Origin of the sequence: Lentzea sp. NPDC006480 (assembly GCF_040611995.1) — a bacterium.
Taxonomy (GTDB): domain Bacteria; phylum Actinomycetota; class Actinomycetes; order Mycobacteriales; family Pseudonocardiaceae; genus Lentzea.
On record NZ_JBEXPJ010000016.1, the window covers coordinates 1 to 94,239 of the forward strand.

Consider the following 94,239-nt stretch of genomic DNA (forward strand, 5'->3'; position numbering starts at 1 on the left):
GGAGTTGGTAGTACTTGCAGACGCCATCAGCCAACGGTGACCGCGCGGGCTCTGGCCAGCCGGGCACGGATTCCGTCGGCCTCCTGAGCACCGAGTTCGGTGAACAACGCGAGGGCTCGCTGCCAGTGTGCCGCGGCACCTGCCGCGCCGAGCTTGTCGAACACCGCCGCGAGCCGGTCGTGCGCCAGCGCCTGGTGGTACGGCGAGACGGCGTCACAGGCCACGGCCAGAGCAACGCGGGCTGAGGACAGCGCGCCCTCGGTGTCGCCGGTTTCGAGCAGCGCGGTGGAGATGTCCACGTGGCACGCCGCCTCACCGCACTGCTCGCCGACCTCGTGGTACATCCGCAGCGCCACCCGCAGCCACGGCATCGCGTCGTCGAACCGTTGCGTGGTGAGGTACAGCAGCCCGAGGTGGTGGTGGGCGTTGGCCTCGGCCCACTTCGAGCCCGCGATCCGCGAGATCTCCATGGCCTCGCGGTAGTGAGCCTCGGCTTCGGAGGCGCGGCCGAGGTCCTGCAACGTGCCGGCGATGGTCGTCAGGGCACGGGCCTGCTGGTGCACGTCTCCCTTGCGGCGAGCCACTTCCAGCGCACCGCGTTGGGCGCTCAAGGCCTCGTCGTAGCGCTCCAGCTGCAGCAGAGCGACGCCCAGGTTGAACTGCATGACGAAGCGGGCGTCGTCGTCGTTCAGGGCGATGGCGGCTTGCAGGGCCGCTTCGGTGATGCGCAACGACGTCTCGCGCTCGGTCCGCAGCCACAGGTACCGCGACAAGGTGTAGGGCAGCTGCCAGGCGTGCACGTGCCAGCCGAACAAGGAGGCGTGTTCGGTGGCGGCGATCAGGTTGGCGCGCTCGGTGTCGAACCAGGCCATCGCGTCGGCCGCGCCGGTCAGGGTGGGCACGTGCGCGGGACGGTGTTCGGGAGTGATCAGGACGCTGCCGCGGTTGATCGGGAGCAGGCCGTCGGCCAGGTCGGCGCAGTGCAGGTAGTAGTCCAGCATGCGACCGGTGGCGGCACGGCGTTCCGGTTCGGACAGTTCGCCCGCCAGCGTCTTCGTGTAGACGCGGACCATGTCGTGCGCCACGTGCCGGCCCGGCTCGCCGACGGAGAGCAGGTTGGCGGCGGTGAACGCGTCCAGCGCACGTTGCGCTTCCACCAGCGGCACATCGCCCATCGCCGCGACGACGTGGGCCGAGAGATCGGCGCCTGGGTGCAGGCCGATGATCGCCAACAACCGCGACGGCACCGGCGGCAGCGCACGGCGTGAGGCGTCCAAAGCGGCCCGTACGGTGCCCTCGCCGTCCTCCAGGCCCAGTGCGGCCAGGCGGCCGTGCTCGTCCTGCAGTTCCTCGACCAGCTCGGCCACGCGCAGACGTGGCGACACGGCGAGACGGGCGGCGGCGATGCGCAACGCGAGCGGCAGGCCGTCGCACAGCTCGGCCAGCTCACGCAGAGCATCGGCCTCGATGTCCGACCGGCCGGCGATGCGGCCCAGCACGTCGACGGCGGCCTCGGGGTCGAGCATGTCCAGCTCGATCAGCTTGGCCTCGACCTGCGCGACCAGGCCGACCAGCCGACGCCGTGAGGTCACGACGACGCACGAAGGCGCGCCGGGAAGCAACGGCAGCAGGTCAGCCGAGCCGCGGACGTTGTCGAGCATCACGAGCATGCGGCGGTCGGCGAGCAACGTCCGCAACAGAGCCGAGCGTTCGTCCACCGAGACAGGCGTGTCGCCGGCCGGGACGCCGAGAGCGCGCAGGAACCGGTTGAGCACCTCGCCGATCTCCAGCGGCTCGCGGTTCGGGTCGTAGCCGTGGACGTCGACGTAGAGCTGGCCGTCCGGGAACTCCTCGCGCACCCGGTGGGACCAGTGCAGCGCCAGCGCGGTCTTGCCGACCCCCGCCGGACCGGTGATCAGCATGACCGGGCCGTCGTGCGCACCGAGCAGGTGATCCATGGCGGCCAGCTCACCGTCCCGGCCGATCAGCGAGACGGGCGCGCGCGGGAGCTGCGCCGGGATCGTCACCGGAGCGGGTTCGGGAGCGGCCTGCGGAGGGACCCGGACGGGCGCGCGTTCCGGCTCCGGGCTGTCTCCCGCGAGCACGGCCTGGTGCACGCGACGAAGTTCCGGACCCGGTTCGACGCCCAGCTCGTCGATCAGCACGCGGCGGGCCTCGCGGTAGGCGGCCAGCGCCTCGGCCTGGCGACCTGCCTGCACGAGTGCGCGCATCAGCAGCCCGTGGCCGCGTTCGCGCAACGGGTGCTCGACGACCATCGAGGTGAGCTGGGACACCAGCTCGGGGCCCTGACCGATCGCCAGCCCCAGCTCGGCACGTTCTTCGAGCACGGCCAGACGGCGTTCCACGAGACGACCGCGTTCGACATCGCAGAAGAGTCCCGAGACACCGCCCAGAGGCTCGGCGCGGAACAACGCGAGGGCATCGTCCAGCTCGACCGCGGCTCCGGCCAGATCACCGGCCGCGCGCATGCGGTTCGCGAGCAGCACCTGGCGTTCGAACACGTCGAGGTCCAGCGCACCGGGCTCGACGCGCAACAGGTAGCCGTCACCCACGGACGTCAGCAGCTCGGCCGGCGCGCGGCGGGCCCGGCTCGGTTCGAGGGCGCGTCTCAGCCCGGCGACGTAGGTCTGGACCAGATTGACCGCACTCGAGGGCACGTTGTCGCCCCAGACGGCCTCGATGATCTGGCCTCTGCTGACCGGGGTGTTGCGCGCGAGCAGCAGCACCGCGAGGACGGCGCGCTGCTTCGCGGCGCCAAGATCCACCTCGTGACCTGCGCGAACGACCCGGAGAAGGCCGAGAACCTCGAACCGCAGGGGTTCCTCGCCGTGCGTCACCGACCTGTCCTTCGCCTGGTGGCCACCTGGAGCTTGAAGATCACTTCAGTCGGGCTCCAGTCGTGCTGTAGAAGGCATTCTTACGCTTAGCGTGTCCAACCAACCACAGACGGCGAGATCAACGGAAACCGGAGATCGAGCAGTCGGAACAGGTTGGACCGGACAGCGGAACACCCGCTGCTCCCCATGATCGACGTGGGTCGGCCGGCGTGCAAGGGGCATCCAGCCCGCGGCGGCGGAACGCCGGCCGGCCCACGTCCCCTAAGTACGGAAGGCCCCGACCGAAATTCCGGTCGGGGCCTTCTGGCATCTGCCGATCAGCTGATGAAGGAGCCGGTCTTCGCGGCGGCGAGGAACGTCTCCCAGCCGGCGTCGCCGAACCTCAGCCGCGCGCCGTCGGCGTTCTTGCTGTCACGGACCGCCGCACCGGCTGAGACGAGCGCGATCTCCACGCACTCGGGCCCACCGGCCGACGATCGGCTGCTCTTGCGCCAACGCAAGCTTTCCACTGTCTGTTCACTCCCGGTCGCAGTCACGCGAGAGTGCGAGCGATCTCTGTGATCAGGGTCGCCGAATCCCTGGTGTTCAGGGCGGACTTCACCAAACGCTCGAACATCTCGGCGTACCAATGGACGTCCGACTGTTGTTCCAGGTAGACGCCACTTCGTGTGCTTTCGATGTAGACGACGTCGGGGTCGAGCTGCTCCGGAAAGCTCAGGATGACGAACGGGCCGTCCATCGCAGCATGACCACCGGCGCTGAACGGCACGACCTGCATCGTGACGTTCGGCAGTGCACCGACTTCGAGGAGACGCGCCATCTGGGTGCGCATCACCCCGGTGCCGCCGACGAGCCTGCGCAGGGCCGCCTCGTCGATCACGACGTGCAGGCGCAACGGGTCGTCCTCGCTGAGCAAGGCCTGCCGTGCCTTGCGCAACCGGACCCTGCGGTCGATCTCGGCGGTGCTCGCGTCCGGCAGCACCTGGGAGATCAACGCCCTCGTGTACGCCTCGCACTGCAGCAAACCGGGGATCATCAGGCCCTGGTAGGTCCTGATCGAGTCCGCATCGGCCTCGTACCCGACGTAGCGGCCGGGCACGATGTCGCCGAACTCGTCCCACCACGCTTTGCGGCGGGCCTCCCTGGCGAGCTGCACCAGTTCCTCGAGGGTGGCGGTGTCCGCACCGTAGGCCGTGAGCATGTCCCGCACGTCTCGCGGGCTCACCCCCACGCGTCCCGTCTCGATGCGGCTGATCTTGGAGGCCGAGCACTCCAGCCGCTCGCCCACCTCCTCGATCGTCAGCTCGGCCGCTTCGCGCAGGCGCCTGAGCTCGCTGACGAGCCGGCGCTTGCGCAGGGTCGGGCTGCTACCCCGTGCCATCCACACCTCCTGGTCGCATCTCAGTTTGAGAGCAAAGGAGCGAGTCGCAAAGAGACGTCATCCATTCGTGTATTGCAACTTGCAGATCGCCAGGAGGGCGGGCCAGGCTGCATGGGCTGCTTACGTAGGGACTGGAGCTCTGAGCCTGATGGCCGTCACGGTGTTCAGCCAACTGGACAAGTCGCTGCACTCGCACCTGGCCACACTCACCGAGCTCGCCCAGCGCGGCGACGACCAGACCGCCCTCGTGCTCGCCAGGGTAGAGCTGCCGAGGGTGGTCGCGGTGGTCAAGGCGTTGCTGGACGAGCACCAGCCCGACGAGCACGGCCGGTGCGCGACTTGCAAGCGCGGCTGGTTCTCCCGCCGGATGCCCGCACCGTGCCGTGCCTACCTGTCCGCGCAGCTGATCCTGACCGTCGTCGGCCAGGAGACTTCACACGGCAAGCACCTGCGCTCGGTAGGCTGAATTCCGAAACTCGATAGTTCTTCAGTTCCGTCCTGACTTGGGCCGGCTCCGCACCCCCCGACCGGAGCCGGCCCTTCTTCTCGTCACGTGACGTGATGTTGACGAGCAAGATCAACACGGTTGGCTGAAACATCTGCCACAGCGCCGTTTCCGGCCCCATCATTGGTGGCGACGCGGCCTGATCGAGACCCGATGCCTGTGCCGACACGGAGGTGCTCCCGTGCCGACCCCGCATGACCGCGCCGACGCGCTCGCTGCCGTTCGGCCGCGTTGCCTGCTGCCCTTAGGGCGCCTCTAGCGAACTCCCCTTCCCCTCGCCCTGTGCCTGCATCCCGCACAGGGCCATGTCGCTGTTCCGAGAAAGGACCCTTGTCATGAGCCATCTCCACAAGTCCGACGCCGGCGATCACACCCCGCACGGTCCACCGCTGATCCTCAAGCACGACCTGCCCGCGAGCTTCGTGCTGTTCCTCATCTCGATCCCGCTGTCGCTCGGCATCGCGCACGCCACGGGCGCGCCGCTGATGGCCGGGATCATCTCCGCGGTCATCGGTGGCGTGGTCGTCGGCGCGATCAGCGGAGCGCCGTTGCAGATCAGCGGACCCGGCACCGGGCTCGTGGTGATCGTCGCGTCCCTGGTGGCGCAGTTCGGCTGGGCGGCCACGGCGGCGATCACGCTGGCCGCCGGAGTGCTGCAGCTGGCGTTGGGGCTCACCGGGATCAGCCGGCTGGTGATGTCGCTGTCCCCCGCCGTGGTGCAGGGAATGCTGGCCGGTATCGGCATTTCGATCGCCGCCGGGCAGCTCGTGGTGGTGCTGGGCGGCACGGCGTTGTCGTCCGTGCCGGAGAACCTCGCGCTGCTGCCGGGAGAAATCGCTTCGTCGAATCTCGGGTCCGTGGTGGCCGGTGCGGTCGCGATCGCGGCTTTGCTGCTGTGGCCGCGGGTTCCGCGCGCTTCTCTCGTACCGGCCCCACTCGTCGCGGTGGGTGCGGCCACGCTGCTGGCGTTCGTGCTGAAGCTCGACGTCGCGCGGGTCGACCTGCCGGACAGCCACGCGCTGGTGTTCCCGGAGATGCCGCGGGGCAGCGTCGGAGCAGTGGTCACGGCCATCGTCACGGTGGCGCTGGTGGCGAGCATGGAGTCGTTGCTGTCGGCGGTCGCGACCGATCGGCTGCACGACGGGCCGCGTGCCCGGCTGGACAAGGAGCTCATCGCGCAGGGCACGGGCAACGTGCTCGCGGGCGCGTTGGGCGGCCTGCCGATCAGCGGCGGGCTCGCGCGCAGCTCCACCAACGTCGCGGCGGGCGCGAAAACCCGCTACAGCGCCATTCTGCAGGGCGTGTGGATCGCCGTGGCCGTCCTGGCGTTCCCGCGCGTGCTCGAAATGATCCCGCTGGCGGCGTTGGCGGGTGTGCTGTTCGTCGTCGGGCTGAAGCTGGTGTCGGTGGACCGGATGCGGACGTTGTGGCAGCACCAGGAGTTCCTGGTGTACGCGGCGACGGCGCTCGGCGTCGTCCTTTTCGGACTGCTCGAAGGTGTGGTTGCCGGGCTGGCGATCGCGCTGCTGCGCGCGTTGTACCGGCTGACGCACTGCTCGGTGCGGGTCGAGGGCAACCGGGTATATGTGCGCGGTTCGTTGGTGTTCCTGGGAGTCGGGCGGCTCGTGCGCGAGCTGCGGCGGCTGCCGGCCGGTCAGCACGTGGTGCTGGAGCTGCACGTCGACTACCTGGATCACGCGTCGTACGAGGCGATCAACGACTGGCGCGAGGGCTACGAACGGCTCGGCGGCCGGGTGGACGTCGACGAGGTGCACGACACCTGGTACGACCGCGCGGATCAGGGAAAACCGGGACGCCGCAAGACGTTGCCCGGCCCGCTGCCGCGCTGGTTCGCGCCGTGGTCGCACTGGCAGGGCTCGCCGGTCACGCTCCCGGAACAGCGTTCTTCGGCCGAGAGCGACCCGATGCTGTTGGGAATGCACGAGTTCGAGCGGCGGTCGGCGCCGTTGGTGCGGCCGTTCCTGCACGAGCTGGCGCTGCGCGGGCAGTCGCCGCAGCAGCTGTTCATCACGTGCGCGGACTCCCGCGTGGTGCCGAACATGATCACCACGTCCGGTCCGGGTGACCTGTTCTGCGTGCGCAACATCGGAAATCTCGTGCCGATGGCCTCGGCGGAGGACAGGTCCGTCGGGGCGGCGATCGAGTTCGCGGTCGAGGTGCTGAACGTCGGCTCGATCGTCGTGTGCGGACACTCGGACTGCGGCGCGATGAAGGCATTGGTGAAGGGCTCCGCGTCGCGCGGCTCGCACCTGCACTCGTGGCTGCGCAACGCCGAACCGTCGCTGATCCGCTTCCACGCGCCGACCTCGCCCGGTTGCTCGGACCTTCCGGTGGCGGACCGGCTGGCCGTCGCGAACGTGGCGCAGCAGCTGGACAACCTGCTCGGCTACCCGAGTGTGCGGGAGGCGATCGCGGCGGGCACGCTGACGTTGAAGGGCATGTACTTCGACATCTCGAACGCCCGCGTGTACCTGGTCGACCCGGACCGCAACGGGCTGGAACCCGTGCCGGCACCGGCTTAGGAGAGGACGGAGCCGCCCCGCGGGGGGATGCGGGGCGGCTCCTGGTTTCAGTTGTGGGCTAGCAGAGGATCTTGCCCACGCAGTTGAGGATCCACGGTTCGGCGATGTGCGGCGGCCAGGACAGCACCTTGCCCAGCGCCCCGCCGATCTTGCCGGGCAGCGACGGGATGGCCTGCTTGAAGTTCCGCACTCCCTGGCGCACGGCCGTTCCGAACGCGCGAGCCCCCTTGCGGGCCGACGTCACCGCCCACCACGCCGCGGGCGTCGTGACCTCGTTGAAGAACCACTTCGCGGCTTGCTGGAACGGCCACCACATCCACTCCATCGCGGTGCGGTCACCGATCTTCCACAGGCTGAGGAACGCGGCGCCGAAGACCACGGTCGGCGCGGACACGATGGCCCCACCGGCGAACTCCTTGGCGACGAAGTAGCTTCCCCAGGCGTCGCCCGCGAAGTCGTTGATCGGCTTCATCTTCTCCTTGTACTTGCGGTACGCCTCGGCCTCCAGTGCCTTCTCCGCCTCGGCCGCGGCGGCGATCGCCCTGGCCTTGGCCAGTCGCAACGCCATCGCCCGGCGGAACATCTCGGCCAGCATGCGCGCCTTCTTCAACGCAGCCGCACGTGCCGCGGCAGCGATCCTCGCCGCGGCCGCCCGCTGGGCCGCACGGGCCTTCGCCTGGGCGATCTCCCTGGCGGAGTTGTCCACGCCGCCACGCGATCCGCCACCGGTGACCGCGTTGCCCCAGTTGGTCGTCGACCCGGTGCTGCCGCCCATGACCGCGTCACCCCACGACTCACCGGTCGGGTCGGTGAAGGTGACCGGGCTGTTGTTGGCGTAGGCGTACCCGTGCATCTGCTGCGGGGTGTCCGCGTCCACCAGCGGGTCGGCCGAGGTGAACCGGCCGGTCTCGGAGTCGTACTGCCGGACACCGACGTTGGTGAGGCCGCCGGGTTCCTTGGCACCGAACAGGAAGCCGTACCCGTTCGGCCAGGACGCGGTCTGGCCGCGCTCCTGCCCGAACGGCGTCTGGCGCCGCTGGTCGACGGTCTGGCCGGACTCGGTGACCGAGATGTTCACCGTGCCCTGCTGGTCCGCCACCAGCCAGGTGACACCGCCGTTGTCGCGCTGCGCCACGACATGACCGCCGTAGTCGTAGAACCGCGTCGAGTCGGTCCCACCGGAGGCCTTGTCCAGCCGGATCTGCACGTTCGGCAGGAACAACGTGGTGCCCGAAGCGTCCGAGCGCACCATGCGGTTGCCGTCGGAGTCGTCCACGAAGGACGACTTGCCCTTGGCGTCCTCGGACGCGGCGAGGTTGCCCTCCGCGTCCCAGGTGAGCTTCTGCTCGCCGTCGGTGCCAGGCCGCGACTTCGTGTTGCCCACCTCGTCGTAGGCGTACGAAGCCGTGCGCGTGCCGGTGTTGTCCTTGGTCGTGGTGCCGGACAACGTGTGCGGCTTCGCGGATCCGGCCGCCGGGTAGTCGTAGGTCGTCGTCACGTCACCCTTCGACGTGGCGTGCTCCACCCGCGACCTGCGGTTGCCCACGGCGTCGTAGGCGAAGCTCTCCCAGTACTTCGCCGGGCCGCCCAGCTGGTCACCGCGCGGTGCGGCGGCGCAGTCTCCGGACGACGGCGTCCACGCCTCCTTCATCCGCCGCAGGCTGTCGTAGCCGAAGCACTGCGTGTCGGCGCCGTCCTGCACCTTGGTGACGTTGCCCGCGGGGTCGAAGGAGTTGCGCACCTCGGCGACCAGCGCGGTGCCGAGCTCCTTGGTGGTCTTGGTGACCGCCAGCTTGCCGTCGTCGTTGTAGGTGTACCCGGTCTCGACCATCTTGCCGGTGTTGCTGGTCGCGAACGTGTACACGCCGGGCTGGGCCAGGTTGGTGTACTGCGTGCCGGCGACGTAGGTGGTCTGCGGAGCGAGACCGACCTTCGACTTGAGCACGCTCGGGCTGCCCTGGTCGTCGTAGTTGTACTCGACCACCTCGGTGTCGAGGCCCGCCGCCTTCGGGTAGGTGGTGGTGGCGAGGTCGCCGTTGGCCTTGTAGGTGTTGCGGAACTCGTAGGTGCCCGCGAGCTTGCCGGCCGGAGTGGCGGGCGTGTCCGGGATGGTGATCTTCGTGCCGACGGGCTGGTACTGGCCGTCGTAACCGGTCACCTCGGTGCTGTAGGCCTTGCCGTCCTGGAACCGGGTGCTGCGCGCGGGCTGGCCCGCCTCCGTGGTGTCGTACGTCCACTCCGCACGCTTCGTGCCGGTCAAGCTGTCCTCGTACAGCCCGATCCGGCGGCCCAGCACGTCGTAGTCGTAGACGAGCTTGGGACCGGTGGCGCCGGTGACGGTCTCCTTGTCCCCTGCTTTGGTGTACGTGGTGGTCGTCGTCCCGGTGTCCGGATCCGTCTCGGAGGTGCGGCGGCCGCGGATGTCGTACCCGTACGTCCAGGTGTTGCCGGCCGTGTCGACGACCGTCGCCTCCTGGTTCTTCTTGGTGTAGGTGTACTTCGTGGCCTGGTGGTCACCGGTCGGCTGGGCGCCGGAGTACTCCCAGAGCTCGATCTTGCGGTCGCGGCCGTCGGTGATCGTGGTGGTCGCGGTGCCGCCGGCCGGTGGCGTCACGTCGATCCGGTCGCCGCCGTAGCGGATGCCCGTGCGCCGCTGTTCGACGTTGTGGGACTTCACGATCTCGGCGGTCTTGCGGTCTGCCGGGTCGTACTTCGTCACCTTCTGGTTGAGGATCTCGTTGTCCGCCAGCGCGACGAACAGGTTGGTGTTCGGCGCACCGGCCACGGGGTAGCCGGGGTTCTCGGTCGTGACCCGGCCCGCCGGGTCGTAGATCGTGTCGCTGATGATCCGCCCACCGCCCTGCGCCGGCGCCTGCTTCTGCCGCGCCCGGCCGAACCCGTCGTAGAGCTCGGTGGTCGCGACGTAGCGAACGTCGTCCGGGTGCAGCTCCTCGGTGGTGACCGAGGACGCGGCGGTGTTGCGAACCGTGTAGCTGAAGCGCAGGTGCGGGCCGGAGGAACCCTTGGTGCGTCCTGGCTTCCACACTCCGGTCAGCCTGCCGAGCGCGTCGTACCCGCGCGAGGTCACCTTGTTGTTGGGGTCGGTGATGGAGAGAACGGCGTCCTCCCACGCCGGTTCCAGGACCGTGACCGTCTTGTGGTTCAACGCGTTGACCGTCGTCATACCGGTCACCGGGCCACCGGTCGCGGGCGTGTACGTGGTGGTGGTCTTCGCGTCGCGCTCGTCCCAGCTCTCCTTCTCACGGCCGTGCACGTCGTAGGTGGCGCGCTCGGTCGTGGTGTAGCTGTAAACACCGTTGACGAAACCGGAGACCTCCTCGGTCCTCGTCACCTCACCCTTGGAGGGCGCGGCGCCGAACACCCCGCCGTCGTAGGACGTCCTGGTGTCGCCGACGATCTCCTCTTCCGTCGTGGGGTTCTTGTCGCACGACAGGGAGTACGTCCGTTCCCGGGACACGAGCCCGATCAGCCACTTGGACTCGTTCTGCACGTAGTCGGTGCGGGTGCACTGGTCGTCGTCGTCCTTGGTGATGTCACCGCGGTCGTTCACCACCGTCGGCTTGCCGGTCTTCTCGTCGAAGTCCGTGGTGACCTCGGTGCGCAGGAAGCCGCGGCCGTTGTCGAGCACGATGCGGTGCTTCTTCGCGCGCTCGTCGACGAACCGCGCCTCCGCGACGGAACCGCCGGCGTTGCGCGTGGCCGTCGGCGCGGACCGCCACTGGTCGTAGATCTCGCCGGAGATCTCCGTACCGCCGGGCCCGTTGAACGTGCGCTTCTCGCGCGGCCTGCCCTCGAGTCCGGGCGAGTCGTCGACCAGCCCGTCCTCGGAGTCCCTGAGCTGCACCGAACGCCGGCCGTTGTTCGGCAGCCGGTCGCCGTCCATGCCGCGGAAGTACTGCGTCAGGCCGTACCTGGTGCCCTCGCCGGACCCGTCGGTCACGCGGACCTTCTCGTAGCCGCGCCAGGAGTTCCAGGTCTTGTACTTGTCCGGCGTGATGCCGTCGTCGTCCGCGTAGTGCCAGGCGCCGCCGCCTAGGTACTCGTAGCTCGTGGTGTGCACCGGAGCGAGTCCCGCGTTGTCCACTTCGGACACTGCCGTGACGACGTACTTGTGGAAGTAGTCGATCGTCGGGTCGGTGTTCCCGGTCCGCGTCCAGTACGCCGGGAAGCAGCGCAGGGTGTTCGACTCGGGTGCGCCCGGCATCTTCGTGCCGGCCACGCATTCCGGGTCGGAGTAGGACACCGCGATCTCGCCGCCCAGCTCGTTGCGGATGCGGCTGATCCGGCGCCAGTTCATCGCCGGGGCATCCGTGCCGAACCCGTGCACCCGGTTCGGCTTGGGCTCACCGGTGAACGTCGTCTCCGGCAGGTCCACCGTGCCACCGAGCAGACCGGTGTGCTTGATCCCTTCCAGCCACAGGCCTGCCCGCGTGTTGTCACCGGGGTCCGGGTAGCTGTGCCGCAACGTCCACGCGTCGACCGCGCGGCCGCCGGACAGCGTCGTGATCTTGCCCAGGCGTTTGGTGGTCCAGAACGTCGGCGCGGCCGTCTTGCACGCGGCACCCGTGCACTCCAGGTCCCACGGCACGTCCTTCCACGTGGTGGCGTTCTTGGTGCCGCAGTTGGCCTCGCAGCGGTCCCACACGTCGAACTTCACCTGCGCGGGCACCGAACCGAACTCGGCGTCCGAGCGGGTGCCGTAGTCGATGCGGGTGAGGTAGCCGCCGCGGACGTAGTCGACGCTCTTGTTCAGGTCGAGGTTCAGGGCGTACTTGTTGGTTTCCTTGGTGTACCAGAGCGACATCGAGTTGCCGTGCGGGTCGACCACGTAGTCGAGGTTCCACCGCCAGGCCTGGTTGCACGAGGACGCGGCCCAGGTGGTCTGCTTGCACGGCTCGTCCTTGTGGTTGCCGAAGACCGGCACGGTGAAGACGGACTGCGTCTCCGGCTTGCCCGCGACCCAGCCGGGAATGCGCTGCCGGCCGAACCAGTGCTGCACGCCGTTCTGGTCGGTGACGACCCAGTGCTCGCCGTTGTCGTCGCCGTTGACCGCGCCCGTGCGGTGCTCGATCTTCAGCCCGGCCTCGGCGCGGGAGTGGTAGAGGCCCTCGCCGTCCTGGATGAGCTCGACGGTCCGGCCGCCCAGCGACATCACGGCGTTGTCGGAGAACCAGCACAGGTCACCGGTCTTGGTGGTGTTCAGCGCGCCGTTGCCCATGTCGTCGGCGCAACTGCGGTAGGAGCGCTCGATGTAGCCGGGCGAGAACGAGAAGCCCTCGCCCACCCACGACGGCTGGTTGTTCGTCGCGGCGGTCTGGCCGTCGACGGCCTGCGCCGAGTAGTCGAGCCCGAACTCCGGCGCCGGGCCCTCGATCGCGGGCGGGAAGCGCAGCGGGTAGCTCCAGGTGAAGTCACCGGACGAGCCACCCGCCTCCCACTTGCCGGCGGCTTTCAGGTCGGTGGCCTTGAAGTCACCGGTGCTGCCCTCAGGAGCAGCCGCCAGCGCCACGAGACCGCCGGAAGGAGCCTCACCCGTGACGCGCGTGCCGTCGTTGGCCGAGGCGAGCTGAGTACCCGCGCACTCCTGCTTGTCCGGAGTGGACAGTGCGCAGTCCGGCAGCGACACGAGCTTCAGCCGGTTGCCGTAGTCGGCCCCGAACGCCGTGCGGAACTTCGAGTAGTCGACGCTGACCTTGGACGTCTTCTCCTTGGTGGCGCCCAGCTTCAGCACCATCGCGTAGTCGCCCCTGCGCCCCAGCGACTGCACGCCGACCGGGAGCGTGCCGGCGCGGGCGGTGATGGCCTCCGCGCCGGGCCAGACCGGTTCGGGAACCGGCTTCTTCGCGGCTTCCTCGTCCGGGTCGGGTGCGAGGGCCGCCGCCTTCGCGTCCTTCCCCTGGACGAGCGGATGTTGCTGCGCCTTCTGTCTTTCGTAGCCGGGGGCCGCTGACGACCCCGCTGCCATCGCGGCCATCAGCACCGGCACGAGGCCGAGTGCGATGCCCAGTTTCCCCAGTTTTTCCCGCATCGAGCTGCCCCTTCAGTTCTCGATCACTGCTGGTAGAGCGCGGCGACGTCCAGGTCGGTCGGCACCCCGGCGAACACGCGGACGTCGTCGATCCCGCCGCGCCAGCCGTCCCAGTTGGTGCCAGTCCACCTGCCCCGGCCGATGCTGAGCGGGCCGGAGCCGTCCCACATGAGGTCCGGTGCGGTGACGGTCGATTCGAGCTGCCCGTTGACGAACAGGCGGATCTGCTTCGCGCCGGGGTCGTAGGTGCCGACGACGTGCGTCCACTGGCCTGGCACGGCGTCCTTTTGCGACAGTGCGCGGTACCGGGTCGGCGTGTCCGTGTCCGCGCTGGTGAGGCGGAAGGTCCACTTCTTGGTGTCGCCCATGTACTGGATGGCGAACGGGCTGTTGCGGGTGCCGTCCTGGGCCACCGCGGCCTGGGTGAGGGTGGGGTCGGGCTGCTCCAGCTTCACCCACGCCGACACCGCGAAGCCGGTCGAGCTGCGAACCACCGGGCCCGCGGTCTGGCCGTACGACCCGGTCACCGAGCCGCCGGAACCGTTGTGACCGGGGTCGCGGTGGTACGACGTGCCGGTGAACGTGACGTCTCGCTTGAAGTCCGAGGTGTCGGTCATCGTGGCGCCGGAGGGTTCGTCGAACTTCCACTCGCCCAGCAACGTCAGCTGGTTCGCCAGCTCCGTGACCTCGCTGAGGTAGATCCTGCGGTCCCACACCTTCACGTCGGCGAGGTCACCCGCCCAGTTCTCGACGTTGGCGTCGTTCCACTTGGCCCGGCCGAACGCGAGCCACCGAATGGCCCGCCACGCGTCGGCCGGCGCGGTCTTCTCCCCCGCCTTGCGGCCGTCGACGTAGAGCGTGAGCTTGTGGGTGGCGGCGTCGTAGGTGCCCGCGAGGTGCGTCCACACGCCGATCCGCGGCTCTGCGGTCGCTTTCGCCGACGTGACCGGCGAGTTGTACTCGTCGCGTTCGGGCATGGTGAACGCCCACCGGTTCGCGCCGCCGTCGTACTTCAGCGAGAAGCCGGCGACGTCGACGCCGTCCTGCGTCACCGCGGTCATGCTGGAACCGCCGGACTTCAGCCGCACCCAGGCCGCCACGCTGAAGCTCTGCGAGGTGTCGAGCACGGTGGACAGGTCGATGCGCGAGTCGGTGCCGCCCGGCAGGCTCACCGCGGTCGGGCCGTTGATGATCCGGCCAGGATTGCCGAGCGTGCCGCGGTAGACCTGACCTTGCTGGTTGCCGACGGACGGGCTGATCTGGTCGCCGGTCTTCTCGTCGAGGTTCCACGCGCCGATCGGCGGCTTTCCCGAGCCGACGCGGAAGTTGAACGTCGCGGAGTCCGAGGTGTTGCCCGCGCGGTCGACCGCCTGGACGTAGACCGTGTTGCCACCACGCCATTCCGGCGTCACACCGGCCGTGGCCGGGCCGCCGAGTGCATTCGCCGCAACGAAAGTCGTGGGCGGGTCCGCGATGCCGTAGTAGTACCCGGCGATGTCGGTGTCGGTCCCGGTGAAGGTGAAGTCGCCGCTGACGCCGACACCGCCGTGGATCTGGCCGTCAGCGGGGTAGCGGCCGTCCTCGGTCCTGATCGACGGCATCGCGGGTTTGGTGACGTCGACGACGAACTGACAGGTCGCCGACTTCGGGCCGGTGTCCCAGTCGTCCTTCGACCAGGCCTGGAAGTCCTGGGTCGCGCCCTCGGTGAACTCCTTGGCCCGCTTGTACTGCGCGATCGCGCCGGACGGGATGTTCTCCACGGTGGCCTGGCTCGCGACGGGCGTGCCGTTGCCCGGCGCGGTCCGTTCACCGAAGCCGAAGATGACGTCGTGCACGTGGTTGTCGTCATCACGAGGCCGGGCGCGCACAGTCGGCGTCTTGGTGCCGACGTAGAGCGGCTGTCCGGTGCACGCCTTGCCTTCCACGCTGAGCAGGTCCGGTGCCTTCGGGATGGAGTTGTACTCGACGGACAACGCCGTGCGGTTCTCGTCGAACTTCTTCCAGCCGTCGTTGATCGTGCCCTCGTTGGCGGCTCGCAGGCCGAGGGTGAGCACGCCCCACCCGGCACCGTCCTTGGCGGCCGCGGTGACGTTCCCGCCGTTCCACTCGCTGTACTTGCCGGTGTCGTGGCAGTCGTTGTTGTTGGCACCGGCCAGATATCGGCCCCAGCTGCCGGCGTGGTTGTTCCAGTCCGTGTCGGCGTTCACCGAGTTGACCACGTACAGGTCGGTCCAGCTGTCCGCGCACGAGTAGGAGTGCCTGAAGTAGCTGCTGAACCAGGCGCGCAGGACGTGCTTGCCCTTCATCGCCCCCATCGGGAACGTCCAGATCGACCGGTAGCGCACCCAGCCCAGCTCGGCGTCCTCGACGTAGCCGACCTTGGCGCCTTCCGCGCGGTCGAGCGACCAGTAGGACTGGTCCGGCTTGCGCTCGTTGATCATCGTCCAGTTCGACGCGCCGAGCGTGGAGCTCGGCGGCACGGCCGCCAGCGTCGCGGTGAACGTCCCGGACGGGTTGGCCACGACCTTGGTCGACGCGGTCCTCAGCCCGGACACCTCGACCGGCTTGTCGAACTTCTTGGCCGCCGCCAGCGCGGCTGCTTCGGTGGGCAACTCGACGGGTGCCGCCTCGGCGGTGGGCGCGGGCAGGATCAGGCCTGCCACGAGGGCGAGCAAGGTGAGCACGAGCCGTTGTCTTCGCAGCATGTTTCCCCCAGTTCGGCGCGAACCGGGCAATCCTGTGACCAGACCGTGGACAAGACGCAGCAAAGGTGTTGAATCCGCAGGCCAGACGGGCTATACCCGTTCGCAAGAGGGGGTACTGGGGATGCCTGTTCGCTTTGCTGTGCTGGGCGCGGTCGACGCGCACGTCGGAGAAAGGGCCGTCGAGCTGGGGCCAGCCCGCCAGCGTGCCGTGCTCGGCGCGTTGCTGATGAACGTCAACGAGGTGGTGTCGTCCGGGCAGCTGCGGCTGCGGGTGTGGGGTGATCGGCCGCCGTTGCGGGCCGGGACCACGCTGCGCACGTACGTGGCCAGGCTGCGGACGGCGCTGCGCGACGCCGACGGCTGGTCGATCGAGTACCGGTCGGCCGGTTACGTGCTGTCCGCGGATCACTCGTCGCTCGACCTGCACCGGTTCCGCGAGCTCGTCCGCGCGGCGAAGGCCGGCGACGACGAGGAGGCCGCGCGGTTGTTCGCCGAGGCGTTCGCGCTGTGGCGGGGCGATCCGCTGTCCGGTTTGGACACCGAGTGGGGCGAGAACCTGCGCAGCGCCCTGAAGGCCGAGTTCCTGGCCGCCCGGCTCGACCACCACGACGTGCAGCTGCGCCGCGGCCGCCACACCGAGCTGCTGCCGGGCCTGGCCGAACTGGTCGAGCTGCATCCGCTGGACGAACGTCTTGCGGCACAACACCTCCTGGCGCTGTACCGGTGCGGGCGGCAGGCCGAGGCGTTGCGCGGCTACGAACGGATCCGGCGTCAGCTCGCCGAGGAGCTGGGCGCGGATCCCGGGCCGGAACTGGCCGGGGTGCACCAGCGGATCCTGCGCGCCACCGCCGATCCGGCGCCGCCGCCGGTCGTGCCGAGGCAGCTTCCGCCGCCGCCCAACGGGTTCGTCGGACGGGATGCCGAGCTGCACGCGTTGACCGAGGCGCTGGTGCAGAACACCGCGGGCATGTCGATCGCGACGGTGGTCGGTCCTGGCGGGGTGGGCAAGACGTGGCTCGCGTTGAGGTGGGCGCACGACCACCTCGCGCGGTTCCCGGACGGCCAGCTGTACGTCAACCTGCGCGGTTACACCAGGGACGAGGAGCCCACCACCCCGTCCGCGGTGCTGCGGGCGCTCCTGCAGGGCCTGGGGGTCGCGGGACGGGCCGTCCCCGCCGACCTGGACGGCCAGGTCGCGCTGTACCGGTCGGCGATCGCGGACCGGCGGATGCTGGTGGTGCTCGACAACGCCCGTGACTCGGCGCAGGTGGCCGACCTGCTGCCGGGCACGCCCGCCACCGCCGTGCTGATCACCAGCAGGGACACGCTGGCGGGGCTGGTCACCACGCACCGGGCCCGTCCGGTGCCGGTCGGGCTGCTGGACGCGGCGTCGTCCGGCGAGCTGCTGGTGAGCGCGCTCGGACGCGCTCGGGTCATCGCGCAACCGCACGCGGCCTCCGTTGTGGCACATCACGCGTGCGGACTGCCGTTGGCGGTGAGCATCCTCGCGGCACGCGTGCTGACCGGGTCGGCACACGACCTCACCGAGCTGGCCGGCGAGCTCACCGACGCGTCCGCACGGCTGGACGTGCTGGAAACCGGTGACATCACCGCGGACCTGCGGGCGGTGTTCGACTCGTCGTACGCCGCGCTGCCCGCCGGGACCGCGTTCGTGTTCCGGTTGCTGGGCCTGTCCGGGCAGGACATCACGCCGGACGCCGTGGCGAACCTGACCGCGCTGCCGTTGCGCGAGGCACGCACCAGGCTGCGGGCGGTGGAGTCGGCGCACCTGGTGCGCCAGGAAGCGGCGGGGCGGTACCGGATACACGACCTGATCCGGTTGTACTGCCGCGAACAGATGCCTCGCGAGGAGGCGCACGCGGCGTTGCGCAGGCTCACCGACCACTACCTGCACACCGCGTTCGCCGCCGACCGCCTGCTCGATCCCCACCGGCCGACGATCGCCAAGCCCGCCCCCGGTCCCGGCTGCACACCGACAGCACTCGCCGACGACACCGCCGCTTTCCGGTGGTTCACCGCCGAGTTGCCGAACCTGGTGGCGATCCAGCGCGGAGCCGCGGACCACGGCCTGCACGAGCACGTCTGGCAGCTCGCCTGGGCCATGCACAACTTCCACCGCAAGCAGGGCAACATCCACGCCAACCACGACACCTGGCAGCTCGGGCTCACGGCCGCGACGGCGTCGGGCAGCCTGCCCGCGCAGTCGCTGGCGCACCGCTACCTGGGACTGACGCTCGCGCAGCTGAAGTCGCACCGGGACGCCGTCGAGCACCTGCACCAGTCGCTCGCGCTGGCGACCGAGGCCGTCGACACGCTCGGCACCGCGCATTCGCACTACGCGCTGACGCAGAGCTACGAGATGCTGGACGACCTGGATTCGGCGCTGCGGCACGCGTGGGAGACGCACCGGATCTACGAGGGGCTCGACCTGCCCGTCGAGCGGGCGCACGCGCTCAACTCGCTCGGCTGGTGCCTGGCCAGGACGGGAGATCCGGCCGCTGGCCGGCCGTACTGCGAGAAGTCGCTGGCAGAGCACCGGAGAATCGACTGCCACCCCGGTATCGCGTCCGCTTTGGACAGTCTCGGCTACGTCGCGATGCAGCAGGGCGACACCGAGTCGGCGGTGCGCTACTACCTCGACGCGGTGGCGCTGTACGAGCAGATCGGCTCACCCGGCCTGGCCTCGGAACCGTGGCAGGCGCTGGGCGACGCGCACGAGGCCGCCGGCGACCTCGAAGCGGCGCGGAAGGCGTGGTTGACGGCGCTGGAGCTGTTCCGCTCGCAGCGCCGCACAACCGACGCCGACCGTCTGGAGGAGAAACTCAGCAGGCGTTGACCCACGAGCACTCGACGTCGAAGCGCTCCTTGGCCGGAACCTTGGCGCGCTCCTGTGCCGGAGCATTTCGCTGCTGCGGCACATTCTGGGGCACGATCTTCTGCTCGATCTTCGGCGTGGCCACCTGGGCACCGCCGTCCGACGCGAGCCTGACCGCGACCTTGTCCTCGATCGTCCTCGGGTTGAACCACAGCACCGAGTTGTTCTGCACGAGCGAGAACGCCAGCTCCCGGCCGTCCTGCGTGGTGGCGTACCCGGTCAGCGCCGACACCCCGGACATGGACCCGGTCTTGGCCAGCACCTTGCCCTCGGCCGCGGTGCCCTTCATGCGGTTCACCAGCGTGCCGTCGCGACCGGCGATCGGCAACGACGCCTGCCACGTGCCGAACCACGGCTTGGTCTTCGCCTTGACCAGGACGTTGCTCAGGTCGTCCGGCGAGATCTCGTCCATCCGCGACATGCCGGAGCCGTCGAAGATCTCGACCCAGTTCGCGTCGACTCCGAGACCGCCCCACTTGCGGCTGAGCTGGTTGACACCGTTGGTGAACGAGCCACCCGCGGTCTTCACCAGCACCTCGGCCAGCATGTTGTTGCTGTTCTTCAGCAACGGGTTGACCAACTGGCCGAGCGTGATCGACTCCTCGGACGCGAGCACCGCGGCGCCCTGCGGAGCCTTGCCCCGCTTGACGCCACCCACGACCTTGATCCCGTTGTCCGCCAACGCCTTCTTGAACACCGAGCCGACGAGGCCGGTCGGGTCCTTGACCGTGGACAGCGTCGTCGTCTCCACCGAGGTGGAGCCGCTGACGTTGATCACGTTCGTGCCGTGCTCGCGCTCGACCGTGACACCGCCGTCGCCGGTGGTCGCCGTGCTCCGGATCTGCACCTGGTCGTTCGCCGGTTCGACGCTCACCTGGACCGGAGCACCCGCCGCGGCGCCCGGCTTCACGCGCACGATCACCGTGCCGGCGCTGAACTTCGCGTCCGGCGACAACGTGAGCGCCGACGTCTCCGCGTTGTACGAGTACGGCTCGTCGTCCCACGCCCAGCCGAGACCGTACGGCTGGGAGTCGAACGCCGTGTCGTCCAGCACGAGCGAGCCGGACACCTTGGTGACGCCGCTGTTCTTCAACGTGTCCGCCAACGCCTTGTAGCGCGGGGCGGACATCGTCGGGTCACCGGTGCCGCGCAGCACGAGGTCGCCGTTCAGCGTCGAGCCGTAGCGAGCGCCCGACGACTGCAGCTCGGTCTTCCACTTGTAGTCCGGCCCGAGCAGCTCAAGCGCCGCCGTGGTCGTGAGAACCTTGAGGTTCGACGCGACCTGCGAACGCCTGCTGCCCGACCTGGTGTAGACGACCTCACCGGTGTTCGCGTCCCGCACGGTGATTCCGACGTCGGCGCCCTGCAGGCCGCCGTCCGCCAGAATCGCGTCGAGATCGCGGGTCAATGCCTCGTTCCCGACGGCTACCGCGCCGCCGCTGGACGTCAGGGTCAACCCTGCCGTCGCAACGACGACCGCCCCCAGTAAACGAAATTTCACGCTTCCACCTCGGTCCTGTCGCCCGACCACAACGTGTGGAAGCTACCGGGCTTGTCGGTGCGCCTGTACGTGTGTGCCCCGAAGAAGTCCCGCTGCCCCTGGACCAGTGCGGCGGGCAGACGTTCGGACCGAAGACCGTCGTAGTAGGCCAAAGCGGACACGAAGCCAGGAGTCGGGACACCGGATTCGACCGCACGGACCACAACCCTGCGCCAGGCGGCCTCAGCGTTCTGCACCGCGTCGCGGAAGTAGTTGTCCACCAACAGAGATGCAAGATCCGCGTTCGTGTCGTACGCCTCGCGGATGCGGTTGAGGAACTGCGCGCGGATGATGCAGCCGCCGCGCCAGATCGTCGCCATGGCACCGAGGTCGATGTTCCAGTCGAAGTTCTTCGACGCCTCGCGGATCATGTCGAAGCCCTGCGCGTACGCCACGACCTTCGACGCGTAGAGCGCCTGGCGCACGTCGTCCACCAGTTCGGCGTCGGGCTTCGCGACGACCTCGCGGGCACCGAACGCGTCGCGCACGGCCTTGCGCTGGTCGGTGTGCCCTGACAGCGAGCGCGCGAACACGGCCTCGGCGATACCGGTGACCGGGACGCCCAGCTCCAGCGCCTCCTGCACGGTCCAGCGGCCGGTGCCCTTCTGCTCTGCGGCGTCCTCGATCACCTGCACCAGCGGGGTTCCGCTCGCGTCGACGTGCTTGAGCACCTCGGCGGTGATCTCGACCAGGTACGACTCCAGGTCGCCGGAGTTCCACTGCGTGAACACTTCGCTGATCTCGGCGGGGGTCTGGCCGCCGACGCGGGACAGCAGGTCGAACGCCTCGGCGATCAGCTGCATGTCGGCGTACTCGATGCCGTTGTGCACCATCTTCACGAAGTGCCCGGCGCCGTCCGGCCCGACGTGCACGCAGCACGGCTGACCGTCCACCTTGGCCGCGATCTCCTCGAAGACGGGCCCGACGTGCTTGTAGGACTCGGCGGGACCACCCGGCATGATGCTGGGCCCGTTGAGCGCGCCCTCCTCGCCACCGGAGATGCCGGCGCCGACGAACAGCAGCCCCTTCTCCTTCAACGCGGCCTCACGGCGGCGCGTGTCGTTGAAGTGCGCGTTGCCGCCGTCGATGACCATGTCGCCGGGTTCGAGGATGTCACTGAGCTCGTCGATGACGGCGTCGGTGGGGCCACCCGCCTTGACCATGATGATGATCTGGCGCGGCGTCTGCAGGCTGTCGACCAGATCCTGCAGCGTCTCGGCGCCGACGAAGTCACCCTCGTGGCCGTGCTCGTCGAGCAGGGCCTTCATCTTCGCGGGCGTCCGGTTGTGCACAGCAACTTTGAAACCGTGGCGCGCGAGGTTGCGCGCGAGGTTGCTGCCCATGGTGGCGAGACCGGTGACCGCGATACGTGCTTTGCCTTCCGTCATACGCGACAGCCTGCCGTGTTCCGCAGATTTACGCGAGACGTCACAGGGTGTTCTCAGACTCCGTTTTGCCAGGTGAACCGCGTCACGTGCCGGTACGTATGGCTAGGCGTAAGTTGGCTCGCATGACGGAATTCACGAGCGTGGGACGCTCGGCGACCGACCGTGCCTCCAGGTACGGATCGCAGCTGGTGAAACACTTCACGCACAAGGACCTCGAGGGGTCCTGGGAGGACACTCGCGGCTTCGTGCGCTTTTCCGCGGGTCTGGCGGAGTTCGAGGCTTCGGATTCCGCGTTGGTGATGCGAGTGGTGGGCTCTTCCGCCGAGGACGTCGCGCGCCTGCAGGACGTCGTGGAGCGGCACCTGGTCCGGTTCGGGAGCCGGGACGAGCTGTCCGTGTCGTGGGACTCAGGCAGCCAGGACTGACGCGGCCATCCCGATGAGAGCGGTACCACAGACCCGCTCGAACGCGGCCCGGATCCTGGGCTTGCTCAGGACGGTGCCCAGCTGACGCGCACAGGGCACCACGATGACCCAGAACAGCGCGAAGGTCGCCACCGTGACCGCGCTCAGCAGCGCGGCTTGGGGCAGTGGCGCGCTGTTCGGGTCCATCGCCTGCGGGATGAGGCTCAGGAACGTCAGCATCACCTTGGGGTTCAACAGGTCGCACAACAGGCCGCGCAGGAACACGTTGCCTTTGTCTTCCTGGTGCTGGGTTGCTTTAGAGGTCCTCAGGGTCATGAACCCGATGTAGGCCAGGTACAGCGCGCCGATCACCTTGACCACGAGCAGCGCCGTGGGCACCGCGGCCACGAGGGCGGACAGTCCGATCGTGGCGAGCGTGGCGTGGACCAGCAGCCCGGTGATCACTCCCAGTGCCGCTTCCGTGCCCTTCTTGAGGCTGCGCACCGCGTTCCCCATGATCAGCACGAAGTCCGGCCCCGGCACGATCATGATGATCAGCAGGGCAACCAGGAACGACGTCCACGCGATGTGCATGCCGTGATCGTTGTGCGTTGTTCTGCGCCATTCCAGCTGGTCAGTACGATGTTCGCTTATGCGCGAACAAGCCGAACTGGATTCGGTCGACTGGCACATCCTGGAGGAGTTGCAGAACGACGCGACCCTGCCGAACCGCGCGCTGGCGGAGATCGTCGGACTGGCGCCTTCCTCCTGCCTGCAACGGGTGCGCCGGCTGCGCGACCTCGGCGTGATCACGGGGTGCCACGCGGTCGTCGACCCGGCCACGACCGGGCTGCCCCTGGAGGCAGTGGTGGCGGTGAACGTGCGGCCCCACACGCGGCCGGTGGTGGCGGCTTTCCGGGCGTTCGTGATGGCTCAGGCTGAGACTCGGGCGGTGTTCCACGTCTCGGGGCAGGCTGACTTTCTGATTCACATCGCGGTGGCGGATTCGACGCATCTGCAGGCGTTTCTGATGGACAAGATCGCGTCGCGGACGGAGGTGCGGAACTTGACCAGTTCGGTGGTGCTGGAGCGGGTGGAGACCCGCGCTTTGACGCCGCCGGCGAACCTGCGGCCGACTCACCGGCGACGCAAGGCGTGAGCTGGTCCCACCCCGGCCTTGACCACTCGAACAGTGTTCGAGCCTCAGTCGAACGGCTCGTCGTGCCAGCGCCACCCGGCCGTCCCGTCCGCGTAGATGCGCAACAGGAACTCCGCCACCGGCTCCCCGTCCGGGAACGTCATCGTGAACAGCTCCCGAACCCGACCGTCAAGCTCATCGGCTCGCGAGTACTCCTCGGCATCGAGCGCCTGCTCCAACTCCAGGAACACCGGCCGGAACTCCTCGAACCCGGCCAGCGTCTCGACCTGAGCGTGCAGCCACGGGAAGTCCCCGCCGGTCACCACGAGCCGGGCGATCTCCACGCCGGAGCGGTGCAACCGCCAGACCTCACCGGTCATTCAGCACCCGGATCAGCCCCTCCTGCACCACGGTCGCCACCAGCTGACCGTCCTGCGAGAAGAACCGCCCGGTCGCCAGCCCCCGGTTGCCCGAGGCGGAAGGCGAAGAGGTGTCGTACAGCAGCCACTCGTCAGCGCGGAACGGGCGGTGGAACCACATCGCGTGGTCCAGAGAGGCGCCCAGAACCTTGTCCAGGCCCCAATAAACGCCGTGCTTGGCCAAAACCCCGTCCAGCAACGTCATGTCCGAGGCGTAGGTCATCACGCAGATGTGCAGCATCGGGTCGTCCGGGAGTTTGCCGTCCGCCTTCATCCACACACGGGAAGCGGCCTCGCCGGGACCGTCCTCACGCGACTCCCACGGCGGCTCGGTCACGTACCGGACGTCGATCGGCCGCGGGAACTTCGACGAGTGCAGCAGGTAACCCTCGGCCTGCTCGGCCCACGTCGGCAGCGACTCGGGCGCGGGCACCGAAGGCATCTCCGAGGAGTGGTCGACCCCCTGCTCCTCCAGCTGGAACGAAGCCGAAAGAGCGAAGATCGCCTTGCCGTGCTGCACCGCGACCACGCGCCGGGTCGTGAACGAACGGCCGTCGCGAATGCGGTCCACTTCGTACACGATCGGCACGCGCGGGTCGCCGGGCCGGATGAAGTACGAGTGCAGCGAGTGCACACGGCGTTCGACCGGGACCGTGCGGCCGGCGGCGACCAGGGCCTGGCCCGCCACCTGTCCGCCGAAGACGCGCACCGGCGACTCGGCGGGCGACACGCCTCGGAAGATGTTCTCCTCGATGCGTTCCAGGTCGAGCAACGCGACCAGGTCGTCCACTGCGGATTGGCCGCTCAACCCCGATGGCGAGGAAGCAGCGGCACGGGCGGCCTCAGTCACGGCAGAACTCTCCCTATGGGCGCGATCGTCGTCGGGCACGGCAACGGCCCCGCGCCCTCAACCAGTATGAGGGGGCGAGGCCGGCTTCAACGACGCATCAGGCTGAGAGGCCAGCCACTACGCGTGGTCTTCCTCCCCCAGCCGGTGCACCCGGATGAGGTTCGTCGACCCGATGGTGCCAGGAGGCGATCCGGCGACGACCACCATGAGGTCACCAGCCGAGTAACGGCCGATCTCGATCATGGACGTGTCGACCTGGCGGACCATCTCGTCGGTGGACTCCACCCGCGGCACCAGGAACGTCTCGGTGCCCCACGTCAGCGCGAGCTGCGAGCGCACCGAGGGCTCCGGCGTGAAGGCCAGCAGCGGCAGGTGCGTGTGCAGGCGGGCCAGCCGGCGCACGGTGTCACCGGACTGGGTGAAGGCCACGAGAGCCTTGGCGTTCAGGCGCTCGCCGATGTCGCGGGCCGCGTAGGAGATCACGCCGCGCTTGGTGCGCGGGACGTGGGTCAGCGGCGGCACGACGACCGACTCGGTCTCGACGGCCTCGATGATGCGGCCCATGGTCTGCACGGACTCGATGGCGTAGCGGCCGACCGAGGTCTCGCCGGACAGCATCAGGGCGTCCGCGCCGTCCAGCACCGCGTTCGCGACGTCGGACGTCTCGGCGCGGGTCGGGCGGGAGTTGGTGATCATCGAGTCGAGCATCTGGGTCGCGACGATGACCGGCTTGGCGTTCTCGCGGGCGATCTGGATCGCGCGCTTCTGCACCAGCGGCACGTGCTCCAGCGGCAGCTCGACGCCCAGGTCACCGCGGGCGACCATGACGCCGTCGAACGCGAGGACGATCGCTTCGAGGTTGTCCACCGCCTCCGGCTTCTCGATCTTCGCGATCACCGGGAGACGCTTGCTGCCCGAACGGTCCATGATCTGGTGGACCAGGTCGATGTCCGCCGGGGAGCGCACGAACGACAGCGCGATGAAGTCCACGCCCAGCGAGAGCGCGAACTCGAGGTCCTCGATGTCCTTCTCGGACAGCGCGGGCACGGAGACGTCCATGCCGGGCAGCGAAAGGCCCTTGTTGTTGCTGACGGGTCCGCCCTCGGTGACCTCGCACACGACGTCGGAACCTTCGACGTCGACCACTACGAGGCCGACCTTGCCGTCGTCCACGAGCAGGCGGTCGCCGACCTTGGCGTCCTTCGCGAGCTCCTTGTACGTCGTGGACACGCGGTCGTGCGTGCCTTCGACGTCCTCGACGGTGATGCGGACCACGTCGCCGTTGTTCCAGTCGACCGGACCCGCGGCGAACCGGCCGAGGCGGATCTTGGGGCCCTGGAGGTCGGCGAGAATGCCCACGGCGCGGCCCGACTCGTCGGCTGCCGCCCGGACCATGTCGTAGACCTGCTTGTGGTCGGCATGGCTGCCGTGGCTGAAGTTCATCCTGGCCACGTCCATACCGGCCGCTACCAGGTCGCGGACCTTGTCCGGCGTGCCAGTGGCGGGACCGAGCGTACAGACGATCTTTGCGCGTCGACTCACGTCTGCAGAGACTAGTCCTCGTTCCTGGACCGATCCCGAACTACTCCTCGGTAATGTTCGGACCATGGGTCGAGTACTCCCGTTCGTGATCGCGGCGTTGCTCAGCGTCGTCGTGTTGTTCACCCCGGAGTCAGGTGTGCCGAGCTCGCCACCCGGCACGGACAAGGTGGTGCACACGCTGCTGTTCGCCCTGCTCGCGTACACCGGCCTATATGCGAAACTTCCTCGCATTCTGCCGATCCTGGTGGTCTACGCGGGGGTGAGCGAGGTCCTCCAGTACCTCATCACGCCACTTCACCGCAGTGGAGACGTGCTCGACGCCCTGGTGGACGTCTTCGGCATCGCGCTCGGCTGGGCTATCGCCGCGGCGATTCGCTCACGCCGACATGGTCCTCGCACCACGCGTTGAAGTCCTTGAGCTGACGCCACGACTTGCGCACCCGGTCGAGGCACCCCGGCTCGTGCAGCACGTCGTCCGGCTCCCAGACCTTCCGCACCCAGATCGACCTGTGCTTGAGCAGGTCGAGGTGCGGGTGGTCGTCGTCGATCCCGCGCGGCTTCGACTTCATCACGTCACCGTGCAGCGACCAGCCCTGCTTGAGCAGCTTGTCGATGATCTTGCGCAGCAGCAGGCCGTGCGCGTCCACCGAGGCGCGGTAACGAGCCAGCTGGTCCGGGGCCATGTGGTACGAGCCGCCACCGGTCGCGAGGCCCTCGGAGCTGATCTGCGTGTAGTACGCACCGCCGCCGCGGCCCTTTTCGATGACGCCACCGCAATGGGTCTTGTACGGCGTCTTGTCCTTGGAGAACCGCACGTCCCGGTACGGCCGGAACACCTTGCCCTCGCCGAACTCCTTCTCCAGGTCCGCGAGCAACGCCTCCATCGGCGCTTTCACGTCCCGCAGGTACGTCTCCTTGTTGTCGTCCCAGTAGGCCTTCGAGTTGTCGAGCTCAAGACCGTCGTAGAAGTCGATGGCGTACTCGCCAAAGCCGGTGAACGTCACCGAGTCAGCCTAGTTTCATCGCCCAAGCGCGTGAAATTCGTTTGAGCACACATGATCAAGGCCATAATCAGGTGAATGGCCCGCCGTATCAACGCGCTCGCGACCTGGCTGCACACGCTCGAGCCGGACGAGGTGGCGGTCGTACTCGTGCACCGCCGCGACGTCGCGGATCGCTTCATCCGCACGCTGAAGGACCTGGCGACGCAGCTCACCGACTCCGATTCGGTGCACCTGGCCGAGGACACGCTGGACCAGGGCGCGGTGGACGTGCTCGGCGCGATCGTGGCGCAGGGCAACGCCGGCACGGTCGACACCGTGTGCGCCGATCTGCGGTGCTCACTCGATGACTTCGAACGGGCCTTCCGGCAGCTCGAGGAACGCGCGCTGGCGTGGCCGGACGGGGCCAGGCTCATCGCGGTGAACTCGGTGCGGACGACCGGCGCGCAACCCGGCCAGCTCACGTTGCGACCGAAGAAGCCGGTGCGGCGCAAGGCGTCCGGGGTGTCTCCGGTGGTCGCCGCGATGTCCACGGTGGACGGCGTGGCACGCCTGCTGGCCCACTGCGAACGGGACAGCTTCGACGCCCGCTACACCGGTGGCGTCGCGACGGTCGAGATCCGGCGGGCCGCGCGGGCGTTGCGGGTCGCGGACGGCGTGCTGCGGCTGTGGCTGGAGCTCGCGGTCGAGACGCAGCTGATCGGCATCGAACGCGCGCGGCTGCTGCCGACCGAGCACGCGGACTCCTGGCTCGGTTCTGCTCCCGGCGAGCGGCTCGCGGCGCTGGTCAAGGCGTGGCAGCGGATGGACTGGCGGCCGGAACCGGACCAGGCGCGGGCGGCGTTGCGCGACTACACCGGGGCAGCCGGGCTGGCTCTGCGGCGCACCGCGCTGGAGCGGTTCTCGGCGGAGGAGGCCTACACCGACCTCGACGAGCTGGTCGCCGACCTGGTGTGGGAACGGCCGGCGGTGCAGGACCCGCGCGCGACAGCGGCGGTGATGAGCGAGATGGAGTCGCTCGGGTTGATCGCGGGCGGCGCGCTGACGACGTTGGGTACCGCCGTCCTGAACAACGGTGACATCGACGCCGCGGCTGCCGAGCTGATGCCTCCCGCTGCCGAGAAGGCCGCGTTCCAGACGGACATGACCGCGGTGGTGAACGGGCTGCCGTCACCGGAGTTGTCCGCGACGCTGAACCTGGTGGCAGATCTGGAGGACAACGACGCCGCTCGGGTGTGGCGCCTGTCCGCCGGGTCGGTGCGGCGCGCGTTGGACAGCGGGTTCACTGCCGAGGACGTGCTGACGAAGCTCGCGGCGGTGTCGGACGCACCGCTGCCGCAGGTGATCGAGTACCAGGTGCGGGACGTGGCGCGGCGGCACGGGCAGCTGACGGTGACGGACGTGGCGAGCTGTGTGCGGGCCGAGGATCCGATGCTGCTGCAGGAGATCGCGAAGTCGAAGCGGCTGGGTTCGCTCAAGCTGCGGTTCCTGGCGCCGACCGTGCTGGCGTCGGCGCAACCGATGGCGGAGACGCTGGCGGCGTTGCGCAGGGCGGGATACGCGCCGACCGGGCTCGACGCGGGTGATCAGTCCATTGTGGAGCATGTCGGGCGACGCCGGGCACCGGCTCGTGGCGAACGCAGGCCGGACCGGTGGTGGCGCACCGAGCTGGACGAGCTGGAGCTGGCGCAGCTCGCGATCAGGCTGGTCGAGCAGGAACGGCCGGCCGTCGGGCGGGGCACGCCGCGGGCCAGCGCGGCGCGGATGCTGCGCGACCAGAACGTCGTCCTGCGCGACGAGGAGGTGCTGATCCTCGCGGCGGCGCTGGTGGACGGCAGCCCGGTCGAGATCAGGTACGCGAGCGGGCCGCGGCAGCTGGAGACGCACGTGATCACGCCGGCCAAGCACCTGGAAGGCGTGCTGACGGCGGACTGCGAGGACGGGTCGACGCGCGAGTTCGCGATCGGTCACGTCCGCAAGGTCGCCGTGCCCGTATGAACAGCAGGTGAAGTCTCGCCGGACCAGCTGATCACGTGCTGATACTGGAAGTGTGGCCGATCCGTTTTCCGCCGGACTGCTGATGGTGCTGGAGACCGTGCTGGAGCGCGTTCTGGTCGGTCTCTTCGACGTCGTGCACAAAGGCTCCAGGGACAAGAAACGTCAACGCGAGCTGACCAGGCCGGGACCGCTGGTCGAGCGGGTCAGCGCGGAGCTCGCGCGCGGTGAGCTGAGCACCGTCGAGCAGCACGAGTGGCAGGCCGCTGTCGACGCGGTCCGCGAGTCCATCGAGGCGTCGCTGCCGTTGCGCGACGACGAGGCGTTGCGGGTGATGCTGACGCCCGAGTCGTTGCGGAACCACGTGTTCTCCAAGTCGGAGAAGATCCGGCGTTCGGCGGGACTGTCCGACCACGCGACGGCTGTCTACGACGCGTTGCTGCTGCGCGTGTGTGTCGCGGTCGTCGAGCTGGTGTGGTCGCAGCCGGAGTACGCCCGGCGGCTCGCGGTGGAGATGTTCCGGATCGGCCGGGCGACCGCCGACGCCGTGGCACGACTCGCCGACCAGCAAAAACTGGCGTTGACGGCGTCGCATCGGGACTTCGAGGACCGCTACGCCGACCAGGTCGCGCACTCGCTGGGCGGGCTGGAGCTGTTCGGGGTGTCGCGCGGACGGGCGCCGCGCAGGCATTCGTTCGACACCTCGTACGTGTCGCTGGCGGTGGCCCGGGTCGGCGACACCGACGAGCTGACCGGGGCGGGACTGCCGGTGGCGGCGGCGCTGGCGGACACCCCTCGCGTGCTGATCAGGGGTGGTGCGGGCGCGGGCAAGACGACGTTCCTGCGCTGGCTCGCGATGAACGCGCTGGGCGAGACGCGGACCTCGGGAAACGAGTGGCTCGGGCTGGTGCCGTTCTTCGTGCCGTTGCGGCAGTGCACGACGCTCCCGAAACCGGAGGAGTTCATCTCGTCGACCGCCTCGATGATCGAGGAGGAGAAGCCGGCCGGGTGGGTGACCGCGCAGCTCAGGGAAGGCCGCGCGCTGGTGCTCGTCGACGGCGTGGACGAGCTGGTGTCCGAGCGGCGGGAGGAGGCGCGCCAGTGGCTCTGCAATCTGGTGAAGGCGTATCCGGAGGCCAGGTACGCGATCACCACCCGCCCGGCGGCCGTTCCCGAGGACTGGCTGGAGGAGTGCGACTTCGCGGCGTTCGACCTGTTGCCGTTGAGCGACAAGGGTGTTCGGGACTTCGTGGAAACCTGGCACACCGCCGCCCGCGACGAGCCCGGCCTGACCCGGGACGCGCGGGTGTGGCTGATCGAGTGCGAGACCCGGCTGATCTCCACCCTGGCCAGGCGGCCTGATCTGCGGCGGCTGGCGTCGAGCCCGTTGCTCGCCGGGCTGCTGTGCGCGTTGCACCAGGACCGGAACATGCACCTGCCGCGCGATCGGCGGTCGTTGTACGAAGCCGCGCTGGACCTGCTGCTGGTGCGGTGGGACGAGGACCGCGGGCTGGCGCTGCCGTCGTTCTCCAAGGAGGAACAGCTCGTTCTGCTGCAACGGTTCGCGTACTCGTTGGTGCGCAACCGGGAGCTGATGGTGCCGCGCGAGGAGGCCGTGCACCGGCTCGGGAACGCGATGCGCGGGCTGCGGTCGCACGAGATCGACCCGCACGAGGCGATGCAGCGGTTGCTCGAACGGGCCGGGCTGCTGCGCGAGGTCTCGTCGGAACGCGTGCAGTTCGTGCACCGGACGTTCCGGGACTACCTGGCGGCCAAGGAGGTCGTCGACGCCGGTGACCTGAACCTGCTGGTGGACCGGGCACATCTCGACGAGTGGCACGACGTCGTGGTGATGGCCGTCGCGCACGCCCGGCCGCGCGAACGGGCCCGCGTGCTGATGGACCTGCTGGCGGGCAACGACGACACGCGCAAGGACGAGCGCGGCCGGGACAAACTGCGGTTGCTCGCGTTGGCGTGTCTGGAACAAGCCGACGTGATCGAACCGGAGACCGCGCGGGCGCAGGTGACGTCCGCGGCCGCCTCGCTGATCCCCCCGAAGAGCTTCGCGCACGCCGACGCGTTGTCCGAGGCCGGGTCGTTCGTGGTGGATCTCCTGCCCGGCCCCGAGGCCACCGAGGAGGCCGCGTACATCGTGCGAACGCTCGCCAACATCGGCGGCGAGGGTGCGTGGGAGCGGATCGCGGAGTTCGTGGCGGTGGATCACGCGATGGTGATCGACGAGCTGCTGCGGGCGTGGCGCAACACGCCGGACGCGGAGAACTACGCCAGGACCGTGCTGTCCAAAGTGGATTTCGGCGATCGGCGGGTCGACGTGCGGGGCTGGCACCGGATCCAGTTCATCATGCACCTGCAGAAGCTGCGGTACGTGCGGTGCATCGGCAACATCAACCCGCTCGACCCGCTGGGTGCGATGCCGGCGTTGCACCGGCTGGAGCTGTGGCAGAACGAGGTCATGCGCGAGCTTTCGCCGCTGGCCCTGTCGCAGTCGTTGAAGGAACTGCACCTGAGCCGGTGCCGTCCGCTCGGCCGGATCGACCTGGCGCCGGTGAAGGACCTGGACGAGCTGCACCTGCACTTCAGCCGGGTCGAGCTGGAGTCGCTTGAAGGTGGCTCGCTGCGGCGGCTGCAGATCCGCGACTCGGCGACCGACGACGGGCTGGCCGCGCTGCCGGCGTTGCCCGCGTTGCGCGAGCTGGCGATCGACCACCGCCCGCCCTACTCGCTGGCGGGGCTGCAGCGGTGGCCGACCATCTCCGTGCTCGAGGTGTTCGGCGTGCCGGCGGCGGGCGACCTGCGTGTGCTGCCGGCGTTGCGACATCTCGTCGTGCACCAGCCGGAGTCGTCGGCCCGGCTGGAAGAACTGCGTCAGGAGCTACCAGGCGTGCGCATCACCACTTGATGTCGGCGAGGCTGTCCAGCGGCTTGCGCTCGGACTCGTCGAGCAGCTGGACGGCAGCCGTGTCGGCGGTGTGCAGCTCGGCCGGGAAGGTGAAGTTCACGCGCTTCTCCAGCTCGGCCACCGACACCTGGAACGTGCGGAACTCGTCCAGGTCGAGCGCCTCGGCCAGCACCAGGTTCTGCGTGAGCAGGAACGCGCTGCAGTGCAGCTCGCCGTCGACCACGAACGCGATCGCCTTGTAGAACTCACGCGGGATCGGCACGCCGCGGAACACCCGGTCGTCGACGTTGAAGACCGGCCCGCCGTAGACGCTGACCTTGAGGTTGTCGACGTCGACGTCCGCGAGCACCGCGTCTTCCAGCCTGCCCCAGAGCCCTTCCTTGGTGCTCTGGTTGAAGTCGTCCATCTGCGGCGTGATGTTCGTGAAGAAGAACGAGTCCTTGTTCGCCCTCTGCGCCTCCGCCTTCGGGCCCCAGCACAGGTCCGCCCGGCGCGCGAGGTGCCCGCGGTCGAGCCTGTTGTCGCGGTAGAGCTCGTCGCCCGCCTGGAACTCGGCCGGCACCCTGGGGTCCTTGATGAACGGGATGTTGCTGCGGCTCAACGCCTTCAGCTCGCCGCCGTCGATGTTCCACGCGACCCAGATCGCGAACTTGCGCGACTTGCTGAGCGCGAGCGAGAAGTGCGTGTAGTCGATCGTGGTCGAGCCGTTCAGCTCGACCGCGTCGTCGGCGCCCGTCTCGGTCAGCGTCGGGAGTCCCGCGGCGGTGCCGAGGAACTTCGCGTCAAAACCTGCGCTGGTCATGTGTCGCCCCCTGTTGGTTCACCTGCAGGGTCGACTCATCCCACAGCGCCGTTAGCCGGATACACCCGAACGGCCCAACGTTCATCAGCTCTTCTTGACGAGTTTGCCGTCGGGCGCGATCGCGAACCACTCGTCGTCGACGCCCTGGCCGTTCAGGTCACCGGCGACCTGGTCTCCCACGTAGTAGTAGAGCGGCCACTTTCCGTAAACGGCCTGCGAGCTCTCGTCGACGCGGGAGACGAGGTTCGTGTCCGCGCCGTCCTTGGCATCCACTTTGGACTGCGCGGTGAGCGCGGGCCACACGGCGATGCAGTCGGCGTCGCACGCGCTGGACTTGTTTTCATCTTTGGTGAATGCGTAGAGCGTCCGTCCCGTTTGGTCGACCAGGATCGGTCCCAGGTCGGACTGCGCGATCTTCACCTCGACCTTGGCAGGGGCTTCCTGCTGGGCAACCTGTTGCGGCGCCTCGTTTCCGCAGGCAGCGAGGCCCGCGAGCAGGGCGGGCAGCAACAGAATTCCCATACGTGCACGCATGTTCTTCTCCAAAGTGGTCGTTCCTGTTCCCGCCGTCTACACGTATCGAGACGTCGTTCGGTTCACTAACGAACTTGTTGAACCGAATCTGACCGGCGTCCGTGTTGGTCATGTCGGGTCCGCCAGACCCCCCGACTCCCACTGAGGAGCCTTGGAGTACATCCCATGTCCCGCAACAAAACTGTCGCTGCCGCATGCCTGATGGGCGCCGCGCTCGGGTTGGCCGTGGTGACTCCGGCGTCCGCCGCGCAGGACGCCGTGACCGTGAAGATCACGAACCAGGCCGGGTACGAGGCCACCTTCTGCGCCGCCGACGTGCTGGAAGGACGCTGCCTCGACGGCGCCAAGAAGGGCGAGTCGCGCACCTTCACCGTGAAGCCGAACAAGGGGCCGATCGAGGTCCGCGTGGTCGTGAAGAACGGCGGCTCGGTCTTCCAGAACTTCACCGCCGACGGGCCGACGCTGAACATCGACGCCGGCGGCTCAGCTGCCAACCCGACGGCGACCAAAGCCGCTGGTGGTGAGCACGGCGAGCACGGCGGCCACAACCCGGCGCCGACCAACCCGGCGCCGAACCCCACCCAGCCCGCTCCCGCGCCGGTCAAGGGCAAGCCGATGTTCTTCTCGGCCGACCTGGACGGCAAGCAGGAGGTTCCGACGGCCGGTGGTCCGGCCGTTGGTGACGAGGACGCCTCGGCGAAGGCGCTGGTCGAGGTGCGCGGTGACCGCGTGACGTTCGCGGTCGAGTGGAAGAAGACCTCGCAGCTCACGCTCGGCCACATCCACCAGGGCAACGCCGGCCAGAACGGCCCGGTGAAGGTCAGCCTGTTCAGCACGCCGATGCCGGAGACGTTGTCCGCGGCGGCCGGCCAGACCGTGATCGACCCGAAGCTCGCTGACGACATCCGCAAGAACCCGGCGGGCTTCTACGTGAACCTGCACAGCACCGAGAAGCCCGGCGGCGCCGTCCGCGCGCAGCTCAAGCCGCTCGGCAAGAACGTGAACCCGCTCGACATCATCAAGGGCGGCAAGGTCCGCGCGTTCTCCAACGGCCGCAACGAGGTGCCGGTGCAGAACGGCCCGAAGGTCGGCGACCCGGACGGCCAGGCCGTCACGTTCGTGCAGCCCTCGGGCAACGGCGTCGACTTCTCGCTGGCGTGGGTGAACATCGACGCGCCGACGCTCGGCCACGTCCACCAGGGCGTCGCCGGCCAGAACGGCCCGGTGAAGATCACGTTCTTCGGCACCGCGATCCCGCAGGGCATCTTCGCGGTCTCTGGCACGGCCACCGCCGACAAAGCCACGCTGGACGCGCTGAAGAAGTCGCCGAAGGACTTCTACTCGAACCTGCACACCGGTCCGTTCCCCGGTGGAGCCGTGCGCGGTCAGTTCACGTCTCACTAGTGACCATCTGAATGGAGAGGTGCCCGCGGCCGCGACCCCCACGGCCGCGGGCACCTCGTTTTCGCTGGTCCGGCCGCTCACCGACGGGGAGCCGGGGCGCGTCTAGCGGCCGACGAGCTCCACGGTGCGCCCGGCCCGGCGCGACTCGTCGACCCACTGGTCGATGGCCTGCCCGCAGGCCTGGTCGAGGTGCCGCACGCCGCTCAGGTCCATCCGGACGTGCTCCCGGTCGACCCGGTCCAGCGCGTCCAGCAGTCTCGGCAGCCTGAGGAAGGTCGCGTTTCCTTTCAGCGCAACCCCTTCCGGCGTCTCGACCACCGACAGCCGGGACACGTCCCACGCCGTCTTGATCACCGCCGCCAGCAACCCGGCCACCGTGCCGGTCAGCAGGTCCGTGGCCACGATGAGCCCGGCGGTCAGCACCAGCACCGCGCTCTCGGCCCTGTCCTTGCGCCACAACGCGACCAGCTCCTTGAGGCCGAGCAGCTTCCACCCGGCGTGCACCAGCACCGCAGCCAGCACGGCGACCGGGATCAACGTCAGCAACCCCGGCGCCAGCACCACGAACAGCAGCAGCCACACGCCGTGCAACACCCGCGAGGCCCTGGTGCGCGCACCGGCCTGGACGTTGGCCGAGCTGCGCACGATCACCGCCGTCATCGGCAACGCCCCGAGCAGCCCGCAGACCGCGTTGCCCGCACCCTGCGCGACCAGCTCGCGGTTGTAGCGCGTGCGCGGCCCGTTGTGCATGCGATCCACCGCCGCGGCACTGAACATGCTCTCGGCCGACGCCACGAGCGCGAACACCACCGCGGTGCCGATCACTCCGACGTTCAGCAACCCGAAGTCCGGCAGATGCACGTCAGCCGAGAGCGTGCCGACCTCGATGCGCGCGACCGGCGACGCGAAGATCGCCGCCAGCGCGGTGCACACCACCACACCCGCCAACACGCCCGGCACGACGCGCAGCGGAGTCCGTTGCCACAACAGCATGATCACAACGGTGAGCAGGCCGAACGCCAACGCGACCGGCGACACCACCAAGTGCTTGAGCTGGCCGAACACCAGCACCAGCCCGATGCCGGCCAGCATCCCCTGCACCACGGACGGCGAGATCGCGCGGAACCACCGCCCGCCTCTGGCTAAGCCGAGCAGGACCTGCAGCAACCCGGCCCCCAGCACGATCACGCCGAGCGCCTGGATCCCGTGCTTGCCAACAGCATCCGCCACCAGCACCGTCAGCCCGGCAGCCGGCCCGCTCACCTGCATCGTGCTGCCGGGCAGCAGCCCGACCACGATGCCGCCGACCACCCCGGTCACGATCCCGAGCTCGGCCGGCACCCCGCTCGCCACCGCCACACCCACGCACAGCGGCAGCGCCACGAGGAACACGACGACCGACGCACCGAGATCGGCCCAATACCTCTTCATCACGAAAGACCCTTACAGCGGAAGGAAAGCGTGCTCGGCGCCGGCGGAGACCTCACCGGTCTCGATGTCGTAGAACCAGCCGTGCACGCGCAACGTCCCCTCCGCCACGCGCTGAGCGACGAACGGGTACTCCAGCAGGATCTGCACCTGCGCCCGCACGTGCTCCTGTCCTTCCGCCCGCATCGCCGGGTCGCTCGCCTTGCGCGGAGCCTTGGGGCGCAACCACCCGCGCATCGCGGGCAGGTGGTCGATGCCGCCGCCGTGCAGCGCTCCGACCGCGCCGCAGTGCGAGTGGCCGCACACGACGATCTCGCTGACACCGAGCTGCAGCACCGCGAACTCGATCGTGGCCATCTCACTGGACGGCGCGTGAAGCGAGTACGGCGGAATGACGTTGCCCGCCGTGCGGAGTTCGAAGAGCGAACCCGGTTCGGCGCCGGTGATCTGCGCCGTCACGATGCGCGAATCGGCGCACGTGATGAACATCGTGGTGGGCTGCTGGCCCGCCGCGAGTCGTTGTCCGGCCGCACGGGAACGCGACTTGGCGTGCGCGCGGGCATGCTGAACAAAGCGATGGAAGTCCATGGGAATCCCTCACTGCTAAGGAGAAGTGTTCGGTTTGATCGGGTGGCAGGGACCTCGATCAGTTCCGGAACACCTGCAGTGCGGGGGGTGTGCGCCAAACCGCTATCGGTTCGGCGGAAGAGGCCGGCACGAGACTCGGCTCGGCGGGTGGTTCGAACACCGTCACGAACGACGGCTTCGCCATCGTGGACACCCGCTCGACAGACGTCACGAGCCCGCGCAGCCGGGTCGTCTCGCGCTCCTCGCGGGGTGCTTCCTCCTTGGGCACGGAGGTCTTCGACTTCGGCGGCGGCGCGCCGATCGACACGGGAGTGACGGCCGGGGCCAGCACGGCGCACAGGGCGATCACGACAGCCAGCAGAACGCTGCGCATGCTCACCCCCCAACCGAGTTGATCTACGACTACCAGTTTCGCCCGAACTGGACAACCTTCGCGATATGCGGAACTCGGTTCGCCCGTATCCAGCGCGAGATTCACCCGAAAGAGATTCCGATTTCACGGAGAAGTACGTATGCAGCGAGTGACCGTCGCGCGTTGGAGATGTGCCAACAAGTGGACAACCGGTACCCGTCCCCTGCGTGCTCCGCACAATCGGTGACCGAATGCCAAAGGAGGCCGACGTGGCGCGAGTTTTCATCAGCCACGCGACGCCGGATGTGGCGATCGCGACACAGATACGCGACTGGCTCGACCACGACCACGAGACCTTCCTGGAAGTTCATCCCGACGACGGAATCCAGGTCGGCGAGGCCTGGCGAGAACGTTTGCACGCCGAGCTGCGGAAGGCGGACGCGGTGGTCTGCGTCGTCAGCCAGGCCTCGGTCGCGTCGAGCTGGTGCACGGCCGAGGTGGCCATCGCCGACGCGCTGGGCTGCCTGCTGCTCCCCGTGCAGACCGGCGGCGTCATCCACCCGTTGATCGGGCACCTCAACCACATCCCGCCCGCCACCGCCCGCGAGCACCTGGAGAAGGCATTGCGGCAGTTCGACGCCGGCGGCCGCAAGCTCGCGAAGGACCAGGAACCGTTCCCCGGCCTGGACGCGTTCACGACGTCCCTGAGCGCCGTGTTCTTCGGCCGCGACCAGGAAACCCGCGCGCTGGCCCGCAAGGTGCGCCGCGGCCCCGGCGTCCTCACCGTCGTCGGGCCGTCGGGGTGCGGCAAGTCGTCACTGGTCAGGGCCGGTCTGCTGGCTCAGCTGGCGGACGACCCGCGGTGGCTCGTCATGCCGCCGTGGCTGCCGGGCAGCGACCCGTTGGACGCGCTCTCCCGTGCGGTGCGCAAGACCGCCGAACGCGCCGGGCACGACTGGTCGTTGCAGGAGGCGCGGGACCGGCTCGTGCTCGACGGGCTGCACGGCGTCGCGCAGGAGCTGGTGGACGAGGACCGCCGGCTGCTGATCACCATCGACCAGGCGGAGGAGCTCTTCACGCGTGCCGGTGAGAAGGACCGGCAGGTGGTGGCGAACCTGCTGCGGGAGGGGCTCGGCGACCGCGTCCGGGTGATCGCGACACTGCGGTCGGAGTTCCTCGACGACCTGCGGACGTTGCCGGAGCTGGGTGGTGTGCACATCGGCAGCTACGTGCTGGCGCCGCTCGCGCGCGAGGTGCTGAACGTCGTGATCACCGGTCCGGCGAAGGTGGCAGGGCTCAAGGTCCACCCGGAGCTCGTGGCGCAGCTCGTCGAGGACACCGCGAGCGGTGAGGCGTTGCCGTTGCTGGCGTTCACGTTGCAGCACCTGGCGATGAACGTGCCGCGTGGTGGCACGTTGTCCAGCGAGCGGTACGAGAACCTCGGCGGCGTGCACGGCGCGCTCGCCGGGCACGCGGACGACGTGCTCGAGAGCGCGGTCTCGGAAACCGGCCTGAGCAGGGACGAACTGCTGGCCCGGCTCGCGGGCTTGGCCGCGCTCGACCTCACCGGCAGGCCGACTCGCAAGCGCGTCAACCTGGCCCAGCTCGACGCCGGCGCGCGCGACGCGCTGGAGGTGTTCGTGCGGCACCGGCTGCTCACCGCCAGCGGCGACAAGCAGGGGCGCTGGATCGGGGTGGCGCACGAGGCGTTGTTCACCGAATGGCGGCCGTTGCGGAGCGCGATCGACGAGCGCCAGATCGGCCTGCGCGCGGCCCAGTCGGTCGAGCTGGACGCCTCGCAGTGGATCGAGGGTGACAGCGCGGACCACCTGTTGCTCAACGAGGACACGTTCGCCGCCATCTCACCGTTGGTGGCCGAGGGCGACCTCTCCCCTGACGCCCGCAGGTACCTCGACACGAGCCGTGTGCGGATTCTCGCGCTGCAAAGGCAACGCCGTCATGAACGCCGACGCACGGTCAGCTGGCTGGCGATGTTCCTCGTCGCGGCGATCGGCGCAGCGGGTCTCGCGGCGATCCAGTGGGGCAACGCGAGCGTTGAACGCGACACGGCGACAGCGCGCGCACTCGTCGCGCAGGCACAGGTCGCGCGCAACTCGTCGCCACAGCTCGCCTTGCGCCTCGGGATGGCCGCACACGAGTTGGCACCGAGCTCCGACACGAACACGGAGCTGGTCAACACCTTGCTCACCACACGGTATGGCGGCTCGTTCGGCGAGATGGTGTCCGCCGTCGCGTTCGGCCCGAGCGGTCACACGGCCGTTGTCGGCAGCACGGACGGCACGGCGAGCCTGTGGGACCTCACCGACAAACCCCGCCGGCTCGCCGCCGAGTCCGCCACCGGCGCGGTGACCACCTCGGTGGCGCTGGCCACCGATCTCGCGGCGATCGGGAGTTCGGACGGCTCGGTGTTGTTGTGGGGCATCGGGAACGGCTCGCGGCACCGCCTGGCGTCCGGTGCGCCGGTGAGCTCGGTGGCGTTCGACCGGACCAGGACGTTGCTCGCGATCGGCCGCTTGGACGGCACCACGACGTTGTGGTCACTGGGACTCTCGCCGACACAGCTCGGTGAGCCGTTCAAACGCCAGGGTGTCGGGGTGTCGTCCGTGGCGTTCGCCGGTTCGAAGATCGCGACGGCCAGCCACGACGGCACCGTGGTGGTCTGGGACATCAGCGATCCCGCACACCCCGTGCCGGATGAGCCGCTGAACGACAACGTCCGCAAGGCGGTGACTTCGGTGGCGTTCAACGGCGACGGGACGCTGCTCGTGGCCGGTGGGTCGGACGGCACGACCACTTTGTGGCGCCTCGCCGACCGCACGCACACCCGGCTGTCCGGCCACAGCGGCGTCGTCTCGTCGGTCGCGTTCTCGCCGACTTCCCCGGTGCTGGCCGCCGGAAGCCACGACGCGACCACGGTGTTGTGGGACATCAGCTCTCCTTCGCAACCACGGCAACTCGGCGAACCCCTGGTGGGACAACGAAGTGCGGTGTCGTCGCTGGCGTTCTCCCCGGACGGTCAGCGGCTCGTGACCGGCAGCGCGCACGGCCCGGCGATCGTCTGGGAGATGGCCGATCGGCCTGCCGCTGACCGGGCACGGCATGCTGGTGAAGTCCGTGGCGTTCGAGGACGCGAACACCCTGGTCACCACCGGCTCCGACAACCGGCAGATCCACTGGGACGTCGGCTATCCGCTGCAGCCGCGCAAGATCAGCGAAGGAACCGGCGCCTCGCGGTTGTACTCGTTGGCCTCGCACGGCGACGTGGACGCGACGGCGGGCGGCGACAACACGGTCGTGCTCTGGAACGTGCCGTCAGGCACGCCGATCGGCAAACCGCTGACCGGGCACAACAACAGCGTGAGCGCGGCCGCGTTCTCCTTCGACGGCAAGGTGCTCGCCGCGGGCAGCACCGACGGCACCACGATCCTGTGGAACATCGCCGACCCGGACCACCCGCTCCCGATCGGCCAGCCACTGGGCCAGAACAAACAGGTGACCGCCCTGGCGTTCAGCCCGGACGGCACGAAGCTGGTCGCGGGCACGTCCACCGGCAGCACCTTCGTCTGGGACATCACCGACCCGAACCAGCCCCGCCAGGTGGGCCGTCAGCTCGACGGCCACCGCATGGCCGTGAACTCCGCCGCTTTCGCCCCCAACGGCACCGTGCTCGCCACCGCGAGCTCCGACGGCACCACGATCCTGTGGGACATGGCGCTGCTGGACGACGCCGTGGCCCGCGCCTGCTCGGTCGCCGGCGGTGGTCTGAGCCCGTTCGAGTGGCAGCAGTACCTCCCGGCCCTCGCCTACCGCGACACCTGCGCCCGCCAGGAGAACCAGCGATGAAACGCCTGATGTTGTTGATGCTCCTCGCCGCCTGCTCCGCGCCTGCTCTTGAGGCGCGGCCCACGCCGGAAACCCTGGTCTTCAGCGGCATCCCGACCGCCAGCTCGATCACGACCCAGCAGACGTTCCTGCCGATCATCAACATGCTGCGCCACGAAACCGGCGTGGAAATCCGCGTGCAGGAACCCACCACCTACGACGCTCTGATCGACGGCATGCGCGACGGCTCGATCGACATCGGCGCGTTCGGCCCGCAGTCCTACGTCGTCGCCCGCGAACGAGGCGCCCGCATCACCCCGGTTTCCGCGCAGGTGAAGGAAAAGGGCGCGGCACCGTCCTACCGCGGCTTCGGCTTCACCCACGCCGAGTCGGGCATCTCGTCGCTGGCTGACCTCCGCGGCCGCAAGGTCTGCTACGCCGACCGCGTGTCGACCTCCGGCTACCTCTACCCGAGCGCGGCGCTGCGGGAGATCGGCCTGGATCCGTTGCACGACACCGTCCCCGTGTTCACCAGCGGCCACGAGGCCACCGTGCTCGCCGTCGCCAACCGCCAGTGCGACGCGGGTTTCGCGTTCGACGAGATGGTCGACCGGCATCTCGTCGAACGCGGCCAGATCCAGCCGGGCCAGCTCACCAAGATCTGGACGTCCGGGCCGATCCCCGGCGCGCCGCTCGCCGTGGCGGACGACCTGCCGGAACCGCTGCGGCAGCGGATCGTCGCCGCCCTGCAGACCAAGGCGACGGCGGACTACCTGCGCGCCAACGGGTTCTGCCAGGGCGAGTGCCCGGTCGGAGATGCCACGGCTTGGGGGTACGCGAAGGTGGAGGACTCGCTGTACGAGCCGGTGCGGGCGGTGTGCAAGCGTGTCGGCTGGGACTCGTGCACGCCTAACGCCTGATGCCGAACTTCTCCTCGACCATCTCCCAGAACGCGTCGACGGCGTCCTCGACCAGGTACTGCCGGTACTCCAGGCGACGGCGTTCGCTCCAGAAGGCGAGCCCCATGTGGCCGCGCAGCAACGGATAGTTCGCCGGCGAGACCACGAAGATCGACTCCCACTCGTCAGCGTTCGCTGGCACGATCGTGAGGTCGTGCATGGCCGTGCTCACCCACAGCCGATCCCGCACTCCGCTCGTCAGAACGCTGTCGATGATCTCCGCCAGGTACCCGAAGCCGGCCGCGGCCAGCGGACCCGTGACGTACCGCTCGCGCACCTCACCGCCGATCCACTCCCACCCGACGGTCCTGAACCCGTTGTCGACGGGCTGGTACGGCCAAGCCGAGGGACTCTCCACGCCGACCAAGCTACCGACAGGCGAACGCCCCGGTCGACGTCGTTGTCGGCCGGGGCGTCATGCTGCTCTCCGCTGATCTGACGCCGTTGTCAGACCACAGCGAGCGGAAGCTGGTTCGGGATGACGGGCGAGGGCAGGTTCGAGGACCCGGTGAGGAAGCTGTCCACCGCGTTGGCCACGGACCGGCCCTCCGCGATCGCCCACACCACCAGGGAAGCACCGCGGTGCGCGTCGCCGCACACGAACACACCGGGCGCCGAAGTCTGCCAGTCGGAGCCGCACGAGATCGTGCCGCGCGTGGTCAGCGAGATGCCCAGGTCGTCCAGGAGCCGCATGTGCTCGACGCCCTCGAAGCCGATCGCCAGCAGCACCATGTCCGCGGGCAGGACCTCGATCTCGTCGGACAGCGGCACGACCGAGCGGCGGCCGGACGAGTCCTTCTCGACACGCACCTGCTGCAGTTCGATGAAACGCACGTGGCCGTCGTCGTCACCCACGAAGCGCCGAACCGCCACGGTGAAGCGGCGCTCGCCGGCCTCCTCGTGCGCCGGGTAGGTGCGCAGGATGTGCGGCCACACGGGCCACGGCGAGCGGTCGTCGTCGCGCACGTTCGGCGGCATCGGGTACTGGTCGAGCTGCGTCACGGACAGCGCGCCCTGGCGGGTCGCGGTGCCGTAGCAGTCGGCGCCCGTGTCGCCACCGCCGATGACGATGACGTGCTTGCCCTCGGCCGAGATCGGGGACGGGCCGTCGCCCTCGACAGCGCGGTTCGCGGGCACCAGGTGGTCCATCGCGAGGTGCACACCGGCGAGCTCACGACCCGGCGTCGTCTTGTCGTCACGGCCGCGCAGAGCACCCACGGCCAGCACGACGGCGTCGAACTCCGCGCGCAACTGCTCGACCGTGATGTCGACGCCGACCTCGCAGCCGGTCACGAACTTGGTGCCCTCACGGCGAAGCTGCGACAGCCGCCGGTCGAGGACCTTCTTCTCCATCTTGAACTCGGGGATGCCGTACCGCAGCAGGCCACCGAGCCGGTCGTCCCGCTCGTACACGACCACTTCGTGCCCGGCACGGGTCAGCTGCTGAGCGGCGGCCAGGCCGGCCGGTCCGGAACCGACGACCGCGACGCGCTTGCCGGAGGACACGGTCGCCTGGGCAGGCTGGACGTAGCCGTTCTCCCACGACATGTCCGCGATGGTCTCCTCGACCCGCTTGATCGCGACCGCGCCACCCGCGTCGTGCGAGATCGACAGCACACAGGCGGCCTCGCACGGCGCCGGGCACAGACGACCCGTGAACTCCGGGAAGTTGTTGGTGGCGTGCAAGCGGTCCGAGGCGAGCTCCCAGTCGCCGCGGCGCACCAGGTCGTTCCACTCCGGGATCAGGTTCCCGAGTGGACAGCCCGCGGTTCCGCTGTGGCAGAAGGGAATGCCGCAGTCCATGCACCGAGTGGCCTGCGTGCGCACAGCGGCGTTGCGCTCCGCGGGCTCCTCGTGGAGGTAGACCTCGTTCCAGTCCTGCAACCGTTCCGGCTTCGGACGCTTCGGCGCCTCGGAGCGGGAGTACTTCATGAAACCCTGTGGATCAGCCACGAGACGCCTCCATGACAGCCTGGTCGACGTCCCGGCCCTCAGCGCGAGCGAGGCGCATCGCGTCCATCACTCGCTGGAAGTCGCCGGGCATGACCTTCGTGAACGCACCGGCCCGCCGGGTCCAGTCACCGAGCAGCGACGCGGCGACGGCGGAGTCCGTCGCCTTGTGGTGCTTGGTGATGGCGTCCTTGAGCCAACGCAGGTCCTCGGCGTTGAGGCGCTGCAGTTGCACCATCTCCTGGTTCACCGACAACGGGTCCAGGTCGAGCACGTACGCGATGCCGCCGGACATGCCGGCCGCGACGTTGCGCCCGGTCGGCCCGAGCACCACGGCCCGGCCACCGGTCATGTACTCGAACGCGTGGTCGCCCACGCCTTCGGCCACCAGCAAAGCGCCGGAGTTGCGGACGCAGAAGCGTTCGCCGACCCGGCCGCGCAGGAACACCTCGCCGGCCGTGGCGCCGTAGCCGATCACGTTGCCCGCGATCACCTGGTCCTCGGCGCGGAACGGCGCGTCGTCGTGCGGGCGGACGATGATCCGCCCGCCGGACAGGCCCTTGCCGACGTAGTCGTTGGCGTCGCCGACCATCTCCAGCGTGATGCCGCGCGGCAGGAACGCGCCGAGCGACTGGCCGGCCGAACCGGTCAGCTTCACCCGGATCGTGTCGTCCTCCAGGCCCTCGCCGCCGTAGCGACGGGTGACCTCGGCGCCGAGCAGCGTGCCGACGGTGCGGTTGACGTTGCGGACCGGCAGCTCCAGGTTGACCTGGTGCGCGTCCTCCAGCGCCGCCTCGGCGAGCTGGATCAGCGTGCGGTCCAGGGCCTTGTCCAGGCCGTGGTCCTGGTCGCGGATCTTGCGCTTCGCCGTCGGGTACGGGGTTTCCGGCACCTCGAACACCGGCTCGAGGTTCAGGCCCTCGGTCTTCCAGTGCTCGATCGCGTCGTCCTTGTCGAGCAGCTCGGCGTGGCCGACGGCCTCGTCGATCGTGCGGAAACCGAGCTCCGCCAGCAGTTCCCTGGCTTCCTGCGCGATGAACTCGAAGAAGTTCACCACGTGGTCGGCCTGGCCGGTGTAGCGAGCGCGCAGGTCCGGGTTCTGCGTGGCGACGCCGACCGGGCACGTGTCCAGGTGGCAGACGCGCATCATCACGCAGCCCGCGACGATCAGCGGCGCGGTCGCGAAGCCGAACTCCTCGGCTCCCAGAAGCGCCGCCACGACGACATCGCGGCCGGTGCGCATCGCGCCGTCGACCTGGACGGTGATGCGGTCGCGCAAACCGTTGAGCAGCAACGTCTGCTGCGTCTCGGCGAGCCCGATCTCCCACGGCGTGCCGGCGTGCTTCAGCGAGTTCATCGGCGAAGCACCGGTGCCGCCGTCGTAGCCCGAGATCAGCACGACGTCCGCGTGCGCCTTGGCGACTCCCGCCGCGACCGTGCCGACACCGATCGACGAGACCAGCTTCACGTGAACGCGCGCCTGCTCGTTCGCGTTCTTCAGGTCGTGGATGAGCTGCGCCAGGTCTTCGATCGAGTAGATGTCGTGGTGCGGCGGCGGCGAGATGAGACCGACGCCCGGCGTGGAGTGCCGGGTGCGCGCGATCCACGGGTAGACCTTGAAGCCGGGCAGCTGGCCGCCCTCGCCGGGCTTCGCGCCCTGCGCCATCTTGATCTGGATGTCCGTGGAGTTCACGAGGTACTCGCTCGTGACGCCGAACCGTCCACTCGCGACCTGCTTGACCGCCGAACGGCGCTCCGGGTCGTACAAGCGCTCGCGGTCCTCGCCGCCCTCGCCACTGTTCGAGCGGCCGCCGAGACGGTTCATCGCGATGGCAAGGGTTTCGTGCGCCTCGGCCGAGATCGAGCCGTACGACATGGCGCCGGTGTTGAAGCGCTTGACGATCGAGCTGACCGGCTCGACCTCGTCGATCGGGATCGGCGTGCGGCCCTCGGTGCGGAACTTGAACAGGCCGCGCAACGTGCCGCCCTGCCGCGAGATGCGCTCGACCTCCGCCGTGTACTGGCGGAAGACGTCCTCCTTGCGCGTCTTCGTGGCGTGCTGCAACAGGAACACCGTCTCCGGCGTGAACAGGTGCAGCTCGCCCTCGCGGCGGTACGAGTACTCGCCGCCGACCTCGAGCCTGCGGTGCGCGCGGTCGGTGGGGTTGTCCGGGAACGCACGGCGGTGGCGCAGCGCCACTTCCTCGGCGAGCACGTCGAGACCGGCGCCGCCGAGCTTCGACTGCGTGCCGGTGAAGTACTCGTCCAGCAGGTCGTTGGACAGGCCGACCGCCTCGAAGATCTGCGCCGCGGTGTACGCGCCGACGGTCGAGATGCCCATCTTCGACATGATCTTCAGGACGCCCTTCACGAGCGCCTTGACGTAGTTGCGGATCGCCTTGTGCGCCGGGACACCGGTGATGGCGCCCTGGCTGATCAGGTCCTCGATCGTCTCGAACGCGAGGTACGGGTTCACCGCGGCGGCACCGTAGCTCAGCAGCGCGGCGACGTGGTGGACCTCGCGGCAGTCACCGGACTCGACGACCAGCGCGACGCGCAGACGTTCCTTGGTGCGCACCAGGTGGTGGTGCACCGCGGAAACGAGCAGCAGCGACGGGATCGGCGCCATCCGGTGGTCGGAGTCGCGGTCGCTCAGCACGAGCGTGCGCGCACCGTTCGCGATGGCCTCCGACGCCTCGCGCCTGACCCGCTCGATCGCCGCCGTGAGAGCCTCGCCGCCACCGTCCACTTCATACAGTCCGGAGAGGACGGTGCAGGCGAAGCCCGGCAGGTCGCCGTCGTCGTTGATGTGGATGAGCTTGGCGAGCTCGTCGTTGTCGATGACCGGGTAGTCCAGCGTCACGTGGCGGCACGAGACCGGGCCGGGGTCGAGCAGGTTCTGCTCAGGGCCCATCACCCGCGAGACGGACGTGACGATCTCCTCGCGGATCGCGTCCAGCGGCGGGTTCGTGACCTGCGCGAAGTTCTGCACGAAGTAGTCGTAGAGCAACCGGGAACGCTGACTGAGAGCCGCGACCGGCGTGTCCGTGCCCATCGAGGCGAGCGGCTCCGCACCCATGATCGACATGGGCGTCAGCAGGATCCGCAGCTCCTCCTCGGTGTAGCCGAAGGTGAGCTGGCGGCGCACGACCGACTCGTGGCTCTGCACCACGTGTTCGCGGTCCGACAGGTCGCCGAGGTCGAGCAGACCGGCGTGCAGCCACTCGTCGTAGGGCAACTCCGAGGCCAGCCCCGACTTGAACTCCTCGTCGTCGACGATGCGGCCCTGCGCGGTGTCCACCAGGAACATGCGGCCCGGCTGCAGGCGGCCCTTCGCGACCACCTGGTCGGACGGCACGTCGAGCACACCGGTCTCGGACGCCAGCACGACGCGGCCGTCCTTGGTCTGCCACCAGCGGGCCGGGCGCAGGCCGTTGCGGTCGAGCACCGCGCCGACGAGCTCGCCGTCGGTGAAGGTGACACACGCCGGACCGTCCCACGGCTCCATCAGCGACGCGTGGAACTGGTAGAACGCCCGGCGCTTCGGGTCCATCGTGGCGTGGTTCTCCCACGCCTCCGGGATCATCATCAGCACCGCGTGCGGCAGGCTGCGGCCGCCGAGGTGCAGCAGCTCCAGCACCTCGTCGAAGCTGGCGCTGTCCGAGCCCTCGGGGTCGCAGATCGGGAAGAGCCGCGCGAGGTCGCCGGGGATGAGATCGCTTTCCAGCAACGCCTCGCGGGCGCGCATGCGGTTGCGGTTGCCGCGAACGGTGTTGATCTCACCGTTGTGCGCGACGAACCGGAACGGGTGCGCGAGCGGCCACGAGGGGAACGTGTTCGTGGAGAAACGGCTGTGCACCAACGCGATCGCCGTGTAGAGGCGCTCGTCGTGCAGGTCGGGGAAGAACGCCGGCAGCTGCTCGGTCGTCAGCATTCCCTTGTAGACGATCGTGCGCGCGGACAGCGACGGGAAGTACACGCTGCCCTCGTGCTCCACCCGCTTGCGCAGACAGAAAGCCAGGCGGTCCAGCGCGATACCGGACTCGTCCCGCGTGCCCTTCACGAACAGCTGCGCGAAGTGCGGCGCCACCGACATCGCGGTCGGCCCGACATTCGCGTTCTCGGCGTCGACCGGAACATCGCGCCAGCCGAGAACAACGAGGTTCTCCTCTTCGGCAATGCGCTCGATGTCCCGCATTGCGGAGAGGCGTTCTTCGGATTCAAACGGCAGGAAAGCGATTCCCGCCGCGTACTGCCCGCGTTCCGGCAGGTCGAAGTCGACGACCGCGCGCAAGAACTCGTCCGGCAGCTGAAGCAGGATGCCCGCACCGTCACCCGAGGTGGGTTCGGCGCCCGCGGCACCACGATGCTCCAGGTTGGCCAGCGCTGTCAGAGCATCGACGACGATGCCGTGCGAACGCCTGCCCTGGATGTCGGCCACCATGGCGACACCACAGGCGTCGCGCTCATCAGCCGGGTCGTAAAGACCCTGGGGGCCGGGGATGGCGGAGAAGATCACTGCGCAGACCTCCTTCGTCGTCCTCGCTAAAGAACAATGTCCTCGTGCTCAGACCTCGTACCAACAGGTGGGAGCACGGGACGACGATGGCCCGCGTGTTGACGCGACTTTAACAGCCGCGAAACCCAGGGACACCCGCCAATGGGTGATCTAGGTCATGGAAGCGTAACGATTTCCCAGCGCTGAGCGACATTGCAGCGGACGTCGAGCTTCGTTACGGCTGAGTTAGCGTAACCGAACGTTCAACCCCCGCCAGCGGGGTGAGAGCTGCGTGACAATCACGGTTTAACAGCAGTTCTACCGGGTGCACGGTCGTCTTGGCTGTTCAGCCCATGGTCGTCTCAGTTAGTGGACGTTCACTCGTGACCAGCTGTGGCCGGTCGGCCACCGTCCACTCCGTTGTTCAGGGCCAAAAGACCGGACCAGGCCGCGCGGGAGAACCGCAGGGCCAGGCCTTCCGGGTTCTTGGAGTCCCGCACCGCCACCCCGTCGACCGGCCATGCCGGTTCCTGGCGAGCTCGTTGGCCGAGAAGTGTCCGCGTGCCGTCTGGCTCACCGAGGGCGCACTCGACGATGTCTTGGACGCCCTCGAAGGATTCCTGCGCTGAAAGACCGAGGTCCCGTTCTCCCCGCGCCGCATGCGGGGAGAACGGGACCTCGGCATTCATGGAGCTTGCTGGTCTCGTGGCCGGCGACGGGGAGAGACGCCCCCGGCCACGGACGTCTAGTGAGCCGCCGCGAGCTTGTCGTCGGCGTGCTGCCGCTCCAGCAGCTCGTCCACGTCGACCAGGTCCGGGTTGTCCAGGACCTCGGTGAGGCGCTCCTTGTCGAGCCCCTTCTGCCAGGCGGCGACCACGAGCGAGCCGACGCCGTTGCCGATCACGTTGGTGATGGCGCGGGCCTCGGACATGAAGCGGTCGATGCCGACGATCAGCGCGATGCCGACCGCGGGGATGGCCGAGTGCGCCTCGAACGCCTGCAGCGAGGCGGCCAGGGTGACGAGGCCGGCGCCGGTGACGCCCGCCGCGCCCTTCGACGCGATCAGCATGAACAGCAGCAGGCCGATCTGGACTCCGAGCGACACGTCGTGGCCGGTGGCCTGGGCGATGAAGATGGCGCCCATGGTCAGGTAGATGCAGGTGCCGTCGAGGTTGAACGAGTACCCGGTCGGGATGGTGAGGCCCACGACCGACTTCTGCGCGCCCGCCGCCTCCAGCTTGACCATCATGCGCGGCAGCACCGACTCGGACGACGAGGTGCCGAGCACGATGAGGATCTCGTCCTTGATGTAGCGCAGGAACTTCAGCAGGCTGAAGCCCGCGATCCGCGCCACGATGCCGAGCACGACGATGACGAACAGCAGACACGTCAGGTAGAACGAGCCCATCAGCCACAGCAGCTTGCTCAGGATGCCGCCGCCGAACTTGCCGACGGTGTAGGCGATGCCGCCGAAGGCACCGATCGGCGCCGCGTACATGACGATCTTGATGATGCCGAACATGACCTTGGAGAGCGTCTCCATGGCGGACACGACCTTGGCACCGCGCTCGCCCATGCCGGCGACCGCGACGGCCACGAGGATCGCGACCACGAGGACCTGGATCAGCTGACCGTCGGTGAAGGCGCTGACGAACGACTTCGGCACCAGGCTCAGGATGAAGCCGGTGACTCCGGTCTCGGCGGAGGACGCGGACTTCAGCGTGTCCTTGGCCGCCTCGGCGTTCAGGTGGATCTCGCCGCCGTGGTGACCCGGCTGCACGATGTTGACGACGATGAGGCCGATCGCCAGCGCGACCGTGGTCATCGCGGTGAAGTAGAGAATCGTGCGCAGCGCCAGCCCGCCCGCCTTCGCCAGGTTTCCGAGACCGGCGATGCCGACGATGATCGTCGCGAAGATGGTCGGCGCGATGACGACCTTGACGAGGTTGACGAACAGGTCCGCGAGCCACTTCATCTCGGACGCCTGTTTGGGGAACAGGAAGCCGACGGCCGCGCCCAGCACGATGGAGACCAGCACCCAGAAGTAAAGGTGCTTGTAGATCGGTTTGCGGCCTGTGCTCGTGGTCGCCACGGTTCCTCCTTGAACTTCGCGTTGGGAGTGAGGGTGAGCCGCGCCACGGTCACCTACAAGCCGACACACGGAAACTTCAGACAGTCCTGACGTAACAGCTAGGCTTCCTCCGTGTCGCTCAGCCGTCGCACACTCCTGGTAGGGGCAACCCTCGCTCTTGCCGGGTGTACCCAGCGCAAGGTCGAGGCACCCCCTGAACTGGTGCTCGCGACCGGGCCGGACGGTGCCGTGTTCCGCGAGGTCGGAGGCGCCCTGGCCGAGGCGCTCGCTGAACGGCTGCCCGGCACCAAGGTCATCCCGCTGCCGACCGGGGCGTCGGTCGAGAACCTCCAGCTGCTGAAGTCCGGCAGAGCCCAGCTCGCGTTGTCCTCTTTGGACCCGATCGACGTGCCCGAGAGCGTGCGCGCGGTCGGGCGGCTCTACGACAGCTTCATGCAGATCGCGGTACCGGCGGTCTCGCCGATCGAGCACTTCCGCGACCTGGCGGGCAAGCGGATCTCGTTGGGGCCCAAGGGTTCCGGCACCGAGTTCACCGCGACGAGGATGCTGAACCACTTCGGCATGTCCGCAATGGACGAACGCATGGCGCACACCGAGGCGTCGCACCGGGTCGCCGACGGCCGGCTCGACGCGATGCTCGCGCTCACCGGCATCCCGACGCCCGCGATCACCGATCTGCGCGGCAACGTGCGGCTGATCGACATCCCGGACGAGGCGATCGCCTTCGCGGACACCTTCCGCGGCCCGTACATCCCGGCGACGATCCCCGCGAAGACCTACGAGGCGCTGCCGTCGAACAAGACCTTCGCGGTGCCGAACCTGCTGCTCGCGCACGAGTCGCTGAGCGCGGACGTCGTCGAGGTCGTCACCCGCACGGTGTTCACCGAGACCGCGCGGATCGTGGGCGGCCACCCCGAGGCGGCGCGGATCAACGTCCGCACCGGCATCGCCACCGGTCTGGTGCCGCTGCACGACGGCGCCGCGCGCTGGTTCCGGTCCGTCAAGCGCTGATCGTCAGGCGCTGAGAGCGACCTTCACGTCGAGGCCGGGCCCGGCGTCGTGCAACGTGAGCTCGCCACCCGCCGACTCGATCAGCTCGGCGCAGATCGCGAGCCCCAGCCCGGTGCCCGCGATGTTCTGGTGCTTGGTCGCTCGCCAGAACCGCTGCAGCGCCTGCTCACGTTCGGAGTCGCTCAGGCCGTCGCCGTTGTCGACGACGTGCAGCTCACCGGGTCGACCGGTGATCCGGACCTCGGTGGCGTTGGCGAGCCGCAGCGCGTTGCTGACCAGCTCGTCCAGCACGCTGCCGAGCCCGCCGGGCGGTTCCTGCATGGTGAGGCCGGCCGGTATCTCGATCTTGAGATCGACGCCGGACTTCTTCGCGAGCGCCTGCCAGGAGGGCTTGTGGGTGACCAGCAGCTGGTCGATCTCGACCGGCTCGGTCTTGCGCGCGCTGTCGAGGCGGGTGGCGGCGAGCAGCGTGTCGAGCACGCGGCCCATCTCCTCGGCCTCCTCAACGGCGATCTGGTGCGCCTCCTGGCCGTGCTCGCCCTCGACGTGCGGCGAGAGGTTGTCGACCGCGAGCCTCAGGCTGGCCAGCGGGTTGCGCAGCTGGTGCGAGGCATCGGCGACGAACGCCCGCTGCCTGTTCAGGGCCTTGCCGACGACGTCGACCATGGTGTTGAAGCTGCGCGCGAGCCGGCGCAGCTCCGGAGGCCCGCCGACCTCGTCCGCGCGCACGTCGAGGTTGCCCGCCGCGACCGCCGCGGTGGCCTCGTCGAGCCTGCGGACCGGCCGCAGCACCCACCGCGACATGGGCCAGGCGGCGGCGACCACGGCCAGCATCGGCGCGAGACCGGCCAGCGCCATGAGCCCCCACTGCCGCAGGATCTCGGCGCGCAGAGCTCCGGTCTGCGAGATGGTGACGACCGCGGCGACCGCCTCGCTGTCGCGGCCGACCGGTTCCACGACGACCATCGGGCCGGTGCGCCACGGCCAGCCCGAGTAGTCCGTGTCGGGCTGGATGCCGTTGAGCGCCTCGTTCAGCACGGCGACGACGCCGGGATCGTTGGTCGGGTTGAAGCCGCGCCGCGAGGTGAGCAACAGCCGCTTGTCCGCGCTGACCAGGGCGACCGGGATGTCGAAGAGCTGGTCGTAGCGCTGGATCTCGAAGTCCAGTGCGAGCAGCCGGTCGGACTGGAGCGCGCTCTCCGCCAGCGACGCGAACCGTCGCGCGTCACCGAGCCGGTCCAGGTAGGTGGTCTGGGTTTCGCGTTGCACGACCGCGGACGCCAACGGGATGCCGAGCGCCGCGACAAGGGCGACGAGCAGCGGAACGGTGATGACGAGCAGTCGGCGGAGCATCAGCCGTGATTGTTCCGCAACTGCCAGTCGATGTCTCTTGGAGCCTCGTCACGTGGCCAGGCGGTATCCGACGCCCCGGACCGTCTCGATCTTGACGTGCTCACCGAGCTTGCCGCGCAACGCCGCGATGTGGGTGTCGAGCGTGCGTGACGGCGCCTCCCAGTGGGCCTGCCACACCTGGTCGACGATGAAGTCGCGGCTCACCACCTCGCCCTTGCGGGTGGCCAGCAGCGCGAGCAGGTCGAACTCCTTGCGGGTCAGCGACAGCTGCTGCCCGGCGAGCGTGACCGTGCGCGTCGAGGTGATGATCTGCAGCGGGCCGACCTCGACCGGGGCTTCGGTCTCCGGCCCTGCGCGGTGCGCGCGCGTCCTGCGCAGCACGGCCTCGATGCGGGCGAGCAGCTCGGACGTGCCGAACGGCTTCACCACGTAGTCGTCGGCACCCGCCCGCAGGCCGAGCACGCGTTCGCGCTCCTCGCCGCGGGCGGTCACCGTGATCACCGCCGTGCCCGGACGGTGCCGCAGCTCGCGCAGCACGTCCAGGCCGTCGCCGTCGGGCAGGCCGAGGTCGAGCAGCACGACGTCAGCCGGCGCGGCTTTGAGGGCGTCTGCGGCCGTGGCCACCCGATGCACCTCGTAGCCGGCGTGCCGCAGCGCGGTCAGCAGGCCTCTGGCCACCCGGTCGTCATCCTCGACGACGAGCACGCGCACAGATCACTCCGGTTTGACGGACTCCGTGGAGCTGACGGGTTCCTTGGAGTCGCTCTCGTCCTGCACGTCTTCTTCGACCACGTCGTCCGGCTGCTCCACGACGGGTTCGGAGTCAGCGGGCTTGTCGGTGGCTCGCAGCGCGACGATGTCCTCACGCTCGCCGCGCGACCTGGCGACGAAGAAGTAGACGACCGCGCCGAGGAACACCAGCACCGACACGAACACGTTGACGCGCGTGCCGAAGATCAGCGTCGCCTCGTCCGTGCGCATCAGCTCGATCCAGGTCCGCCCGGCCGTGTAGCCCGCGACGTAGAGCGCGAACGTCCGCCCGTGGCCCAGCCGGAACTTGCGGTCGGCCCACACGATCAGCAGCGCGACACCGAGGTTCCACAGCAGCTCGTACAGGAACGTCGGGTGCACGACCTGCAGCGGCGTGTGGTCGATCGCGACACCGGCCAGCGCGTCGTCCCGCCCGTCCGGCGTGACGCGGCGGTAGATCTCCAGACCCCACGGCAACGTCGTGTCGCCGCCGTAGAGCTCCTGGTTGAAGTAGTTGCCGAGCCGTCCGATGGCCTGCGCCACGACGATGCCCGGGGCCAGCGCGTCCGCCATCGCGGGCAGCGGGATGCCCTTGCGCCGGCAGCCGATCCACGCACCCACCGCACCGAGGGCGATCGCACCCCAGATGCCGAGGCCACCGTTCCAGATCTCCAGCGCCGCGAGCGGGTTCTTCCCCGGCCCGAAGTACTTCTGGTTGTCGGTGATGACGTGGTAGAGCCGTCCGCCGACGAGGCCGAACGGCACCGCCCACACGGCGATGTCGGTCACCTCGCCCTTGATGCCTCCGCGGGCCACCCAGCGGCGCTCACCCCACCAGATGGCGACGATGATGCCGGCGATGATGCACAGCGCGTAGGCCCTGATGGGGAGCGGACCGAGGTACCACACGCCTTGGTCGGGGCTCGGGATCGTGGCCAGGATGCCGTTCAACACGCGCTCACCGTACCGGTGGCCTCCACGGCGTCTCCTTGCGACGCTCCTTCGTTAGGGGTTCGCGACCTACGTGAGCTTCGTATGAGGTCCGCAAGGTCTTCTTAGTGAGTTCGTGATCGCCGAGCCGAGATACTCGGACGCATGACGGTCCTGGTGGTCGGTGGCGGCATCGGTGGTCTGGCTACAGCACTCGGACTGGCACGGGCAGGTCACCGTGTGACCGTGCTCGAGTCCGCGGCGGTGTTCGAGGAGGTCGGCGCGGGGATCCAGGTGGGGCCCAACGGGTTCCGGATGCTCGACTCGCTGGGTGTGGGCGCGGTGGTGCGGTCGCGGGCCGTGCACGTCGACGAGCTGCGGTTGCGGTGCGGGATCTCCGGAAAGCTCATCTCGGCGTTGCCGGTCGACGACGAGTTCGTGAGGCGGTTCGGCAGGTATGCGGTGGTGCACCGCAACGACGTGCTCACGCCGTTGCTCGACGCGTGCCAGAACGACGAGCGCGTCGACCTGCGGGTGAACAGCGGCGTCGAGGCCTACACGCAGGACTCTTCGAGCGTCACCGCGGTGCTGCGCTCGGGCGACGTCGTACACGGGACGGCGTTGATCGGCGCGGACGGGTTGCGGTCGGCGGTGCGGCGGCAGCTCGTGGGCGACGGGGATCCGCAGGTGTCCGGGCACACGACATTCCGCGCGGTCATTCCGGCTTCGGACGTCCCGCGTGAGCTCAAGGAGAACGTCGTCACGCTCTGGGCCGGGCCGCGCTACCACGTCGTTTGGTACGTCATCGCTGGTGGGCGCTATGTGAACCTCGTGGCGACGACCGACAACGGCGCTCAGGACCCGATGACCGGCAAGCCCGTCGAGCACGACGAGGTGCTGCGGCACTTCACGCCGTTGTGCGACGACGCCACGCGGATCATGGAGCTGGCCGACGAGTGGCGGGCGTGGGTGCTGTGCGACCGCGCACCGATCACCACCTGGCAGGACTCGCGCGTCGTGCTGCTCGGCGACGCCGCCCATCCCGTGCTGCAGTACGCGGCTCAGGGGGCGTGCCAGGCGCTGGAGGACGCCGTGTGCCTGGCTTCGACCTTCGACCCGCGGGACGTGAATGGCTCTTTTGCCCGGTACGTGTCTCTGCGTGGAGAGAGGACCGCGCGCGTCCACCACGTCTCACGGTTGATGGGACGGGAGGTCTACCACCCGGCCGGTGCCGCCGCCGACGCCCGCAACGCGATGTTCGCCTCGTGGACCACGGCTGACCTGCACGAACGACTGGAGTGGCTCTACGGCTAGAACTTGATGGTGACCGGGAAGGGCCGCTTGAGCGTCAGCACACCGTCCTCGCTCCGCGCGATCTCGATGTACTCACCCTCGTCGCCGAGTTCGAGCAGGGTCGCCTCTGGAACGTCCTTCACCGGATCGATGATCAGGTAATAGGACACCCCGGCTTCTGCGTACACCTGGCGCTTGACCACCAGATCCTTCAGCCGAGTGCTCTTGGAGAGCACCTCGCCCGCGAGCAGTACGTTGGAGACCGGGAACGTGATGTCGGCGTCACATGGTTCGATCACGGTGAAGTCGGGGATCAACAACCGGCCGGTGGTCAACTCGACGTTGAGTTCGACGGTCGCCGCGAACTCCGACGGGCACGCACTGTCCAGTGCTGCGAACATTTTGCCCACCAGCAGCTGGTGCCGGTAGCTCCCCAGCGGGCTCACGTAAAGCATCCCGTCAACGAGTTCGATGCGCTGACTGTTGTCTTCCGGCAACTGAAGGACGTCTTCGAGCGTCCAGGGCCCCTCGTGGTTGGGCAACAGGAAGTCAGGTTTGGCCTCTGCTGGAGCCGCCACAGGGCATCACCTCCGAAAACCGCCCGGCGACACCAGTGTGGCACGCCGGGCGGGTAGCTGGCTTGTGCATACAGCCACGATCACGCTTGGAGGAGCTCCATGCCATCACACGATGGCGGCAGCCGAGCGCACACCCTTCGCCAGGTCAGCGGCCAGCGCGCGCACCGCGGCGTCGCCCTCGTTCGCCGCCGAGACGAACGCCGAACCGACGATCACCCCGTCCGCGAACCCGGCGATCTCGGCGGCCTGCGCACCGGACTTCACGCCCAGCCCGACCCCGACCGGGATCGAGGAGTGCGCACGCACCCGCGCGACCAGTTCAGGCGCCGCGGACGACACCACGTCACGAGCACCCGTCACGCCCATGACCGCGGTGGCGTACAAGAACCCGGACGACGCACGAGCCGTCATCTCGATGCGGTCCTCGGTCGACGACGGCGCCACCAGGAAGGTCCGGTCGAGCCCGTGGGCCTCGGACGCCGCCATCCAGTCGGCGGCCTCGTCCGGCACCAGGTCCGGCGTGATCAGCCCGAGGCCACCGGCGGCGGCGAGGTCACGTGCGAACGCGTCCACGCCGTACTTCAGCACCGGGTTCCAGTACGTCATCACGACCGCACGCCCACCGGCCTCGGCCACCGACGACACGACGTCGAACACGTCGCGCACCCGGAACCCGGCCTTGAGCGCCTGTTCGGCGGCGGCCTGGATCGTCGGGCCGTCCATCACGGGGTCGGAGTACGGCAGGCCGACCTCGATCAGGTCGCAGCCCGCCTCGACCATCGACCGCAGGTAGCCCTTGGAGCCCTCGATCGTGGGGAAACCCGCCGGGAGGTAGCCGATCAGCGCAGCCCGCGACTCGGCCTTCGCCGTCGCGAAAACGTCCGACAACGACATCAGGCCTGTCCCCCGTCAGCGAGGCCGAAGTACTTGACGGCCGTGTCCATGTCCTTGTCGCCACGCCCGGAGAGGTTCACGACCAGCAGGCCGTCCGGTCCGAGCTCCTGGCCCAGCTTCAGCGCGCCGGCCAGCGCGTGCGACGACTCGATCGCCGGGATGATGCCCTCGGTCCGCGACAGCAGCGCGAACGCCTCCATCGCCTCGGCGTCGGTCACCGGGAAGTACTCGGCGCGGCCGATGTCCTTCAGGTGCGAGTGCTCGGGACCCACGCCGGGGTAGTCGAGACCCGCGGAGATCGAGTGGGCCTCGGTGATCTGCCCGTCCTCGTCCTGCATCACGTACGACATCGCGCCGTGCAGCGAACCGGGCGTGCCGGCCGTGAGCGTCGCGCCGTGGCTGCCGGACTCGACACCCGAACCACCAGGCTCGACACCGACCAGGCGCACGTCCGCGTCGTCGATGAAACCGTGGAAGATGCCGATCGCGTTCGACCCGCCACCGACGCACGCGACGACGGCGTCGGGCAGGCGCCCGGCCTTCTCCAGGATCTGCTCGCGCGCCTCGATGCCGATGATCCGGTGGAAGTCGCGGACCAGCAGCGGGAACGGGTGCGGGCCAGCGGCCGTGCCGAGCAGGTAGTGCGTCTCGTCGACGTTGGCGACCCAGTCGCGCAGCGCCTCGTTGATCGCGTCCTTCAAAGTCCGCGAGCCGGACTTCACCGGGATGACCTCGGCGCCCAGCAGCCGCATGCGCGCCACGTTCAGCGCCTGCCGTTCGGTGTCGACCTCGCCCATGTAGACGACGCAGTCGAGGCCGAGCAGCGCGCAGGCCGTCGCCGTCGCCACGCCGTGCTGCCCGGCGCCGGTCTCCGCGATCACGCGCTTCTTGCCCATGCGCTTGGTGAGCAGCGCCTGGCCGAGCACGTTGTTGATCTTGTGTGAACCGGTGTGGTTCAGGTCCTCGCGCTTGAGGAAGACGCGCGTCCCGGCGTGCTCACCGAACTTCGGCGCCTCCGTCAGCAGCGACGGACGGCCCGCGAAGTCCTTCAGCAGGCGCTGGAACTCGTTCACGAAGTCCGGGTCGATGCGCGCCTTGTCGTACTCGGCGGCCAGCTCGTCCACCGCCGCGATCAGGGCCTCCGGGACGAACCGGCCACCCCACGGGCCGAAGTGGCCACGGTCGTCGGGATCGTGCGGCGTGGGCGTGAACTGGCCCATCGAGCTGCTCCTCTACCGGCTTGGCCGCGGGCACGCGGGGTGCGAACCGGCGGTCACGAGCTTGTTCACGGCGGCCTTGGGGTCGCCGCTGGTCACCAGGCTCTCGCCGACGAGCACCGCGTCGGCGCCCGCTCCGGCGTAGGCCATCAGGTCGCCGGGGCCGGTCACACCGGACTCGGCGATCTTGATCGTCTCGAAGGGTAGTCCGGGAGCGATCCGGCCGAAAACGTCCTTGTCGACCTCCAGCGTGTGGAGGTTGCGCGCGTTCACCCCGATGACGGACGACCCGGCTTCGAGAGCGCGGTCGGCCTCCTCGGCGGTGTGCACCTCGACGAGCGCCGTCATCCCGAGGGACTCGACCCGGTCGAGCAGCGACACCAGCGCGTTCTGCTCCAGCGCCGCCACGATCAGCAGCACCAGGTCCGCGCCGTGCATGCGCGCTTCGTGCACCTGGTACGGCGACACGATGAAGTCCTTGCGCAGCAGGGGGATCTTCACCGTCCTGCGCACCGCGTCGAAGTCGGCGAGCGATCCGCCGAACCGCCGCTGCTCGGTGAGCACGCTGATGACCGACGCGCCACCCGCCTCGTAGGCGGCCGCCAGCTCGGCCGGCTCCGGGATCTCCGCCAGCGCGCCCTTGGAGGGGCTGCGGCGCTTCACCTCGGCGATGACACCCACGTTGGGGCCTCGCAGCACGGACATCACGTCGAGCGGCGGGGCTGCCTTGGCCGCGCGCTCCTTGACCACGTCGAAGGACAACTGAGCCTCGCGAGCGGCGAGATCCTCACGCACACCTTCGAGGATCGACTCGAGAACCGTCACAGTGTTGCTCCCCTTCCCGCTGTGGGGATGCTAACCCCGGCGGAGTAACGCCCCAGCCACCGGGGGTTCAGTGTCGACGCAGCTAGCCAAGGCTGTGCACGTGTCACATGCGTGAATGCGGATGAATGATCTTCACTCGTTCGAGGAAGGTCCGCCGGGGGTCTTATCGTCGGTCGGATCATCTCCACGCTCCAGCGCGCGCCACATGTCGGTCTCGGGGTCGTGCTTGCGGGTCTTCTGCCCACCTACACCGATCTTCGGCATCCGGGCCCCGAGTGCTACCTGAAGCACGCCGGAGGCCACCACGAGCACGCCGGCCGCGATCGCGAGCCAGTGCCCGTTGAACGCGGCCGCCACGCCCACGACGACGAGCAACACGCCGAGGATCCGGCGCGCCACGCCGCTGAGCGCCACGACCGCCGCGACGGACGCGAGGCTCAGCAGCGCCAGCGGCACGGAACCCGCGCCCCAGAAGGCACCCGCCGCACCCACGAGCAGGAGTGCGGCGATCCACAGTGGACTAGCTTTCAACGGCGGGCCGCATCGTCTGGGCCGTGGCGATCGCGGCCAGCACCGCGCCCGCCTTGTTGAGGCACTCGTTGTCCTCGGCCAGCGGGTCCGAGTCCGCCACGATGCCGCCGCCCGCCTGCACGTAGGCCACCCCGCCCCGCACGAGAGCGGTCCTGATGGCGATGGCGGTGTCCGCGTCCCCGGCGAAGTCGAAATAGCCCACAACGCCGCCGTAGAGGCCGCGGCGGGTGGGTTCCAGCTCCTCGATGAGCTCCATCGCGCGCGGCTTCGGCGCACCGGACAGCGTGCCGGCCGGGAAACAGGCCGCGACCGCGTCGTAGGCCGTCTTGCCCTCGGCCAGCTCACCGGTCACGGTCGACACGATGTGCATGACGTGGCTGTACCGCTCGACCTTGAAGAAGTCGACGACGTGCACCGAACCCGGCTTGCAGACGCGGCCAAGGTCGTTGCGGCCGAGGTCGACCAGCATCAGGTGCTCGGCGCGTTCCTTGTGGTCGGCGAGGAGGTCCTTCTCCAGCAGCGCGTCCTCCTCCGGGTCCTCGCTGCGCCAGCGGGTGCCCGCGATGGGGTGCGTGGTCGCCTTGCCGTCGCGCACCGTGACCAGCGACTCGGGGCTGGAACCCACGATGTCGAAGCCGTCGAGGCGCAGCAGGTACATGTACGGGCTGGGGTTGGTCGCGCGCAGGACCCGGTAGATGTCGAGCGCGTCCGCGTCCGTCTCGATCTCGAACCGCTGCGACACGACGACCTGGAACGCCTCGCCCGCGCGGATGGCCTCCTTGGCCTTCTCGACGGCGGCGAAGTGCTCGGCCTGCGAACGCCGGCGCCGGAACTCGGGCCGCGGCCTGCTGAACACGGCAGCGGTCGGCGGCGCGGGCTGGTGCAACTCCGTCGTCATCTCGTCCAGGCGCCGCACCGCGTCCTCGTAGGCGGCGTCCACGCGCTCGGGCGAGTCGTCCCAGTTGATCGCGTTGGCGATGAGCGTGACCGTGCCCTCGTGGTGGTCGAACGCCGCGAGGTCGGTCGCCAGCAACATGACCAGTTCGGGGATCTGCAGGTCGTCCTCCGCGATGACCGGCAGCCGCTCCAGCCGCCGCACCGCGTCGTAGCCGATGTAGCCGACCATGCCGCCGGTCAGCGGGGGCATGCCGGGCAACGGATCAGTGCGCAGCACCTCGATGGTCTCGCGCAGGGCCTGCAGCGGGTCGCCACCGTCCGGCAGCCCGACGGGCCTCGTGCCCGTCCAGTACGCCTCACCACCGGTCGCCGTGAGCGCCGCGGACGACCTCACGCCGATGAACGACCATCGCGACCACGAACGCCCGTTCTCGGCCGACTCGAAGAGGAACGTGCCAGGCCGGTCAGCGGCCAGCTTGCGGTAGAGACCGACCGGCGTCTCCGCGTCCGCCAGCAACCTGCGCACCACCGGAATCACCCGGCGGTTGACCGCCAGCTCGCGGAACTCCTCACGCGTGGGGCTCACGGCCCCAAGACCAACGGCGGCCACAGCCCCGATGACGCTCACCATGAGCGCAATTGTTGCATAAATTCAACATCTGTTGAACTATGACCCTCGTGGAGCAAGTGAACCAGAAACGACGAGGCCGCCGCGCCGCGGGCGAGGACACCAGGGCCGCACTCATCGCCGCCGCCCGCGAGACGTTCGTCGAGAAGGGCTACGACGGCGCCACGGTCCGCGCGATCGCCGCCCGCGCCGGCGTCGACGCCGCCATGGTGAACCACTGGTTCGGTGGCAAGGAAGGCCTGTTCGCCCAGTCCGTCCTGCAGCTCCCCTTCGACCCGGCCGAGATCCTGAAACGGCTTCTGGACGGCCCCGTCGAAACCGCGGGCGAACGCATCATCCGCACCTTCGTCACGGTCTGGGACGCGACCGGCGGCGGCACCTTCGCCGCGTTGATCCGCAGCGTCACCAGCCAGCAGGAGGTGGCGAACGCGCTGAAGTCGTTCTTCGTCAACGCGATCTTCAAGAACCTGCTGACGGAGATCGGGGCCGAACAACGCGAACTGCGTGCCACGTTGTGCGCGACGCAGATGGTCGGGCTCGGGATCGTCCGGTACGTCGTCCACTTCGAACCGCTGGCGTCGGTGGACGTCGAGACCGTGGTCAAGGCGATCGGCCCGAATCTGCAGCGCTACCTGACGGGCTCGCTCGACTAGTCCAGGACCACGCCGTCGTCGGGCACGCCGAGGTCCTGCACCCGGTAGGTGATGCCCGGCAGCGGCAGGTTCCGCACGAAGAACACCCGTGACGGGATCCCGTCCGTCGCCGGCGCTCGTTCGGTGATCCCGTTGCCGCCGAAGCAGAGCCACTCGATGCCCAGCGCTTCGCGGAGGAAGCGGGCCGGACGCTGCGGGCTGTAGTCGTTGCAGCTGTGGTACCACCGGAGCTGATCGGCGGAGTAGTAGTCGCGAGGCGGCCGCCCGAGCCGGGCGAGCTCCTCCGGCGTCGCCTCGAAACGTGCCGCGCGGCGAGGGTCGGACAAGATCCGGAACGCTGCCTTCCACGTGCCCGGCATCAGGTCCAGCTTCCGCCGGTTCAGCTCGCCCACGTCGAACGTGAGCGCCAGCCAGGGCTCGTTCGAGTTCTCCACCCGTTCGAACGCATCGCCGATCCACAGGTTGGACAGGATCTGCCGGAGCGTGCGGTGCCGTTGTTCGTCATGGTCACCGACGAACACGTAGTCCCGCTCAGGCGACCCGAGCCGGCCGTCGCGGTCGAAGCCGTCCCGCGGGACCAGGCGGACGGCCCGCTCGACCGCGGTCCTGTCCTCGTACCGTCGCTGGATCTCGTCGGCGGACATCGCCATGCGTTGCCGCAAGGTGGTTTTCAGCCGAGTGGCGACACCGGCGAGACCGCCCGCCTCGGTGACGGAGATGCTCTGCTTGCCCCGAAGGCCGTACGGCAGTTCGGCTTCACCCTCCCGCTCGTCGAGCAGGATCGGGACCACCCGGTGCAGATCGCCCGCACGGCGGGCGAGCTCGATCGCCGTGGCGATCTCCTCCACCTGGTAGACCGCGTCACCCGTGCGCGACGAGATCAGGACCAGGGTGACGGACGACAGGCTCTGGGCCGCGGGCAACCTGCGGCCCCAGTCGTCGCCGGGCAGCAGGGCACGGCTGTCGAGGAAGACCCGGAACGGCGGGCTCAGCAGGTCGTACAGCTCGTTCGCCGCCACGCGGTCCGCACTGGCGTACGCGATGAAGAAGTCCCACCGCTCGTCGTGCGCCACGTCAGGCGTCCGCGAGCAGCACCGTCGCGTCGAAGCACGTGCGGTCACCCGTGTGGCACGCGGCGCCCACCTGGTCGACGATCAGCAGCAGCGTGTCGCCGTCGCAGTCGAGCCGCACCTCGTGGACGTACTGGGTGTGGCCGGACGTCTCGCCCTTCACCCACAGCTGCTGACGGCTGCGCGAGTAGTAGGTGGCGCGGCGGGTGGTGAGAGTGCGGTGCAACGCCTCGTCGTCCATCCACGCGACCATGAGCACCTCACGGGTGTCGCGCTGCTGGGCGACCGCGCAGATCAGTCCGTCCGGCGTGCGCTTGAGCCGGGCGGAGACGGCGGGATCGAGCGGGCTGCTCAACGGGGTCCTCCCAGGTGTTCGCGAGCGGGTCCGGTGTTGAGCAGGACCACTCCGTAGATGTGCACCGCGGACAGCACACCGGACGCGACGCGCGCCCACGACGGGCCGTCGGCCAGCACGATCACCAGGTGCAGCAGGGCGACGAGGATGAACACCACCATCGCCGGGTAGTGCATGAACCGCAGCCGCAGCAACAACGTCGCCGCCACGGGCAGTTCGACGAGGGCGACGAACGACGGCAGCTTCAGCACGTCGGCGTCCCCGGTACTGCGCCACAGGATCAGGCCGACCGCGAAGAACACCGCTGCCCCGCCCAGCGCGACCGTCGAGGCCACCCGCACCTCGACCGGCGTCATCGCACCACGACACCCGCCTGGCGCAGGCCGTCCTTGACCTCGCCGATGCGCAACTGTCCGAAGTGGAACACGCTGGCCGCCAGCACCGCGTCCGCACCGGACGCGACGGCCGGCGGGAAGTGCTCGACCGCGCCGGCGCCACCGCTCGCGATCAGCGGCACGTCGACCTCGCGGCGCACCAGCTCGATCAGCTCCAGGTCGAACCCGGCCTTGGTGCCGTCGGCGTCCATCGAGTTCAGCAGGATCTCGCCGACGCCCAGCTCCTGGCCCCGCGCGGCCCACTCGACGGCGTCGATTCCGGTGCCGTTGCGCCCGCCGTGCGTGGTGACCTCGAAGCCGGTGCCGCCGGGCACGCGCCGCGCGTCGACCGACAGCACGATGCACTGCGCCCCGTACCGCTCCGAACACTCCTTGAGCAGCTCCGGGCGCGCGATCGCCGCCGTGTTGAGGCTGACCTTGTCCGCGCCCGCGCGCAGCAGCTTGTTCACGTCCTCGGGGCTGCGCACGCCGCCGCCGACCGTGAGCGGGATGAACACCTGCTCGGCCGTGCGCCGGACCACGTCGAACGTCGTCTCGCGGTCGCCGCTGCTGGCCGTGACGTCGAGGAACGTCAGCTCGTCGGCACCCTCGGCGTCGTACGCCCTGGCCAGCTCGACGGGGTCACCCGCGTCGACGAGGTTCGTGAAGTTGACGCCCTTCACCACCCGGCCCCGGTCGACGTCGAGACAGGGGATGACGCGCACAGCCACTGACATGCGAGAAAGCCTACAAGGGGCCTTCGCGGACTACGCTGCGGCGCCATGATCGCCGAACTGGGCAACGGCCAGTACCTGCTGCTGACGACCTTCCGCAAGGACGGGACCCCGGTGGCCACGCCGGTCTGGGTGCTGACGGGCCCCAGCGACGACGTGATCTACGCGTGGAGCGCCAAGGACACCGGCAAGGTCAAGCGGATCCGCCGCAGCGGCGACGTCGAGATCGGGCCGTGCGATGTGCGCGGCAACCCCAAGGGGCCGTCGGTCAAGGCGCACGCCCGGCTGATGGACGACGCCGCCGGCGACGAGATCCGCTCTCGGATCATGAAGAAGTACGGCGTCATCGGCTGGTTGACGGTGTTCGGCAGCAAGGTGCGCCGCGGGCGGACCGGGTCGGTCGGCATCGAGATCACCGCTGCTGCCTGACGCCGTCAACGTTGAGCGTCCTCAATCAACCCTCAGTCAACATTGACCACGGCAATCAACATTGATCGGCGCGATCAACGTTGACTCAACGTTGAGGCCTCAAATCAACGCTGCCAATCAACGTTGACCAGAGCCGTCCACGCTGATGACAACGTTGTCAGCAGTCAACATTGAGTGCGCGCGTCAATGTTGACCAGGCGCGTCAACGTTGATTCGAGCCGCTCAACGTTGACGCGATCAACCACATCAACCTGTCAACGTTGAGCGTCAACCCGAGGTTGACCGTGTCCACATCGTCAACCTAAGGTTGACGCATGATCCAGTTGACCGACCTCATCGTCGCCGTCGCCCAGGAGGCCGACGACGCGTTGATGCGCCTCTCCAAGGCCGTCGAGATGAGTGGCCAGCTGAGCGAGCTCGGCGACCACCTGATCGGCCACTTCGTCGACGAGGCCCGCCGCGGTGGCGCGAGCTGGGCCGAGATCGGCGAGAGCATCGGCGTCACCAAGCAGGCCGCGCAGAAGCGGTTCGTGCCCAGGGAGTCGCCGGAGCTCACCAAGCCGTCGATGGAGCGCTACACCCAGCGCTCACGCCGGGTCATCGCACTCGCGCGGCACCACGCGCGGTTCAGCGAGCGCATCGGCACCGAGCACCTGCTGCTGGGACTGCTCGACGAGTCGGCCGGGCTCGCGGCCAAGACCATCGCGAAGCTGGAGTCCGGCGACGGCAGCACCCGCATCGCGACGCTGCACCGGCTCGACAACGAGGCCAAGCAGCGCCCGGAGAAGCAGCCGTACTCGACGCACTGCAAGAAGTCGCTGGAACTGGCCGTGCGAGAAGCCCTGCGCATGGGCCACATGTTCATCGGCACCGAGCACATCCTGCTCGGGCTGCTGCTGGAGGAAGGCGGGACCGCGGCCGGCGTGCTGCACTCCACCGGAGTCACGCACGCGGCCGCGGCCGCTCACATCGAGAAGGTCGTCAACGGACCGCAGCGAGTGCTTCCGGGAGCGTGAAGGCCCCGGCGTACAAGGCCTTGCCGATGATCGAGCCCTCCACGCCGTCGCGCGACAGCTTCGCCAGCGCGACCAGGTCGTCCACAGTGGACACGCCGCCGGACGCGATGACGGGAGCGTCGGTGCGGGCGCAGACCTCGCTCAGCAGCTCCAGGTTCGGGCCCGTCAGCGTGCCGTCCTTCGACACGTCCGTCACGACGTAACGCGCGCAGCCGTCGCGGTCGAGCCGGTCGAGGACCTCCCAGAGGTCACCGCCGTCCGACGTCCAGCCGCGGCCCTTCACCCGGTGGCCCTGCTCGGTGATGCGGACGTCCAGGCCCACGGCGATCTTCTCGCCGTGCGCCGCGATCGCCTTCGCGCACCACTCCGGGTCCTCCAGGGCGGCGGTGCCCAGGTTCACCCGAGCACACCCGGTGGCCAGCGCGGCCTCCAGCGAAGCGTCGTCGCGGATGCCGCCCGACAGCTCCACCTTCACGTCCAGCTCGCCCACGACGCGGGCGACCAGGTCGCGGTTCGAACCGCGCCCGAACGCCGCGTCGAGGTCGACGAGATGGATCCACTCCGCCCCGTCGCGCTGCCACTGCAGAGCCGCGTCGAGCGGCTCGCCGTAGTTCGTCTCGGTACCGGCTTCGCCCTGCACGAGGCGGACGGCCTTGCCATCAGCCACGTCAACAGCGGGGAGGAGTGTGAACGTCACCCGCTCAGCCTAGCGTCCCCCAGCACGAGGGCGGCCACGCGCTCCTGGGCGTCCGCGGTGCGCGTGAACTGCGCGGGAACGGGCGCGGCCAGGATGCCCACGTAGCTCGGGTACTGCTGGATCAACGCCAGGTACAGGTACTGGGTGCCGGCGAGATCCGGGTCACCCAGGTCCGCGCACGCAGGCTGTGGTGCCGCCTCCGGGAGCAGGAAGAGGTCCTTGGCGGGAACGCGTTCCGCGAGCTTGGCCATCGTGGCTTCGAGCACGTCGTATCCGGCACACGGGGCGCGGAACCCGACCCCGTCCACCTCCTCCGGCGCCTGGAACGCGTCGTCGACCTGAGCGGCGGGCACGACGAGCACGACCTTCTTGGCGGGGAAGAGCTTCTTCAGCTGACGCGCGGTGTCGGCGTCACCGGCCACGAAACCGTCGACGCGGCCGGCATCAGCGGTCGCCACCCCGACCTCCACGAGGTTCAGGTTGCTGTGCCCGCGCACCGCCGAGGGCGACGCGCCGACGTAGCCGTAGTAGCGCAGCGTCGATCCGGGCCGCTTGCGCAGGTCGTCGGAGTTCAGCTGCGCGATGGTCAGGTCGTCGACGAGCCCGGCGGCGGTGCCGGAGTGTCCGAGGTAGACCCACTGCCGTTCCGTCGGCAGCTCGAGCTTGACCGTCCTGCGCTTGCCGTTCACGGTGAGGTCGAGCGCGCTGCCGAACTTCAGCGTCACGTCGAACGATCCGTCCTTGCGGGCCTTCGTGAACCCGTCCAGCGAAGTCACGACCTGGCCGGCCTGGTAGATCTGCACGCTTCCGTTGGCGCGCAACAGGAACCCGAGGTCGACGGCCGGGTCGGTCACGTCGCCCGCGATGTTGGCGGAACGGCTGAGCACGACGGTCGACGAGTCGGCCGGCACCAGCTTCGCGGAGATCGCCGAACCGGTGGACGGCGCGTCGAGGCGCACCACGGTCGGGCCGGAGCGCATCAGCAGCGTGCCCGGATGCTTGGGGTCGTTGACCTCCACCGATCCGCCGGCGGACACGCGCGTGTAGGTCACCGCACCGGTCCCCTGCCGGTGCTTCAGGTTGTCGTTCAGTCCCAGTGTCGGCGACGCGTGCACCGCGCCGTCGAAGTTGTCGTGGAACGGAGCCGGTGCGGCGAGTGCGCCCCCAGGCACAGCAACGGAGGCAGCCGTCAGTGCGGCTACCGTCAGCAGTCGTGTGATCACGACAAGATAGTCAACCAGTTCCGCAGCAGTTGTGCGCCGGCATCACCGGATTTCTCCGGGTGGAACTGGGTCGCCCACAAAGGACCGTTCTCGACTGCTGCGACGAACTCGTCGCCCGCGTGGTCCGCCCACGTCACCAGCGGCGGCCTGATGTGCTCGGCCGGCTCCAGCTCCCAGCGGCGCACGCCGTAGGAGTGCACGAAGTAGAAGCGCGTGTCCTTGTCCAGCCCCGCGAACAGCTGCGAGCCCTCCGGCGCGCGGACCGTGTTCCAGCCCATGTGCGGCACGATCGGCGCCTCGAGCCGCTCGACGGTGCCGGGCCACTCGCCGCAGCCCTCGGTCAGCACGCCGTGCTCGATGCCGCGCTCGAACAGGATCTGCATGCCCACGCAGATGCCGAGCACCGGCCGTCCGCCCGCGAGGCGCTCGCCGATGATCCGGGCGCCGCGCACCGAGTTCAGGCCCTCCATGCACGCGGCGTACGCGCCGACGCCGGGCACGACCAGGCCGTCGGCCTCACGCGCGGCCTTCGCGTCTGACGTCACCTCGACATGGGCGCCGACCCGCTGAAGCGCGCGCTCGGCCGAGCGCAGGTTGCCGGAGCCATAGTCAAGTACGACGACACGTGCCACGACCACCAGGTTAGTCGGTCGGCGCGGCACCCTGCGTCACCGGTATGACCGGCAACACGGTGTTGATCGGTTTCGTCCGCACGAGACGCCGCCTCAGCACGACCAGCGCACCGGCCAGCAACACGATCAGGAGCGCGCCGACGAGGTAGTAGACGACCGTCGGGATGTGGAGCAGGACTGTCGCCAACGCCGTCAACACGATCAACGGCAGGAACAGCGCCAACGGCCACAGCTGCGCGCGCGGCGGCTCCAACGGCTGCAGCACGCCGTCCGCGCGGCCCTCCTCCGTGAGCTCGGCCACCTGCGCGACCTCGGGCAGCCCGGCCGTGCGGAAGAAGTCGGGGATCGCGTGGCGGCCGTTCTCGAAGTCGCGGATGCGTTCGAGCGGGCCCTTGCGACTGGCCGCCGGGTACAGCGCGGTGAGCTTGTCGATGGCGTCGAGCTGCCACTTCTCCTTCTCGCGCAGCTTCACAAGCCCTGCCGTGGAGCGGTCGAACAGCCGCCCGACCGGACCCGACTGCTTCGCCTGCGCCGACAACCGCAGGACCGCTTCGCGCGAGCCCCACATGGACGCGCGGCCGATCGTCGTGGTGAAGAGGTAGAGCAGCGCGGCATCGTCGTTCCACACGGCGAGCGCGGCGCCACTGCCCGCGATCTTGCGCACCCGGTTCGTCATGTAGGCGGCCTCGCTGAGCCTGGTGCCCGGCGGAGGCAGCAACACCGTGCCGGACTGCACCGGGACGAGCGCCGCGGGGCCCACGTTGCCGCTGTGCATGGCCTTCTGCAGCTCGGCGGCGTTCAACGGGGTCCAGATCAGCATTCTCACGAGCAACATCATTCCTCTTTGGCCGTACGGGCCGAGGACGACATGCCAAGAAGTTCATGTTTCGGGAACGAGCGCACGGTCGGGCGTCCGGCCCGACCGTGCGCCGGTTCACCCTCAAACGGCGCGAGAAGGCGCGCCGGTCCAGTCATCCCCCATGACTGCGAACATGTTTCTTCACCCCCTGAAGAAACTCCGCACAGCGCTCCCCAGCCCCACCACGTCGAGGTCGTGCGCGGCGTCATGATCCTCGGCCGTGCCGTAGTTGCGGAGCTCTGCGTGTCGTTTGACGCCTATACAACGCACACGGTGCGGGATTAGTTGCAAGGCTTCGGAAATCAGATGAGCTGAAGTTCCCTCGAGGTACGGCTCCACCACCATGACGTCGGCGTGGTCGGTGTCCTGCACCGCCTTGAGCAGTCCGTCCGAGTCGAACGGTCGGATCGTCGACGCGTACAGCACCGTGACGTCGGCGTTCTCCGAGTCGACCGCCTTCAGCACGCGGTCGAGCATCGGTCCGACGGCGAGCACCACACCGCGTTTTCCGTGACGCAGCGCGGTGAATCCCTCACCCACCGGATACGCCTGCGTGTTCTCGTGCAGCGAAAGCCTGACGTAGACCCGGTTGTCGTCCTTCAGCGCCTGCCGCAGGAGCGGCGTGACCTCGTCCGGGTGCCCAGGTACGTGCACAGTCCAGCCGGGCAGCGTGTCGAACAGCGCGACGTCGCCCGGTGACTGGTGCGTGCGCCCCCATGCCGGGTCGTCGTAGGACGCGCCGATGCTCACGAACACCGCGCCGACTTCCTGATGGCCGATGTCCAGCTTGATCTGCTCGTACGGCCGTTCAACGAGAAACGGCGCGTAGCTGTGCACGACAGGCCGCAACCCGGCGAGCGCCAGTCCGCCCGCGACGCCGACCATGGTCTGCTCGCGGATGCCGACGTCCACGACGCGTTCGTTCTCCTGCGGGAACTCGTTGCTCGAGATCACCGCTGTCACGACGGCGATCCGCGGGTCCCGGTCGATCTCCTCGTTGACGGTGCTGACGAAAGCCTGGCGCATCGTGGTCATCAGTAGCTCTTCTCGATCTTGGCGACGACCGCGTACGGGCGGTCGTGCGGCGCGGTCAGTGCGGCGAAAACGGCCTCGTGATCCCGGCCGTCGACCTCGGCGGTCTGCCAGCCCTCGACGGCGAACCTGCGCGTGATGCCACCGGGCCACCCGTACTTCGCGGACTGGTTGTCGATCACGATCGCGGTGAGGTTCGCGACGTTCAGCCGGGCCGCCACCGCGATCGCCTCGTGGTTGCTGCCCTCGTCCAGCTCACCATCGCCGACCAGCACGAACGTCCGGCCTCTGGACTTGCCGACGCGCTGCCCGATCGCCGTCCCCACCGCGATCGGCAGCCCGTGACCGAGCGAGCCGCTGCTGATCTCGACGCCCTTCACCAGCATCCGGTCGGGATGCTGGCCGAGCGGGCTGTCCCACGTCGTCCAGTCGTCCAAAGTGGACTCGTCGATGAACCCCTTCTCCGCCAGCACCGCGTAGTAGGCCATCGGCCCGTGCCCCTTGGAGAGCAGGAACCGGTCGCGGTCGGGGTCGTCGACGGTGGCCGGCGTGACGTTCAGGACCTTGTCGTACAGGACCCAGAGCACGTCGATCGTGGAAGCCGCCGCCCACTCGTGCTTCTCGTCCCCGGTCATCCTCGCGAACAGCTCTGGTATCCGTTGCATGCCACCAACTGTTCAACCTCGACCAAGCTGGAGGTCAAGCCGTTACCATGATCGGGTGAGCAAGTTGCCGGAAATGCTGACCATCGGCCAGGTGGCCGACCGCAGCGGCGTCCCCCACACCGCCCTGCGCTTCTACGAGGACAGGGGCCTGATCGCCTCCGTCCGAACCACGGGCAACCAACGCCGCTACCAACGCTCAGTGCTGCGCCGCCTGGCCTTCATCCGCACCGCGCAACGCGTGGGCCTGAGCCTCGAAGACGTCCGCGACGCCCTCGCCCAGCTCCCCGACAACCGCACCCCGACGAAGTCCGACTGGGAACGCCTCTCCCGCTCCTGGAAGACCGAGCTCGACGCCCGAATCGACGCCCTGTTCCGCCTGCGCGACCGCCTCACCGGCTGCATCGGCTGCGGCTGCCTCTCACTGCGCAGCTGCGCCCTGCAGAACATCGACGACGAGCAAGCGGACAACGGCCCAGGCGCCCCTCGCCTCAAGCCAGCGATGGAAGGCGGCACTCCCTAGCCCCCAGCCCGCCGGCAACTCCCCAGTTCGCCGAAATTTCCCAGCCCTCCAGAAACGCCCCCAGCCCACCGGAAACTCCCGCGCCGCCCGCGCGCGCGTCGTGCTCGGCCCGAGCGGGCCCAGGCACGCCCCAGCCCGCGTCGGCTCTGCCGCACCGTCCCGCGTGCGCGCCGCGCTCCGGCACGAGCGGCCGCCGGCGTTCCCTAGCTTGACGCCAGAAACTCCCGCACCGCGCGCAGGTAGCCGTCGGGTTCGTCGACGTGCGCCATGTGCCCTGCCTCCTCCAACACCACGGCGTGGGCCTGCGGGATCAGTTCGAGCGTCGGCTCCACCAGGCTCACCGGGAACGTCATGTCCTGCCGGCCGTGCAGCAGGAGCACCGGGATGTCGAGTTCCGCGATCCGTTGCGCCGCATCCGGAAGGCGCGGCGTGACCAGGGTCCCTGCCAGGAACGGGCGCACCCACTCGGCACCGAACCGGATCTTCTCCAGCCGCCGCAGGTAGCCGGGGACCGCGTCGGGGCGTCGGATGTTCGCGTGCACGGCTGCGAACGCTTCCGCTCGCACGCATTCCTCGGGCGAGAGGCCCTCGCGCTGCCACGGGTCGTCCTGGCGTGCCAGGATCTCGTCGCGTTCGGGCCAGTCGGCGAAGGCGTCCGGCGACAGCGGCAATACGCTGCTGCCTGACACGATCAGACTGCGCGTGCGTGACGGGTGTGTGATGGCGAACCGTTGCGCCACCATGCCGCCGTATGAGTGGCCCAGCACGTCTGCGCGCTTGACGCCGAACACGTCGAGCACGCGCACGAGGTCGCGCATCACGCCGTCCGGGTGGTACTCCTCCTCCGGGACGCGGCCTGACCTGCCGCAGCCGCGCAGGTCTGGCAGCAGCAGGTGGCAGTCCAGCTGTTCGAGTGGGTCGCGCAGATAGCTGTGGTCCCAGTCCGGGCCGCCGTGGATCACGAGCAGCGTCCGGTCGCCGGCGCCTTGTTGCCAGGCCACGAAGATCTCGGGTTCGCCTGGCACCACGCGTTCACTCCACACCTTGTACCTCCGTGCGCATCCGCCCCCGCGCGTTCCGCATTTTTGCGGGAGGCAGATGACCATGGTTTTGTGACATCTACTAGACGGCGGCAGGCGTGGATCCGGACGAGGTTCACCCGTTGGAGTGAGGCAACGACGAGTCCGTGGGCTTGCGAGCGCTGAGCTTGCGGATGCAGCAGAGCAGAAGCAACAGGGCTATGGCGCTGAAGACGTAGTCGCCGGCCTCGGTGCCGCCGAGTTCTGGCTTCACCGGAAACGAGCACCACACGTAGGTCAGCACAGCGCCGGCGGCCAAGGCGAAGCGGTGGCGCTGGTCCCATCCGTCGAGCCGGGACCAGCGCGTCACCAGCACGACACCGGCTACCAGCACCACGCACCAGATCGCCACGCCGTACCACTCGAACCAGTCGGCGCTGATCAGCGTCACCGAGCCCCAGTACGCGCTGGTGCCGGCCAGCGAGAGGAAGCAGACCAGCAGCGGGGACGGGGCGGCGCCCGGTAGGGATGGGAGCGGGCGGACCCGGAACGCGAAGAAGATCAGCAGGGCGATGGCGGCGAAGCCGTAGGCGAACTGCCACCAGTGGGCCATGAAGTGTTCCTCGGAGTAGTTGCCCCAGAACACGAATGAAGAGCCGGCCAGGAAGAGAAGACCCACGAAGATCAGGCCTCGGGTGTGCAGCCACGGGCCGCGGCGGGACAAGGTCTCGACCAGGGCGATCGGGACGCAGATGCTCCAGATCGTGTGCAGCGCCAGGATCGACTGCACGACCTCGACGCTCGTGCCGAGGACCGGGACGTAGGACGGGCCGGTCAGGTAGTCGTGGCCCGCGTAGGAGTTGTTCCAGATCAGCTGATCGACCGGACCCTCCTCGATCAGCGCGTAGGCCGCGGCCAGCAGGAGCATCGAGGGCCAGCCGCCCGCGCGTCTGCCCAGTTCGCGGACCAGGATCGCGCCACTGCCGTACAGCGGTGCCAGCAGCAGCCCGAACACCATGCCCGTGATCGGGATGTTGCCCAGGAGGAACTCGCCGACGAACGGCGCGAGGAAGAACAACCCCAGTACCGGCCACACAGGACCCATCGAAGCGCAAATCCGGTGGACGCGCTGTGCTTTGCTGAAGGTCATGGAAGAAGACAGAATGATCCGCCTGTCCAAGCGGATGTCCAAGGCGTTGCGGCACCAGCCCGAGCGCGTCGGCCTCACCCTCGACCCCTCCGGCTGGGTGGCCGTGACCGATCTCCTCGACGCGCTGGGCGTCGGCGAGGAGGAACTGCGCGAAGTGGTGGCGCGCAACGACAAGCAGCGCTTCACGATCGACGGCGACCGCATCCGTGCCAACCAGGGGCACAGCGTCGAGGTGGACCTCGGGCTGCCGACCGCGACACCGCCGGACGTGTTGTTCCACGGCACCGTCGCGCAGTTCCTCGACGACATCATGCGCGACGGTTTGCGCCCGATGTCACGTCACGACGTGCACCTGTCCCCTGACCGCGAGACCGCGCGACGGGTTGGTGCGCGCCGTGGCCGGCCAGTGATCCTCTCGGTGGACGCCAAGGCGATGAGCGATGCCGGACACGAGTTCCGGCTCAGCGCCAACGGCGTCTGGCTGACCCAGCACGTCCCGGCTCATTACTTGAGCCCTCCGGCAGCGTAATAGAGATAGACCCCGTCCATCCGGTGGAGCCAGGTGAGGACGTCGCCATCACGCAGCAACTCCTCCTTCGCAATGGGAACACCGCACTTGTCGGACAACCAGGCCACGACCGGTTTCCTGTCCGGGTACTCGAACTCCAACATGTACGTCCCGGATGGCGTGTCACATTTCTCGGGCACTGTCATCGCATTCACGGCGCTCTCCACCGCGCCGACACCTCGTGACTGGACCTTGGCTCCTTCCAGCTCCAGTTTCGAAAGCAGCTCATCGGAGTACGGAGGCCCCCACCAGAGGGTGTCCACGGGGGCCGGCAATGCACCGGACTGGAAAACGCCGTCCTTGTAAACGCACAACGTCACCTTCGAGGCGCCTGGCGGCAGGGAGTCCACCTTCAGCGGCGTTGCGCTCGGACCGCCCTTCACGGCATCGCACTCCTTGCTGGGAGCTGCTGCGTCCGTGATCTCCGTGAACGGCCGAACTGCCATCACACCCGCCCCGGCCGCCACCGCGAGCACCACTGCCGCCGTTCCCGCCACCAACCGGCGGTCGCGTCGAACCTTCGCCCGCCGCCGCACCTGGTCTGCCCGGTCCGGCACCGGCTCGAACTCCGGCATCACGTGTTCCAGCAGGTCCTTCACAGCCCCACCTCCGCTCGCAGCAACTGGTCCGCGCGCAGCACTGCCAGTGCCCGCGCGGTGTGGGTCTTCACCGACCCGGTCGAGCAGCCCAGGACGGCCGCCGTGTTCTCGACGGACAGGTCCTCCCAGAACCGCAGCGCGATCACCGCGCGCTGCATGCGGCTGAGCGACGCCAGCCGCTCGGCCACGGTCAGGCGCAGGGCCACGTCGGACTCGACCGCGGACTCCGGGAGCTCGCCGGTCGGCACCTCGTACCGCCAGCGGCGCCGCCACCAGGTCAGATAGGTCGAATACAGCATCTTTCTCGCGTACGGCCACGGGTCGCTGACGCGGTCCCAGCGTTGCCACAGCCGCGCCAGGACGGTCTGCAGCAGGTCCTCCGCCTTGTGCGGATCGCCGGTCAGCAGCCAGGCCTGGCGCAGCAACGAGTCGGACGCCGTGGCAACGAAACTCTCGAAGTCACCCACGCCAGATAGACAACCCGGCCCGGACGGGCGGTTGACATGGTTTGCTCGATCTCGTGAAAAAGATCGTCGAGGCCGGTTACGACGCGATGGCGCCGCAGTACCTCAGCTGGTCGGCCGAGATCGCCGACGACCCGCGCCTGCGCTACCTGGACGACTTCGACAGCCGCCTCGAGGCCGGCGCGAAGGTCCTCGAACTCGGCTGCGGCGCGGGCATCCCGGTCGCCCGGAAGCTCGCCGAACGGCACGACGTTCTCGGCGTCGACCTGTCCCAGCGGCAGGTCGGCCTCGCGCAGGCCAACGTGCCCGGTGCGCGGTTCGAGAAGGCCGACATGACCGCGCTCGACTTCCCGGACGGCACGTTCGACGGCATCGCCGCCTTCTACTCGATCCTGCACGTCCCGCGCGCCGAACAACCCGCGCTCATCGCGAAGATCGCCAAGTGGCTCAAGCCCGGCGGCTTCTTCCTGGCCTCGCTCGGCACCGGCACCCCGGACGTCACCGAGACCTGGCTCGGCGTCGAGATGTTCTTCGGCAGCAACACTCCCGCGAGGAACCGCGAGCTCCTCGCAGAACACCTGGAGATCGTCACCGACGACCTCGTGACCATGCACGAGCCGGACCCGGCGACGTTCCACTGGGTGCTCGCCCGCAGGAGCTAGATGAGCCAGAGAACCGCGCCGCCGACCGCAACCACGACCAGCACCAGCAGGATGATCGCCATGAACTTGGCGGTCTTCCAAGTCGCGTAGACGCCACCGGCCAGAAAGCCCGCGAGAGCGAGCAGGCCGATGACGACGACTTCCTTCGGCATCAGAGGACGCCCTTGGTCGACGGGATGCCGCCGACGCGGGGGTCGGGCTCCACGGCCGCGCGAAGGGCGCGGGCGATGGCCTTGTACTCGGCTTCCGCGATGTGGTGCGGGTCGCGGCCGTACTCGACGCGCACGTGCAGTGCGATCTGGGCGTGGAAGGCGAGCGACTCGAACACGTGCCGGTTCAGCACGAACGGGTAGTTGCCGCCGATCACGAAGCTGTTGAACTGCTCCGGCTCGCCACGATGCACGGTGTACGGACGGCCTGAGACGTCGACCGCGGCATGCGCGAGGGTCTCGTCCATCGGGATCCAGCAGTCGCCGAAGCGGCGGATGCCCTTCTTGTCCCCCAGCGCTTCCCGCAGTGCCTGGCCCAGCACGATCGCGATGTCCTCGACCGAGTGGTGGGCGTCGATGTGCGTGTCGCCGGTGGCGCGGACGATCAGATCGAAGCAGCCGTGCACGCCGAACGCGGTGAGCATGTGGTCGTAGAACGGCACGCCGGTGCTGATCTCGACCTGGCCGGTGCCGTCCAGGTCGATCTCCACGTAGACCGACGACTCCTTGGTGGTGCGCTCCACCTTGCCCACACGACTCACCGGCTGACCTCCTTGCTGGCCGCGAGGAAAGCGTCGTTCTCCTCGGGCGTTCCGATGGTCACCCGCAGGTGACCCGCGATTCCGACGTCCCGGATGAGCACGCCGTGGTCCAAATAGGACTTCCAGGTCTCGCGCGCGTTCTCGAACCAGCCGAACAGCACGAAGTTCGCGTCCGAGGGCACGACCTGGAAACCCATGTCCGTCAACGCCGCCACCACGCGGTCGCGCTCGGCGGCCAGCTTCGCCACCGAGCCCAGCGTCTCCGCGGCGTGCCGCAACGAGGCCCGCGCGGCCGCCTGCGTGAGCTGCGACAGGTGGTACGGCAGGCGCACCAGCTGCAGCGCGTCGACCACGGCCGGAGCAGCGGCGAGGTAGCCCAGGCGCCCGCCCGCGAAGGCGAAGGCCTTGGACATCGTGCGCGACACGATCAGCCGCGAGCCGTACTCGTCCAGCAGCTGGATCGCGCTCTCCTGCGAGGAGAACTCGGCATATGCCTCGTCCACGACGATCATGCCGGTCGAGGACGCGATCAGCAGCCGCAGATCTTCGAGCGGGATCGACTGTCCCGTCGGGTTGTTCGGCGACGTCACGAACACGACGTCCGGCCGCGTCTCCGCGATGACGGCCGCGGCCTTCTCCACGTCCAGCGAGAAGTCCGCGCGACGCGGGGTCGGCGCCCACTCGGTGCGCGTGCCGGCGGCGATGATCGGGTGCATCGAGTACGACGGCTCGAAGCCCAGCGCGGTCCGGCCGGGGCCGCCGAACGCCTGCAGGATCTGCTGCAGGATCTCGTTGGACCCGTTGGCAGCCCACACGTTCTCCGCCGTCAGGGTCACCGACGTCGACTCGGTCAGGTACGCGGCCAGGTCCTCGCGCAACGCCACCGCGTCGCGGTCCGGGTACCGGTGCAGCTCACCCGCGATCTCGGCCACCGCCGCGACCACGTCCGCGGCCAGCGCATCCGTTGGCGCGTACGGGTTCTCGTTGGTGTTGAGGCGGTACGGCACGTCGAGCTGCGGCGCGCCGTAGGGCGTGCGGCCGCGCAGATCCTCGCGCAGAGGCAGATCGGACAGCTCTACCCGCGCGCCGACGACTGGCTTCATCGAGTGAACCTCGCTGTGACAGCCTGCCCGTGCGCGGGCAGGTCCTCCGCGTTGGCCAGCGCGACGACCTTGTCCGCGACCTCGCGCAGTGCTTCCTCGGAGTAGTCGATCACGTGGATGCCGCGCAGGAACGTCTGCACGGACAGCCCGGACGAGTGCCGCGCGCAGCCACCGGTCGGCAGCACGTGGTTCGAGCCCGCGCAGTAGTCGCCGAGCGACACCGGCGAGTGCGCGCCCACGAAGATCGCGCCGGCGGACCGGATCCGCGCCGCCACCTCACGGGCGTCGCGCGTCTGGATCTCCAGGTGCTCGGCGGCGTACGCGTCGACCACCCGCACGCCTTCGTCCACAGAGGACACGAGCACGACTCCGGACTGCTTGCCGCCCAGCGCCGTGCGGATCCGCTCGACGTGCTTGGTGGCACTGATCTGGCGCTCCAGCTCCACGTCCACCGCGTCCGCGAGCTCGACGGAGTCCGTCACCAGCACCGAGGCCGCGAGCGGGTCGTGCTCGGCCTGGCTGATCAGGTCGGCGGCCACGTGCACCGGGTCGGCGGACGAGTCCGCGAGGATCGCGATCTCGGTCGGCCCGGCCTCGGCGTCGATGCCGATCAGACCACGCAGCAACCGCTTGGCCGCCGCCACGTAGATGTTGCCCGGTCCGGTGACGACGTCGACCGGCGCCAGCTCGGCACCGTCGGTGTCGACACCGCCGTACGCCATCAGCGCCTGGGCCTGCGCGCCGCCCACGGCCCACACCTCGTCGACGCCGAGCAGCGCGGCGGCCGCCAGGATCGTCGGGTGCGGCAGGCCATCGAACTCGGCCTGCGGCGGCGAGCACACCACCAGCGACTCGACGCCGGCGATCTGCGCGGGCACGACGTTCATCACGACCGTCGACGGGTAGACCGCGAGGCCGCCGGGCGCGTAGAGCCCGACGCGCGCCACCGGCACCCACTTCTCCGTGACGATGCCGCCGGGCACCACCTGCGTGGTCGTGTCGGTGCGACGCTGGTCGGCGTGCACCCGCCGGGTGCGCGCGATGACCTCTTCCAACGCCTCGCGCACGGCCGGGTCCAACGAGGACAAAGCCGATGAAATGGCCGAAGCGGGCACCCGCACCGAATCAGGACGAACACCGTCGAACTTCTCGGTGTACTCGAGCACGGCCTCGACGCCACGGGCCGCGACGGCCTCGACGATCGGACGCACCTGATGCAGCGCCGCGTCCACGTCCATCTCGGCGCGCGGCACTGCGGCGCGCAACTGAGCGGGAGTCGTGGTGCGACCTCGCAGGTCGATGCGGCTGAGCATGCCTTACAGGGTAGTTCCTGCCGAATTCTGTCAACGGTCAGCCCGCTATCGGCGCTACTCAGCGAGTAGTGCCGAAGCCACGCTCGGTTCAGCACCACTCCGTCGCAAACCCCTGCTGATGATGGAGGACCCATGTTCACCAAGCGCCGCGGCATGATCGCCGCCGTGCTGGGGCTCTGCCTGCCAGTGCTGGTGGGTACGACCTCGACCCAGGCGGCCAGCTCCGGCCGCACGGTCTACGAGATCACGGTGAAGAACGTCGAGCAGCTCAGGCAGGTCGTCTACACCGGCACCGACCTGATCGACGAGACCACCAACGGTCCGGTGACCGTCATCGCCAACGCCAGCGAGGCCCGCGCACTGCGGCGGACCGGGCTGCCGATGAAGTACATCGGTGACGCCGAAGCCGAGTTCGCCAAGCTCGGCAAGGTCGACTTCGCCGACCCGGTGCCCGGCCAGATCGGCACCCAGGACTTCCCGTCCGGCTACACCGGCTACCACAACTACGCCGAGATGAAGGCGGAGCTGGACAAGACGGTCACCGCCCACCCGAACCTGGTGCGGCTCTCCAGCATCGGCAAGTCGTTCGAGAACCGCGAGCTGTGGATGCTGAAGATCAGCAACAACCCCGCGGTCGACCAGGCCAAGCCCGAGGTGATCATCACGTGCAACCAGCACGCGCGTGAGCACCTGACCGTCGAGATGTGCCTGCACTTCATCCAGCGCCTGACCGACGGCTACGCGACCAACTCGGCGCTGAAGGCACTCGTCGACTCCCGCGAGATCTGGGTCGTCCCCAGCGTCAACCCGGACGGCGCCGAGTACGACATTGCGACCGGATCGTTCCGCGGCTGGCGGAAGAACCGGCAGGGCAACGGCACCGACCTGAACCGCAACTTCGGTTACAAGTGGGGCTGCTGCGGCGGTTCCAGCGGTAGCAGCACCTCGGACACCTACCGCGGCACTTCGGCGTTCTCCGCGCCGGAGACCCAGCGCATCCGCAACTTCGTGAACTCCCGTGTGGTCGGCGGCGTCCAGCAGATCAAGACGAACATCGACTTCCACACGTTCTCCGAGCTGGTGCTGTGGCCGTTCGGCTGGACGACCAACAACACCGCGCCCGGCCTGGACGCGAACGAGGAGCGGGCGTTCCGCACCCTCGGCCAGCAGATGGCCGCCACCAACGGCTACACGCCGGAGCAGTCGAGCGACCTCTACATCACCGACGGCACCATCGACGACTGGATGTGGGGCCAGTACAAGATCTGGTCCTACACCTTCGAGATGTACCCGAGCAGTGGCGGGCTGAACGGCTTCTACCCGCGTGACACGGTCATCGCCGCCCAGACCACCCGCAACGACAAGGCGACCGACCTGTTCCTGCAGTACTCGGACTGCGTGAAGCGGATCATCGGGCAGACCTGCTGACCGCCCTGCCGATCCTCTCCAACGCCTGATCGATCTCCTCAGGAGTCACGAGGTGGTGCGGGGACATCCCGCACCACCTCGTCCGGCCGCTGATTTCGGGATCCGGGACCGTCTTGAAGCCAGCACGCCAGGCCTGAAGTCGAGCCGCGCTGCTGATCATCAGCCGGACGTGGTGGCCCGGCTGATCTTCTCCAACGCCTGATCGATCTCCTCAGGAGTGACGAAGTAGTGCGGGGAGGCCCGCACCACTTCGTCCAGGCCACGCTTGGTCATGTCGATCATCGTCGACCCGCGCTGGGACACCGTCACCGCGACGCCGTCGGCCCACAGCCGGTCCTTGACCTCCATCGCCGGCACACGCTCCGACGTGAAGGTGACGATGCCCGACTGCCGTTCGCCGAGGTCCTGCACGGTGACGCCGGGGATCGACCGCAGCCCCTCGCGCAAGCGCTTGGCACGGTCCGCGACCTCGGCCTCGATCACGTCCAGCCCCTTGTCCAGGGCGTAGCGCGCGGCCGCGATCAGGCCGAGCCGGTCCGCGATGCTGCACTCCCACAGCTCGAACACCCGAGCGTCGTCGCGCAGCTCGTACTCCATGGGCCCGGTCCACACGCCGCTGTGCAGGTCCACCAGACGCGGGCGGAGCCTGGCCCGCACCTCGTCGCGCACGACCAGAGCGCCGGTACCGCGCGGTCCGCGGAGCCACTTACGACCTGTACACGCCAACATGTCGTAGTCGAGGCCCCGCAGATCGAGCTGGCCGGTCGACTGGCAGGCGTCGAGCAGCACGAGAGCGCCGACCGAGTGAGCGGCCGCGGTGATCTCGTTGACGGGATTGACCAAGCCGCTGTTCGTCGGCACGTGGACGAGCGAGATCAGCTTGACTCGGTTGTCAAGGTTCAGGGCGTCGACGTCGACCTGTCCGTTGACGTCGGACGGAATGACTTCGACGACCGCCCCGGCCTCCGCCGCACGACGCAGGACCGGGATCGCATTGCCACCGTATTCGACCTCGGTGACAAGAATTCTGTCCCCGGCCGTCAGGGGCACCGCGTCGAACGCCGCCAGCCAAGATCGAGTTGCACTGTCCGTGAAGGCGACCTCGGACGGGTGACACCCGAAGAACTCAGCGAGCACCCCGTAGCCCGCCTCCAGGTCATCACGGCGTTCCGCGGCGGCGCGGTAGCCGCCGATCTCGGTCTCCCGCCGCAGATGGCCGATGACCTCGTCCACGACGGGAGCGGGAGGGATCGACGAACCGGCGCTGTCCAAAAAGATCAGGTCGCTCACCCGCTCGACTCTGCCACTATCGAGGACATGGGGGATCGCTCGTTCGGGTACAGCGCTCAGGTCCGGCCGCTCCTGTGGGTCTTCCTCGTGCTCACACCCGTGGAAATCCTGCTCGTGGACCTGCTCGTGCCGTGGTTCTGGCTCAGAGCCGTGCTGCTCGTGTTCGGGTTGCTGAGCGCGCTGCTGCTCGCCTGGCTGCTGTGGATGCTCTACAAGTTCAAGCACGAGATCGACGACGAGCACCTGTGGCTGCGGTATGCGCGTGAGTTCGAGTACCGGATTCCGCTGAACGCCATCGAGCACGTCACGCAGGGCATGACCAGCCGGTCGCTGAACAAGACGCGGTCCGTTGTGGACGGAACGCTCGTGCTGGAGATCTCCAACTCCACCAACGTTCGCGTGCAGCTGAACGAACCGCAGGAGATCGACCTCGGCCGGCGCGGCGCACACCATGTCACCAAGATCGAGTTCTGGGCCGACAACCCCGACGAGATGGTGCGCGCGCTGCGGAAATAGGCTCGGCCGCATGGTGGAGATCCCCTACGGCAAGCGCATGCGGCCGCGGTACGTGCGGTTCCTGATCATCACGGCGATCGGGATCGCGTTGGTCGCGTTTGCCCTGGACATCCCGTGGCTGCTCATCACGCTGATCGTGCTCGGCGTGCTGAACGCGATCGTGTGTGTGGGCGCTCTCTACGTGCTGTACCGCCAACCGCACACCATCACGGAGGACGAGCTGCGGCTGCGGCAGCTGGGCTTTTTCGACTGGCGCATCCCGACCGCGGACCTCACGACCGCACAGATCGCGGAGCGCTCCCACAAGGGTCAGCGGACGGTCGAGGTCGTCGGCGACGCCCTGGTCATCCAGTCGCTGACCAAGACGAACGTGGCGGTGCCGTTCCGCGAGCCGCAGCTGGTCGATCTCGGCAAGACGGGCCCCAAGCGGGTCAAGCGGGTCGAGTTCTGGGCGGACGACCCGGAACGAGCGGTCCGCGAGATCAACCGCGTGACTACTTAGGCTCCCACTTCTCGAGGTTCCACCACGGACCCCAGGTCAACGCGCCGTAGGAGTTCGGGTCGACCACGGGCTGGTAGCCGTTCCACGAGTCGCGCATCACGTACGCGTGCTCGGGGAAGACCAGCACGACCATCGACGGCGCCGCGACGAACGCCTGCTGGAAGAGCTTGTACGCCACCGCCCGCTGCGCCGGGTCGATCAGCCTGCGGCCGTTCTCCAGCGCCGCGTCCGCCGCCGGGCTGCCCTGACCGCGCAGGTCGTAGAGCATCAGATCGGGGTCGAACGGCGAGCCCTCGCCGTACAGCAGCGCGTCAGCGCCCATCCGCGGCCGGATCGCCTCCCACGACAGCCCGGCGAGCTGCACGTCCACCCCCACGGCCTTGGCGTCGGCCGCGAACGCCGTCGCGAGGTCGGCGCGCAGGTCGTCGCCCAGCGGGTACATCAACGTGAACCGGGCGGGCACACCGTCCTTGACGCGGATGCCGTCCGCACCGGCGACCCAGCCGGCCACCTCGAGCTGCCGCGCGGCCTCGGTCTTGTCGTAGCGGAACTTCGCGGTCGGGTCGAAGTCCTCGGCCAGCGCGTCCGGCACCGGCGTGTAGCCGATCGTGCCCTTGCCGTCGAGCAGGTCGTCGATCATGCCCTGGCGGTTCGTGGCGTAGTTCAGCGCGAGCCGGATGGCCGCGTTGCCGGTGACGGCGTTGGCCACGGGCAGCCGCACCGCGCGGTAGTCGGCGCTGTGGTGGTACTGGACGGTGAGGCCGGACTTGCTGGCGAACGACGCGACGATCTTGGGCGGCAGCACCGTGCCGTCGAACTCGCCGTCCTGCATGCGGCGCGCGCGCTGGTTGTCGTCCGTCACGAACACGACGGTCAGCTTCTTGACCTTGGGCGCGCCGCCGAAGTACGTCTCGTTGGCGTCCAGCAGCAGCCGGTCGCCCTTCTTCCACTCGGTGACCTTGTACGGACCGGTGCCGACCGGCGAACCGTCCGGCTTGGCCTGCTCGCTGGGCAGGATGCCGAGCGTGAGCAGGTGCGGGAACGCCGCCTGCGTCTGGTTGAGGGTGAAGCGGACCGTGGACGGGTCGACCTGCTCCACGGCCTTCAACGTGCCGAACCGCTCTTTGACCGGGTTCTGCAGCGCGGCGGTGTACGTCGCGACGACGTCCTCGGCGCCGAACGTGCTGCCGTCGGTGAACTTCACGTCGCCGCGCAGCTTCACCGTCCAGCTGAGCCCGTCCGCGGCCGGTTCGGGCAGGTCGGCGGCCAGCTGAGGCCCGAGCGACCCGTCCTGGCGGTGCTCGACCAGGCCGTCGTAGATCTTGGAGACGCCCTGCGCGCCGTAGCCCAGCAGCGGGTTCAGCGTGGTCGGCTCGTCGCGGTCGGCGAGCACGATGGACGTGCCGTTGGTGCCACCGTCCGGGCGGGGTGCGGCGGTCTCGGTGCAGCCCGCGACGGCCAGCAACACGACTAGGAGCAGTGGGAGACGCACGGTTCCGGACCCTACAGTGATCCTCATGCGCATCGCTGTGAGTCAGATCAGCTCCACCACCGATCCCCGGTCCAACCTGGAGCTCGTCCGGGACGCGGTGCGCAGGGCGGACGGCGCGCGGGTCGTGCTGCTGCCCGAGGCGACGATGTGCCGGTTCGGGGTGCCGCTGGGGCCCGTTGCGGAGCCGTTGGACGGGCCGTGGGCGTCCGCGGTGCACGAGATCGCCGCTCAGCACGACGTCGTGGTGGTGGCGGGGATGTTCACGCCGTCCGGTGACCGCGTGACGAACACGTTGCTGGTGACCGGGCCGGACATCCACGTCGGCTACGACAAGATCCACCTGTTCGACGCGTTCGGGTTCCAGGAGTCGCGCACGGTCGCCCCCGGAAGCTCTCCTCTTACGTTCGAACTCGACGGCGTGACTCTCGGTGTCGCCACTTGTTACGACATCCGCTTCCCCGAACTGTTCCGCGCATTGGCCGATGAAGGTGCATCTGCCGTGCTGGTCGGCGCGTCGTGGGGTGCCGGGCCGGGCAAGAAGGAGCAGTGGGAGCTGCTGGTGCGGGCGCGCGCGTTGGACTGCACGTCGTTCGTCGTGGCGTGCGGGCAGGCCTACCCCGGTGAGCTGGGTTCTTCCGCGCCGACCGGCATCGGGTACTCGACGGTCGCGGACCCGTTCGGCAACGTCGTCGCGCAGCTCTCGGACCAGCCGGAAGTCTCGATCGTCGATCTCGACGTGACGACGGTGGAACAAGCCCGGGAGGTCCTGCCGGTGCTGGCGAACCGACGGCTACGTTGACCTCCATGCGCATCGTTTCGGCTGTAGTGGCCGCTTTGCTGTTGTTCTCCGGCGTTGCCTCGGCGACGCCTTCGCACGGCGTGACCGCCAAGGACATCGCCAAGTGGTCGGTCGGCGACAAGGACTACGCCCTCCGCGAGATCACCGTCGCACCTGGTGGCGCGACAGGGTGGCACCACCACGACGGCACGCTCTACGCCGCCGTCAAGAAGGGCGTGCTGACCCGCACGATGTCCGACTGCACCACGACCTTCGTGCACCATCGCGGGGACACGTTGATCGAGGAGCCGGCGCACGTGCACATCGGGCGCAATCTCGGCACCGAACCGATGGTGCTCGAGGTGCTGTACGTGAACCCGGCGGGTACGCCGCTGTCGCGCGACGAGCCGAATCCCGGTTGTTCGTTCGAATGAGCTTGACCTCCAGCTAGGTCGAGCTCACAGGATCAGGAGCATGACTCTTCCCGAGCTGCCCTCATTCGTCCGCAACCGCAAGGAACTCGACGGCTACACGCTCTACCGGTCCGGCGACCCGCGCGGTGACAAGCCGGTCGGCTGCGTCGTCCTCGTCACGGTCGACACCGCCGACGAGGCCACCGCGCGGGCGTGGGTCGACTCGGTGTTCGTCGCACTGGCGAGCGAGCCGAACCCGCACCCCGGCGGCGTCTCGGCGGCGTTCCACATCCGTGACGACGGCAAGCGCGTCATCAACTACGCGGAGTGGGTCAGCGCCGAGGACCACGTCGACGCGGTGTCGGCGGGCAGCAACGGCGTCGGCTCCAAGACCGCGGACTGGCGCCGGGTGCAGAACTTCCCCGGCGTCCAGCACGTCGGCGTGGAGCGGTACCGGCCGCTAGCGGAGGTCCAGGCCGAGGTCGAGTGACGGCGAGGAGTGCGTGAGACCGCCGACCGCGAGGTAGTCGACGCCCGTCTCGGCGTACCGGCGGGCCACGTCCAGCGTGAGTCCGCCGGACGCCTCCAGCTTCACGTTCGCCGGCCTCCTGGCAACGGCCTCGGCGCACTGTTCTGGCGTGAAGTTGTCCAGCAGCACCAGTTCCGCGCCCTCGGCGATCGCCTCGTCGAGCTGTTCCAGGCTGTCGACCTCGACCTCCATCAGCAGCTCAGGAGCATGTGCGCGGGCCGCGCGGATCGCCGCGCCGACCGAGCCCGCCGCGGCGACGTGGTTGTCCTTGATCAGGATCGCGTCGCCGAGGCCCATGCGGTGGTTCACGCCGCCGCCGACCCTGACCGCGTACTTCTGCAGCAACCGCAGGCCCGGCAACGTCTTGCGGGAGTCGCGGACGAAAGCACCGGTGCCTTCGATCGCGTCGACCCAGCGGGCGGTCTGGGTGGCGATGCCGGACAGGTGGCAGATCAGGTTCAACGCCGTGCGCTCGACGGTGAGCAGGCCGCGGGTCGGGCCGGTCAGCACGAGCGCGGGCTCGCCGGGAACCGCCTTGTCGCCGTCGGCGGCCTCCGAGAGCACCTCGATCTCGGGCAGGTAGCGCTGGAAAGCCGTACGTGCAACGGAAACGCCGCACAGCACGCCCTCGGAACGGGGTGTGATCTCCGCGGTCGCCACGGACTTCTCCGGCACGGTCGCCAACGTGGTGGCGTCCAGGCCGTAGCGGAGGTCCTCTTCCAACGCCAACTGGATGACCCGGTTCGCGTCGTCCCAATCAATTTTGGCCAAATCGATGGTCATGCGACACCCTCTGCGAGAACAGGATCGGCCAGCACGGGCTGACCGGTCGGGGTGAGCCGGACGAGCTGACTGCGTTGCCACGCCTCGGAACGCTCGGTGAAATCTGTGCGGACGTGGCAGCCGCGCGACTCGGTGCGTTCCTGGGCAGCAGCGATCAAAGCGCGCGCGGCCATGGTCAGAGCCGCGTCCTCCACCAGTTCACGCGACTCCAGCTGCTTGTCCACAGTGGACACGTCTAGCACCGAACCGACCACGGCGAGGCCCTCGGCGTCGCGGCCGATGGCGGCGTAGCGGGACATCACGCGCTGAAGCAGGTCGCGGTCCGCCACGGGGGCGAAAGGCAGCGAAACCTCAGGCGTACGAGCAGGGATCACCAGCCCGAGAGCGAGATCGGAGGCCACGGCTTCGGCTGCACGAGTGCCGCAGACCAGGCCCTCGAGCAAGCTGTTGGACGCCAACCGGTTCGCGCCGTGCAGGCCCGTGCGAGCGACTTCACCGACCGCGTACAGACCGGTCACGCCGGTGCGGCCGTCGACCGTGGAGACCACACCACCGCAGGCGAAGTGGGCCGCCGGGGCGACAGGAATCGGGTCAACCGAAGGGTCGATGCCCACCGAGACGCACGCGGCGTACACGGTCGGGAACCGGGAAGCCATGTCGTGCAACGATGTCGCGTCCAAGAACACGTGGTCGTCGATGCCGCCGGGTTCCAAAGCCATGTGCCGGGTGATCGCGGCTGCCACGACGTCGCGCGGAGCCAGATCCTCCAGCGGGTGCACGCCCTTCATCACGCGCGCGCCGGTCGCGTCGATCAGCACGGCGCCTTCGCCGCGCACGGCTTCGGTGACGAGCGGGCAGCGGCCACGAGCGCCACGACCGGTGTACAGCACGGTCGGGTGGAACTGGATGAACTCGACGTCCGCGGCCAGCGCACCGGCACGCAACGCCAGCGCCAGACCGTCACCCGTGGCGACCGACGGGTTCGAGGTCGCCTGGTACATCTGGCCGAGACCACCGGTGGCCAGCAGAACGGCCGGCGCGGACAGCACACCGGGCACGCCGTTGCCGTCCAGAACCAGCAGTCCGCACACCGCACCCAGCGGCGTCTTTACCGCGTCGACCGCGACGTGGTTCTCCAGCAGGGGAACCCGTCCGTCCACAGTGGCCTTCAAAAGCGCACGCTCGACCTCGGCGCCCGTCGCGTCACCACCGGCGTGCACGACGCGGAACGCGCTGTGCCCACCTTCGCGGGTCCGCTCCAGCAGGCCGTCCGGGCGCGCGTCGAACACGGCACCGCGCTCACGCAACCGGGCAACGGCTTCAGGTCCGTCGGAGATGATCGCCGAGACCGCCGCCTCGTCACAAAGACCCGCGCCCGCCGTCAGCGTGTCGTCGATGTGCCGCGAAACGGAGTCGCCGGGATCGTGCTGGTCCTCCATGACGACGGCGACGCCGCCCTGAGCCCAGCGGGTGTTGCCGTCGTCGCCCGCCGCCTTCGTGACGATGAGCACGCGAAGTCCCAGCTCACGGGCGTGCAGCGCGGCTGTCAGCCCCGCCACGCCCGTGCCGACCACGATCAGGTCGGCACGCGCCTCCCAGCGCGCGGCCATCACTCACCGCCGCCGGGCTGGCCGATCTCGATCATGCGCTGCACGGCACCCTCGGCCCGCTTGGCGGTCTCCAGGTCGACGTGCACCTCGTCCAGACCCTCACGCACGCACCGCAGCAGCGCGGCCGGAGTGATCATCTTCATGTAGGCGCAGGACGCGCGGTCGTTGACGGCGCGGAAGTCGATCTCCGGGGCGGCCTTGCGCAGCTGGTGCAGCATGCCGACCTCGGTCGCGACGAGCACCTTGGTCGCCTTCGTCGAGCGGGCCGCGGTGATCATGTCGCCGGTCGAGAGGATCTTGACCTTCTCCGCCGGGACGATGCCCTCGCCGCTCAGGTACAGAGCCGACGTCGCGCAACCGCACTCCGGGTGGATGAAGAGATCCGCGTCCGGGTTCGCGGCTGCGCGTTCGGCCAGCTCAGGGCCGTTGATGCCGGCGTGCACGTGGCACTCGCCCGCCCAGATGTGCAGGTTCTCCCGGCCGGTCTCGCGCTTGACGTGCGCGCCCAGGAACTGGTCCGGGCAGAACAGCACCTCGCGGTCGGCCGGGATCGAGCGCACCACGTCGACGGCGTTGGACGACGTGCAGCAGATGTCCGTCTCGGCCTTCACCTCGGCCGTGGTGTTCACGTACGACACGACGACCGCGCCGGGGTGCTCGGCCTTCCACTCGCGCAACTGGGCGCCGGTGATCGAGTCGGCGAGCGAGCAGCCCGCGCGCTCGTCCGGGATCAGCACGGTCTTCTGCGGCGCCAGGATCTTCGCGGTCTCGGCCATGAAGTGCACGCCGCAGAAGATGATGGTCTGCGCGTCGGACTGCGCCGCGATGCGGGACAGCGCGAGCGAGTCGCCGGTGTGGTGGGCGATGTCCTGGATCTCGGGCAGCTGGTAGTTGTGCGCCAGGATGACGGCGTCCCGCTCCTTCGCGAGGCGCAACACCTCGTCACGCCACGCGGCGTCCGGCTCGACTCCACCGAACACACCTGACGCGGTTCGCTCCACGGTTGCGGTAGCGACCATCGCTGCCTCCTCGGATCCAGGTTTTCGCCTGTTGGTCGAAAACGTGGCCGATAGTATCAGCCGAGTGGCGGGCGTGGGGCATGAAGTTCTGGCAGCTGTGCTGCGGGTGAGAGGTGCGTCACTCCAGGTCATGCTGTGGGAGCGCGCACGGGAGCCACACGCTCACCGCTGGTCGCTGCCGGGTGGAGAGCTGCGGGTGGACGAGGACGTGGAGACCTCCATCCGCCGTCAGCTGACCGAGAAAGTCGACGTGCGACAGTTGTCACACGTCGAGCAGCTCGCGGTTTTCAGCGCACCGGACCGTGTTCCCGGCCCTCGTGTCGTGGCGACGGCGTTCCTCGGTCTGGTCCCCTCCGACGCCGATCCGGAACGCCCGTCGGACACCGAGTGGCACTGCGTGGACACGCTCCCTCCGATGGCGTTCGACCACGCCTCGATCGTGCACCGGGCACGGCATCGGCTCGCCTCGAAGCTGTCGTACACGAACCTCGGTTTCGCCCTGGCGCCACCGGAGTTCACGATCTCACTGCTGCGCGACCACTACTCGGCCGCGCTGGGTTACCGGGTGTCCGCGACGAACCTCCAACGGGTGCTGTCGCGGCGGTTGTTGCTGGAACCGACGGGTGGCACCGCTCCACCCGGCCCGTCCGGTGGCCGTCCGGCCGCACTGTTCCGGTTCAGCGCCAAGGGAATCAAGGTGACTGATCCGTTCGCCGTGTTGAGACCGCCGGGATCAGGCCGTCCGGCGGGCGGGAGTGGCAGCCCGTAACGTGGACGCGTGGCCGAGACGCTTCCGCTCTTCCCCCTGGGCACGGTGCTGTTGCCAGGGGCGTCTTTGCCGCTGCACATCTTCGAGCCGCGCTACCGCCAGCTCGTCGTGGACCTGATGACCGGAACCCTGTCCGGCCGCAGGTTCGGGGTCGTGTGCATCAAGGAGGGCTGGGAGGTGGGCGCCGACAACATCGGCTCCCTCAAGGACATCGGCTGCTCAGCCGACCTGCTCGACGCACGCCCGTTGCCCGAGGGCCGGTTCGACATCGTCACGCGCGGGGTGAAGCGTTTCCGCTTGGTGGACGTCGACACCACGACCGCGCCGTACCTGCTCGGCCGCGTCGAGTACCTGGAGGACTCACCGGTGCCCGAGGCGGCGAAGGAGGTCGTGCCGATCCTCGAACGCGGGGCCCGCGCGGCTCACGAGCGGTACTGCGGGGCCGCGTGGCACCGCGAGGACTGGTCGGCGCCGGCGGAGGACGTCGAACTGGGTGCGCTGTCGTACCTGCTGGCCGCGGACTGCCTGCTGCCGGTCGACGACCGGCAGCGGTTGCTGGAGGAGACCTCACCGGCACGACGGTTGCGGCTGGTGAGGCGGATGCTGCACCGCGAGACCGGCATTCTCAGCGCGCTGAAGGCCGTTCCCGTGCCGCTCACCGAGTTCGGGCACGTGCCGAACCCGAACTGAGGAACTTCCTGAGCTCCGGGACGACGAGCTGCGGGCCCTCGGTCGGGCTGCCGTGGTCGGCTCCGCGCAGTTCCGTCCTGGTCGTCCCGGGAATGATCGTGTCGAGGATCGCCAGCGCGTCCTTGAGGTAGCGCGCGGACTTCGAGCCACCCATGAGCGCGGTGCCTGCCTTGAGCGCCTTGAACCGCTCCAGGTTCTTGCTGCCCTCGTCGACGACCGCGAAGTCGTAGCGCACGGTCGGCAGCAGGGCGGTCAGGTCCTCCTCGTCGTCCTGCGCGAGCTTCCGCGTCAGCGCGAGGAGAAGCGGGCGCGGCAGCCAGCGCAGCCAGCGCGGTCCGACCTCCAGGCCGAGCAGGATCGTCACCATCGCCTCGGCGTTCTTCCCAGCGGCGACCTCCTTCTCGAACCGCTCGAAGACGTGGTCCTTGAGACCGGGCGCGGTGATGGGCGGCTCGTAGGCGGCGACGTGCGTGACCTCCGGGATCCTCAGCGCGGACTCGAGCGCGATCACCGCGCCCGAGCTCAGCCCGAACAACCGGTGAGCGCCCGTTTCCCGGACGACGGCCGCCACGTCCTCGACCTCGGTCTTCAGGCTGTGGTCGGCGGCGTGCGGTGCGCTCTCGCCGCGGCCGCGCCGGTCGATGACGTGGACGGTGAACTCGTCCGCGAGCAGTTCCGCGAACTTCTCGTAAACGGTCGAGGACTGCAGGGCACCGTGGACGACCACCAGACCCGGTCCGGTGCCCGTGCTGCGATAACTCACTTGGGTAACCATAAGATTAGAGTAACCCTAACGAAGGAGTGAGTGTGGCGGGTTTGCGAGAACGCAAGAAGGCACAGACTCGGGCGGTGATCGCGGCCAGGGCGGCGGAGCTGTTCGCGCGCAACGGGTTCCGCGCGGTGACGATGATCGAGGTCGCCGAGGCGGCGGAGGTGTCGGAGCAGACCGTCTACAACCACTTCCCCACCAAGGAGAGCCTTGTCTTCGATCGGGCACTGGAGCTGCGGGAAGCCCTGCTCGAACGGGCAACAGACCTCGCCGGCTACGCGGACTGGCTGACGACGGCCGTCCTGGACGACTCGGCGCGGCGAGCGATCCGCAGCCCCGGCGGCATGCCCAGGCTCGTCGCCTCGGACGCGGGCCTGCGCAGGCACCTGCTGGAACTGGCCGACGAGTGGTCGAGCGCGCTGGCCGACACGTGGGCCGAGGAGTTCGGCCTCATCACCGCCAGGACGCTCACCGACGGGTTGCTGCACGTCTTCGTGCGCGCGGTGGACCGGCTGGGCACCATCGAGTCCGACGAGCAGATCGACGAACTGAAGGCCGACATCCACACGGCCCTGGAGGTGTTCCGCCCGTTGTCGGATCGTTGAATTGTGGTCTTGTGGGATTGTTGAACAATCCTTACAGTGCTAGTCACTGAGGTCCGCATCACACTCGACCACTCCTCCACCACGCTGCGAGGTGTCCCATGAGCACGACCACGACCGAGGACACAGGCCGTTTCGCCTGGTTCCGCAGTCTCGGCCAGAAGGGCAGGCGCGCGTTCGTCGGCGCGTTCGGCGGATATGGGCTGGACTCGTACGACTACTGGGTCCTGCCGCTGAGCCTGGTCGCGATCTCCGGCTACTTCGGCCTCACCAAGGCAGAGGCCGGCCTGCTGGGCACGTCCACCCTGCTGATGAGCGCCATCGGCGGTGCCATCGCGGGCGTGATGGCGGACCGGTTCGGCCGCTCCAGAACGCTGATCATCACGGTCGCGGCCTACGCGTTCTTCACCGTGCTGTGCGGCTTCGCGACGAGCTACGAGACGCTGCTGATCTTCCGCGCGTTGCAAGGACTCGGCTTCGGCGGCGAGTGGGCGGCCGGGGCGATCCTGGTGGCCGAGTACTGCAAGCCGAAGTACCGCGGCCGCACGGTGGCGTTCATCCAGAGCGCGTGGGCGGTCGGCTGGGGCCTCGCCGTCATCGTCAACACCCTGGTCGCCTCACTGGCCGACCCGGCGTGGTCGTGGCGGATCATGTTCTGGACCGGTGCCCTGCCCGCGATCCTCATCTTCTACGTGCGCCGCAACGTCGACGACGCGCCGGAGGCCAAGGCCCACGCGAACCAGAAGGGCACGTTCCCGCAGATCTTCCAGGGCGGCATGCTCAAGACCACGCTGTTCGCAGCGCTGCTCGCCACCGGTGTCCAGGGCGGCTACTACACGCTCGCGACGTGGCTGCCGGCGTTCCTTCAGACCGGTCGCCACCTGACGATCATCGGCACCGGCGGATACCTCGCGTTCCTCATCACCGGCGCGTGGATCGGGTACGTGAGCGGCGGCTATCTGACGGACTACCTGGGGCGCAAGAAGACCTTCGTGCTGTTCGCGACGGCGAGCGCACTGCTGATCGTCGCCTACACGCAGATTCCCAACGGTGCCAACACGTTGGTTATGTTCCTCGGCTTCCCGCTCGGGTTCTGCATGTCCGCCATCTTCAGCGGGTTCGGCAGCTACCTGTCCGAGCTCTACCCGACCCGGCTGCGCGGCACCGGACAGGGCTTCACCTACAACTTCGGCCGGGCGTTCGGCGCCGTCTTCCCCGGCCTGGTCGGGTTCATGGCCGACCGGCTGGGCATCGGCGGTGCGATGCTGTTCGGAGCGGCGGCGTACGGAATCGCTGTCATCGCACTGATCTGGTTGCCGGAGACGGTCAACAAGGAGCTCGAATGACGACCGCGGGCAAGGCACCGGGACAGGCGCAGGCCAACCTGATCGCCATCCCCAAGGACTGGGCGTACGACTTCCTCCTCTTCACCCACCGCAACCCGAAACCGTGCCCGGTGCTCGACGTGCTGGACGCCGGTGAGACGGTCAGCGCGCTCAAGCGGGACGCGGACGTGCGCACCCACGCGCCGCGCTACCGGATCTGGGAGCACGGCGAACTGGTGGCGGAACCCGAGAACAGGGCCAGTACGACGCCCGCCGGTTCGCGATCTTCTTCAAGCCGGGCAACTACAACGTCGACGTCAACATCGGCTTCTTCACCCAGGTGCT

At 68.9% G+C, this 94,239-nt stretch carries 83 protein-coding genes and 3 pseudogenes; 31 read left to right on the forward strand and 55 right to left on the reverse strand.

Annotated elements, in window-relative coordinates:
* Positions 1-26: 26 nt before the first annotated feature.
* The 3 genes from ABZX92_RS09235 to ABZX92_RS09245 all read right to left on the reverse strand — a co-directional run bounded on the left by ABZX92_RS09235 (position 27) and on the right by ABZX92_RS09245 (position 4,239).
* Complete coding sequence (locus tag ABZX92_RS09235) at positions 27-2,858, reverse strand: BTAD domain-containing putative transcriptional regulator (protein ID WP_355555695.1); 2,832 nt, start codon at positions 2,856-2,858, stop codon at positions 27-29.
* 317 nt (positions 2,859-3,175) lie between these two features.
* The gene (locus ABZX92_RS09240) at positions 3,176-3,358 is read right to left on the reverse strand and encodes a DUF397 domain-containing protein (RefSeq protein ID WP_355555697.1); all 183 of its coding nucleotides are present in this window, start codon (positions 3,356-3,358) and stop codon (positions 3,176-3,178) included.
* Between the two features lie 32 nt (positions 3,359-3,390).
* A complete protein-coding gene (locus ABZX92_RS09245) occupies positions 3,391-4,239 on the reverse strand; it encodes a helix-turn-helix transcriptional regulator (RefSeq protein WP_355555699.1) in 849 nt (282 codons plus the stop codon).
* 148 nt (positions 4,240-4,387) lie between these two features.
* Here ABZX92_RS09245 and ABZX92_RS09250 point away from each other — a divergent pair, with 148 nt between their 5' ends.
* The gene (locus ABZX92_RS09250) at positions 4,388-4,705 is read left to right on the forward strand and encodes a hypothetical protein (protein ID WP_045312321.1); all 318 of its coding nucleotides are present in this window, start codon (positions 4,388-4,390) and stop codon (positions 4,703-4,705) included.
* A gap of 374 nt (positions 4,706-5,079) precedes the next feature.
* The gene (locus tag ABZX92_RS09255; protein WP_355555701.1) at positions 5,080-7,287 is read left to right on the forward strand and encodes a SulP family inorganic anion transporter; all 2,208 of its coding nucleotides are present in this window, start codon (positions 5,080-5,082) and stop codon (positions 7,285-7,287) included.
* Positions 7,288-7,345: 58 nt separating this feature from the next.
* Here the strand turns inward: ABZX92_RS09255 and ABZX92_RS09260 are convergent, their stop codons facing one another.
* Positions 7,346-13,336 carry an RHS repeat-associated core domain-containing protein gene (locus ABZX92_RS09260; protein WP_355555703.1) on the reverse strand — a complete coding sequence of 1,997 codons (5,991 nt, stop codon included), beginning with the start codon at positions 13,334-13,336 and terminating at the stop codon, positions 7,346-7,348.
* Between the two features lie 23 nt (positions 13,337-13,359).
* Entirely contained in the window at positions 13,360-16,041 is a 2,682-nt protein-coding gene (locus ABZX92_RS09265) for a LamG-like jellyroll fold domain-containing protein (protein ID WP_355555705.1), read from the reverse strand.
* Between the two features lie 121 nt (positions 16,042-16,162).
* Between ABZX92_RS09265 and ABZX92_RS09270 the strand changes: the two genes are divergently transcribed.
* Positions 16,163-18,898 (forward strand): BTAD domain-containing putative transcriptional regulator, encoded by a 2,736-nt coding sequence (locus ABZX92_RS09270; RefSeq protein WP_355555707.1) that lies wholly within the window; start codon positions 16,163-16,165, stop codon positions 18,896-18,898.
* Here ABZX92_RS09270 and dacB read toward each other — a convergent pair.
* Both dacB and gndA read right to left on the reverse strand, forming a co-directional pair.
* A complete protein-coding gene (dacB, locus tag ABZX92_RS09275) occupies positions 18,885-20,438 on the reverse strand; it encodes a D-alanyl-D-alanine carboxypeptidase/D-alanyl-D-alanine-endopeptidase (protein ID WP_355555709.1) in 1,554 nt (517 codons plus the stop codon). The two genes, ABZX92_RS09270 and dacB, sit on opposite strands and share 14 nt — an antisense overlap.
* Complete coding sequence (gene gndA / locus ABZX92_RS09280; RefSeq protein WP_355555711.1) at positions 20,435-21,865, reverse strand: NADP-dependent phosphogluconate dehydrogenase; 1,431 nt, start codon at positions 21,863-21,865, stop codon at positions 20,435-20,437. Before gndA ends, dacB begins: the two co-directional genes overlap by 4 nt.
* Positions 21,866-21,987: 122 nt before the next feature.
* On the opposite strand from gndA, the gene ABZX92_RS09285 reads away from it, so the two are divergent.
* On the forward strand, positions 21,988-22,290 hold the full coding sequence (locus tag ABZX92_RS09285) for a DUF2218 domain-containing protein (protein ID WP_355555713.1): 303 nt from the start codon (positions 21,988-21,990) through the stop codon (positions 22,288-22,290).
* On the opposite strand, the gene ABZX92_RS09290 is transcribed toward ABZX92_RS09285, so the two are convergent.
* Complete coding sequence (locus ABZX92_RS09290; protein ID WP_355555715.1) at positions 22,273-22,863, reverse strand: LysE family translocator; 591 nt, start codon at positions 22,861-22,863, stop codon at positions 22,273-22,275. The genes ABZX92_RS09285 and ABZX92_RS09290 overlap by 18 nt on opposite strands.
* A 58-nt stretch (positions 22,864-22,921) precedes the next feature.
* Between ABZX92_RS09290 and ABZX92_RS09295 the strand changes: the two genes are divergently transcribed.
* Positions 22,922-23,428 (forward strand): Lrp/AsnC family transcriptional regulator, encoded by a 507-nt coding sequence (locus ABZX92_RS09295; protein WP_355555717.1) that lies wholly within the window; start codon positions 22,922-22,924, stop codon positions 23,426-23,428.
* A 44-nt stretch (positions 23,429-23,472) separates the two neighbouring features.
* Here the strand turns inward: ABZX92_RS09295 and ABZX92_RS09300 are convergent, their stop codons facing one another.
* From ABZX92_RS09300 to pyk, 3 genes are all read right to left on the reverse strand, one after another.
* Positions 23,473-23,787, reverse strand: coding sequence for a hypothetical protein (locus ABZX92_RS09300; RefSeq protein ID WP_355555719.1), 315 nt, complete (start codon positions 23,785-23,787; stop codon positions 23,473-23,475).
* Positions 23,777-24,676: an acyl-CoA thioesterase II gene (tesB, locus tag ABZX92_RS09305; RefSeq protein WP_355555721.1), complete on the reverse strand. Its 900-nt coding sequence runs from the start codon at positions 24,674-24,676 to the stop codon at positions 23,777-23,779. Before tesB ends, ABZX92_RS09300 begins: the two co-directional genes overlap by 11 nt.
* Positions 24,677-24,793: 117 nt before the next feature.
* Entirely contained in the window at positions 24,794-26,218 is a 1,425-nt protein-coding gene (gene pyk / locus ABZX92_RS09310; protein WP_355555723.1) for a pyruvate kinase, read from the reverse strand.
* A 64-nt stretch (positions 26,219-26,282) separates the two neighbouring features.
* Between pyk and ABZX92_RS09315 the strand changes: the two genes are divergently transcribed.
* A complete protein-coding gene (locus ABZX92_RS09315) occupies positions 26,283-26,627 on the forward strand; it encodes a VanZ family protein (RefSeq protein ID WP_355555725.1) in 345 nt (114 codons plus the stop codon).
* Here the strand turns inward: ABZX92_RS09315 and ABZX92_RS09320 are convergent.
* On the reverse strand, positions 26,575-27,222 hold the full coding sequence (locus ABZX92_RS09320) for a DUF2461 domain-containing protein (RefSeq protein WP_355555727.1): 648 nt from the start codon (positions 27,220-27,222) through the stop codon (positions 26,575-26,577). The two genes, ABZX92_RS09315 and ABZX92_RS09320, sit on opposite strands and share 53 nt — an antisense overlap.
* 75 nt (positions 27,223-27,297) lie before the next feature.
* Here ABZX92_RS09320 and ABZX92_RS09325 point away from each other — a divergent pair, with 75 nt between their 5' ends.
* Together ABZX92_RS09325 and ABZX92_RS09330 are read left to right on the forward strand one after the other, a co-directional pair.
* Positions 27,298-29,217: a helicase-associated domain-containing protein gene (locus tag ABZX92_RS09325; RefSeq protein WP_355555729.1), complete on the forward strand. Its 1,920-nt coding sequence runs from the start codon at positions 27,298-27,300 to the stop codon at positions 29,215-29,217.
* 52 nt (positions 29,218-29,269) lie between these two features.
* Positions 29,270-32,134, forward strand: coding sequence for an NACHT domain-containing protein (locus tag ABZX92_RS09330; RefSeq protein ID WP_355555731.1), 2,865 nt, complete (start codon positions 29,270-29,272; stop codon positions 32,132-32,134).
* Here ABZX92_RS09330 and ABZX92_RS09335 read toward each other — a convergent pair.
* Positions 32,124-32,936, reverse strand: a complete 813-nt coding sequence (locus ABZX92_RS09335; protein ID WP_355555733.1) for a DNA/RNA non-specific endonuclease — start codon at positions 32,934-32,936, stop codon at positions 32,124-32,126. The genes ABZX92_RS09330 and ABZX92_RS09335 overlap by 11 nt on opposite strands.
* 84 nt (positions 32,937-33,020) lie before the next feature.
* Entirely contained in the window at positions 33,021-33,470 is a 450-nt protein-coding gene (locus ABZX92_RS09340) for a hypothetical protein (protein WP_355555735.1), read from the reverse strand.
* A gap of 165 nt (positions 33,471-33,635) precedes the next feature.
* On the opposite strand from ABZX92_RS09340, the gene ABZX92_RS09345 reads away from it, so the two are divergent.
* Positions 33,636-34,874: a CHRD domain-containing protein gene (locus ABZX92_RS09345; RefSeq protein ID WP_355555737.1), complete on the forward strand. Its 1,239-nt coding sequence runs from the start codon at positions 33,636-33,638 to the stop codon at positions 34,872-34,874.
* Between the two features lie 102 nt (positions 34,875-34,976).
* Here ABZX92_RS09345 and ABZX92_RS09350 read toward each other — a convergent pair whose 3' ends face one another.
* Genes ABZX92_RS09350 through ABZX92_RS09360 form a run of 3 tightly spaced genes read right to left on the reverse strand, consistent with a single transcriptional unit; the run spans position 34,977 to position 37,263 of the window.
* Positions 34,977-36,305, reverse strand: coding sequence for a SulP family inorganic anion transporter (locus ABZX92_RS09350; protein ID WP_355555739.1), 1,329 nt, complete (start codon positions 36,303-36,305; stop codon positions 34,977-34,979).
* Between the two features lie 12 nt (positions 36,306-36,317).
* Complete coding sequence (locus tag ABZX92_RS09355) at positions 36,318-36,890, reverse strand: carbonic anhydrase (protein ID WP_355555741.1); 573 nt, start codon at positions 36,888-36,890, stop codon at positions 36,318-36,320.
* 58 nt (positions 36,891-36,948) lie between these two features.
* Positions 36,949-37,263: a hypothetical protein gene (locus ABZX92_RS09360; protein WP_355555743.1), complete on the reverse strand. Its 315-nt coding sequence runs from the start codon at positions 37,261-37,263 to the stop codon at positions 36,949-36,951.
* Positions 37,264-37,493: 230 nt separating this feature from the next.
* On the opposite strand from ABZX92_RS09360, the pseudogene ABZX92_RS09365 reads away from it, so the two are divergent.
* The 3 genes and pseudogenes from ABZX92_RS09365 to ABZX92_RS09375 form a co-directional block, all read left to right on the forward strand.
* Positions 37,494-40,295, forward strand: a pseudogene (locus ABZX92_RS09365) (TIR domain-containing protein); the annotation flags it as partial.
* Positions 40,296-40,362: 67 nt separating this feature from the next.
* Entirely contained in the window at positions 40,363-41,106 is a 744-nt protein-coding gene (locus ABZX92_RS09370) for a hypothetical protein (RefSeq protein ID WP_355555840.1), read from the forward strand.
* A 17-nt stretch (positions 41,107-41,123) separates the two neighbouring features.
* A pseudogene (locus ABZX92_RS09375) lies at positions 41,124-42,005 on the forward strand (phosphate/phosphite/phosphonate ABC transporter substrate-binding protein); the annotation flags it as partial.
* Here the strand turns inward: ABZX92_RS09375 and ABZX92_RS09380 are convergent.
* The 5 genes from ABZX92_RS09380 to dctA all read right to left on the reverse strand — a co-directional run bounded on the left by ABZX92_RS09380 (position 41,995) and on the right by dctA (position 50,584).
* Complete coding sequence (locus tag ABZX92_RS09380) at positions 41,995-42,402, reverse strand: hypothetical protein (protein WP_355555745.1); 408 nt, start codon at positions 42,400-42,402, stop codon at positions 41,995-41,997. The pseudogene ABZX92_RS09375 and the gene ABZX92_RS09380 overlap by 11 nt on opposite strands.
* Positions 42,403-42,491: 89 nt before the next feature.
* Entirely contained in the window at positions 42,492-43,997 is a 1,506-nt protein-coding gene (locus ABZX92_RS09385) for a glutamate synthase subunit beta (RefSeq protein ID WP_355555747.1), read from the reverse strand.
* Positions 43,990-48,513, reverse strand: a complete 4,524-nt coding sequence (gene gltB / locus ABZX92_RS09390) for a glutamate synthase large subunit (protein WP_355555749.1) — start codon at positions 48,511-48,513, stop codon at positions 43,990-43,992. Before gltB ends, ABZX92_RS09385 begins: the two co-directional genes overlap by 8 nt.
* Positions 48,514-48,869: 356 nt before the next feature.
* The gene (locus ABZX92_RS09395; RefSeq protein WP_355555750.1) at positions 48,870-49,181 is read right to left on the reverse strand and encodes a DUF397 domain-containing protein; all 312 of its coding nucleotides are present in this window, start codon (positions 49,179-49,181) and stop codon (positions 48,870-48,872) included.
* A 56-nt stretch (positions 49,182-49,237) separates the two neighbouring features.
* Positions 49,238-50,584, reverse strand: a complete 1,347-nt coding sequence (gene dctA / locus ABZX92_RS09400; RefSeq protein WP_355555751.1) for a C4-dicarboxylate transporter DctA — start codon at positions 50,582-50,584, stop codon at positions 49,238-49,240.
* Positions 50,585-50,695: 111 nt separating this feature from the next.
* Between dctA and ABZX92_RS09405 the strand changes: the two genes are divergently transcribed.
* The gene (locus tag ABZX92_RS09405) at positions 50,696-51,595 is read left to right on the forward strand and encodes a TAXI family TRAP transporter solute-binding subunit (protein WP_355555753.1); all 900 of its coding nucleotides are present in this window, start codon (positions 50,696-50,698) and stop codon (positions 51,593-51,595) included.
* Between the two features lie 3 nt (positions 51,596-51,598).
* On the opposite strand, the gene ABZX92_RS09410 is transcribed toward ABZX92_RS09405, so the two are convergent.
* Genes ABZX92_RS09410 through lgt form a run of 3 tightly spaced genes read right to left on the reverse strand, consistent with a single transcriptional unit; the run spans position 51,599 to position 54,649 of the window.
* Positions 51,599-52,948 carry a HAMP domain-containing sensor histidine kinase gene (locus tag ABZX92_RS09410; protein ID WP_355555755.1) on the reverse strand — a complete coding sequence of 450 codons (1,350 nt, stop codon included), beginning with the start codon at positions 52,946-52,948 and terminating at the stop codon, positions 51,599-51,601.
* Positions 52,949-52,996: 48 nt separating this feature from the next.
* A complete protein-coding gene (locus ABZX92_RS09415; protein WP_355555757.1) occupies positions 52,997-53,659 on the reverse strand; it encodes a response regulator transcription factor in 663 nt (220 codons plus the stop codon).
* Between the two features lie 3 nt (positions 53,660-53,662).
* Positions 53,663-54,649: a prolipoprotein diacylglyceryl transferase gene (gene lgt / locus ABZX92_RS09420; protein ID WP_355555842.1), complete on the reverse strand. Its 987-nt coding sequence runs from the start codon at positions 54,647-54,649 to the stop codon at positions 53,663-53,665.
* A 144-nt stretch (positions 54,650-54,793) separates the two neighbouring features.
* Here lgt and ABZX92_RS09425 point away from each other — a divergent pair, with 144 nt between their 5' ends.
* On the forward strand, positions 54,794-55,942 hold the full coding sequence (locus ABZX92_RS09425; protein WP_355555759.1) for an FAD-dependent monooxygenase: 1,149 nt from the start codon (positions 54,794-54,796) through the stop codon (positions 55,940-55,942).
* Here the strand turns inward: ABZX92_RS09425 and ABZX92_RS09430 are convergent.
* The 6 genes from ABZX92_RS09430 to ABZX92_RS09455 form a co-directional block, all read right to left on the reverse strand.
* On the reverse strand, positions 55,939-56,499 hold the full coding sequence (locus ABZX92_RS09430; protein WP_355555761.1) for a Uma2 family endonuclease: 561 nt from the start codon (positions 56,497-56,499) through the stop codon (positions 55,939-55,941). The two genes, ABZX92_RS09425 and ABZX92_RS09430, sit on opposite strands and share 4 nt — an antisense overlap.
* 105 nt (positions 56,500-56,604) lie before the next feature.
* Positions 56,605-57,396: a tryptophan synthase subunit alpha gene (gene trpA / locus ABZX92_RS09435; RefSeq protein ID WP_355555844.1), complete on the reverse strand. Its 792-nt coding sequence runs from the start codon at positions 57,394-57,396 to the stop codon at positions 56,605-56,607.
* Entirely contained in the window at positions 57,393-58,613 is a 1,221-nt protein-coding gene (gene trpB / locus ABZX92_RS09440) for a tryptophan synthase subunit beta (protein WP_355555762.1), read from the reverse strand. Before trpB ends, trpA begins: the two co-directional genes overlap by 4 nt.
* A 12-nt stretch (positions 58,614-58,625) precedes the next feature.
* Positions 58,626-59,435, reverse strand: coding sequence for an indole-3-glycerol phosphate synthase TrpC (gene trpC / locus ABZX92_RS09445; RefSeq protein WP_355555764.1), 810 nt, complete (start codon positions 59,433-59,435; stop codon positions 58,626-58,628).
* A gap of 132 nt (positions 59,436-59,567) precedes the next feature.
* The gene (locus ABZX92_RS09450) at positions 59,568-59,966 is read right to left on the reverse strand and encodes a hypothetical protein (protein ID WP_355555766.1); all 399 of its coding nucleotides are present in this window, start codon (positions 59,964-59,966) and stop codon (positions 59,568-59,570) included.
* On the reverse strand, positions 59,956-61,494 hold the full coding sequence (locus ABZX92_RS09455) for an anthranilate synthase component I (protein WP_355555768.1): 1,539 nt from the start codon (positions 61,492-61,494) through the stop codon (positions 59,956-59,958). The genes ABZX92_RS09450 and ABZX92_RS09455 overlap by 11 nt, the downstream gene beginning before the upstream one ends.
* A gap of 38 nt (positions 61,495-61,532) precedes the next feature.
* Here ABZX92_RS09455 and ABZX92_RS09460 point away from each other — a divergent pair, with 38 nt between their 5' ends.
* On the forward strand, positions 61,533-62,144 hold the full coding sequence (locus ABZX92_RS09460; RefSeq protein WP_355555770.1) for a TetR family transcriptional regulator: 612 nt from the start codon (positions 61,533-61,535) through the stop codon (positions 62,142-62,144).
* Here the strand turns inward: ABZX92_RS09460 and ABZX92_RS09465 are convergent.
* The 4 genes from ABZX92_RS09465 to hisF are packed head-to-tail and all read right to left on the reverse strand — an operon-like array spanning position 62,141 to position 64,680.
* Positions 62,141-63,217, reverse strand: coding sequence for a toll/interleukin-1 receptor domain-containing protein (locus ABZX92_RS09465; RefSeq protein ID WP_355555772.1), 1,077 nt, complete (start codon positions 63,215-63,217; stop codon positions 62,141-62,143). The two genes, ABZX92_RS09460 and ABZX92_RS09465, sit on opposite strands and share 4 nt — an antisense overlap.
* Before the next feature lies 1 nt (position 63,218).
* Entirely contained in the window at positions 63,219-63,569 is a 351-nt protein-coding gene (hisI, locus tag ABZX92_RS09470; protein ID WP_355555774.1) for a phosphoribosyl-AMP cyclohydrolase, read from the reverse strand.
* On the reverse strand, positions 63,566-63,925 hold the full coding sequence (locus tag ABZX92_RS09475; protein ID WP_355555775.1) for a hypothetical protein: 360 nt from the start codon (positions 63,923-63,925) through the stop codon (positions 63,566-63,568). The genes hisI and ABZX92_RS09475 overlap by 4 nt, the downstream gene beginning before the upstream one ends.
* Positions 63,922-64,680 carry an imidazole glycerol phosphate synthase subunit HisF gene (gene hisF / locus ABZX92_RS09480; RefSeq protein WP_355555777.1) on the reverse strand — a complete coding sequence of 253 codons (759 nt, stop codon included), beginning with the start codon at positions 64,678-64,680 and terminating at the stop codon, positions 63,922-63,924. The genes ABZX92_RS09475 and hisF overlap by 4 nt, the downstream gene beginning before the upstream one ends.
* A 45-nt stretch (positions 64,681-64,725) precedes the next feature.
* Between hisF and ABZX92_RS09485 the strand changes: the two genes are divergently transcribed.
* Positions 64,726-65,106: a PPOX class F420-dependent oxidoreductase gene (locus ABZX92_RS09485; RefSeq protein WP_355555778.1), complete on the forward strand. Its 381-nt coding sequence runs from the start codon at positions 64,726-64,728 to the stop codon at positions 65,104-65,106.
* A gap of 314 nt (positions 65,107-65,420) precedes the next feature.
* Positions 65,421-66,122 carry a Clp protease N-terminal domain-containing protein gene (locus ABZX92_RS09490; protein ID WP_355555780.1) on the forward strand — a complete coding sequence of 234 codons (702 nt, stop codon included), beginning with the start codon at positions 65,421-65,423 and terminating at the stop codon, positions 66,120-66,122.
* On the opposite strand, the gene priA is transcribed toward ABZX92_RS09490, so the two are convergent.
* From priA to ABZX92_RS09520, 6 genes are all read right to left on the reverse strand, one after another.
* Entirely contained in the window at positions 66,088-66,819 is a 732-nt protein-coding gene (priA, locus tag ABZX92_RS09495; protein WP_355555782.1) for a bifunctional 1-(5-phosphoribosyl)-5-((5-phosphoribosylamino)methylideneamino)imidazole-4-carboxamide isomerase/phosphoribosylanthranilate isomerase PriA, read from the reverse strand. The genes ABZX92_RS09490 and priA overlap by 35 nt on opposite strands.
* Positions 66,816-68,042 (reverse strand): hypothetical protein, encoded by a 1,227-nt coding sequence (locus ABZX92_RS09500; protein WP_355555784.1) that lies wholly within the window; start codon positions 68,040-68,042, stop codon positions 66,816-66,818. Before ABZX92_RS09500 ends, priA begins: the two co-directional genes overlap by 4 nt.
* Positions 68,039-68,674, reverse strand: a complete 636-nt coding sequence (hisH, locus tag ABZX92_RS09505; RefSeq protein ID WP_355555786.1) for an imidazole glycerol phosphate synthase subunit HisH — start codon at positions 68,672-68,674, stop codon at positions 68,039-68,041. Before hisH ends, ABZX92_RS09500 begins: the two co-directional genes overlap by 4 nt.
* 10 nt (positions 68,675-68,684) lie before the next feature.
* A complete protein-coding gene (locus ABZX92_RS09510; protein ID WP_355555788.1) occupies positions 68,685-69,500 on the reverse strand; it encodes a hypothetical protein in 816 nt (271 codons plus the stop codon).
* Positions 69,501-69,674: 174 nt separating this feature from the next.
* Complete coding sequence (locus ABZX92_RS09515) at positions 69,675-70,568, reverse strand: transketolase C-terminal domain-containing protein (protein WP_355555790.1); 894 nt, start codon at positions 70,566-70,568, stop codon at positions 69,675-69,677.
* A complete protein-coding gene (locus ABZX92_RS09520; protein WP_355555792.1) occupies positions 70,568-71,230 on the reverse strand; it encodes a thiamine pyrophosphate-dependent enzyme in 663 nt (220 codons plus the stop codon). The genes ABZX92_RS09515 and ABZX92_RS09520 overlap by 1 nt, the downstream gene beginning before the upstream one ends.
* Positions 71,231-71,285: 55 nt before the next feature.
* Between ABZX92_RS09520 and soxR the strand changes: the two genes are divergently transcribed.
* Positions 71,286-71,750: a redox-sensitive transcriptional activator SoxR gene (gene soxR / locus ABZX92_RS09525; protein ID WP_355555793.1), complete on the forward strand. Its 465-nt coding sequence runs from the start codon at positions 71,286-71,288 to the stop codon at positions 71,748-71,750.
* Between the two features lie 203 nt (positions 71,751-71,953).
* On the opposite strand, the gene ABZX92_RS09530 is transcribed toward soxR, so the two are convergent.
* Positions 71,954-72,793, reverse strand: coding sequence for an alpha/beta hydrolase (locus ABZX92_RS09530; RefSeq protein ID WP_355555795.1), 840 nt, complete (start codon positions 72,791-72,793; stop codon positions 71,954-71,956).
* A gap of 112 nt (positions 72,794-72,905) precedes the next feature.
* A complete protein-coding gene (locus ABZX92_RS09535) occupies positions 72,906-73,865 on the reverse strand; it encodes a hypothetical protein (RefSeq protein WP_355555797.1) in 960 nt (319 codons plus the stop codon).
* A 52-nt stretch (positions 73,866-73,917) separates the two neighbouring features.
* Here ABZX92_RS09535 and ABZX92_RS09540 point away from each other — a divergent pair, with 52 nt between their 5' ends.
* Entirely contained in the window at positions 73,918-74,448 is a 531-nt protein-coding gene (locus tag ABZX92_RS09540) for an RNA 2'-phosphotransferase (protein ID WP_355555799.1), read from the forward strand.
* Here ABZX92_RS09540 and ABZX92_RS09545 read toward each other — a convergent pair.
* Both ABZX92_RS09545 and ABZX92_RS09550 read right to left on the reverse strand, forming a co-directional pair.
* Positions 74,424-75,086 carry a hypothetical protein gene (locus tag ABZX92_RS09545; protein ID WP_355555801.1) on the reverse strand — a complete coding sequence of 221 codons (663 nt, stop codon included), beginning with the start codon at positions 75,084-75,086 and terminating at the stop codon, positions 74,424-74,426. The genes ABZX92_RS09540 and ABZX92_RS09545 overlap by 25 nt on opposite strands.
* Positions 75,083-75,553 (reverse strand): SigE family RNA polymerase sigma factor, encoded by a 471-nt coding sequence (locus ABZX92_RS09550; RefSeq protein WP_355555803.1) that lies wholly within the window; start codon positions 75,551-75,553, stop codon positions 75,083-75,085. Before ABZX92_RS09550 ends, ABZX92_RS09545 begins: the two co-directional genes overlap by 4 nt.
* A gap of 53 nt (positions 75,554-75,606) precedes the next feature.
* On the opposite strand from ABZX92_RS09550, the gene ABZX92_RS09555 reads away from it, so the two are divergent.
* Positions 75,607-76,212 carry a class I SAM-dependent methyltransferase gene (locus ABZX92_RS09555; protein ID WP_355555805.1) on the forward strand — a complete coding sequence of 202 codons (606 nt, stop codon included), beginning with the start codon at positions 75,607-75,609 and terminating at the stop codon, positions 76,210-76,212.
* Here ABZX92_RS09555 and ABZX92_RS09560 read toward each other — a convergent pair.
* From ABZX92_RS09560 to hisD, 4 genes are read right to left on the reverse strand one after another with little or no spacing between them, the layout of a single operon-like run.
* On the reverse strand, positions 76,209-76,364 hold the full coding sequence (locus tag ABZX92_RS09560; protein ID WP_355555807.1) for a hypothetical protein: 156 nt from the start codon (positions 76,362-76,364) through the stop codon (positions 76,209-76,211). The two genes, ABZX92_RS09555 and ABZX92_RS09560, sit on opposite strands and share 4 nt — an antisense overlap.
* On the reverse strand, positions 76,364-76,963 hold the full coding sequence (gene hisB, locus ABZX92_RS09565) for an imidazoleglycerol-phosphate dehydratase HisB (protein WP_045314317.1): 600 nt from the start codon (positions 76,961-76,963) through the stop codon (positions 76,364-76,366). Before hisB ends, ABZX92_RS09560 begins: the two co-directional genes overlap by 1 nt.
* The gene (locus tag ABZX92_RS09570; RefSeq protein WP_355555809.1) at positions 76,960-78,066 is read right to left on the reverse strand and encodes a histidinol-phosphate transaminase; all 1,107 of its coding nucleotides are present in this window, start codon (positions 78,064-78,066) and stop codon (positions 76,960-76,962) included. The genes hisB and ABZX92_RS09570 overlap by 4 nt, the downstream gene beginning before the upstream one ends.
* The gene (hisD, locus tag ABZX92_RS09575) at positions 78,063-79,379 is read right to left on the reverse strand and encodes a histidinol dehydrogenase (RefSeq protein ID WP_355555811.1); all 1,317 of its coding nucleotides are present in this window, start codon (positions 79,377-79,379) and stop codon (positions 78,063-78,065) included. Before hisD ends, ABZX92_RS09570 begins: the two co-directional genes overlap by 4 nt.
* Positions 79,380-79,511: 132 nt before the next feature.
* Here hisD and ABZX92_RS09580 point away from each other — a divergent pair, with 132 nt between their 5' ends.
* The gene (locus ABZX92_RS09580; RefSeq protein WP_355555812.1) at positions 79,512-80,807 is read left to right on the forward strand and encodes a M14 family metallopeptidase; all 1,296 of its coding nucleotides are present in this window, start codon (positions 79,512-79,514) and stop codon (positions 80,805-80,807) included.
* Between the two features lie 159 nt (positions 80,808-80,966).
* Here ABZX92_RS09580 and ABZX92_RS09585 read toward each other — a convergent pair whose 3' ends face one another.
* Positions 80,967-82,097 (reverse strand): aminotransferase class V-fold PLP-dependent enzyme, encoded by a 1,131-nt coding sequence (locus tag ABZX92_RS09585; protein ID WP_355555814.1) that lies wholly within the window; start codon positions 82,095-82,097, stop codon positions 80,967-80,969.
* A 27-nt stretch (positions 82,098-82,124) separates the two neighbouring features.
* On the opposite strand from ABZX92_RS09585, the gene ABZX92_RS09590 reads away from it, so the two are divergent.
* Both ABZX92_RS09590 and ABZX92_RS09595 read left to right on the forward strand, forming a co-directional pair.
* Positions 82,125-82,613 carry a hypothetical protein gene (locus tag ABZX92_RS09590; RefSeq protein ID WP_355555816.1) on the forward strand — a complete coding sequence of 163 codons (489 nt, stop codon included), beginning with the start codon at positions 82,125-82,127 and terminating at the stop codon, positions 82,611-82,613.
* Between the two features lie 10 nt (positions 82,614-82,623).
* Positions 82,624-83,115, forward strand: a complete 492-nt coding sequence (locus tag ABZX92_RS09595; protein ID WP_355555818.1) for a hypothetical protein — start codon at positions 82,624-82,626, stop codon at positions 83,113-83,115.
* Here the strand turns inward: ABZX92_RS09595 and ABZX92_RS09600 are convergent.
* Complete coding sequence (locus tag ABZX92_RS09600) at positions 83,108-84,607, reverse strand: ABC transporter substrate-binding protein (RefSeq protein ID WP_355555820.1); 1,500 nt, start codon at positions 84,605-84,607, stop codon at positions 83,108-83,110. The genes ABZX92_RS09595 and ABZX92_RS09600 overlap by 8 nt on opposite strands.
* A 25-nt stretch (positions 84,608-84,632) precedes the next feature.
* Here ABZX92_RS09600 and ABZX92_RS09605 point away from each other — a divergent pair, with 25 nt between their 5' ends.
* Genes ABZX92_RS09605 through ABZX92_RS09615 form a run of 3 tightly spaced genes read left to right on the forward strand, consistent with a single transcriptional unit; the run spans position 84,633 to position 86,288 of the window.
* Positions 84,633-85,406: a carbon-nitrogen hydrolase family protein gene (locus ABZX92_RS09605; protein ID WP_355555821.1), complete on the forward strand. Its 774-nt coding sequence runs from the start codon at positions 84,633-84,635 to the stop codon at positions 85,404-85,406.
* A 5-nt stretch (positions 85,407-85,411) separates the two neighbouring features.
* Positions 85,412-85,819 (forward strand): cupin domain-containing protein, encoded by a 408-nt coding sequence (locus tag ABZX92_RS09610; protein WP_355555823.1) that lies wholly within the window; start codon positions 85,412-85,414, stop codon positions 85,817-85,819.
* A 40-nt stretch (positions 85,820-85,859) separates the two neighbouring features.
* A complete protein-coding gene (locus ABZX92_RS09615) occupies positions 85,860-86,288 on the forward strand; it encodes a hypothetical protein (protein ID WP_355555825.1) in 429 nt (142 codons plus the stop codon).
* Here the strand turns inward: ABZX92_RS09615 and nadC are convergent.
* Genes nadC through nadA form a run of 3 tightly spaced genes read right to left on the reverse strand, consistent with a single transcriptional unit; the run spans position 86,259 to position 89,739 of the window.
* Positions 86,259-87,110 carry a carboxylating nicotinate-nucleotide diphosphorylase gene (gene nadC, locus ABZX92_RS09620; RefSeq protein WP_355555827.1) on the reverse strand — a complete coding sequence of 284 codons (852 nt, stop codon included), beginning with the start codon at positions 87,108-87,110 and terminating at the stop codon, positions 86,259-86,261. The two genes, ABZX92_RS09615 and nadC, sit on opposite strands and share 30 nt — an antisense overlap.
* Positions 87,107-88,720, reverse strand: a complete 1,614-nt coding sequence (locus ABZX92_RS09625) for an L-aspartate oxidase (RefSeq protein WP_355555829.1) — start codon at positions 88,718-88,720, stop codon at positions 87,107-87,109. Before ABZX92_RS09625 ends, nadC begins: the two co-directional genes overlap by 4 nt.
* Positions 88,720-89,739 (reverse strand): quinolinate synthase NadA, encoded by a 1,020-nt coding sequence (gene nadA / locus ABZX92_RS09630; protein ID WP_355555831.1) that lies wholly within the window; start codon positions 89,737-89,739, stop codon positions 88,720-88,722. Before nadA ends, ABZX92_RS09625 begins: the two co-directional genes overlap by 1 nt.
* A gap of 100 nt (positions 89,740-89,839) precedes the next feature.
* Here nadA and ABZX92_RS09635 point away from each other — a divergent pair, with 100 nt between their 5' ends.
* Both ABZX92_RS09635 and ABZX92_RS09640 read left to right on the forward strand, forming a co-directional pair.
* The gene (locus ABZX92_RS09635) at positions 89,840-90,508 is read left to right on the forward strand and encodes an NUDIX domain-containing protein (protein ID WP_355555846.1); all 669 of its coding nucleotides are present in this window, start codon (positions 89,840-89,842) and stop codon (positions 90,506-90,508) included.
* A gap of 9 nt (positions 90,509-90,517) precedes the next feature.
* Positions 90,518-91,198, forward strand: a complete 681-nt coding sequence (locus ABZX92_RS09640) for an LON peptidase substrate-binding domain-containing protein (protein ID WP_355555833.1) — start codon at positions 90,518-90,520, stop codon at positions 91,196-91,198.
* Here the strand turns inward: ABZX92_RS09640 and ABZX92_RS09645 are convergent.
* Complete coding sequence (locus ABZX92_RS09645) at positions 91,164-91,961, reverse strand: alpha/beta hydrolase (protein WP_355555835.1); 798 nt, start codon at positions 91,959-91,961, stop codon at positions 91,164-91,166. The two genes, ABZX92_RS09640 and ABZX92_RS09645, sit on opposite strands and share 35 nt — an antisense overlap.
* A 44-nt stretch (positions 91,962-92,005) precedes the next feature.
* Between ABZX92_RS09645 and ABZX92_RS09650 the strand changes: the two genes are divergently transcribed.
* The 3 genes and pseudogenes from ABZX92_RS09650 to ABZX92_RS09660 form a co-directional block, all read left to right on the forward strand.
* Positions 92,006-92,572, forward strand: a complete 567-nt coding sequence (locus ABZX92_RS09650; RefSeq protein WP_355555836.1) for a helix-turn-helix domain-containing protein — start codon at positions 92,006-92,008, stop codon at positions 92,570-92,572.
* Positions 92,573-92,670: 98 nt separating this feature from the next.
* Positions 92,671-93,915: an MFS transporter gene (locus ABZX92_RS09655; RefSeq protein WP_355555838.1), complete on the forward strand. Its 1,245-nt coding sequence runs from the start codon at positions 92,671-92,673 to the stop codon at positions 93,913-93,915.
* Positions 93,912-94,239 (forward strand): annotated as a pseudogene (locus tag ABZX92_RS09660) (hypothetical protein); the annotation flags it as partial. The gene ABZX92_RS09655 and the pseudogene ABZX92_RS09660, both read left to right, overlap by 4 nt.

Coding starts and splice junctions, on each gene's coding strand:
- ABZX92_RS09245 (WP_355555699.1), bottom strand. CDS start 4,239: ATGGCACGGGGTAGCAGCCCGACCCTGCGCAAGCGCCGGCTCGTCAGC.
- ABZX92_RS09250 (WP_045312321.1), top strand. CDS start 4,388: ATGGCCGTCACGGTGTTCAGCCAACTGGACAAGTCGCTGCACTCGCAC.
- ABZX92_RS09255 (WP_355555701.1), top strand. CDS start 5,080: ATGAGCCATCTCCACAAGTCCGACGCCGGCGATCACACCCCGCACGGT.
- ABZX92_RS09260 (WP_355555703.1), bottom strand. CDS start 13,336: ATGCGGGAAAAACTGGGGAAACTGGGCATCGCACTCGGCCTCGTGCCG.
- ABZX92_RS09265 (WP_355555705.1), bottom strand. CDS start 16,041: ATGCTGCGAAGACAACGGCTCGTGCTCACCTTGCTCGCCCTCGTGGCA.
- ABZX92_RS09270 (WP_355555707.1), top strand. CDS start 16,163: ATGCCTGTTCGCTTTGCTGTGCTGGGCGCGGTCGACGCGCACGTCGGA.
- gndA (WP_355555711.1), bottom strand. CDS start 21,865: ATGACGGAAGGCAAAGCACGTATCGCGGTCACCGGTCTCGCCACCATG.
- ABZX92_RS09285 (WP_355555713.1), top strand. CDS start 21,988: ATGACGGAATTCACGAGCGTGGGACGCTCGGCGACCGACCGTGCCTCC.
- ABZX92_RS09290 (WP_355555715.1), bottom strand. CDS start 22,863: ATGCACATCGCGTGGACGTCGTTCCTGGTTGCCCTGCTGATCATCATG.
- ABZX92_RS09295 (WP_355555717.1), top strand. CDS start 22,922: ATGCGCGAACAAGCCGAACTGGATTCGGTCGACTGGCACATCCTGGAG.
- ABZX92_RS09300 (WP_355555719.1), bottom strand. CDS start 23,787: ATGACCGGTGAGGTCTGGCGGTTGCACCGCTCCGGCGTGGAGATCGCC.
- ABZX92_RS09315 (WP_355555725.1), top strand. CDS start 26,283: ATGGGTCGAGTACTCCCGTTCGTGATCGCGGCGTTGCTCAGCGTCGTC.
- ABZX92_RS09325 (WP_355555729.1), top strand. CDS start 27,298: ATGGCCCGCCGTATCAACGCGCTCGCGACCTGGCTGCACACGCTCGAG.
- ABZX92_RS09335 (WP_355555733.1), bottom strand. CDS start 32,936: ATGACCAGCGCAGGTTTTGACGCGAAGTTCCTCGGCACCGCCGCGGGA.
- ABZX92_RS09340 (WP_355555735.1), bottom strand. CDS start 33,470: ATGCGTGCACGTATGGGAATTCTGTTGCTGCCCGCCCTGCTCGCGGGC.
- ABZX92_RS09345 (WP_355555737.1), top strand. CDS start 33,636: ATGTCCCGCAACAAAACTGTCGCTGCCGCATGCCTGATGGGCGCCGCG.
- ABZX92_RS09350 (WP_355555739.1), bottom strand. CDS start 36,305: ATGAAGAGGTATTGGGCCGATCTCGGTGCGTCGGTCGTCGTGTTCCTC.
- ABZX92_RS09355 (WP_355555741.1), bottom strand. CDS start 36,890: ATGGACTTCCATCGCTTTGTTCAGCATGCCCGCGCGCACGCCAAGTCG.
- ABZX92_RS09360 (WP_355555743.1), bottom strand. CDS start 37,263: ATGCGCAGCGTTCTGCTGGCTGTCGTGATCGCCCTGTGCGCCGTGCTG.
- ABZX92_RS09370 (WP_355555840.1), top strand. CDS start 40,363: ATGCTGGTGAAGTCCGTGGCGTTCGAGGACGCGAACACCCTGGTCACC.
- ABZX92_RS09395 (WP_355555750.1), bottom strand. CDS start 49,181: ATGAATGCCGAGGTCCCGTTCTCCCCGCATGCGGCGCGGGGAGAACGG.
- ABZX92_RS09410 (WP_355555755.1), bottom strand. CDS start 52,948: ATGCTCCGCCGACTGCTCGTCATCACCGTTCCGCTGCTCGTCGCCCTT.
- ABZX92_RS09425 (WP_355555759.1), top strand. CDS start 54,794: ATGACGGTCCTGGTGGTCGGTGGCGGCATCGGTGGTCTGGCTACAGCA.
- trpB (WP_355555762.1), bottom strand. CDS start 58,613: ATGGGCCAGTTCACGCCCACGCCGCACGATCCCGACGACCGTGGCCAC.
- ABZX92_RS09455 (WP_355555768.1), bottom strand. CDS start 61,494: ATGGTGAGCGTCATCGGGGCTGTGGCCGCCGTTGGTCTTGGGGCCGTG.
- ABZX92_RS09460 (WP_355555770.1), top strand. CDS start 61,533: ATGACCCTCGTGGAGCAAGTGAACCAGAAACGACGAGGCCGCCGCGCC.
- ABZX92_RS09475 (WP_355555775.1), bottom strand. CDS start 63,925: ATGACGCCGGTCGAGGTGCGGGTGGCCTCGACGGTCGCGCTGGGCGGG.
- hisF (WP_355555777.1), bottom strand. CDS start 64,680: ATGTCAGTGGCTGTGCGCGTCATCCCCTGTCTCGACGTCGACCGGGGC.
- ABZX92_RS09485 (WP_355555778.1), top strand. CDS start 64,726: ATGATCGCCGAACTGGGCAACGGCCAGTACCTGCTGCTGACGACCTTC.
- ABZX92_RS09490 (WP_355555780.1), top strand. CDS start 65,421: ATGATCCAGTTGACCGACCTCATCGTCGCCGTCGCCCAGGAGGCCGAC.
- ABZX92_RS09515 (WP_355555790.1), bottom strand. CDS start 70,568: ATGACCACGATGCGCCAGGCTTTCGTCAGCACCGTCAACGAGGAGATC.
- ABZX92_RS09520 (WP_355555792.1), bottom strand. CDS start 71,230: ATGCAACGGATACCAGAGCTGTTCGCGAGGATGACCGGGGACGAGAAG.
- ABZX92_RS09540 (WP_355555799.1), top strand. CDS start 73,918: ATGGAAGAAGACAGAATGATCCGCCTGTCCAAGCGGATGTCCAAGGCG.
- ABZX92_RS09560 (WP_355555807.1), bottom strand. CDS start 76,364: ATGCCGAAGGAAGTCGTCGTCATCGGCCTGCTCGCTCTCGCGGGCTTT.
- ABZX92_RS09570 (WP_355555809.1), bottom strand. CDS start 78,066: ATGAAGCCAGTCGTCGGCGCGCGGGTAGAGCTGTCCGATCTGCCTCTG.
- hisD (WP_355555811.1), bottom strand. CDS start 79,379: ATGCTCAGCCGCATCGACCTGCGAGGTCGCACCACGACTCCCGCTCAG.
- ABZX92_RS09580 (WP_355555812.1), top strand. CDS start 79,512: ATGTTCACCAAGCGCCGCGGCATGATCGCCGCCGTGCTGGGGCTCTGC.
- ABZX92_RS09590 (WP_355555816.1), top strand. CDS start 82,125: ATGGGGGATCGCTCGTTCGGGTACAGCGCTCAGGTCCGGCCGCTCCTG.
- ABZX92_RS09595 (WP_355555818.1), top strand. CDS start 82,624: ATGGTGGAGATCCCCTACGGCAAGCGCATGCGGCCGCGGTACGTGCGG.
- ABZX92_RS09605 (WP_355555821.1), top strand. CDS start 84,633: ATGCGCATCGCTGTGAGTCAGATCAGCTCCACCACCGATCCCCGGTCC.
- ABZX92_RS09610 (WP_355555823.1), top strand. CDS start 85,412: ATGCGCATCGTTTCGGCTGTAGTGGCCGCTTTGCTGTTGTTCTCCGGC.
- ABZX92_RS09615 (WP_355555825.1), top strand. CDS start 85,860: ATGACTCTTCCCGAGCTGCCCTCATTCGTCCGCAACCGCAAGGAACTC.
- nadC (WP_355555827.1), bottom strand. CDS start 87,110: ATGACCATCGATTTGGCCAAAATTGATTGGGACGACGCGAACCGGGTC.
- ABZX92_RS09625 (WP_355555829.1), bottom strand. CDS start 88,720: ATGGCCGCGCGCTGGGAGGCGCGTGCCGACCTGATCGTGGTCGGCACG.
- nadA (WP_355555831.1), bottom strand. CDS start 89,739: ATGGTCGCTACCGCAACCGTGGAGCGAACCGCGTCAGGTGTGTTCGGT.
- ABZX92_RS09655 (WP_355555838.1), top strand. CDS start 92,671: ATGAGCACGACCACGACCGAGGACACAGGCCGTTTCGCCTGGTTCCGC.